This window comes from Marivivens sp. JLT3646 (assembly GCF_001908835.1).
In the GTDB taxonomy this organism is placed as follows: Bacteria; Pseudomonadota; Alphaproteobacteria; order Rhodobacterales; family Rhodobacteraceae; genus Marivivens; species Marivivens geojensis.
Genome location: NZ_CP018572.1, coordinates 1835402 through 1950744 on the forward strand (window position 1 = coordinate 1835402; position 115343 = coordinate 1950744).

Here is a 115343-nt window from a genome sequence, read left to right on the forward strand (position 1 = left end):
GACGGGTGTTCCCGTCGCAATGGTTGCGGCTGACCTCTCAGACCTTGCACAGGTTCAATCGATCGTGCCGCAGACAATCGCGCAATTTGGTCGGGTCGACATTTTGGTAAACGCGGCCGGCATGACAGATCGTGGGACGCTCGTTGATACGACGCCCGAGGTCTATGAAGCCCTGATGGCAACAAACGTCCGTGCGCCGTTCTTTTTGATGCAGGATGCCACGCGTGCGATGATCAAGGACGGCATCGACGGGCGGATCGTGAACATCGGCTCCGCCTCAGAGCGGACAGGTCAACCGTTTCTCTGCGCCTATTCCGCGACCAAGGCGGCGCTTGCAACGTTGACGCGAAACGCAGGCTTTGCCTTGATGCGCAACCGCATCAGGGTGAACCAATTGGATATCGGCTGGATGGCGTCGGACAACGAACGCGCCTTGCAGCTGGCCGAAAGCGGGGATCCCGATTGGGAAGCCAAGGCAGGTGCGAACCTTCCGTTGGGCCGTCTCCTCGATCCTGCGGAGGTCGCAAAGGCCGTTTTGTGGATGGTGTCGGACGACAGTGGAGTGCTGACAGGTTCGGTCATTCACTACGACCAATCAGTTTGGGGCGGCTATGACGGTCAGGCCCCTGCCCCCGCAGCCGCGCTCGAAATCTGAGTCACACACGATCAGCAGTCCGGTGAAACATCGGACTGCGCCGTCGCCCGCCATTCCCCTGCAAACGTGGTGACAAATGTCGGTACACTTTTCTTTGCACAGGCGGTTTAGCGCTATCAATTTCGCGAAACTGCGATACCGTCTTTCCTAGAGTGGAGGACACTATGCCGAAAAATCTTGATCGTAAGTTAGACGCCATTCGTTCGGGCAAATACAAGCCGAACGACTTTATCATTGCGGACGCCAAAGACGGCGACATGGCGTTTGGCTGCGCCACCCCCGGAAAAGGAGCTGATGGCCGCATGAAATCGCTGCGCGCCTATCGCGACGATATGGTCAAGGTCACGAAATCTGGTTTGGTCGACATCATGCTCATGTCCCTCTCTACCGCAGAGGTTATGCAGGCCGAGGGGCTGTTCCACAAATCCCACGTCACCCCTGCTGTGCGTATGAACGACACGACCGATATCTGGCACGTCCGTGGTGGGTGCTATCCGAAACACATGATGAAGAACTTCCGCTCTGCTCGTCTGGATCGGGTCAAAGCGGTCGCGCCCTTGGGTCTCTATTCTGTGACGTTCTATAATGACCTCGAACGGGATCATAAAACGCTCGAAGACTTCGCGAAGTTCCGTGATGAGGCCTCTGCCGAGGGTGTGGATTACTTCCTCGAGGTCTTTAACCCGCAAATTCCCGTTGAAACCAACGGCGACTTTGCGACCTACAACAATGACATGATCGTGCGCTGCCTTGCGGGCGTGTCGAGGCATGAACGCCCCGCCTTCCTCAAGGCCGCCTATAATGGTCCGGCCGCAACCGAAGAAATCGCAAACTACGATCCCGAAAACCTCATCTTTGGCATACTTGGCGGCGGCGCAGGAACCACGCGCGATTGCCTTGAACTGATCCGTCAGGCCGAAAAATACGGTGCGCGCGTGGCTCTGTTCGGGCGCAAGATCTACTACTCCGAGGACTCGGTTCTCATGGTCAAAGCGATGCGCCACGTGATCGAAGACGGCGTTACAAGCGAGGAAGCGGTTAAGGCCTATCACGGTGATCTACAGGCCAATGACATCACGCCGTTCAGATCGCTCGACGACGATCTGGTGATTTCGGAAAACATCCTCAAGCCCAACGTGTGACCCATGCGCAAGGGGTTTGTGACCGCAGGCACGTGGTGCGTTGATCGCAACATTACCGTCGATCAATGGCCCAAAGAGGACATGATCGCTGCCGTTCAAAAGGTCGAATTGGCGGGTGGCGGGTCTGGCTGCAACTTTGCCGTCGATATGCGCCGACTGGACCCTGATATGCCGGTCTGGACCCAAGGTCTGATTGGTGCGGGCGAGATGGGCGATTTCTTGATCGGGATCGCCGACGAATACGGCATTGATCGCAGCGGCCTTCACCGCACTGCTGACGCACAGACCCAAGTAACCGACGCCTATGTGTCGGCCCAAACGGGTCGTCGCACGCATATCCTGTTTTTCGGTGTGGCGGACCTGATGACGCCAGACCATTACGATTTTTGGACCTGTTCAGCGCGTGTTCTACACCTCGGGCTTCCAGGCATTCACAAACAGATGGACGCAGCGTGGGGCGACGATGCCAATGGTTGGGTCACGGTTCTGCGCAAGGCCAAGGCCGCAGGGCTAAAGACCAACTTTGAATTTGTTGTGGGACCTGAGGAGAAGATCAGAAAGGTCGGCCACCCTTGCCTGCCGCACCTCGATACCTTGGTGGTTAATGATTTCGAAATTGGCGCGCTGGCGGGCCGCAAAACTGTTGAGGACGGTGTGACAGATCGGGATCAAGTTTTTGCCGCAGCCAAAGAGGTCCTCGCCATGGGCGCGATGGAACTGGTCGCGGTTCATTTCACCCAAGGTGCCGTTCTGGTTACCCGTGACGGCACCGAAACCTTCCAACCCTCGGTTCGGATCGCAGATAAGGACCGCAAGGGCGCAAATGGGGCTGGCGATGCCTTTGCCGCAGGGTTCCAATACGGGCTTCACGAAGGATGGACAGGGCAAGACGCGCTCAAACTCGGTCACGCAGCTGCCGCCGCCTGCCTACGGTCGGTCGGCACGTACACGACCGTAGAGACAGCGGCGGACTGTTTGGCGTTGGCTCAAACGTGGGGTTGGCGAGAGTAGACCCTCAAATGAGGCCAGCCAGCCAGAGGTAAAGCGGCAGACCAACCGTGATATTGAACGGGAACGTCACGCCAAGCGATAGGGTCAGGTAGATCCCCGTCTCTGCCTTGGGCAGCGCGATTTTCATCGCCGCCGGCACGGCGATGTAAGAGGCCGACGCCGCGAGCACCATCAACAAAAACTGGCTGCCCGTTTGCAGACCGATCACTAAGCCTAGCCCCATGGCGAGGATCGCACCGATCAGCGGCATCATCATGCCAAAGGCAAAGAGGCCCGTGCTGAGGAGGTGACGGTTTGTGATGAGGCTCCGCCCCGCAGACAGACCCATATCCAGCAAAAACAGGCAGAGGATGCCGACAAACGGCGTCACAACGAAGGGCGCTATCATCTCCATCCCTTTGTCCTGCGTCAGTGCACCGATCAAGAAGGCGCCGCTCAGTAGAACGATGGAGCCATTGGCAAAGAGTTCGCGCATCGGGACGCTGGCCTCTTGGCCATCGCGACCAAACCGATTTGCAATCCAAAGCGCAGAGAGGATCGCGGGCACCTCCATCACAGCGGCAACAGCCACCATGTAGCCGTCAGCCACCAGTCCCGTCAGTTCAAGGAGACTAGACGCAGCGACAAAGGTCACAATGGAGATCGAGCCATAATGCCCCGCGACCGCCGCCGCGGTCGTCACATCCAGCCGCGTCATCGTGCGGAGCAGCATGTAGGCGAGGAACGGTAGAAGGAATGACAACAACAAACCCGCTGCCAGTGCGAGGAAAACCTCAAAACTTAGCCCTCCTTCGGCAAGGCTATGCCCCCCTTTGAACCCAATGGCGAGCAGCAGGTAGAGCGACATGAACTTTGCTGCGCCTTCGGGAATAGACAGGTCACTGCGCACAAAGGCCGCGATAAGGCCCAGCACAAAGAACAAAATCGTCGGCACCATAAGGTTTCCAACAAGGCTATCGAGCATCTGCATAATTTATCTCTCCAACAGGTTTGCGGCCTGTTGCCCGAAAACTACTGATAGCTTAAATACAAATTAACATTGTTATTCATAGTTTGAGGCTATGCATGCGCCCAACCTTACGGCAAATGGAATATATCGTCACCGTTCACCAGTTGGGCGGCTTTGGACTCGCTGCGGAAAAGCTGAACGTCAGCCAACCGAGCCTATCGACCCAGATCGCCGCCGTAGAGAGCGACCTCGGCGTTCGGCTCTTTGATCGGAGCCGTGCTGGAGTTGAGACGACTGCGCGCGGGCTGGATTTCGTGAAACGCGCCCAGCGTATCTTGGCCGAGGTCGAAGCACTGCGTGGCACCATGCTCTCCGACCTGCCATTTGGCGGTAGGCTGCGCCTAGGGGTCTTACCCTCTATCGGGCCGTATCTTTTGCCTCAAGCGATCACAGCCTTGCACGATGCAGAACCCGATCTGCGCGTTGTGGTACGTGAGGAAAACACCCTGCTGTTGGATGACGGCATCCGCAGTGGTCGGTTCGATGCAATTATCTCTACCCCCGAAGACCACCCTAACACCATGCAACACCCTTTGTTTGTGGAACCACTTTGGGTCGCAGTCGCGCAGGACCACCCACTTGCCCATCGATCGAGCGTGACAGCCGCCGACCTGACGGGGCAGCGGCTTCTGACGTTGGATACGGGGCACCGATTGTCGCGCATCGTTTACGGCATCGCTGGCGCGAGTGGAGCGATTGTGTCGGACGACTACGAAGGCACGAGCCTCGACTCCATCGTTTTGATGGCAGCGACGGGTGCTGGGATCGGCATCCTTCCCGACCTTTTCGCCCGTAGGCAAGGCATCCACCGCAGCGAAGTGCGGGTCATGCCGCTGGTCACGCCAGACTCCCACCGTACCATCAGCCTCTTGGTGCCGAGCGATCGGACCGAAAAATTTGCAGGCGCTTTGGCTCGCATTCTGCGCAGCGCGGCTAAGGCACTGGAATTGAACGTGATCGAATAGCCCATGTAGATATTCATTTTTGAAATTGGACCGATGGGAGATTTTCAAATAACGTGATTAGACTGGGCAGAATTAAGGTGTGGAAATGCTTTCACTCATTCTAACGGCTACACTTTTAGCGTTGCTTTTCGGCTGCGCATTCAGCGATTTAAACTCTGGCCGCATTCCAAATTTCCTAACGTTTTCAATTCTTATAGTCGCCATTCTTCGTGCGGTTTTATTCCCATCTTTTGGCGTAACCGTTATCCAAGCGCTCACTTCCGCAGGATTGGTGCTCGTCGTCGGCTATGCAGTATGGCGGTTTAGGCTCATCGGTGCGGGCGATATCAAAATGCTGACCGCCGTTTCGGCGTTGGCGAATTTAACGAAGCTGCCCATTTTCATTTTGCTTCTGGCCCTCATTGGCGGGGCGCAAGCAATCGTGTTTTCAATCTTAGAAAAGCGATACGGCATCGTCCTGACCAAAAATGACAAACGCGGCAAAGCAACAATGCCAGCGGGTATTTCCATCGCAATCGGCACGGTTATCTTCGTTTTATATGGTGTTGATTTTGCGTAGAAATATACCTTCGTATATATTCAGTTGAGCAAGGTGTATTTTTTACCCGTTTGGGTTTATGTAATAATATGATGTAAGTCTTATAAGTAAAAAACAAAACCAACAGGCAGTGGATGTGGATTTACAGGTGTTCGGACACAAGGTTAAATTTCTGACTATTGCACTCGTGCTCAGCGCCTGCACAGGGCGTGATGTTCCAGCGCCAAGTTGAGTATCTTTCCCCCACACCGCTCCCCGAAAATGTTCAAGCCGTCAGCCCAGCGTCGGCAGCCTCTGTTGGGCTCGCGAAATTCTCAGCAGGCGATTACGGGGCGAGTGTTATCTATCTACAGCAGGCCACGGCTGCGTCCCCCGACAATGCAGAGGTTTGGCTCGCTTTAGCAGCCGCAGCTGACCGTGCAGGCCGTTTTGATATTTCTCGTCCCGCCTACGAAAAGGTCCTCGGCCTCGTGGGGCCTGTTTTTGAATATCAAAACAACATCGGATTTTCCTACATCCTCCAAGGCCGCCACGCCGATGCGGAACGCGCTCTTAATGCAGCTCTCACGCTGAAGCCGAACGACGAAACCGCCCTGAATAATTTGGCCCTGTTGCAGAGGATCAAAGGATGATCGGGATGCGCAACGTACTTTCCTCGCTGCTTTTGACGCTGTCGTTGACAGCGGCCCTACCGACAAATGCCATCGCGGATCAAGGCACCGAAGCCGCTGCGCCGCATTCTGAACGCATCCAGCTTGTTGTTGGGAAATCTCGGTTTGTAGACCTCGAATTTGCAATCGGAACCGTCATCGTCGGTGATCCTGCGATTGCAGACATTGTCGTCGTAAATCCCAACCGTTTTTACCTATTGGGCAAGGCATCTGGCACGACCAACATTCAAATTCTGGATGACATCGGGCAAGTCGAACAAGTCCTCGATCTGGTTGTAGGCATCGACGCGGATGAGGTCGCGCGTGCAATCCGCAGTGCATTACCCGGATCCTCGGTTTCTGCGCATTCCATCAACGGACGCATTCGTCTGGGCGGTGAAGTCGCTGACGACGCTGCACGCAAACGGGCCGTCGATATCGCGTCGAGCTTTAGCGACCAGCCGATCATTGATACGATGGTGACGTCGAGCCCAAAGCAAGTATTCCTTCAGGTTCAAATCGTAGAGGCATCGCACTCTGTCGGACAGGAACTTGGCATGAACCTGACCTCGGTTAACCTATCGGTCGACGGAACACTTACAAGCGCGGGCAACACATCGAACAGTTTCTACTCGGCCACGACAACAATCGACGCCATGGTTCAGCAAGGCATTGCACGATATCTCGCGACACCGACGCTCACTGCATTGTCGGGTCAGACGGCGAGCTTTCTTGCAGGTGGTGAAATCCCCGTCCCCGTTTCAGTCAGCGACCCGGGACAGGTCGAATACAAAGAATTCGGTGTTCGCCTCAGCTTTACTCCCAATGTTCAGGAAAACGGTCTGATCAACCTAGTTCTGGAACCCGAGGTGAGCCAGATCGACACGAACAGTTCTTATGTTTCGAACGGGTTTTCTGTTCCCGGATTTTCGACCCGCCGTGCATCGACCACTGTGGAATTGCGCGACGGAGAAAGCTTTGTGATTGCAGGCCTCATGCAAACAACCGAAGTCCGTGGCACAACGGGTTTGCCGGCGTTTAGCGAACTCCCTGTTATCGGCGCCCTGTTCCGCGCATCGGAACTGTCGGACAAGAACACGGAACTGCTGATCATCGTGACACCCAGCATGACCCGCCCCGCACCGCGTGGCGCGAATATTGAGACTCCACTGGATAGCACACGCGCCAGCCGTGGGGCCGAGCTGTTCCTTGATGGCAACGTCGAACGCAACGCCTACGATCTGCGTGACCTCCTGACTGGCGAAGGTATATCTGGTCACTTCGGCCCTGTTCTCACGATCGGCGGCGAGGGAGCATTTGTAGCTCAATGACAAAGATTGCACTCATATCCGCAGCCCTTGCGATCCTAGGCAATGCCGCCTTTGCCGAAGACTGCCCTGCCGTTGATGGGTTCTATCCCGTCGCACTGGCCGCACCAGACGCGACGACGGCCTCAACAGAGATCGAGCTCTGCAAAGGAGACGTTGCAAAACTCGTCATCTCAGAGGGCATTGATACGCTCATCATCGGTGATCCGCAGGTTGTGGCAGCTAACCTTGGGTCTGATAGCCTTGTGTTTCTGACAGGTTTGAATTCGGGCGAAAGCGACGTCGTAGTGCTGTCGGACAATGGCGCTAAACTCGCGACAGTGAGCCTGAAGGTGATCGGCGCGACCTCGCGGGCACCTGCCCCCGTCCCGCCCCCTGTTGACGGGTCTGATCGTCAAATCGTGATCATGAAGGGCACCGACATGGGCCTTCTTGAATGCGCCTACGACTGCCTAAGAGACTAAGCACAGCGGTATAGACCGACTGGGAGGAACCAGACGTGACACGTATAATTATTGTGGTTCTCGCAATCCTATCGGGCGGTGCGACGTGGCTGTTTCTGTCACTCGGCACGGCCAGTGTCGAACAGTCTGCAACGGACGAAGCGCCCCAAGTCATCACTCGGGTGTTGGTTTATGCCCGTGACCTGCCCCGCGGCACACGTTTGACGAACGATGTCTATCGCTGGGAAGAACGTCAGCCGCAGAACATTCCAGCTGACGCGTTTAGCAGCGTCGAAACCGACCCCGCCATTCCCGCGTCAGTCCAGCGAATGCTCTTGCGAACCAACGTGCTGTCTGGAGACATTGTGCGCCCCACGCAGCTGGTCAGCGGCGTTGCTGGTTTCCTATCTCTTGCCCTTTCGCCGAACATGCGAGCAGTGGCCATTCGTGTGACCTCCGACAAAATTGCAGGCGGGTTTATCCTGCCTGAGGATCGGGTTGATGTGGTACATACAGTCGTGCGTGACATCGACGGTGACGGCGTATCGAACGGGGTTTCACAAACCATTCTGCGCAGCGTCCGCGTTCTCGCGATTGGTGAGACGCCCACCGATCAGACGGTGACCCGGACCGCAGAACAGCAAGACGCGCTATCGGGCCAAGCACCGAGCCGTGTTTTGTTGGGCGACACCGTGACCCTCGAAGTCAGCGAAGAACAGGCGCGCGTTTTGTTTTCCGCAGCGGCTAGCGGCACGTTGACACTCACCCTCCTCGCGCTCGAAGATCACGTCCTTGCGCAAGTCGGCGATATTTCCACTATCTCTGAGGTGATCAGCACGCCGACTGAAGCACCTGCCGCGCAGGTCCCCACACCGATCATTCAACAGGTGGTGACGCCGACTGCACAATCAGTTGACGCGCAGAATGTTGAAATGCCTCGCGTGACCATCATTTCTGGTGGGCAATCGATTACAATCGAAGTGCCAGCATCGGAAACTGGTGAATAAGGGAGCACGATAATGGCGAACACACATAACTATTCTTCGGTTTTTATCCCTCGCAGCACTGTCGCGTGCTTCTGCGTCTCCGAAGACTGTGCCAACTCCCTCACCCAAGTATCCTCAAGCCCGATTATGTCTCGTGCGCATGTTTCGGTCGCGATGGGGGGACTTGAAGCTGCTATCCTTGCCTTTCCAGTTGGGCGGACACCTGACGTCATCATCGTCGAACATGATGGCGATATTGAAGAACTCGAACAACTCGCTGAAGTCTGCGCGATCAGCACCAGTGTGATCGTAATCGGTTCAACGAATGACGTTGTGCTCTATCGTAAATTGTCAGCGCTCGGCGTGGCAGATTACCTTTTCAAACCGCTCGACGACGTCATCCTGATCGACACTCTCGCACGGGTTTTTGCATCGCGCCGTGTGGGCCGTGGTGGCACTGTCTGTTCGGTCTTTTCAGCTGGTGGCGGCACAGGGTCATCAACGATTGCACAGAACTTTGCCGTCGCCTTGGCCAAGTCGCCAGACGTAAAAATTTGCGTGATCGATCTCGATATGGCCATGGGCACAACGGCTCTGAATTTTGATCTAAAGCCGATGCGGGGCCTTCGTGAATTGCTGTTGTCCCAGAAGGATTTCAACATTGCCGACGTTGAGCAGACTGCGATTGACCGAAGGAATGGCGTGTCGATTTTGGCCTCAGTCCCAAGCTTGCAAGACTTCGCTCTGCCCGACCCTGAGCGTGTTGGGCACCTATTGGAGCTAGCGCGGACACTTTGGGATTACATTATCATTGACCTGCCCCCAGGTTGGTCCGAGCTACATGCCGATATGTTCGCAACGTCGGAAATGGCGCTTATCGTTGCTAAACCTAACCTCTCTTCGTTCCAAGCAGCGAGCGTCATGATGCGCATGAACGAAAGCCTGCGCAAAACGCTGACAAAGCCACAAATCGTCCTGAACCGATTACGACGCCGTGCGAAAACAGATCTAAAGTCCGATGACTTCCTGCGAATCTCAGGCGGGCTGCCTGTGCATGAGTTTAGCGAGAACGACGCGCTTTATGCAGATGCGACGGAACAAGGAAAAGTCGTAATGGAGCTCCCCAAAACGGGCGATTTGGAACAATCGTTTTCCGATCTCGTGGCACAGTTGACAGGCACACATTTCCAACAGACCGGAAAAAACGCGGCCAGAAGTCTAAAGCTATGGCGCAGAAAATAGGACGCCTCCGCAAATTCTGGGCAGATTGCAGCGGTGCAGCTGCTTTGGAATTCGCACTTGTAGCACCACCGCTGATTTTGATGGTGGTTGGCATGGTCGATATTGGCTGGCTTCAATTCCAAAAAACCATGCTGCAGCAGATCACCCGTGAAGGCGCGAGTGCTGCGATGGCTGGACTTGACCCTGAAACCGCCATGTCGTCCGTGATCGCCATTAAACGACTAAGCGGCACTCCGACGGTCAGCATGACCTGTCTAAACGATCTAGGCTCAGTTGTTGCGCCCTGCACGGCTTCAGGTGCGATCGATAAAAGCGTTGTGACGGTTAGCCTCTCCATCACAATGAACCACTCGCCGCTTATTGCTTATGCAGAAAACTTTGGGGTCGGCGGTGAGATTTCAGATAACCTCAAGGTTCAACTCAGATGATGTCGTGGCTTAGAAAATCAAAGTTTGCACGCTCTGAGGACGGCGCGACCGCCGTTGAGTTCGCGCTCGTCGCGCTGCCGTTGATCACACTCACATTCGGCATCGTGGAATTCGGACGGTTGATGCTCGCAAACCAAGAAGTCAGCTATGCAGCCGACTTGGCCTATCGTCATGTTATTCTCAAAGCAGCTGCTTTGGATGCGACCGAGATTTCGGACTTATCAGCGCAACTGCAATCAAATCTCACGGTGGCTGGCTCTGTGATAGTCACGACCGTAGATACGGGCACGACAATCAAGATCGATGCAGACTACGATTTTGAACTCTTGCTCCCGGTCTTAGATGTCTCCACCGTCAACCTGCACGAAACGCTCTACGCGACCGTCGCTTTGCCGACGCAGTGATCACTGCACAAGACGCGCACCACCCGGAACGACTGTTGTCGAAATGTAGGATGTTCCGAATTTTTCAATTGCACAGGCACCATCAATCGACACGAGACCATTCCCGTCGAGTTCGAGTGTATCAGTCGCAATCGCGAGGCATTTCGACTGTTCACCCGCAACTGAGTTTCCTGTCAAAGTGATCGTGCTCGCCCCCGCCATGTAGATGATACCCTCACCATAAACGTCCGCGGTCCCCTTCATATCGAGGTGGCTGGTTGGAGCCCCGATAATGAACCGACCATAGAGCGGGTTCGTCGGATCGGTGGGAGCACTGACAGGAACATCTGACGTCCCGAAGACAATAGTCCCGCTCAGTTCAACATCCGCATTTGGCTCGAGCAAGAACGTGACGCCCTCGTAGCCAATCGGCGACGTCGCCACGGTCATATTCACGTTGCCGTTAATTCGGTAGACGCCATACCCATTGGATTTGGGAAGCGCAGGCACAATGTAGAGCCCCGGCGCGAGCTGGATATCGCCGGTAATTCCCCCTTCGGGCAAGACACAGTAGGGAATGGTGTAGCCATCTTTGAGGATAGTCGTAGAAGGAGAAATTTCGCCGGATGACGGGCACTCTGGACGGTCCGCATATTCAGTCACATCTGGCACCCAACTGTTTTTCAGTGCCAAAATTTCGTCCGTATTTTGCTCCGCTTTGACCGACGTGCATTCCCCATATTCCGAAGCATTGGAGTCCAGCAAACACCCGTTCGTCACTTCAGCATGGCCCGTCAACGACGTGTTCTTGGCGTAGCCATAACACCCAGGAATATCCAAGGTGGAGCTGCCGCTGAGGTCAATGAGGGTGGTTGCATAGACACAGTTCGATAGTGTGTCACCCGGCATGGTCACGGCAATGGCCGAAGCCGAAATGTCGATCGTCGGGCTATCGATGAAATAGCGGCTGTAAAAACGATCAAGAGTTCGGGTGACGGTGACTTTGACACAATTCGGGTCAACGGTACTGCAGGCCGCAGGAATGTTAGTGCCAGTTAGCAAAATTCCGCTGCCCGCTAGTTCTCCAATCGTGGCACCAGAACTTACCCCAACATCGGCGATTGTGGAGTTTACGGCCGTAGCGGTACCGTACGCCCCAAGTGACACCGCCCCTGAAAAGGCCGTCACATCAGCAACGTGTTGCAGCTTGCTCTGCGCCATGCGCCAGCCTGTGACCTCTGTGCCCAATGCCACAAAACCGATCAACACAGGCGCCATCAAGGCCACATAGGTGGCCGTCGCGCCCTCTTCGTTCCTGAAGAAACGAACTATGTTAGAGTTTGATAGCATTGAGGAAGATCGGACCGAGGATAACAACAAACAGAACGGGTAAGAAAAACACAACGAGCGGGATCGTGAGTTTTGGCCCCAACGCCGCAGCTTTGCGTTCCACATTGGTCACGCGAATTTCGCGATTAGCATGCGAAATAGTCCGTAAGGACTGTGCAATTGACGAGCCCTGACGCTCGGCTTGGATCAGCGCGATGGTTGCGGATTTCACGCTCGGCAGATCAATCCGTTCAGAGAGGTTCGCATAGGCGCTTCGGCGATCAGGCAGGATCGACATCTCTGCGATTGTGATCGCCAACTCTGAGGCCAAAACGGGGGCGCTCAATGCGATTTCAGACGTCACGCGACGCAAAGCCGCCTCGACCGAGAGGCCACTCTCGACACAGATGATCATGAGATCGAGCACGTCCTGCCAGTAGCGCTGAACCTCGGTCCGCCGCTTTTCGATGAGGTTTTTCACGTACAGATCAGGCAGGAAGAACGCGAAAAGCGTGATACCGATGGTCATTCCCCACGCCATCAGCGGAGAGTTGATGTAAGTCCCAGCCGACGAGAAGAGAAAGTAAAATGTGGTCACTGACGCAATCGAGCCAACAACCTTGAACAAAAGATAATAGAGACGCGCATGTTTATTTCTTATCCCAGCCATCAGAAGACGTTTCGAAAACTTCTGATTGACGGGGTTAAGCGGGCGTAGTTTCTCGGCAAAACCTTCAAATAGGTTTGCGATCGACGCCTTAATCAAACTCAGGTCGGCGCCATCGCTCTTTTCACGGGACGCCGATTTGTCACCAGCGATCATCTCTGCACGTTGAGACAGCCGTGACGAGCTTTTCAGTTCGTTCAAGATAAGCACCATGATCGACGCGACCATGACGGCGACGAGGACTGGGAGGACCAATTGAAGTGTGGCAGGCGTGAGAAGGTTTTCCACGTTACACCTCGATATTGATCATTGCGGTCATCACGAAGACGCCAATCGCCATCCAGATCACACTGCTCAGGACGATAATGTTGCCCAACGGTGTCTCGATGAGCGGGGCAATCGTAGACGGTGCGAGAAGAATATTCATGCCACCAACAGCGGGCGGAATGATCCCAATAATCCAGGCAGAGGTCCGACCTTCAGAGCTCATCGCCCGAATTTTACCGTGCAGTAGTTCCCGATCACGAAGGATTTTTGCAAGGTTACCCAAACCTTCGGTCAAGTTACCACCCGTCCGTGCCTGCAGGGAGACAACGATAGCGAGGAAGTTGACCTCTTGGCTCGGGATGCGGTTCGCAAAACGGTGAACGGCCTCTTCCATCGACAGGCCAATACTCAAGTCGTTGAGAAGGCGTGCAAATTCACCCCGCAACGGGTCTTTGAGTTCAGATGCCGCGAGTTTGAGACAATCATTCAACGACAAACCCGACCGTAGACCGCGCACAACGATATCAAGCGCGTTTGGTAAGTCTCGGTGGATTTGTTTCATACGGCGGTTGGTTTGATAATTCAGGAACACCCGCGGAACGACCGAAATCATCAAGATGAACGTCAGGAACTGAACGATGATCCCGACCGAAAGAAACCCGATCAAGATTGAGGTGATCAGCGCAGTCACCCCCCACCGAATGTAGTGACTACGCAAGTCGCCCGAATGACCCGCAAACCGCAGCCGCATACGCAGGGTCAAACGCCCCTTTGCACGGCGCATGGCCTCAAGTTCACGGAGCGCTTGCTCTACCGACTGGACGTTTTGTTGAGAGACATCTTTGGAATGTTTGGACAATCCATGTAGCTGCGTGACCTCAAACAGGCGACGACGCCGACGGGCATCACGTTGCACCTTGCCATACAAAATGGCCCATAGGAGCAACCCGCTGGTCAGAGTTGCGAAGAGTGAGATTAGGACCGGCATGTCGATTAACTCGATTTGCTTTGGTCGGCTGCTACACTGTTTATATCAGCGAGCGCAGTCGCGAGGGCATCAGTTTCGTTGAAATAGCTGGCTCGGCTAGAGAACTTTGGCACACCGATACCAGTACCCGCGTGACGACCAATGATGCTTCCATTTTGATCTTCGCCGTCGATCTCGAACCGAAGTAGATCCTGAGTAACAATGGTGTCTTCTTCCATACCGACAACCTCGGTGATCGCAGAAATAACGCGACGACCATCGCGCAAACGCGCTGTCTGCACGACCACATCAATCGAGCCAGCAATCATTTCCCGAATATTTGCGGCAGGCAAGTTAAAGCCAGCGCCGACAACCATAGTTTCAATGCGGCGGAGTGCTTCGCGAGGAGAGTTTGCGTGCACGGTACCCATGGACCCATCGTGGCCCGTATTCATGGCCTGAAGCAAGTCAAACGCTTCACCGCCACGAACCTCGCCCACGACAATACGGTCAGGACGCATACGAAGACAGTTCTTTACCAAGTCCCGCATAACGATTTCACCCTCACCTTCAAGGTTGGCAGGGCGCGTCTCTAGCCGCACAACGTGCTGCTGTTGAAGCTGAAGTTCCGCCGCATCTTCGCATGTCACGATACGTTCGGAGTGTTCGATAAAGCCTGTAAGGCAGTTCAAAAGCGTCGTCTTACCAGAGCCCGTGCCGCCCGAAACGATAAGGTTGCAGCGAGATTTACTGATAATCCGAAGCAGTTCCGCGCCCGACGGCGTAATCGAATTGAATTTGACCAGATCGGCGAGCGTCAGCTTGTCTTTTTTGAACTTACGAATTGTTAGTACTGCGCCATCCAACGCTAAAGGCGGTGCAATGACGTTCACACGAGAACCATCCAGCAAACGCGCGTCACAAATAGGCGAACTCTCATCTACACGGCGGCCAACCATCGAAACAATGCGCTGGCAAACATTGAGGAGATGCTCGTTATCCTTAAATCGGATTTCGCTTCTGACCACCTTACCACCGACTTCGATGAAAACGTTCCGAGGGCCGTTCACCATGATGTCGGTAATATCATCGCGGGCCAGCAAAGGTTCTAACGGGCCAAACCCGACCACATCGTCGACAAGAGAGTCCACAATGCGATTAACCAACGCCCCAGGGACCGGCTCGCTTCGACGCGCCAGAATTTCCCGAGCAAGACGCGCAATCTCTTGGCGTGCCTGCTGGACGTCAATTTCCTGAAGGTGCTGTGCGTCTACAATCTCAATCAAAGAACGACGTAGTTCTTCTTTCAGCTCATAGAACAGATCATCCGACTTGTCAGTTTGATCGACTTTGGTCGCGCTACTGGAAACAACCTGAACATCGGGTGATTTTCGATTTTCCGTTTTACCAAATACCGCGCGACCAAAAGCCATTTTCGTAATCCTAAGCTCTAGCTTTGGGGTTTGGCCGTCAACTGCCAGAAGTAGGAATTACTGCGCAGGAGCTACAGCGGTAGCAATTGCGTTAAAGCTATCCTTAAGGTTGCCCCCAAGCGCCGTAAGAGCGGCAATAATGACAACTGCAATAAGACCAGCAATTAGGCCGTATTCAATTGCGGTTGCGCCGTCTTCGTCTTTCAAGAAGTCTTTGAAGTTTTGCATCTTCGATCTCTACATAATCTGTGGTCCAAAAATGGGCTTTTAAAACCACCAAAGCAATAGACCAGACCTGCAAAACACTGTCGCATTCGATGACCTGCACACAATAACGAATATATAGGTGTAAAATATGTTACAATAAATTTAATCAAAAGAATTAAATAAATATACTTTAGGATACAATCCTTCCGAACGAAAAACAACCATAAGGTATTCATCGAGCGAAAACTGACGACTCACAAATATCACCCTAAAGCTGAGTAATAGTCGCAAAACAGCGAGAAGATCGGAGGACGACGAACCTACTAAGACAGCTTTTCATAGTCTGCAGGACTGATGCGAACTTCACTTTTATGGCAATAAACTTAGCATCACAGCCATTTTCACAAAAATCACGGACACAAATCCCCCACCGACCCAATACGCCTCAAAGGCGAACAAAACAGATCAACACAAAACAACCTTTAAGGTAACAATTCAAAAACTTATCCAAATTCATCTAAAGCACGAAGTTGCACCAAGTCACCCAATTATTGAGAGATATTTTCCAATATTAATTATCGAATTTCACACCACCGAACATGCTATTTGGAATTTACCATTGCAATTATTCACGAAAATTTTACCCGATCTGCCGCTTAATTAACGATCTCGGATAAAATTATTTCGACCTTCTGATCAAATTTTTTAGAACTCTATTTTCGGGTCAGAGCCTAAAATTGAATGCTACCCAAACCATATTTCCATGTGCCCCTTCAATATGACCCGCATTGAGGCTGTGCCCTATGGCGAAGGTCAACGACGCACTGTCGATGGAGCTGAGCGCGCCCATGGTCCTTGCAACAAGCTCGGACGCTGCAATATCAAACGTGCCATCCAAGCCACCCAAGGCGTAAACGGTCTCGCTCGACAGTGCATCGGCAAGAGCATTTCCTGACAAGGAACCAGACACAGCCGCCACCTGCCCCGCGGACAGATTGATGCTCTGCCCTTCCGCGACAAGAACACTGGCCGTCCCAATCGGCAAAAGCGCCGCCCGCAGGTCTAGGAAACCATGCCCGAATTCGTCGTTATAAGCGTGTGATACGCCCGACCCGAAATCGATCGACCCGGTGAAATCCGTCATCCATGACGTTATCTGCAGAGGCCAAAAGGCGGTCGCGCAATTGGGAGGCCGAAAGGTCATGGAAGGCCTCAGCCAGTAGAGCCACAGCACCAGAGATTTGCGGCGTTGCGTAACTGGTGCCCGTGCCTGAGGTATAGCCGGTATCGGTGTAATCCGTCGCGATATAGATCGATCCATCCGCAGTCATACAAAACGCCGCGGTCTGCATACAGGCGGACGAGATACGCTCTACCGCGGTGATCCCGTATTCATCAAACGTTGCCGCACCATTCACGACGGTGATCCACGATCCTTCGAGGTCGGGATAGAGAAGCGGCAAAACCCCAACGTTATAGGCGTCCAGTTCGTCATGGTAGTTCGACAGAGCAAACACCACGACGCCGTTCTGCGCATAGTCGCGCATCGCATCAATGTATGAGGAGGCCCCGGAGTACTGACCAAAGTAATACTCGAAGGTCGATTGATTAAAATCACGGGACAATTGCCACGAATTATTCATCGCAATGGCACCAGCCGCATTGGCCTCAGTCACCATTATCGCACGCTCATCCCACGTCGAACCCGTCTGATAGTCCCACGTCCCGAGAAACAGATCGGCACCAGAGGCGACACCTTCGACAGCATCAATGCCGGTACCTCCTCTGCCAACAGCGATACTTGCCACCGCCGTGGTGATCATCGCGCGCATGCAAATTTGAAACGGAGGAGTGCGTCACTTTCACGCCGTCGAACGTTTCATGGCTCAAACGGACCGCATTATCCATGATGGCAATCGTCTGACCCGCCCCCGTAAGACCGACAGATCGTGCATAATCGACACGCGCGGCCTCAAGCGGACGGCCACCGCGCCAATTCAAGTTGTTCGTAAAATTCGAGGTGTTGCGGACAGCACGGACAGCGGCCATCGAGAACTCGGTCACGACCCCACGAACCCACCCAGTTCCGAGTTCGCCACCGGGCCCCCATGTCGATTTAGAATACTGCTCGCTCAGTGCAGAGCTAGAGCCACCGTAAGAATAGTCAGTTTCATCCTCACCACTGCCGCCACAACCGATAAGAGCGAAAAGCGAAAGTATGTAGGTCGTTCTGTAAATCGCAGAACAACGCATTGCATGAGCCTTTAAAAAGCACAGCAAGAGACCCGCCGCAGCAGGGAACCCAATAAATCAATACAAATGTAACAACTGCATCCGCCAAAATAAGCGGTAGCGATCCGTTGCAAAAATGAAAACGAGGTAAAAAATCACCACTTAAGGTTTAACAACTCATGAGATAAATCTCACACAAAATTAGATCGAGGGCTGAAATGTCAAAATTGACGCACCGTAATTAAGAGGTTTCCATGTCAACTAGCAGGTTGCCCCTTTCGAGGCGGCTCGTATCACGAATGAGAATTAGGGCCATGCCCGTTATTGCGCCGTCCAACCACCATCAACTGGGATCACCGCGCCTGTGACATTGTGCGCAATCGGGTTGCACAGCCAGAGGGCAAGAGCCCCGATTTCGGACGGGTCAGATGTCCGTCGGCTTGGTTGTTTTTCGGCGAGAAGTTCGGCAATGCCTTTCTCGCGGTCGCCATTATATTTGGCTGCCCGTTCGATGATCTGCGGTTCAATTATCGCCGTCTCGGTCCAACCAGGCCCGATACAGTTCACAGTGATGCCGCCATCACGTTTGGTCCCCGCGGCCGCGTATTCCAAAGCAGCGACCTTTGACATGCCCACCAATCCGAATTTCGACGCGCAATAAGGAACCTTGGCCACCGAGGCGACGGTGCCGTGGACGCTTGCGATGTTGATCACGCGACCATAGCCCTTCTCAGCCATTTTCGGCATAGCGAGGCGCATCGTGTGGAACGGACCAGAAAGGTTAATGCCGATGATCGCATCCCACGTATTGCTATCAATATCGGCGAGCATGGCGGTTTTCTGGATGCCCGCATTATTCACCAAAACATCGACTCCACCCCATTCATCGACTTCCGCCATCATTCGTTCAATGGCCTCAACGTCTCGCATGTCCGCCTCAAAGAACCGCGCTTCAGGTGCACCAGCGGCCAGCAATGTGTTCACTGCAGCTTGCGCTTGGGCGGCATCGGCAAGTCCGTGAACCGCAATGCGTGCCCCTGCACCTGCGAGTTCTTTTGCAATGGCCAAACCAATGCCTTGGACAGATCCTGTAACCAGAGCCGTTTTACCTGTCAGGAATGTCATGTCGTGGGTTCCTTTTTCATACGGTCTCTCAATTCAGTTTTAAGGACTTTACCATAGTTATTTTTGGGGAGTGCATCGATAAACCGATAGGCTTTGGGCCGTTTGAATCGAGCGATCCGGTCGAGGCAAAGCGCATCCAATTCAGCGGGCGAAACGTCACCGTCAGGCAGCGAGACGACGAACGCTATCACCTCTTCGCCCCATTCGGGATGTGGCGTGCCTATGACCGCAACCTCGTGAACATTCGGGTGGCTCAGTAGAACCTCTTCAACCTCGCGGGGGTAGATGTTCGAACCGCCAGAAATGATCATGTCCTTGGACCGGTCCTGCAAGGTGACATAGCCGTCGTCATCCATGCGCCCCATATCACCCGTCCAGAGCCACCCATTGCGGATCGCCTTTTGGGTCGCCTCAGGGTTCTGCCAATAGCCAGACATCACGGTCGCGCCTTTGACGACGATTTCGCCTATCTCACCTCGTGGCAACTCCACTCCATCCTGATCAACGATACGCACGCGAACCGCGCTCTGTGCGGTGCCGACAGAATTCAAACGTTCCCGCCAGCGTGGATGAGCGCGGTCGATCACGTCACCACGAGGTAAGGCGGTAATGCCCATAGGACATTCGCCTTGGCCGTAGATTTGGACAAAGCGCGCGCCCATCACCTCGGTCGCGTCCAATATGTCGGCCTCATACATCGGACCGCCAGCGTAAACGATGGTCCGAAGACCTTCGCCCGTTTCAGAACAGGCTTTCGCCTTGTCGACCAGCCGCCGCACCATCGTCGGCGCTGCGAACATGGAAATTGGGCCCATTCGTTTGCCCAGTGTCAGGATTTCCGCAGCATCAAAACCGCCACTTTCGGGAACCAGATGCCGCATACCGCGCATCACATGCATAAAGTTATAGAGCCCTGCACCATGCGACATCGGCGCGGCATAAAGGATCGCGTCCTCAGCGAAAACGTCATCCACGTCGGTGAAATAGGTAAAGGTCATCGCAGCAATGTTGCCGCAGGTGAGTGCCACGCCTTTGGGTTTTCCTGTGGTGCCTGAGGTGTAGAACAACCACAAAAGATCGCTCTCGTTTAGGCCAACTGGCGCAGGCATCGGATCGGCCTGTTTCATTTCCGCAAACGCGGCTCCGTTCACTGAAATAATCTCTCGACCATTCAGCAATTCCGACAGACCTTTCACCAGAGCGTCATCACTGAATACCAAATCAGCACCCGCATCATCGATGATCCAAGCCGCCTCTTTGGGATGCAGTTTAGCATTGATCGGCACCGCCGCCGCACCCGCGTACCAAATGCCATAGAGCACGTCGAGAAAATCGGGGCGGTTATACATGAACACCGCCACACGATGCCCTGCCCCAATGCCGCATGCCGTCAACGTAGCCCCAATCGACGCCGCTGCGCGGTCAAAGCCCGCATAAGTCGATAGGAGTGCTTCGCCAGAATAGAGTGCAGGACGATCAGGGGACCGCGTTGCCGTTCGTTTCAACCATTCAGCAGGGTTCATCGAACGGCCTCGAGGATTGAACAATAGTTCGCAACGCCCGAGCCGCCCATGTTGAACACACAGGCCAGCTCGGCACCGTCCAACTGAACGCCGCCCGCCTGCCCAGTGACCTGTTGCGCAGCAAGGACATGCATCGATACACCCGTTGCACCGACGGGATGCCCTTTGGCCTTTAGCCCACCAGATAGGTTGATCGGAAGACGGCCACCGCGCAGGGTCGCGCCCTCAGTCACGAGGCTGCCCCCTTTGCCTTTTTCGACAAGCCCCATCGCCTCGTAGATCATCAGCTCCGCGATAGTGAAGCAATCATGCACTTCAGCCAGATCGAGATCATCAACGGTAATCCCCGCCATTTCATATGCGGTTTCAAAGGCGCGACGCGCGGCGGTCAATTCGGTCATATCGCGCCGCGACATTGGCAGAAAATCGTTCATCTGCACGGCAGCCCGAAATCCCGCCACGTGGTTAAAGTCCGCCGTCATGTCGTCGGCCACCATCACCAGCGCCGCTGCGCCATCGCTGATGAGCGAACAATCGGTGAGCTTTAGCGGGGCCGCGATCATCGGGTTCTTGACACTGACCTCATTGCAGAAATCAAACGTCACTTCGCGCTGCAAATGGGCCAAAGGGTTATTCAGTGCGTTTTGATGGTTTTTCACCGCGATCCGTGCAAGCGTTTCAGACTGATCGCCAAAGGCATCATAATATCCCGTGGCGATACGGCCAAAGATTTGCGGGAAACTGACACCAGCTTCTTCAGCAGAATAGGATGCACCAGCGAGAGCCGCCGTCACGCCCTTAGTGTCGAGCTCGGTCATCTTTTCGACCCCGATCACCAACACACAGCGCGCGTCGCCAGCGCGGATCGCATTGCGCGCGGCATAGACAGCCGCAGATCCTGACGCGCAGGCGTTTTCCACACGGGTCGCCGGTTTAAAGCGCAAACCGTCATCTATCCCCAACACAAGCGAAGCGGCAAACGCGTCAGGCACCATGCCATTGTTAAAATGACCGAGCCATATAGCGTCGATATCGTTCGGCGAGAGACCTGCGTTTTTGATGGCCTCAGATGCCGCCTGCTCGATCAACGCCTCAAAGCTCATGTCACGATGCACACCAAATTTGGTGTGCCCCCAGCCAACTATTCTTGCGTCCACACTTGTCTCCATTCCCTTTCCATCGGAATACTCCAGCGGGTCGGGCAGCACGATCCGTGAAACTACGTAACGGGTGACAAGAGATGGACAGGTTTGCCGCACTAGCTTTTGAAAGCGCACCAGTCGGTTTGATCTACGCCGAGGATCGAGTGATCCAGCGTTGCAACGCCCGCTTTTGCGAAATGTTCGGGTTTGCAGCCTCCGAACTTCAGGGGCATTCCCTGTCAAAACTGTATCCCTCGTCAGAGGAATATCAGCGCATTGGCCAGATCGGCGCCGAAAAGATGCGCGGGCTGGGGCGTTATGCCGACGAACGCATCATGCGTCGCAAGGATGGCAGCCTGTTTTGGTGTCGTGTTCGGGGGCAGTCACTCGACCTTGACCAGCCCTTTGCGCAAACAGTGTGGAGCTTTGCCGACATTTCGGAAAATCGCCCTGTGACCGAACTAACGCTCCGCGAACGACAAGTGGCGCAGATGCTGGCCGAGGGACTGACGTCCAAGGAAATCGCGCGCCGTCTCGAGATCAGCCCCCGCACTGTCGAAGTTTACCGTGCCAAGCTCATGGACAAATTCGGTGCCCGCAATGGGTTGGAACTGGTTGCACATCTCGCGGGCATTCCGGTCGCCTAAACAGCCCCCATCGTGGGTTCGAAACGTGCATCGACCTTCCATCGGCGCGCGAAGGTGTCCTGTTCAGGATAGAAGCCGACGAATTGCCCTGCCAACCATGCCGCCCCGAGAGCGGTGGTTTCAAGGAGCTCGGGCCGATCGACGGGGGCACCGATGATGTCGGCGAGGAATTGCATCGTCCAGTCAGAGGCCGTCATCCCGCCATCGACCCGCAGGGTGGCCGTAGCCTCATCCGTGCTCCAATCCGCTTTCATCGCTTCCAAGAGGTCGCGCGTTTGGAACCCCACACTTTCAAGTGCCGCCTTGGATAGTTCCGCTGGACCGGAGTTGCGTGTCAGGCCAAAGATCGCGCCCCTGCAGTCGGGGTTCCAGTAGGGTGCACCCAGCCCTGTGAACGCGGGCACGAGGATGACATCTTGTCCAGCGTCCGCACTCTGGGCGAGGGATTGCGTTTCTGACGCGTTGTCGATGATCTGCAGACCATCCCTCAACCACTGCACCACCGCGCCCGCGATAAAAATCGATCCTTCGAGGGCATAGGTCGGCGTGCCGTTTAATTGATACGCAATCGTTGTGAGCAAGCGATTGTTCGACCGCACGGGCACGCCGCCTGTGTTCAACAGCGCAAAGCAGCCCGTGCTGAAAGCTTGAGAGCGAAAGAGAAAAAGCTGCCGACTTGGCGCCCCGATCGCATCCAAAAACAACACATCAGTGTTCAGGATGACAGGTGCTAGTCGAGCAGCTTTTATGATCTTCTACATCAACGTCTTTCGACGAGTGCAGCAGCGTCAGACGTTCGCAGCCAAATCGGCGCGAACGAGCCTAGCTTAGCCGAGCATCTGAGCCCGTTTACGAGCCAGTTTACGCTGACGGCTGATTGCTTCCTTCTGCTCGCGCGCTTTGCGGATGGAAGGTTTCTCGAAATACTCTTTCAGACGCATTTCGCGATAAACCCCTTCACGCTGGAGTTTTTTCTTCAACACACGCAACGCTTGCTCGACATTATTGTCGCGAACCGAAACTTCCATCTTTTTCCTGCTATGTTTGCAAAGAGAACTTTGTCGCAGCTTGCAGAGAGCGCGGAAGATTTCAAATGAAATCGACAGAATACCCCATCAGGATATGCTTTTGATGGGTTTAGTTGGTCATTTTTGCCTCACCCGGCGACCAAACGCAGCCAGATGACCCCTACACATCACACTTTCATTATATTATATGTGCTAAAAATTCATGAGGATGAACGATGAATCGCAGAGTTTTCCTAGGCGCCGCAGTCATTTCAGCCGCCGCAATCGGATTCGGGCTGTATCAACCTGAGGCTCACGCTGAGAATCTCACTCTAGAGGCACTAAGTGGTCAGGCGCTTTCGACATCAGAAGACACGTTGCTGGTCGATATACGGCGCCCCGACGAATGGAAGCAAACAGGTGTGATTGAGGGCGCTTTGCTCGTCACCTACACCGACCCGCAATCATTCCTTCAGGCCGTTCAACCACACCTTCGCGAAGGTCAAAAGCTGGCCCTCGTTTGCCGATCGGGCAATCGCACATCGCAAGCCACGCGCCAGATCGCCCAGTTGGTCAACGGCCCCGTGATCGATGTCCAAGGCGGCATGAACCGCATTCTGCGTGAAGGCTACACCCCAGTCGCCCCTACGCGCGAACGCGGCTGCGCATCGTGTTAGGCGAGACGTCACTCCGAAATCGAGAATTTGACACGCCGATTTAATATCGCACTATGAAGGTCTTGAAGTCAGCTTTCGCGACGTGACCACCTATGCCTGATGTTACCTCCAAACCTGTTCACCACGATATCATCGTTATCGGCGGTGGTGTCGTTGGAATGAGCATTGCCTTTCGCCTTGTCAAAGAAGGCAGAGAGGTCGCGCTCATCGAACCTAATGAATTGGGTATGGGGGCGTCCTACGGGAATGCTGGAACGATTGCAGATTATGCAACGATTCCGGTGGGTACGCCCAACGTTCTTCGCAATTTGCCCAGTCTTCTCTTTGACCGTAACAGTCCGCTGTCTTTGCCATACAGAACATTGCCAAGTCTGATGCCTTGGTTGCTGGAGTTCTTCTACCAAAGCCTTCCCAAGCAAGCGGAAAACAATGCCCAGAGGATCGGCGCGCTCCTGAAAAACGCGAGCGACATGTGGCGTGAGCTTAGCCTCGAACTTGGCGCATCACATCATTTGCATCGGCGAGGATGCTTATACCTCTATGAATCCAACAAGGCCTTTGCCGCCGCGAAATACGACGAAAGGCTACGGAGACAGAACGGCGTCGCGGTCGACGTCATAACCGCCGACGAGGTCTTGCGTCACGAACCCAATTTGCAGCCCTTTGAGGGTGGCGCTCATTTCTTTCCCGATGCAACGAGCATCGACAACCCCGGGGAAGTTATGAAGATTTTCGCGAGAAATTTGGTGGAACGGGGTATCACGATCCATCCAACGTCAGCGGTTTCGATCGATGACAGTGACGGCACACGGATAAACGTTCACTGCACAGATCGCGTTGTTCAGGCCAATAAGGTGATTGTGGCAGCGGGAGCGTTCTCGAAACCTTTGGCACGGTCAGCCGGAGAGACCGTGCGCCTTGATACCGAACGCGGTTATCATTTGGAGTTCGACATGGATACGCCGCCGGTGACGCGGCCAGTATGCTCTGCCAAACGCGGCCTTTACGCCTCGCCAATGGTCGGGCGATTGCGCATCGCGGGCACGGTCGAATTGGGCGGACTTTCTTTGCCGCAGTCCGAACACCGACTAAAAATGCTAGAGCGCGGGGCACGGGACATGTTTCCAGCCTTGGGGGAACCTAGTCGAACTTGGTTCGGGTTTCGCCCATCCATGCCCGATTCAGTCCCCGTGATCCGAGCCACAAAACACAACAAAAACGTCATCATGGCATTCGGACATGGCCACATCGGCGTCACTCTCGCACCCACAACCGCCGCAATCGTGAGCGACTTGGTAAAACTTGGTTAACCGTTGGTTCCGATTGCCACACTGCAACATTGCTGACGCAGCACACTCGTTGCAACACTATCTGCGTTGGGATTTGCCTTCCGAAATAACGTGACATCCGCCACGCTCTCCGGCATCCCGTGGCAAAAGAAAAATGTCTCTATCCGCTCGGCGCCATCTCTAATCACTGTCCAGCAATCGGATTTGTCATCGTCACCACATGAACAACTGCAGTTGTGGGATCGCTGCAAAGGTCTTCATTTCCTTCCGAGAAAACCCGTAGCTCTTGGCCATAGCTGCCAAAGTAAATGGGACAGTCATCACGAAATTCGCGCTGGATCGGCGTACCAGTTGCGAAGAGTGCGTTTTCGGCGGCGGCCATCCCATTCACAAACGAAACGCTCCCGCTCCTCACGCTACACCACATCGGATAGGTTTCATCGGTCGGTGGCAGGGCGATAACAGCGCCATCTGGGCTCTTGAAGGCCGTTGAGCCAAAGTCGGGGTCTTTATAGCTATGCCAGCCTGCATCCTCGAACCGATCTTGGGCAAACCAGGGGTCAGAGCCAAATCGAAGGCACAACTCGACGGCCTCAGCAAAGGAGCCAGCGGGGTTGGACTGGGCCGCATGAGCAGAAACCAGGGCCGCACCAGATACAATCAAAGCGAGGGTAAATTGTGTCATCTCATTCTCCTAAAAAAGGCTTGCAGAGACGCTCAGAACGCGTGAACAGCGTTAATCCTGCGTCCTAATTGTAAACCCACTGGAGCCCAGCCGCCACAACCTGAGAGGTATCAAAGGTAGGGATTACTTCTATTGACGCTTGGCATCTTGTCGCAGCCTGACGCTGGCGAAACTATTGACGGCGATTGGCGCCACCACGCCATCGCGCGGAACATACATTCCATCCGAACCCATTTGCCAAATAGCTGACCAGCCGAACCAGCCGCTCAGTCATCAACGCGACCTTGGCGGTGTTATAAAGCAGTGAATTGGTGGGAATGGAGCTATTGAATTTTAGAACGGTGTCGTTGCGACCATGCGGACTTCTATCTGTGAATCCGCGCCATAGCGGCCCCTAGCGTCTCTGCCGTTTGAGGACTTGCGAGTTTTCTAATGGCCTGTAGCGAAAGCGATTTCTGACCTACTGGCAGTTTCTTCTCTTCGACCACATAAAACGCCCACTGGGATACATCCCGCTGATCAGCGCCTTCATGCCACGCGAAAATATAAACATCCGCAAAGCGCAAACCACTTACGTTTTCGACATAGGTTTTACCGTCTGGGTAATGACCTTTTGCCGCCGATATATCGAAGCGAGGGCTCGATGTTGCAATACCCCACGATTGTTCCCGTGCTGACTGTTTAATCTCAACACGAAGCCCATCAGACCGTTCAACATCCCAGGCAGACCAATCCTTACCAGTATGCTCCCATCCATCGCCGAGGATTTCACAGACCATCGCCTCTACCCAGAGGCCGCGCAGATTATTTTGAATTTGAGGACGATCAAATAGACCGCGAATGCGCGCAAATATCTCTGAATTCATCACAAAAACCTACACTATAGTATCTTGTATCGCAAAATGGAGCAGAAGTCAGTCACCCTAGCTGACACTAATGTCCTTAGCACAACTCAATTAAAAATAATTGGTGAGTGACAGGTGATTTCGGAGTGATTGTGGCGGTGCGGTCAGACTAATTCGAACGCGCCTAGCTTTAACCAAGTCCTCAGACCGCACCCATTTGGTGCCAATCGCCAAGAGTAGCGATGCACAAAGTCTTAAAATTGCCACGGCTGTCGTGATTGCCGACTGAGCCAAAACCAGAGATTGCTGCTCATTTCGATTGCTACCCCCTCGGATTGCCCTAACTCGGACACAAAGAGGAAGTAGCAACTTGGAGTACAAACCGTGGGTGTAGTCATTATTATTGGTTCAGGACCTGGGGCACTTCAGTCAAGAGATTGGCGCCGCAGTTCATCCCAAACCCTCGTCGCTATAAATAATGCCTGGCGAGTACGCCCCGATTGGGACTATCTCATTCACCCCGAGGACTTCCCTATAAACCGACGTCCACGATTATTTAAAACAGATCAAAAAACGATCTGCGCAAATGATTATGTACCTCTACAAAACCAATTTGGTGGCTTTGTTTATGCAGGAGGCACTATGGCCTTCACTGCAGCTTACTGGGCGCTTGCCGCGCTCAAACCACGCGTCATAGCAATGATCGGTTGTGACATGGTTTATCCTCAAACTGGGCCAACTCATTTCTATGGCGAAGGAACGGCTGACCCACTGCGCGAAGACATCACGCTGCGATCACTTGAAGCAAAGTCAGCGCGACTTTTAGCACTCGCAGCTCAGTCGAACTGTGCCTTGGTAAACCTATCAGATTCTCCTACAAGCCGCCTGATTTATCCACGAGCAGTTCATACAAGCCTAAACTCTGTTCGACCTATCAGTTTTCAAAGCAGCCTTATTGAGCGTGCACTGCGCGCTGAAAAGCGCGCAAACTACATGGTGCCAAATGGACGATATTGGAAAGTCGCACATCAATTTGATCCCGAGGTTATAGACCAAATTGATCAACTGTGGCTGGATGTCGCTGTAAATATGACGATTAACAACGACCTTTCAGAAGCAATTTAAGAGAGCCGTTTTCGGACATTCACTGGATCAGGAAATCTGTCGAAATCAATCACGAAAGCGTACTATTTATCTCATCCCGCCCTATATGACTTGAGCTCTCTTCGTTGCGGGCTAAAAGCACTCTCTCGCTGCCAGTATGCGAACATCAAACACCCATATCAAACGGTTCACTGAATCGATGGGCCAGTGACACGGTTATCTCTTACCTCATAAAGGATTAGTAACCTGCTGAGAATCGCCCATCAGGGTGCTGTCAGACTAATTCGAACTCGTCTCCGTTTGCCACTTAACCAAGTCTTCAGATCGCACCAAGTTGGCGCCACTCGGCGAGAGCCGCGGCGCGTAAGGTCTTAAAGTTGCCTCGGCTGTAGTGGTGTCGTTCCTGATTAAAGTGATTGTGGACGGACGAGTGAATGGCGGCGAATTTCTGCAAACATCGCATTTGCCGAAACCTCAGCATGGCACGTTCGCGTCGTCGAAACGGAAGGTGAGAATTCTCAACGCGGTTGTTGAGCCACCTGCCCGTTTTCTGCTTCTCAGTATTTCCTAGGTCTCTCATAGCTGCGCCATAAGACCTCAGATTGTCGGTGACTATTGACTGCGGGCTTCCGTATCTACGCAGAGATTTCCTAAGAAATTTCAGTGCCGCCTTACGGTCTCGGCGCTTTGTGACATAGCTTTCAAGCACCTCACCTTCGTGATCAACGGCGCGCCACATGTAATGCCGGACGCCATTCACTTTCACGAAGACCTCGTCCAGGTGCCATTGCCAATTCGAGCTGGATTTCAATCTGTCCGCTCTTCGCTTTCTGATTTCTGCAGCAAACAGCGGACCAAATCTATTCCACCAATAACGGATCGTTTCATGGCTAACATCGATCCCCCGCTCATGCAGGAGATCCTCCACATTACGAAGAGACAGAGGGAACCGCACATAGAGCATGACCGCTAAGCGGATCACCTCTGGGCTCGTCTTGAAGTATCGAAATGGAGAGCGCTTGGTCATACCAAAACGCTAAACATGCTCCCTTCCCTGCTCAAGGCTGTTTAGTCTGACAGTGCCTTTAGCACTGCTGTTTCATAATTTGGGCCGCCGCCGCGTGAGAAAGACCAATTGTTACGGTAGCTGCCAATTCCTGCTCTTAGTCGATCAGGGTCATGTGCACCCAAGTAAGTTGCGAAAAATTCAATCGGATTTTCAATGTCTTTTTGGACCATATTTCCTGATCCATCGTAGCATTCGCGCAAAAAGTTAAAATCCTCATTATCAGCGTATTGGTTAACCAAAGATGGGGTTTCTACCACGCTCAATGCGTATTCCATCATTTCCTTGATGCTGCCGCCTTCATTCACCCGTAAAGTCCAATCGATCTCTGCGATCCGATCCCATTGGAACAAAAATGCATCTGAAAACATGGCGGCCCATGCGACATAGTCCGCGGCATAGCACCCACGTAAGCTATCAAATGCTGGGCTTCCGTCTGGGCGGATCGCGGCCATATATCGATGAAACGTCAAATAGGCTCGACGAATAAGCTCGGGCGATTGGGTCAAAATACCAACCCTCATCGTTACTTGAGCCGTAATTGCAGCAGCGTTCATGCATTCATTTGACATTGAGCCCCCACTTATCGGTCTACGACAAAACTCGGAACCAACTGGGTTCCTAATTTCATAAGGATGGATGTCGTCGACTCTTCGTCGTGCCCATTCTGCATAGGCCAGATCTTGCTCTGGCCCCCAGTCAAAACCTGCACGTAACACCTCTACGCCTGATGTTATTTGATTAATCATCAAGATATATGGAAAGTTCGTCGAAACGCCCTCGTTATCATACATTAGGTTGACTGGTGCATCGTTCCGTATCCACGTATCGACCATAGCCTGATAGTCACGAAGTGCCCACGCGCCCTGGGCGCCATCACTCAGGGCGGCCAAGGCTAAAGTGGTCAACCCATCCTGACATATGACCTGTGCATCACGGAGTGTTGTCTCCTTCCACGATCCCGTCCCGTCGAGATTTTTTGATGGGTTCGGCATCACGTGTCGGACGGTAGGGAGCCAAGACCTGCAAAAATCTACGTGTCTTGTGCGAACGGCTTCATGAAAAACACGGCCAAAACCCACGTTATATGAGTTAAATGCTGTTCGCGTCTCCTCTAAGTCGGGAAACACTGGTGCAACGTTGGTTAAGTCAAAGTCTGGCACCGTGATGTTATTGGACGAAGCATAAGCTTCGATTTCATCCAAACCGCTGTATCGACGCGGTAGATTAAGATCGAGATTAACCGAGAGATCGCAGTCGAGATTTCGAACTTCTGCTTCTCTAAATGTGACGTTGAGTGGAAGCACTCGCAAAGTCGAACACAGCATCTCATCGTCTAAATCTGATGGCTTAGTGGTCTGCGTGACGAGCCCAGCCAAAATTTCGCGAGGCGTATTAGCGTATTCACTAAAATCTAACACAAATTGGGCCAGATCATCGTTCAAAGTTCCTTCGAAAACGACGTTAGTCCGTTCAAAAAACTGCTCCAATGCATCGCGGGTTCGTCGTCCATACTGCCCATCGACGGGACCGGGTGCGTATCCGAGATCTTGAAGGGCGGCCTGCACGTCGCGAAGTTCAGTCGAATGTGATTGCGTCGCCATTATGCTGAATATCAGAGCATTAGCGATTTGACGTAAATTACGGCCCATCTCAGCATCTCATATAAATTGCATCGTGGTACAAACCTAACCTCTAAGAGACTTTGCGTGTCAAATTTAATTCGAGGAACGCACCTTCAGTTCTCACCAAGGTGCCATCGCCATTTCGGATTGGATTTTTATCGGTCCTGTCTTCGATACTTGAATTCAAACCCAAACAGCGGAACAAATCTGTTCTACGAATAACCGGTCAATTCATGGCTTACGTCGAACCCCCGCTGACGCAGGAGATTTTCCACATTGCGAAGAGATAGAGGAAACCGCACATAGAGCATAACCGCCAAGAGGATCACTTCTGGGATCGTTTTGAAGTACCGAAATGGAGAGCGTTTGGTCATACCAAAACGCTAAACACGCGCCCTACACACCTCAAGGCCGTCAAGTCTGACAGTGGCTGTCGTACTTTTGGGCCGTCAGACGCCCCCATCGTTTGGCGCAAAACTGGCCGAAGAAGACCGTTGCCAGCGCTTGAGATAGCCATAGCGATCATCATCCTCACGCAGGAGGAACCCCTCGGGCATGTAAGGATAGACTTCTTCGCCAGTGACCATGTCCCGGTCTTTTTCCCGCATCAACAAATGGTGGGGCATGAATTGGCCGGGGTGCTCAAGACCAGCTGCCCCCGTGATGTCACCAAGGGCCTTCATTGTGTTGCGATGGAAGTTAGCAACGCGGTCGGCTTTGTCAGGAACGACGAGCGCACGTTGACGCAGAGGGTCTTGTGTGGCGACACCTGTCGGACAGTGGTTCGTATGGCAGGCTTGTGCTTGAATGCAGCCGATCGAAAACATGAACCCGCGAGCCGAATTGCACCAGTCCGCACCCAGCGCGAGGGTGCGTGCAATATCGAACGACTGGATCAGCTTACCCGACGCACCAATGCGGATGCGATCTCGCAGCCCAACGCCCCTTAGGGTGTTGTGGGTAAAGGTCAGACCTTCGACGAGGGGCATCCCCATGTGGTTTGCGAATTCCAGAGGTGCCGCACCCGTGCCGCCTTCTTTGCCATCGACGACAATAAAATCTGGGGTGATCCCTGTTTCCAGCATCGCACGCACGATGCACATGAATTCGCGACGGTGACCGATACACAGCTTAAAGCCCACTGGTTTTCCGTTTGAGAGACCGCGCAACTGCTCAATGAACTCCATCATCTCAATAGGAGTCTGAAAAGCCGAATGCCCAGCTGGCGACATACAGTCCTGCCCCATCGGGATACCGCGCGCTTCGGCGATTTCTGGCGTGATCTTCGAGGCTGGCAGCATACCGCCCTGCCCTGGCTTTGCCCCTTGGCTCAGCTTAATTTCAACCATTTTGACCTGAGGGTCATTGGCAGTTTCAGCGAATTTCTCGGGGTCAAATTTACCATCAAGCGTCCGACACCCAAAGTAACCAGTGCCAACTTCAAAGATAAGGTCGCCACCGCCTTCGCGGTGATACCGGCTGATGCCACCTTCGCCTGTATCATGCGCAAAGCCACCTGCTTTGGCGCCTTTATTCAGGGCAAGGATGGCATTTGCCGACAACGCGCCAAAGCTCATCGCCGAAATATTGTAGATCGAAGCGCTATAAGGTTGACGGCAATCAGGGCCACCGATCAGCACTCGAAAATCAGAATTCGCGATTTTCTTAGGCTGAATGGAATGGGTCATCCATTGATAACCGCCATCATAAACACGTTTTTTGGTGCCGAAGGGACGCTTGTCCTCAACGTTCTTTGCACGTTGATAAACGATGGCCCGATCCTCCCGAGAAAACGGAACCTCGTCGTCATCTGACTCCAGAAGATACTGCCGAATTTCCGGTCGTATCATTTCAACGAAATAACGTATGTGGCCGAGAACTGGGTAGTTTCGCAGGACAGCATGTTTGGATTGCGTCAGGTCGCGGATCCCCACAAGAACCAACCCACCCGAAAAGGCCGCGAAGGCATAAGACCAAACACCAAAGCTTGGTATTGCGACAAAGAGAATGAAGGCGGCGATGATGGCCGCGAAGGTTGCATACCTTAACATTGCTAATCTCGGCCTCAGGCAGTTTCCTGCAGGAGCAGGCTATTCACCAATTCAACGACCCGCTCCTCATTGTTTGCTGCGCAAGTTAAGTCACTGTTTATTCGGTTATTTTCAAATCCAACTCGCGCCTTTGCACCCAAAGAGCGCGCCGCAACGAGACATTCTGTCTCTCTCTGCCCAAATGCACAGACGGCCCAATCCACGTCTTTAATCAACGTTGTTAAGGCTCCGCCCAGCACGTCTAGGGCTTTCGGGTTAGACACTTGCCCGGGAGTGTAGCGCCCCAACACAATCAAGGCCTGCAATTGGCCTGCTGGAACGATCCCGTCGTTCTGCATTGCGACAAGTCGATGGATATCGTCCAAGTCGTAGAGGATGTGTTGCACATCCATCTTTGTCTCGTGGCAGTCGTGATAAAAGGCCCTTTGCGCATCCGTCTCAGAATCTGCCATCATCTCACGCAGAGCAACCGAAACCGCCTTTGGCTGCACATCTTTGACAAGTTTACGTTGCTGGGCAGGACTATAGAGCCCGACAGCTTCTGTGGTGATCTGAGTATAAAAACCGGGCAGAGCGCGGTCTAATTCAGCCATCAGTTCGCGATAAAGACCAGCATCAAGGATGTGCTGCTGCGAGCGGTCGCGCACATGCACATGAACCCCATCGGCCCCTGCGGCGGCGCAATCGACAGTACATTGCACGATCTCGGGGATGGTCACGGGCACGCCTGAGTGGTCTTTTTTGGTCAGTCGCGCACCATTTGGAGCGACCATGATCTTTGGCAGAGAGGTCATGACTTAACCGCGACCTTGATTGCGCCCGATAGTTTTTCGACAAGTTCGTCGATCTGAGCGTCCTCGATTATGAAGGCTGGAGCTAACAACACGTGGTCCCCATTGATGCCATCGATCGTGCCGCCCATCGGATAACAAATCAAACCCGCTTCAAATGCCGCGGCTTTGATCTTTGCATGTATTTTTTTGGCTGGATCGAACGATGCCTTGGTTTCGCGGCTTGCTACTAGTTCCACACCGCGGAATAGACCACGCCCACGAATGTCGCCCACATGGGCATGTTGACCGAGGCTTTCCTCCAGCGCCGCTTGCAGTTTTGCACCTTGCATGCACACACGGGCCAGTAGGTCGTCTTCCTCGATTTCGCTGAGCACCGCGTTGGCCGCAGCCGCCGCCATAGCATGACCCATGTAGGTATGGCCGTGTTGGAAAAATCCTGATCCCGCAGAGATGGCATCATAAATACGACCTTGGACCAGCAGCGCGCCAATTGGCTGATAACCCGCACCAAGACCCTTTGCTATCGTGATCATATCGGGGGAAATTCCGTCCTCGAGGCAGGCGAACAGGTGACCTGTCCGCCCCATGCCGCACATCACTTCGTCGAGGATCAGCAAAATGCCATATTGGTCGCAAATCTCTCGGACACGTTTGAAATAGCCAGGCACGGCAGGCACGGCACCTGATGTTGCACCGACCACGGGTTCGGCAACAAAGGCCATCACGGTTTCGGCGCCAAGACGGTTGATTTCAGACTCAAGCTCATTGGCAACGCGCAGACCATAGGCCTCGACCGTCTCATCCTCGGCGCGGCAACGGTATTCATAGCAGGGCGCGATATGCGAGGTTTCGACCAGAAGCGGCGCAAACTGGGCTCGGCGCCACTCGTTTCCACCTGCGGCGAGTGCGCCTAGCGTATTGCCGTGATAGCTCTGACGACGCGCAATAATGCGGTGCCGCTGAGGTTGACCAATCTCCATGAAATACTGTCGCGCAAGTTTCAGCGCGGCCTCTACCGCTTCGGAACCACCCGAAACGAGATACACACGATCGATCCCCTCGGGCGCGGCAGCGACAAGTCGATCCGCAAGCTGTTCAGCTGGGTCCGAGGTGAAAAAGCCTGTATGAGCGAATGCCAACGTATCAAGCTGGCTATGCAGTGCGGCGCGAACACGTGCGTTCGAATGTCCGAGGCACGACACAGCCGCCCCACCCGACCCATCAAGATAGCGTTTGCCCGATGCATCGATGAGATAGCAGCCGTCTCCAGCAACGGCAGATGGCAAAGTGCCTTTGGTCGAGCGTCCAAAGATGTGGCTCATAGGGTCAGTTCCTTACGACGTAAACGGATTGCTTAGCGTGACGCACAACCCGTGCGGCATTCGGCCCAAGCAGATAGTCAGAGAGTTCGGGGCGGTGGGCTCCCATCACGATGGAATCTACAGACAAACGATCAGCCGCACGTAAGATCATGTCGTAGACAGAGCCGTGCACGACATGTGGGTGCAAATCGATGCCATCAGGAACCGATGTCTGAACCCACTCCTGCAGCTTTTGCCCAGCCACACGCAGCAGGTCTTTTTCATAACCATCACGAAAGAACCCCGAGATTTGAGAATAGCCAAATTCGGGAACCACGGTGAGCACATGAATCGTACCACCCTCATCCAGCAGACGTAGCGCCTCGGCTAGGGGGCGACTAGTCGCCTCCAGATTGTTCAAATCGACCGGAAGAAGGATCGTGTTAGCCATTGTAATTCCTCCTCAGAAGGCGGGCTTGGTCTGGCGGCGACGCTGGAGCATCACGACAACGCCCAACAATGCCAGAGCAGGGATCCAGAATAGCTGCTTGGGCAGACGGTCTGCGGGATGCAGGAGGCTGACCACTTCAACGCGCGGATCGGAGTAGAAATCGAACCCTTGCAGTTTCGTCTGGTAATCGGTGCCGAACATCGGTTCGTCCATGAACAGACGGGCGCCTTCGGGCAAAAGGAACAGACCCGCAGCATCCGCGCGACCCGTCTGCGGGTCGGCATCGGTCACGGTATGGACCAGCGTCAGAGTGGACGGGCTGCCATCGACAAAGGCGGGGCCAGCCACGACAAAGCGGATCGTGTCACCGACAGAGGCTTGGTCAAAGGCTTCGGCCAGACGGGTTGGTTCCAGTTCCTCGAAACGGGGCTGAATGCGGTCAAGCCAGAAGCCTGGAACGAACAGGGTAAAGGCCACCAGCAATAGCGCGGCACTTTCCCATTTGCGCGAAGCGGCAAGGAAATAGCCCTGCGTTGCGGCTGCGAACAGAAGCATCGCGATGGTGGCGACAACGAACACGAGCACCGCATGCAGGATGCCAGCCGTGGTCCCCAGATCGACGCCATAAAGGATCAGCGTCGGGTTGTAGATGAACAGGAACGGCAGGGCGACGGTGCGCATCGAATAGAAGAACGCGGTAAAGCCCGTCTTAATCGGATCGCCACCCGACACAGCTGCCGCGGCAAAGCTGGCAAGGCCCACAGGTGGCGTCACGTCGGCCATGATGCCGAAGTAGAACACGAACAGGTGGGCCGCGACCAAGGGCACGATCAGCCCTTCCTGTGCGCCCAGTTGCACGACCACGCCCGCCATCAGCGACGACACAACGATGTAGTTTGCGGTGGTCGGCAGGCCCATGCCAAGGATCAGCGAGAACAGACCCACCAGCAACAGCATGATGAAAAGATGCCCGCCGGATAGCAGCTCGACCAGACCGGCAAGCTCGGTGCCGATGGGGGTCTTGGTCACGGTGGCAACAATTATGCCCGCTGCCGCCGTTGCCACACCAATGCCGATCATGTTGCGTGCGCCAGTGATCATCCCGTCAATCAGGTCAGATCCGCCCGCACGGAAGGCGGCAGCAATGTCTTCGTTTCGGAACAGCGCCTTGAGCGGGCGTTGGGTGATGATGATCGCCAGCATCACCGCGACAGCATAGAACGCGGATTTCGCAGGGGACTGCATTTCCACCATCAGGAACCAGACTAGAACAAGGATCGGCAGCAGATAGTGCAGACCAGTCGGGAAGACTTCTTTCACCGTCGGCAGGTGGAATTTACCCGAGTTCGGATCGTCCAGCGCCAGATCGGGATGGCGGGCGGCGGTGCGCACCATCAGCACATAGGCCACGATGATCGCTGCCAGGATCACCCATTCGGAGATCATCGGCGCAGCGCCACGCAGCGCACCGATGGTCCAGACCAGCGCGGTAAAGGCGATGGCGGTCGCGACAAAGCCGATACCAATTTTCAGGAACATTTTGCCAAGATTCGCCGCCGGTCCAAGCGCGGGCATGTCGCGCTTTAGCGCTTCGAGGTGCACGATGTAGACCAGCGCGATGTAAGAGATCACCGCCGGAATAAAGGCGTGCTTGATGACCTCGACATAGGAGATGCCGACGAATTCAACCATCAGGAAGGCGGCCGCGCCCATCACAGGAGGCATGATCTGGCCGTTGACCGAAGAGGCCACCTCGACCGCGCCGGCCTTTTCAGAGCTGAACCCGACCTTTTTCATAAGCGGGATGGTAAAGGTGCCGGTGGTCACAACGTTCGCGATCGACGATCCGGAAATCAGGCCGGTCATGGCCGATCCGACCACCGCCGCTTTTGCAGGGCCGCCGCGGAGTGCGCCCAGTCCGGCAAAGGCAAGCTGGATGAAGTAGTTGCCCGCGCCAGCCTTGTCGAGGATTGCGCCGAACAGCACGAACAGGAACACAAAGGCGGTCGATACGCCTAGCGGAATACCGAAAACGCCACTGGTATCAAGCCATTGGGCGTTGATAATCGCGTTGAACGACAAGCCCGAGTGTTCGATGATATCGGGGATCAGCCAGCCTTGGCCCATGTAGGCATAGGCAAGGAACACCGCACCGACCACGGTCAGGGCCGGTCCCAGCGCGCGGCGGGATGCCTCGAGCAGCAAAAGGATGCCGACAGATCCAATCACGATCTGATTAGTGGTTGGCAGGCCCGAACGGGCGGTCATCGCTAGTTCGCGCGAAAACAGAAAAATGTAAAAGGCAGAGCCAGCGCCAAGGATCGCGAGCACCCAGTCGTGCAGCGGCACGCGGTCACGGGGCGACGATTTCAGAGCGGGATAGGCAAGGAAGGCGAGAAGCACCGCGAACCCCAAATGAACAGGACGGGTCTGCGAGGAGTTCAGCACAGGAAGCCACGCGCCAAACCACAATTGCGGCTGGGCGATCCACAGTTGGAACAGCGACCATAATAAAGCAACGGCCGAGATGAACAGAGCCACCTTGCGGTTCGCCGGGTTTCGTCCGCCAGTATCTGTGCTGGCCACCAAATCCTGAAGCTCATCATCGCTAAAGGTTCTTTTCTGTTTGGTTTCGTCCGTCATCGTCTTGCCCCCGCGGATAAATAAGGGCCGCCGCGATGAACGGCGGCCCTCGTTTGTGTGAGTGGTATTTTGTTATTATTCGATCAGGCCAGCTTCGCGGAAATAACGCTCTGCACCCGGATGCAGCGGTGCGGACAGACCGTCATTTGCCATCTGCTTCGGGTCGAGGTTTGCAAAGGCTGGGTGCAAGCCACGGAAACCGTCGATGTCTTCAAAGACAGCTTTGACCAGCTGGTAGACGGTCTCTTCCGATACAGCAGCCGAGGTTACGAGCGTCGCACCCACACCAAAGGTCGCGGTGTCGGCGTCATTGCCACGATACATGCCACCCGGAATGGTCGCGGTGCGGTAATAGGGGTTTGCTGCAACCAGACCGTCGATTGCTGCGCCAGTGACGTTCACCAGAACCGCGTCACAAGCGGTGGTGGCTTCCTGAATGGAGCCCGATGGGTGACCAACGGTGTAAACCATCGCATCGATGTTGTTATCGCACAGTGCCTGCGACTGTTCTGCAGCCTGCAGTTCGGACGCGAGTGCGAAGCTGTCCATGGTCCAGCCCATTGCGTTCATCACGACTTCCATCGTGTCGCGCTGACCCGAACCCGGGTTACCTACGTTGACGCGCTTGCCCTGAAGGTCTTCGAAGTTGGCGATGCCAGCGTCGGCACGCGCAACAACGGTGAAGGGCTCTGGGTGGATCGAAAAGACCGAACGCAGATCAGGATTCGGGCCTGCATCAGCCAGTGAGCCTTCGCCGTGGACGGCTTTGTACTGAACGTCGGACTGCGCGACGCCAAATTCAAGCTCGCCCGAACGCACTGCGTTGACGTTGTAGACGGAACCGCCAGTAGATTCCACAGCACAACGGATGCCGTGCTCGGAACGGGTCTTTGCCATCATACGGCAGATCGCGCCGCCGGTCGGGTAGTAAACGCCGGTCACACCGCCGGTGCCGATCGATACGAATTCTTCAGCCATCGAAGGTGCTGCGGCGACAGCCATTGCAGCTGCGAGTGCGAAACTAGTGATTTTCATAGATGTCTCCCTGTCATCTGGGCTACCCGTTATGAGCAGCCCTCAATCGATCGGTTGTATATTATTCAAAAAAAAATAATTCAAATGTATTATTTCTAGAATTGAAATTTTATGATACGACTTTACGAGCCGCCGAGAGCAAGGGCCTAATGTATGGAAAATAAAGAGCAAATCCGACGCAGCCTAATGGATGTAGTCGAAAAGGGCACGCCTACTTTGTCAGCCTTTGCGGCATGGCTTCTGGATCATCTAAACGATGTCGCCTTCCATTCGATTCGAGGTTTGGCAACGCTAGCGGAGGTTAATCCGAACACTGTCACGCGCCTTGCCCGTGAGTTGGGATTTGATGGTTACGATGCAATGCGTCAACGACTTCAGCAGTCATTACAAACCCCGACAGGAAGCTATGGCGACCGCGCCGCGGCACTGCGCAACAGGACGGGCTCCGACATCTGGCAGGAAACCTTGACCACAAGCTGGAGCAACGTTGAGACCCTTTTTACGCCAGAATCCCTTGGCGTGCTGGAGCGTTGCGTAGATCCGCTTCTTGGTGCGCGACGGGTCTATTCCTTAGGCGTGCGCAGCTGTTTTGGCGTAGCCCATTACTTTAGCTACGTCGGCGGTATGGTCTTTGACAATTTCGTTCAGGTTCCCAGCATGCCAGGTGCGCTTCTTGATCAAGTTTCAAACGCAAATGAACAGGATATCGTCGTCGCAATTACATACGAGCACTACTCTGCTGAAGTGATCCGCGCCTGTCAGGTCGCGCAAGAGGCTGGTGCGAGAGTGATCGCCCTGACAGACAGTTACCAGTCGCCCGTCGCAAAGGGCGCATGGGAAGTTCTGCGCCTACCTATGGCGGGCCCCCAACTGATGCCGTCCCTGAATACGGCTTTTGTCGCGGTTGAGATGTTGCTTTCAGCTATGACGGCCAAGACCCCACAGGCTGAAGACCGTGTTGCCGCATTTGAAACTCGGATCACCCGCCACGGCGGTTACGCACAATCCTAACGCTGCAGTTAGAGGAGCGGCGTATGAGGCTTTATAAATGCCTCGGCTGCAGTGGTGTCGTTCCTGATTGAAGTGATTGTGGATGGAAGAGTGAATGAAAGATGAGAATTCTCAATAACGATTGTTGAGCCACCTGCCCGTTTTCTGCTTCTCAGTATTTCCTAGGTCTCTCATAGCTGCGCCATAAGACCTTAGATTATCGGTGACTATTGCCTGAGGGCTTCCGTATCTACACAGAGATTTCCTGAGGAATTTCAGTGCCGCCTTACGGTCTCGGCGCTTAGTGACATAGCTATCAAGCATCTCACCTTCGTGATCGACAGCACGCCACATGTAGTGCCGCACGCCATTCACTTTCACGAAGACTTCGTCCAGGTGCCATTGCCAATTCGAGCTGGGTTTCAATCCGTCCGCTCTTCGCTTCCTAATTTCAGAAGCAAACAGCGGACCAAATCTGTTCCACCAATAACGGATCGTTTCATGGCTAACATCGATCCCCCGCTCGTGCAGGAGATCCTCCACATTACGAAGAGACAGAGGGAACCGCACATAGAGCATGACCGCTAAGCGGATCACCTCTGGGCTCGTCTTGAAGTACCGAAATGGAGAGCGCTTAGTCATACCAAAACGCTAACCACCTACACTACCCTGCTCAAGGACGTTTAGTCTGACACTGCCACAATGCCCTACAATGCCTCTTAAAAACTTGCCGCAGGTGCGCCGAAAACCGACACGTCAGGCGTAATGCCCAGACCCGCACCAGTTGGGCGTTTGATATATCCGCCCTCAATTTTGATGCCGTTTTCGGGGTCGTAGTTTCCTTCGATATAAGGCGCCGCAAGCCACGCGCCTTCGCACAAATCGGGACGCATGGTAGAGGCGATTTGCGTGCAGGCCGCAGCGATGATATCCCCACCCCAAGCGTCATCACAGGTATGTGGCAGGTTCCGCGCCTCGCAAATCTCGCGGAAGGTCCGCATATGCTGCAACCCGCCGATCCGTGTGATTTTCATCCCAAACCCATCAACCAAACCCGTTCCCACGGCAGAGATCACCGTGTTCAAATCGACGCTGTTTTCGTCCATGTAGATGCCATGAGACACCAGCGATCGAATAGTTCGAAGGTCTTCGATTGTGTTACACGGCTGCTCCATGATGAACGGAATGTCAGGACATTCACGGCTAACCCGAAGCGCGTCTCGTGTCTTCCAACCACGGTTCCCATCAACGGCGAGCCGCATCCCTGTGCCGCGGATGACCTCCCAAACTTTGCGAATGGTTTCGATGTCGATCTCGACGGGACGACCACCAACTTTGATCTGCAAACGAGGATAGCCTTCGGCCAATTTTTCAGCGGCAATGCGAGCAATGTCATCGGGCGCGCCCACACCGCTAGCATAGTAAGACGGCACATTATCGGTCACCGCCCCACCAAGGAGATCAGCCACCGAAACGCACAGCGATTTACCCAAGAGGTCATGCGCCGCGATATCAATCGCAGCTTTGGCGTAGTTATGACCGTTCAGCAAACTCGCCATTTTACGCTGCAACATTGCGGGCCAAATCTCTGCCCCGATCAGGTCAGGCGCCATCAGTGCGAGAGCCGCACGCGCACCCGCCGCGTGGGATTCCGCATAGGTCGGTCCGACAGGACAGGTTTCCCCCCATCCTTCCAATCCGTTGTCACCCACAATGCGGACAAGCGTTGTATCTAAAGACCAGACAGTTGCATTCGCCATTCGATAAGGGCCATTTTTGACCGGTAGCGCGTGGTGATAAATGTGGATTTCACGAATGCGCATGTCTGATCCTTTCAGGTTAAACGCCCACGTTGCATCATCGGCGTCCCCCCATAGGCGAGCCGGTAAACTCTTGTGAAATGTCCAGAGTTCTCAAACCCACAGGCCATCGCGACTTCGACGGCGGACATTTCAGTTTGGAGGAGAAGGTTCCGCGCCCATTCTAGCCGCACTTCTGCGTATACCGCCTGCGCTTGCACTTGTCGGAACCAGCGCCCTAACGAGATCACGCATGTAGACCAGACCAACAGGCTTGCCGTTCGCCATCACTCGGAAAATCTGATCTGCATCCCCACCAGAAAGCGCAATCACAGACTCCAGCGTATCTTCGGCATCGGCTTCACCAGAGATCGACTGCTGTGCGTCAGTTTTCAACGCCTTCATGATAGACCGAACGCGCAAAACGCGGGCGCGGTTGATATCCGAGATAAAGTCGACGATGTAAGGATCGTTTGGCCGCAACAGGATTTCTTGCGGTTCGCCTTGCTGCACAACACGGCCATCCTTGAGAATGACCAGATGGTCAGCAAGTTTGAGCGCTTCATCCAAATCATGGCTGATAAAGATGATCGTTTTATGCAGTTCGTCCTGAAGTTCCAACAACAAGTCCTGCATGTCTGTGCGGATCAGCGGATCGAGCGCGGAGAAGGCTTCGTCCATGAGCATAATCGGCGCATTCGACGTCAACGCACGGGCAATACCGACACGCTGCTGCATCCCGCCCGACAGCTGGTGAGGATACTGACCGCCCTGCCCACCAAGCCCAACACGATCAAGCCACTTGAGAGCATCTTTCTCGTAATTCGGCTTTTTCTCGCCACGCACAGATTGCGCAAGGCCAGTGTTTTCCAACACGGAACGATGCGGAAGAAGAGCAAAATGCTGAAACACCATCGACATTGTCAGTCGGCGCATTTCGCGCAGGCGTTCTTCGGAAAACTCCAGAACGTTCTCGCCGTCCACCCAGATTTCGCCCGCAGTCGGCTCGATCAAGCGGTTCACGTGGCGGATCAGCGTTGATTTACCAGAGCCCGAAAGCCCCATAATCACCGTGATCTTGCCCGCATGCATATCAACGTTGATATCGCTCAGCCCGAGAACGTGGCGATGTTTATCCATCAACTCTTTCTTGGATGCGCCATCATATACGCGTTTGAGAGCCTCTTGCGGGTTAGACCCAAAGATCTTGTACAGATTGCGGATCGAGATGCTTACTTGGTCAGTCATAATACGATCCTTAGTGACGCGGGACGCTGTTGGATGCGTTAACACGCGCGAGAGCTGCTTTGGTGACGCGGTCAAGGATCACAGCCAGCAAGACGATCCCGAGCCCAGCCACAAGCCCCACCCCGAGTTCAAGGTTACGGATGCCGCGTAGCACCAGCACACCAAGACCTGGCGCCGAAACGAGCGAAGCAATCACGACCATCGCAAGGCTCATCATGATTGTTTGGTTCACGCCAGCCATAATGTTTGGTAAGGCGAGTGGGATTTGCACGCTGTAGAGCTTTTGGCTCTTGGTCATGCCAAATGCGTCGGCGGCTTCGATCACCTCTTTGTTCACGAGCCTAATGCCAAGGTCGGTCAAACGGATCACAGGCACAATGGCGTAGAGGATGATCGCAATACCGTAGAGTTTTGGCTCCGTGACTGAGAACAAGAAGATCAGCGGGATAAGGTATACAAATGTCGGAAGGGTTTGGAGCATGTCCAATATTGGGATCATAATCCGCTGCATCCGATCGCTTCGTGACATCACGATCCCTATCGGAACGCCAAAGAGCACGCAAAGAGTGGCGCACACAAAGATGATCGACAACGTTTGCATCGCAAACGAGTAGTGGTCGATAAAGGACAGAAACAGAAGTGCAGAGGCCACAAACCCAACCAACTGAAGTGACTTGGATGCGACGTGCACGAGGAGCAGGATCAGAGGGATCATCAACCACCAAGGCGTCGCAGCAAAGAGCCACAGCGTCCCTTCCAAGATCCAGCTTAGGGGTTGGGTCAACGGATCGAGAACGATCTTGAGGCTGTCCTTGGCACCCAAAAAGGCGTCTTCAACAGCTTTGGTTAGATCACGTGTCCGAGCAAGCGAAGAGCAGGCTTCGTTCAGTTCATCCAGAGACGGAAACGGAACCGACATTGCCTTGTTTAGGAAGCCCTCGCTATCGGACCCTTTTGATCCGGCAAGGAGCTCGGCCATAGTCATTGGTCCGCTAGACTCTTTGACGCCGCACCAATCCCTTAGGCCAATGCTGTCAAAGATAAAATCATATGTCGCCATCAGACCGACCTCTTCATTTCGTCGTACCGTTCAAAAAATTGCCGAGGCGGATTCACACCCGCCTCGGCCAATTCATTACTTGAGGATCGCGCTCAGCTTTTCAGCGGCATCTTCGCTAACCCAGCTCATAACGTTGTCTTTGTTACCCATCAGGTAATAGACAGCAGCTTCTTCCGAAGACGCACCGTTATCTGCTTGCCATGCCAACAGCTGGCTCAGCTCGAGCGAGGTGAACGAGATTTTGCTGACGAGATCAAAGACCTCAGGGTTACGCTCTGCGAAGTCAGAGGTGACAACGGTCAGAACAGGCGCAGCTGGGTAAGACGATTTCGCTGGAGTTGCGCAATCGACGGTCTGGTTACATGCGTGGATTTCGGCGTCATATGGACCCATATCGACGGCAACCATTGGGTAACGACCCAGAACTGCGGTCGGGCCATACATGTAGCCAAAGAACGGCTCTTTGTTTTCATATGCCGATGCCATTGCAGCAGAAAGCGTTTCGCCCGAACCGTGGTTGAACACTTCCATGCCGTGACCTGCGAAATCGAACGCTTTCACAAGGTTGTCGTTGGCGATACGGCAGCCCCAGCCATCAGGACAGTTGTGGAAACGACCGCCAACCAGCTCTGGGTTCGCCAGAATGCCGTCGATCGTTGCCAATTCCGGATGCTCTGCAACCACGTAGTCCGGCACGAACCATGCTTCGGTACCACCGTCAGAGAACACATTGGCAGCGGTGATCGCTTTACCTGCTGCTTCAAGTTCGTTGTAGAGCGGCGCAGAGTTGACCCAGAGTTCAGGCACTACATCAGGCTCATTGTTTTCAGCAAGCGATGTCACAGCGGTGGTGGTCGCCGAAGGCACGAGGGTAACCTCGCAGCCGTAACCTTGAACCATCAGGAACTCGGTGATCTTGGTGATGATCGAGGCAGATGCCCAGTTCATCTCAGCGACCGAGACTTCACCGCAGTCGGCCATAGCAACGCTAGGTGCGGCAAACGCCCCAAATGCGCCAGCAAGCAGTAGTTTCTTCATGTTTACTCTCCCTGAGTAATTATGTTTGAGAGCAGAGCGGTTTGTTCCGCCTTTTTCTGCATTTCATTGGTTGCATTGCCACACGGCAAAGCGACGAAGACCATTCCTTTATTGCACTCATGAACAGGGCACAGTTCGTGCCAAACCCAAGTGCTCGGTCCATTCAATATTCGGGAAGAATACACTTCAATCAAACAAATACTTCTAAACTAAATTTCAAATATTCTGAAACTCAGGATTTTTCATTGCACGCAAAGACAAATCCATAAACCCCAAATTTAACAGGGCTTAAGGCGATACAATCGCTACGACTGATCGAAGATGGGTCTATGCGATAATAGCGGATATTTTATCGAGAATTGCGACATTCACATTGACACCCTCAACCTTGGCCAGCGCCCGTTTCGCACCCCTTCCATCCCCCGGAAGATGTGCGCCCTCCTGATCGTGAATTATGGAAACAAGACGTGTCAAACGATCTACAAAGTGACCGCCAGAGGTCGCCACCGGATCAATCGCGAGGAAAAACTGACCTGTTTTAGGCGGACCACCCGCAGTTCCAGAAAACGGTGAAGCATCCGCGCCCAAAGTTGCACCCGTCATAGCGGCGGCAAGGAGTTCGGTCATCAGCGCGACACCAACCCCCTTGTACCCACCCGAAGGCGACATAGAGCCCTTCAATCCGACGTTCGGGTCCGTTGTCGGGTTTCCCTCGGGATCGAGAGCCCAACCAACTGGGATTGGTCGTCCCTCTCGAGCACGTTTCATAACTTCGGATTTAGCGATCGTGCTTGCCGATTGATCAATAAGAATTAGCGGTTCACCATTTTCACCGGCCGCCGCAATTGAAAACGGGTTGGTACCGACGACAGGTTTCGCGCCACCCGAGGGGGCGATTGATGCGGGGGCATTTGTGAAACCGATCCCCAATAATCCCGCCTGCGCAAGACGATGGGTGTGATACCCTAAGACCCCGCAGTTGTAACTATTATCAATCGCAAGCGCGGCAATTCCCTGTGCTTTAGCAAGAGGAATAAGCTCTGCAAAACCAAGATCGATTGCAGCATGTGCAAAACCAGTGGCCGCATCGACTTTGACCACGCTGGGCCGAGGCCGCGTGACAATGGGAACGGCTTGCCCATCAACTTTACCGCATTGTACGTGTTCACAGTAAATCGGAATGTAGGCGAGCCCATGGCTCGAAACTCCGTCAGCCTCAGTTGCTGCGGTTGCAACCGCGAGCGGGCGTGCGTTTTTCTCTGAGGTGCCAGCGGCCACCAGCGCCCGCATGGCCAGATCTTCGATGGCCTCAAGCGACAAATTGCGGGTTTCGATCATAGGTGCCTCTCATTAATCATTATCAGATAGCCCTGCACCAGCGCCTTTGAGGCGGCTTTCATCGGTCGCAGGCGCATAGGTGCGTTTTGCAAGGGTTTCGAGTTCCGCCCAATCGGACGGGTTAGGTCTAGCGCGAGACGACGGACCCTCCGCACCCAAAACCGTATCCGTCAATCGGATCGACAGCGCGGATGCAATTTCTGGAAAATCGCCGGTAAGGGTCAGTGACTTCCCATCGGTCAAAGCGCGACACCCGTCACATTCCACTTCGACTGTTGCCCGCAGTGTCTGCGCGGCCATTGCCGCAAATGGCAACAAAAACAGAGGGTCAGAAATGTTCTGCAATTCAACCGCACCTTTACGCAGGTCAGCCGCGCGGTCTGACAGAGCTGCGCCACATGCCAAAGTGGACCCAGCCGCCGCCCCATTAGTGAAAACCGCAACGGCCTCGGCCACACCGTCTTGTCCTTGAGCGCACAACCAGCGTGTGGCCTTCCCCGCATCTTCGGCCAAGCCCCACTCGAACCCAGCCCCCCGAGCAGCCTTGCGGGCCATAGCCTCAACTTCATTTAGCGACATCGTCATGACGCTGCCTCGGGGTAAATCCAATGCTCGCAATTTTGCGCCGACAATTCTGCCGGATATGGCGCGCCAGCATACATGCAGACCCGCACCCATCGATCAGAGCGCGGATCAAAATGCGTCACCCCAAAGAACGACAGTTTTGCCCGCAACATATTGATCGGCAGAATATCGTGAGCGATCGTATTTGACCTAATCTCAGCATAGGGCGCGAAACGGGCCATTTGTGCGCGTCGGACTGTGTGGCGACAGTCTGGGTGACGTGTTAAGAAATCAGCCGTCGTCTCATCGCGTCCAAAGGCTTGGGCCTTGCGATAGGCATCAGCCGCATCACGTGCAGGCGCAAGTGGCTGCTCATATGCAGCGATAGGTTCTTCGAATCGATTACCCAGACGCGGCTCTAGCTTTTCCTCTGATACATACCACGCCATTGCCGTATGTTCGGGCGCGTTCCAATCCACGTCCAATGCCCAACCGAAACTTTGTTCGATCAGCGAAAGCAATTCTGACACTGGCATTGAGCCATCGACGATATTGGCCTGCGTATGACTATCGGCCATGCAGGTCCCCAAACCATCAACCAACTCGCCATATGGCTCGAGCATGAGAGACGCCAACCACTCTTGACCTTCCGATGTGAGATGGTTCTCAGCCCAGTTCCACAATGCATCCCAAGGACGTTCAGAATGAAAATCAAAACCTTTCAGACGTTGAAGCAGAGTTGCAATGTCCGCCCCTAATTCCGCTAGCTTTTCGATCTGAATTGGATGTTCAGAATACCACGCCTGAACCGATTTCTCTGCTCGCGCGACCAAATCATTAAAACAGGCGATTTCATCTGGTGATGCGCGCTCAACGCTGCGGACGCGAGCGATGGCTTCTTCACGCGCCATGATCCAATTGTTGAACAAGACAGGGTGATTGACGATGAACGGGGCCATTCCAAGCCCTGTCGAGTTCCCGATACCCAGGCGCGCAGCAATAACGCGATCAAGCTTGACCGCAGCCTCTCCGCCTTTTGAACGCGCCATATGTTCGATGAGGTCGCGCACGAACCAACGGATCAAATAAACCGTCAGCATCTCGGCCTGAAACGGAGCCTGCATTTCGGGGCGGTTGGCAATCACTTCGCGGTCAGCTGCACCGAGTTTTCCCGATCCGTAGACTGCAGTCGTGCGCATCAAATAACCAACCGCATCGAGTTGCGCAGGATCAGGCTGGTTGCCAGATGCGAGGGCTTCGACACAATGGTCCCAAAGTCGAACCGAGCGATTGGCGCGACTGACGGTCAGTTCGCTCTCGCTCACGCGACCCGCTTCTTGGAGCGGAATATTCTGCGACAGCCGTTCGATGTCCGCTACCGTTGGCACCCCATCGAACAAGGTAAAAGTCGCATCCCACGCCGTGGCGATAACACGGTCCGACCGAAGCTCTGGTGGCAAATCATGTGCAAAGGCCACTAATGAATATAACCGTTCAGGCCCCTTTGCAGTATACACCGCATGCCCAACACCATTCGCATCAATGTTGAAGGCGTGGGTGTGAAACGACCAACCCTCGCGAGCGATCCGACGCGTCAACTGACGCATAAAGCTCAGACGCGATTGATGCAGTGACCCCAGACGTTCTAGGGTCATCACGACGTCAGGCGAGCGACGCTCGATCATGACTGTGCACCCTGCGGAACAAAGTTCTTTTCAAAGAAACGATACCAATTGCCGCCCATAACGGCTTTGATTTCATCAGCATTCATTCCAACATCTCTGAGACCCTTTTCGAGGTTCCCAAAGTCGCGATTGTCTTTGAACCAATGCGGCATCGGCGGAAAACCAGCGTCTGACGCCGAGCCTTCACCATAGTCGATCCGTTTGGTCCAGCGCCCGACACGCATCCATTCGACAACACTATCAGGTTGGTTCTGACACAGGTCAGAGCCGATCCCGATATTTCCGATGCCGTATCGATCAGCGGTGCGCGCAATCATTCCGCAGAACTCCTCTAACGTACAATTAGACTTGTCCTTGAGATGGTGCGGATAGAGCGAAAATCCAATCATGCCGCCATTTTGCGTCACAGCGCGGATCACATTGTCCTTTTTATTTCGCAGAGCTGGGAACCAGTCATAAGGATTGGCGTGGGTGATCGCGATGGGGCGCTCTGAGATTTCAGTCGCCTCTATGGTCGAACGATCTCCAGAATGGCTCATGTCGACGACAAGCCCGACACGGTTCATTTCCTTAATCACCTGCCGACCCATCCGCGTGATCCCAGCATCTTCGGCCTCATAACATCCCGCCGCTAGAAGCGACTGGTTGTTATAGGACAACTGCATGAAGCGCGCCCCGAGTGTGTGAAGGATTTCGACCAAGCCAATATCGTCCTCCATCGAGGACGGGTTCTGAAACCCGAAAAACACGGCCGTTCGCCCCGTTTCACGCGCTCGATCGATATCGCTCGCCCATTGTCCCTTCATAATGAGATGGTCGTATTTCTCGAACCATCGGTTCCATTGTTCAAAGTTCAGAACCGTTTCACGGAAATTCTCATGGTACGCGATGGTGACATGAATCGCATCGACACAACCTTCTCGCAATTGCTCAAAGATTTCTTCGGACCAGTTGGCATATTGAAGGCAGTCGATACGCATCATACTGGGCCCGCGCTGATATAAGCTGTCTTTACTGTGGTGTAGAACTCGGCTGCTGCTTTGCCCTGCTCGCGCGAGCCATAAGAGCTATCCCCGCGACCACCAAATGGCACATGGTAGTCAGTTCCCGCGGTCGGCAAGTTGATCGTCACAACGCCTGTCCGTGCATTTCGGCGGAAGTGCGTTGCCCGCGCAAGGCTCTTGGTCACGATCCCAGAGGTCAGACCGAAATTGGTGTCATTCACGACCGACAGTGCCTCGTCGTAACTGGCGACTTTAATGACCGACGTGAGCGGCGCGAACATTTCTTCGCGGTTGATGCGGAAATCATTGAGAGTGTTGAGAAAAACACCAGGGGACATGTAGAAACCGTCGTGGGGCATCTCCAGACGCTCACCACCACAGCACAGTTCTGCCCCTTCGGACTTGCCCAAATCAACATAGGCCAAGTTCTCCGCCAACTGTTCCGCGCTCACGACAGGACCCATTTGCGTCCCCTCTTCGAGCGCATGTCCGACCTTCATCGCTTTGGTCCCTGCGACCAGCTTTTCAACGAAAGTGTCGTGGATAGCTTCATGCACGACCAAACGTGAGGACGCGGTGCATTTTTGCCCCGTGCCACCAAAAGCACCGCCCAAAGCCAATGTCACAGCGAGGTCAATATCAGCGTCATCCATGACAGCGAGCGCGTTCTTTGACCCCATCTCCATCTGAACCTTGGTGAGGTTTTGAATAGCTGCGATAGCAATCCTTTTACCCACAGGCACGGACCCAGTAAATGTAACTGCGTTGACCTTTGGGCTCTGAACGAGACGTTCACCAATCCCACTACCAGAGCCCATCACGAGACTAAAAAGCCCCTTGGGGATGTCTTGCCGCGCGATGATCTCGGTCAATGCATAGGCTGACGCGGGTGTGATGTTGGCCGGCTTCCAAACCACCGCATTGCCATAGCAGAGCGCTGGAGCAATTTTCCACGACGCCGTAGCGGTTGGGAAGTTCCAAGGGCTAATGACTGCGACCACACCAACTGGTTCGCGACGCACGTCCACTTCGATATTGGGGCGCACAGAGTCCGCGTTTTCCCCGATCTGACGCAAACACTCAGCGGCGTAGTAAGTAAAGAACTGCCCTGCCCGATAGACCTCGCCCTTACCTTCGGCGAGAGGCTTACCTTCCTCGCGGCTCAGAAGTGCGCCAAGTTCAGCCGAACGCGCCATCAGTTCGTTACCGATGTTCATCAAAACGGCCTGCTTGCGCTCCATGCCATAAGCGGCCCATTCGCGCTGCGCTTGTTGCGCCTGATCCAAAGTGGCCTCTAGCTGGTCACTGCTTGCCTGAGCAAAAACCCCGATAAGATCCGTCACATCCGAAGGGCTACGGTTTTCGATTTCGCTTTCACCAACCAGCCATTCGCCAGCGATCAGATTCTTGTGCAGCACGGTCTATCCCATTCTTTTCTGTCGTGTTTTACCAATGTGGACAATTCGCCCCATGTCAGTCAAACTCAAATCGTTGAAATAAATTTCAGGAATCGTGAAGTCATGAGCATCAAGATCGAAATGCTCCGTAGTTTTTGTGCGGTAGCACAGGCTGGAAATTTGTCGGACGCAGCCGATCAGCTCGGCCGAACACAATCGGCTGTCTCCATGACGCTAAAGCAACTCGAAGCGCACCTCGGAAATCCGTTGTTCGAAAGTGACCGAAAGAACCGTCTCACCCCACTCGGCGAACAGGTTTTGCGCCTTGGCCTAACCCAGATCAGCCAGTTCGATAACACGATCGCTGCAATCGAAAAATCAGCGCGGGCACCACAGGGCATCCTGCGCATTGCAGCGGTTCCGTCTGTCGCGATTTCAATTTTTCCTGAACTTGTTCGCACCCTATCCGAACGGCACCACTCTCTGAAAATCGAGCTACGCGATACCGATACCCAGCAGGTTCTAGAGGCACTTGGACAGAGCTGGGCAGACATCGGCATTGCCTCGGCTCAAAAATCACTCAATGGGATTAAGACATCGATCTTGTTCAGTGACCGCTACGGGCTGGTCATGTCCGAGAACCACCCGCTTACCCAGAAAACTGACCCAATTCAGATCGACAACGTTTTCTCGGCCCCGTTCTTGCGCAATGCCCTTTGCGATCAGATTGAAACACCTGAATTCGCGGAAAAACTAGGGACCGCAGACATAACTGTTCATAACACCCAGTCCCTTCTCGCGATGGTCCGGAAAGGAGATTGGGTAACGGTCCTGCCTCAACTCGTCACAGAGATTGCACCCGAAGGGCTCGTGTTCCGCCCTATCGCTAACCTTCCTGACATGCGGAAGGTCTATCTCTACGTGCGCGAGAAAAACGTCTCCTCGAATTTCGTCGAAGAAGCCGTAACGATTATGCGCAGTTCAACTCTGCAATTGTTCGAAGAGGCAAGCGAGGTCTTAACGTAACCTCACCGCGGTGCTTTCGAGCGCGTGACACAGGGCTGCTGCAAAGGTCCGCATACCCATAATCGTTACATGGGTATCGCTGCGACGGATGAGGTAGACGCTCATATGGTGAAGCCCCGTCCGAAGCGCGGTTCCGACCCCAAATCCATTTAAGTCAATATTGACCAGTTTTTCCAACAGACCCTCAAGAGGTTTGAACCCGTCGTTCGAATAGACATCAAACGCCACCCAGCCATCCGTCTGTTCCGTGACAGCGCAATCAGGCGCAGCCGCTTTCACAATGGCAGCAAAGTCCTCATGCGCGCGACCCTGTCCCTCAATGAACCACTGGTTCGGAGCCATCCAAAATGCGGAGACTTCTGGACCCGCCAGCCATTGCCCGACATCTGGCATAGACGTCCCAAGGATCGTCGGGGCACCCTGCCCCCGACCAAGGCTGAGCGACGCAAGAGCCAGTTCAGTGTTTTCGCGGATCACGAGGCCACCGATTTGAAACTCGTATGGGGCAACTGCGCCAAGCGCTGTGATAGCCATTAAATCAGTCACGGAGCCGCCCTCCCTCTGGGTCAACAAAATGCGGTGAAACGACCTCTACACGGACTTCACGCCCTTCTAGGGGGTTTGCCGCAATAACAACCTCGCCCATGCGGGCATCCCCCTCTTCGAGGAAACCAATCGCAATCGATGACCCAACATGCGGCGAATATGCAGCCGAGGTGATCCAACCTTGGTCGGTTGTCGTGTTGCGCGTTTCACCTTGAGTAAATAAATGCGACCCAGCCACGATGGCTTCGGATTTATCGATGGGACTGAACCCAACCAAACGTCGCTTGTCTTGCGCCAAGCCTTCGCGACGTGACATGACGGCGCCGATACTGTCCTTCTTTTCAGAGACCATCCGCCCAAGAGAGAGCATCTGCGCTGTCGTTTGGCCGTTCAATTCAGAACCAGCCGCATGACCTTTTTCAATCCGCATAACGCCGAGAGCTTCAGTCCCATAAGGCGTCGCACCAAGATCGGCACCGACCTGTGCCAATCGCTCCAGCAAGGCATTGCCATAGCGCGCCGGAACAGCGATTTCGTAAGCCAACTCGCCAGAAAAGGAGATACGGAATAGTCGGGCTCTGAGGCCACCGCAAACCGTCAACTCTGCGCAGGCCATAAAGGGGAAAACCTCATTCGAGAGATCAAACCCATCGACGACCCGCGACAACAACGTTCGTGAATTCGGCCCCGCGACAGCAATTTGCGCCCATGCATCCGTGGTGGAAATCAAGCTTACATTCAGCTCGGGCCACAGACACTGACGTGCGAATTCCATGTTCCGATAGACAATTGCAGCGTTGGCTGTGGTCGTCGTTACCACAAAGTGGTTCTCCGAAAGCCGCGCACACGTGCCGTCATCATAGGCGTGACCATCCTCGCGCAACATGACGCCATACCGCACGCGACCGACCGCAAGGGTGCCCATCATGTTGCAGTAGATCCGATTGAGGAACTCTGCTGCATCGGGTCCTTGAACGTCGATTTTGCCAAGTGTTGTGACGTCGCACAGTCCAACCCCACTACGAACCGCCAGGACTTCACGATCAACAGATTGCCGCCAATGGGTTTCGCCTGGCTGAACAAAATACTGAGCACGCAACCAAGCGCCCACTTCCACAAATGTCGCTCCTTGAGATGCGCTCCATTGATGCGTTGGCGTGTAGCGCGTTGGGCGGAAATGTTTGCCCGTATCGCCTCCACCCAGCACGGAAAGCGTGACCCCAGTATACGGAGGGCGAAAGATCGTCGTCCCCGTTTCAGGCAAGGACTTGCCTGTGAGTTCCGCCATGACGGCCAATGCCGAAATATTCGATGTCTTCCCTTGATCCGTTGCCATGCCAAGGGTGGTCCACCGCTTCAGATGCTCGACGGGTCGCATGTTCTCTTGATGCGCGAGAACGATGTCTTTGACGGTGACATCATTCTGGAAATCCACCCAAGCACGTCCTTTGCGCGAAACATGCCAAAACGCGGTTTGAGCAGCAGCTGTATCATCTGCATCAGGCAAATCGATGGGCTCGGCCGCAATGCCTAGGGCGGCGAGGCTCGAAACAGCCGCCTCCACCCCACTGCGGAGCGCCTTGACCGTCGTCCCTTGCCCAACTGCAGCACCCGCGACAATCATCCCGTTCGGTAGATCTTTGCCAGGAACAAAAGCAAGTAGGGCGTCATCCCAGACGGGCTTGGACCTGTGATGGGAACTCAGATGAACATTGGGGTTCCAACCACCAGATACGCCGAGAGCACCACAAGGCATCCAACGTGATTGACCGTTTTGGGTCACACGAACCGAGGTCAGCCCAAGCCTGCCCTTTGTGTCGTCGACAACGCCCGTGATCAGCTCATAGTCACCAAAGGTTGGAGCGTCGCTACGCGGGTCCACAACCGCTGAGACGGGCACGCCTTTGGCCAAAAGATCGGTCGCAGTCCTGTGTCCATCGTCATTGTTTGTAAAAATTATAACCGGATCGCTTGGATGGCGCGTTGGGGATGCTGCCCAACGATTGGCATAGGCCCGCATCGCACCAGCAAGCATAATCCCAGGGCGGTCATTATTCGGAAATGGGATATGTCGCTCTGTTGCGCCAGCAGCCAAGATTGATCGCTTTGCCGTAATACGCCAAAGGGTTTGTCGCACTGCACCATCGGCTGCGGACAGGTGATCAGACACCCGTTCGACAGCGCCGTAAATGCCGTGATCATAGGTCCCAAAGACCGTTGTGCGAGGCATGACCCGAACATTCTCAAGCCCAGCAAGCTCAGCCATCACCGCGGTCACCCACGATGTCGCAGGCATACCGTCGAGTTGATGAGTTTCAGCCAAAAGTCGTCCGCCAAACTGGAAATCCTCGTCTGCCAGAATGACTTTTACCCCGGCACGACCAGCACCAAGTGCAGCAGAAAGACCAGCAGCCCCACCACCAATCACCAATAGATCACAATGCAGGAAACCTTTGTCGTAAGCGTCAGGATCAGCCTCGCCAGACAACCGCCCAAGGCCAGCCGCATGACGGATCAACGGCTCATAGAGCTTTTCCCAGAACGCGCGCGGCCACATGAAGGTCTTATAGTAAAACCCCGACGCAAATAACGGCGACAGTAGGTCATTTACCGCCATGAAATCACGGTGCAATGGCCCCACATGGTTTTGACTGCGCGCCCTAAGACCGTCGAATAGTTCTGTCACAGTCGCACGCGTATTAGGTTCTTCGCGCGCGCCACCACGTAGCGTGACAAGCGCGTTTGGCTCTTCTGAACCTGCACTCAGAACACCCCGCGGACGATGGTATTTGAAACTACGCCCGACCAGTTGCACACCATTCGCAAGGAGCGCAGAGGCGAGCGTGTCCCCTTTGCGTCCCGAATACGTCTTTCCGTTAAAGGTAAAACGGAGCGCTGTCTCATGATCAATAACACCACCAGTTAGTCGGGTCATGCCAGCACCTCTGATTTAACGGCGCTTTCGCAGGCCAGTTCAGCGTTCAGGATTTCGTGCGTCAGAGTGTTACGTGTCACAATGAGCCAAGAGCGGTCCCCTTGTTCATGAAACCACAGTTCGCGGTGTACGCCGGCTGGGTTGTCGCGCAGATAGACATAGTCACAAAACGCGACCGCCGCATCTGGGGACGAGGCATCTGGGCGGTTCAACAGCGAAGCATCACCGAGGTAGGTAAACTCTTGCGCATCACGAAGACCGAGGAGCGGGTGAGGGATTAACATCTTAGCGCCTCAATGAAGGTTAGGTTGGGCGCCAACGCCCTTTTCATCAATCAGATAACCGCGCGCAAATCGATCTAGGCGATAGGCGGTTGCGGTCTCATGTGGGCGATCTGTCGCGAGAAGATGGGCAAAGGCAAACCCAGATGCAGGCGTTGCTTTAAAGCCGCCGTAGCACCAACCACCGTTGAAATAGAGCCCATCGACCGAGGTCCGATCAATGATCGGGGATCCGTCCATCGACATGTCCATGATCCCACCCCAGCTCCGCAACAGGCGCGCGCGTCCGATCATTGGCATCAGGGCCATCCCCCCTCAAGCACGTCTTCAACAACAGGTAGGTTTCCGCGCTGCGCATAGGAATTATACCCGTCGATATCACCCCCAAAGACCAAGCCACCTTTGTCTGATTGGCTCACGTAGAAATGACCCGCGCCAAAGGTAATGACACCGGGGATAACTGGCTTAAGCCCTTCTGAGACAAAAGCTTGCAGGACATGGCTCTCGACAGGGAGCCTCATGCCCGCCATCGACATCACCCGACTGGAGCTACCAGCAACCGCGACGCCGACTTTACCAGCCGCGATATAGCCACGCGATGTTTCGACACCGAGGACTTTACCCCCCTCAATTCGCATCCCAGTAACTTCACAGTTCTGTATGATATCAACGCCACGCATGTCCGCGCCGCGCGCATACCCCCATGCGACACCATCATGGCGCGCCGTGCCCGCACGCCTTTGGAATAGCCCACCTTTGATCGGAAAACGGGCATTGTCGTAGTTCAGGAATGGAACCATCTCGCGCAGCTCTTTGGGCGACAAAAGCTGCGCATCTGCGCCAGCAAACAACATGGCGTTCCCGCGCCGACGATACGCATCCCGCTGAGCATCAGTATGGATCAAATTGATGATCCCGCGTTGCGACACCATCGAGTTGAAATTCGTTTCTTGCTCTAAGTTCTCCCAAAGCTTCATGGAAAACTCATAAAAGGGCTCGTTACCCGGCAAGAGGTAGTTGGAGCGAATAATCGTGGTGTTCCGCCCGATATTCCCCGACCCAAGCCAACCCTTTTCTAGGACGGCGATCCGAGATTTCTGGAAGGTCTTCGCAAGGTAATAGGCTGTCGCGAGGCCATGCCCGCCGCCACCAACGATGACATAGTCATACCGAGGCTGAGGCTCTGGGTCCCTCCATAGAGGACGCCACCCTTTTTGGCCCAACAAGGCCTCTTTTATGACCCGAAAACCGGAATACCGCATCCGACGCTCCTTCGTGCTTCATCTCTTTCTAAGCAGCTGAAGGGAAAGTTCCTTTTATAAATTTGACATTTATTTACATAAATAGGACAAATCGCTCATGCCTATGAAACGGATCGCTTTTGTTTTGCTCGACGGATTTGCGCTGATGTCAACGGCATCGGCACTCGAACCTTTGCGAGCGGCCAACCAATTCTCGACCACACCGCTCTACGACATTTCCCTTCTTTCGCTGGCAGGTGACAGCGCCACATCGTCGCTTGGGTCACGGTTCTCAACCCAACCCTTCGACAGCGTAGACCCAAACTTTGATCTGGTTTTCATCGTTGCTGGCGGCGACCCGCGACATTTTCAAAACCAAACCCTGTTTTCATGGCTGCGGCGCCTCGATGCCTCTGGAGTTGCACTTGGCGGTATATCGGGCGGCTCCGTGGTGCTCGCGCGTGCAGGCCTCCTCAATCGGCATCGCTTCACTGTGCACTGGCATCACTACGATGATTTTGAGATCATTACAGGGCCGTGGTTGCTCGAACGGCGATTGTTCGTCATCGACCGCAACCGATACACTTGCGCTGGTGGCTCTGCCCCTCTCGATATGATGCACGCGATTATCGCAGGGGACCACGGAATTGCGTTTGCTCAGAAGATTTCCAACTGGTTTATTCAAACCGAAATCCGGAGTGCTGATGCCCCCCAAATTGCGACAATTCCAGCGCGATACGGCCAACTTCCGCAAACAGTTGAGGCCGCTATAGGCTATATGGAAACCCATATTGCGGACCCGTTGGACCAAGAACAATTGGCGCAGCTCGCGGGCTTGTCCGTGCGACACCTCCAACGTCTTTTCCACGAACATATTGGACGCAGCGTTATGGACGAATACCGCATGATCCGCCTCGAAACCGCTAAATATTTGCTCGCGTCGACGTTGCTTCCCATGAGCGAAATAACCGCAATGACTGGTTTCGCGAACCAAGGTCACTTATCGAACCGTTTCAAAATGGCCTTTGGCATGTCGCCATTGCAGTGGCGGAAACGAAACTCTGACCCTGTCTAGGCTCAGGACCCGCTATCCGCATTTGGGGATTAGATGCCCCCGAGACAGATGAGGCTGGCGGGAGAGCTGCCACTCAAGCGCTCAGTGATCTCATCGAAGGTCAGACCCTGACGTGTCTTATCAAAGATGTGGATCGATACAGTCGCATCGTAGGACAATGTTTCCTAGAAAATGGATTGGACATTGCTGCAGAGATGATACGATTGGGCGTGGCCTTTGAATATTGTCGCTATTCCGGAGGCTATTACGGCACCTGCTAGAAACCAAAGCAACTAGCTCATGCAGGTTCAAACAGCTTCACGAATTTATCAACTGTTTCGAATAGCCTTTGATCTCTCTGGATCATTTCTTTTAGATCAATGACAGCAGCCTGGTTACCTTCTTCCATTGCCAACTTCAAAGCGTCATTCAGACACTGTAGCTCGTCGATTTGAAAAGCTCTGGTCCGCTTTGCCCGCTCCAACATTTTGAGCTCTTCTTCCGAAACCGGACCATGTATTCTTGCCTCTCCAGTTCGCATGTTCAGGATGACATGATCCGGATGCGGCAGCACGGGAGGTAAATCCGTTAGTCCATGCTTTTTGCGCCGCTCAAGTTCCGCAGTTGCACCACGCTTGTAATCCAGAAGCGCCTCGAAATATTCGACGTGATCCTTTAGTTTTTTTGCCTCTGTGCTGAGCAAGATTTCGGCAAAAAGCTTTTGTGATCTCGGTTCACCTTTCATGGCTTTTAAACCAATAGAACGCATGACCGCAGCTGCAGTTGAGATCGTTAAGATCTTATCACCCTCTTTGATTGGCACGTCCCGATATGCTTCCTCGAATATGATGTCATAAAATGGCTCATCATATGCAGGGCGAGGTTTGTTCTTAACGCCCTTCGGACGCCCCTTCGGATTGCCCGATTTGCCCTTTTGGAATTTCCCTGATGCGGGTGGTTTCGCATAGCCCACGTCATAGTTTGCGGCAGTATGCTTGAGACGATTGCTCAATTGCTTTTTGGTGAGCTTAGTCATCTAAGCCCCCCTCAACACGAGACCAGCCACATAGGACCTGCTCTGCTTGTCGTTTTGTGGCAGCCTCCCAGCGCGCCAGGATTGTGTCGCAATAGAGAGGGTCCAACTCGACGAGATAGGCGCATCGCCCCGTTTGTTCAGCGGCCATAAGCGTGGAGCCGGAGCCCCCGAAGGGATCGAGAACAATCTCTCCCCTGCTCGATACATCAAGAATAGCGTCAGCGATCATCTCGACGGGCTTGACCGTTGGGTGCATCGCAAGCTCTTCACCACGCTGTGCGTGCAAAGAATTGATACCGCGGTATTCCCAAACATTGGTGCGGTAGCGACCGTGTTCTCCGAGCCCAAAGTTGTTTTGGTGACGAGCCGTCCCCGTCTTGAAGACAAAAACCAATTCATGACGTGATCGGTAGAAGCTGCCCATACCACCATTGTCCTTGACCCAGACAATGAGGTTCTTGAGCTCAGTATACGCCTCCTGCCCCGCCTCCAACATCTCAGCCATGTGCCGCCAATCCATGCAAACGTAATGGATCGATCCTTCGACACTGAAAGACACCATGTTGTTGAAGGCCGATTTCAGAAACTCGGTGAATTCCCTCACCGACATCTCACCGGATGCCATAACAAACTCGCGGTGTTTGATCTGACCAGAGTTTCCAACATGTCCATCAATCGGAACATTGTAAGGTGGATCTGTGAACACCATAGCTGCGCGTTCACCACCCATAAGCTTCTCGAAAGTCGCGTGTTCCAAGGCACTGCTACAGATGAGGCGATGCTTACCCAACTGCCATAAATCACCAAGGTTACACCTCCGAGGCGCTTTTTTCGGCAATTTATCAAGAGGGTTGTCCTTCTTGATTTCCGTGTTCTGATCTAGCAGCAAACTGTCGATCTCAGGCATCTCAAAGCCCGTGATCGTAACATCGAAGTCGAGATCGAACTCTAGGAGAGCTTCGAGTTCCTCGGCTAAGATCACTTCATCCCAGCCTGCATTTAAGGCCAATTTGTTGTCGGCCAAAACGTAGGCTCGTTTCTGTTCGGGCGTCATATGATCCAAACAGACACAAGGGACCCGCTCTATGCCAATACTCTTTGCAGCTTCGACCCGAGCGTGTCCCGCGAGGATATGATGTTCTGCATCGATCAGGACTGGGTTGGTAAAGCCGAAGGTCTCGATGCTATCGGCAACTTGGCGAATTTGCTTCTTCGAATGAGTACGTGCGTTCTTCGCCCAAGGTTTCAACCGGGAAACTGCAACGTACTCAATCTGCGAATTCGGTGTATCCATGCTAGACACTCCTTCAAGGAAGGTTGCGCAAAGTTTCTGGTCTCACGGCGCAGATTGCTGCGCCGTGAAGTGAAAATCAGCCTAGTCACGGGTCGGCTATCGAACTGCAAATGAGGGAACCTGCGCGACCAGGCATCCACAACAATTACAGATGTGGCGGATATCAGAGGCCCCTTAAGATGACCTCAAAAGCGATATCTCGACGTTCTTCTCGTTGTCCGTTCTGTCCTGAACCAGGGTGCAGTAACGGGTGGTCTGAACGCATTTTTAAGTTACGAGAATCAGCAGGATGTGGTCAAGCGTCTGAGGCACATCTCCACCTAATTTCGTGTAATAACACTAGATATTGTGTTTAAATTCTCATCTGGACTTCCTTGGCGGAACGAGCGTGAGTGTGTCGTGACGCGATTTAGGGAGCGACACAGGTATGCGATGGACGGACTTGGAAACGCTCGGGCGCGAGGGGCTGATTGCAGCCTGGGTGGAGGTGATTGGGACACCACCACCTAAGAAAATGAGCCAAGGATTTATGCGCAGCATCCTGGTCTATGATCTTCAGGCGCGGGAATTTGGGGATCTCAAGCCAGGCGCCTTGAAGCGGATCAAGAATGCAGGACGGGAGGGGGCCCGATCGACCAATCGCGATCGAGGAGCCCTTAAACCTGGCGGACGGCTGATCCGAGATTGGAATGGGGTCAGTCATATCGTTGAAGTCACGGAGGCAGGGTTTGTTTGGCAAGGTCAAACCCATCGCTCATTGTCTGCTATAGCACGCGCCATAACCGGTACCCGCTGGTCCGGCCCTCGGTTCTTCGGTCTCTAGATGAGTGAAGGTAAACCAAAGACCCGCTGCGCGATCTACACGCGCAAATCCTCCGAGGAAGGGCTCGAGCAGGAGTTCAACTCACTTGATGCTCAATACGATGCCTGCGCTTCTTACATCGCCTCTCAAAAGCACGAAGGATGGAAGCTCCTCAGTCAGCGGTATGATGATGGTGGTATCTCAGGAGGCACGATGGAGCGCCCTGGGTTACAGCGGCTCCTAAGTGACATTGATGCCGGTCTGATTGATATGGTCGTCATCTATAAGATCGACCGCCTGACACGCTCTCTCGCTGACTTCGCGCGCCTTGTAGAGCGCCTCGAACAGCGGGGCTGTTCGTTTGTCTCTGTAACACAGGCTTTCAATACGTCTACATCGATGGGCCGTTTGACCTTGAATGTACTGCTCTCTTTTGCACAATTCGAACGTGAGGTCACTGCAGAGCGCATTAGAGACAAGATCGCCGCCTCCAAGAAGAAGGGCCTCTGGATGGGTGGGCTTGCACCCTTGGGGTACGACCCTCATCCGGACAAATTGATCCGGAGCTTGGTCATCAATGAGGCTGAAGCCAAAGACGTCCGAACGCTCTTTGATCTCTACCTGACCCACGGCAACCTCAGGCTGGTAGAAGAGCAGGCCAAGCGTCAGGGAATACGATCAAAGCATAGGCAAAATAAGACGGGGCGGCAGACAGGAGGAGCGCCACTGTCTCGCGGACAGATCCACCACATGCTGACCAATCCGATCTACAAGGGAGACATCCGCCATAAAGATAAAACCTATCCAGGGGTGCTGTCAGACTAATTCGAACTCGTCTCCGTTTGTCGCTCAACCAAGTCTTCAGATCGCACCAAGTTGGCGCCACTCAGCGAGAGCCGCGGCGCGTAAGGTCTTAAAGTTGCCTCGGCTGTAGTGGTGTCGTTCCTGATTGAAGTGATTGTGGACGGAAGAGTGAACAGCGGCGAATTTCTGCAAACATCGCATTTGCCGAAACCTCAGCATGGCACGCTCTCGTCGTCGAAACGGAAGGTGAGAATTTTCAATGCGGTTGTTGAGCCACCTACCCGTTTTCTGCTTCTCAGCATTTCCTATGTCTCTCATAGCAGCGCCATAAGACCGTAGATTATCGGTGACTATTGCCTGCGGGCTTCCGTATCTACGCAGAGATTTCCTAAGAAATTTCAGTGCCGCCTTACGGTCTCGGCGCTTTGTGACATAGCTTTCCAGCACCTCACCTTCATGATCGACAGCACGCCACATGTAGTGCCGCACGCCATTCACTTTCACGAAGACCTCGTCCAGGTGCCATTGCCAATTCGAACTGGCTTTTAATCTGTCCGCTCTTCGCTTCCTGATTTCAGAAGCAAACAGCGGACCGAATTTATTCCACCAATAACGGATCGTTTCATGGCTAACATCGATCCCCCGCTCATGCAGGAGATCTTCCACATTACGAAGAGACAGAGGGAACCGCACATATAGCATGACCGCTAAGCGGATCACCTCTGGGCTCGTTTTGAAGTATCGAAATGGAGAGCGCTTGATCATCCCAAAACGCTAACCACGCTCCAGAACCACCTCAAGACCGTTTAGTCTGACAGTGCCGTCGACGATCTTGGGCACGTCGGTGCGCCCGCGCGCGCCGCCAAAGGCGGTGCCTTTCCATGTGCGGCCCGTGACCAGTTGGAAGGGGCGCGTGGCGATTTCGGCGCCGGCGGGGGCGACGCCGATGATGACGCTCTCGCCCCATCCCTTGTGCGATGCCTCGAGGGCGGTGCGCATGACGCCGACATTGCCGGTGGCATCGAACGTATAGTCGCCGCCGCCGGTCAGCTCGACCAGGTGGCCGAGCAGATCGCCCTTCACCTCATTCGGGTTGACGAAATCGGTCATGCCGAAGCGCTTGGCCATCTCGACCTTTTGCGGGTCGATATCGACGCCGACGATCTGGCTGGCCCCCGCCATGCGCAGGCCCTGGATGACGTTGAGGCCGATCCCGCCGAGACCGAAAACGATGGCGCGGCTGCCCATCTCGACCTTGGCGGTGTTGATGACCGCGCCGATGCCCGTCGTGACACCGCAGCCGATATAGCAGACCTTGTCGAACGGCGCATCCTTGCGGATCTTGGCCAGCGCGATCTCGGGCAGGACGGTGTGGTTCGAGAAGGTCGAGCAGCCCATGTAATGCAGGATCGGCGTGCCATCGAGCATGGAGAAGCGGCTGGTCCCGTCGGGCATAACGCCCTTACCCTGCGTCGCGCGGATCGACTGGCAAAGGTTCGTCTTGGGGTTCAGGCAATACTCGCACTCGTGGCATTCGGGCGTGTAGAGCGGGATCACGTGATCGCCCACTTCCAGCGAGGTGACACCCTCGCCCACCTCGACGACGACGCCCGCGCCCTCATGGCCGAGGATCGCAGGGAACGCGCCCTCGGGATCGGCGCCCGACAGGGTGAAGTCGTCGGTGTGGCACAGGCCCGTCGCCTTGATCTCGACCAGAACCTCGCCCGCCTTGGGGCCGCCCAGGTTCACTTCCATGATTTCCATGGGTTTTCCGGCCTCAACGGCTACGGCGGCGCATGTTCTCATTGCAGATGTCACTTGAATTTATGTATAGACATATAAGGCGTCACCACGTTGCAGAAAGCGTGACTGGCCCCGTCAAGCATTTGGCGTCATCTGGGATGAAAGGAAGAAATCATGCAGCTGCTGAAGGGCGTCGATCTGGTGGAGGTGCCGTGGAAGAACGGCGGCGGCATCACCCGCAATATCGCAGAAGGCAAGACGGCGCTTGGCCCGACATGGCGACTGAGCCGGGCTGATGTGGCCGGGGATGGGCCTTTCTCGAATTTCGCGGGGCTGCGGCGGGTCCTTACCGTTATCTCCGGCGCTGGCATGGACCTTTTGCACACGGATGGCACCTTGCGCGCCGATCCGCTAAAGCCGGTGGCGTTCGATGGGGGCCTGCCCGTCACGGCGCGCCTGCTGGACGGGCCGCTGACCGATCTGAACCTGATGTTCGACCCGGCCCATTGCGACGGCGCCGTGCGCCTGTTGCGCGGCGCGGCCGTGCAGGACGTGGACCCCCCGTCTGGCGGGCTCACGGCAATCCACGTCGTTCAGGGCCGCCCGCGGATCGCGGGCGACGCGCTGGCTGTCGCGGATACCGCGTTCTTGACCGGGCCTGCTGATTTGCAACTGGCCGAGAGCGACGCTCTGCTGGAGATATCCTTGCGGTATCTCGATCAGAGTGCTGCCATCACACTGTCCATTGCGGCCCGATAGCGCGCGACGATACCCTCGCGCGCGACATGCCTGCCGCCCTGAACCATGTGGCGCCCGGCGGACCAGACATCGGTCACGGCGGCGTCCGTCGCGGCAAAGACCAGACCATCGAGCAACTGGTGGCGCGGCAGCGCCATCAACGCGGTATCATGGCTGTCGATCGCAACCAGATCGGCCAGCTGGCCCACCGCGATCGTGCCCGCCTTGCGGCCCAGGGCCTGCGCCCCGCCGCGCGCCGCGCCGGTATAGAGCATGTGACCGACCGACCCTTCCTCGACGACCATGACATTGCGCGCCATGTCGCGCAGGCGCTGCGAATATTCCAGGGTGCGCAACTCCTCGGTCAGTGAGATCCGCACGTTGGAGTCCGACCCGATGCCGAAGGCCCCGTGCGCCTGCAGATAGGCGGGCCCGTTGAACGGGCCATCGCCCAGATTGGCCTCGGTGATCGGGCAGAGGCCCGCAACCGCGCCTGAATGGGCCATCGCCCGCGTTTCGGCATCGGTCATGTGGGTGGCGTGGATCAGGCACCATTCCGGCGTGACATCGGCATTCGCCAACAGCCAGTCCACAGGGCGCGCGCCCAACCACGCCTCGATATCGGTGACCTCCTTGGGCTGCTCGGCGATGTGGATATGGACGGGGCCGCCCTCATGCGCGGCCAGCGCGGCCGCCAGATCATCCGGCGAGGTGGCGCGCAGAGAATGGGGCGCGATGCCGACGCGGCAATCCTCGGGCAGATCTGCCACCGCTCGGCGCGCATGCGCGACCAGATCGCCGAAACGATCCACGCTGTTGCCGAATCGTGCCTGTCCCGGCTGCAACGGCGTCTGTCCCGCGCCGCCATAGGTATAAAGCACCGGCAGATGCGTCAGGCCGATGCCCGACACTTGCGCGGCGGCAGCGATACGCGCCGAAAGCTCTGCCAGATTGTCATAAGGCCCGCCGTCCGGCTGGTGGTGCAGGTAATGAAACTCGCCGACGCTGGCATATCCCGCCTCCTGCATTTCCAGGAAAACGAAGGCGGCAATCGCCTCGATATGCTCGGGCGTCAGATGCGCGGTAAAGCGGTACATCAGATCGCGCCATGTCCAGAAGCTGTCTTTGCCGGCTGCGCGATACTCGGTCATGCCCGCCATCGCGCGCTGAAAGCTGTGGCTGTGAAGGTTGGCAAGCGCGGGCAAAACTGTGTCGACGCGCAAATCATCAGGCCCGGCGCTGGCGCCTGCGGTCACCTCGGTGATCGTGCCGGCCTCCATGCTCAACCGGACATCGCTGGCCCATCCATCCGCCAAAAGCGCCTGTTTTGCGAAAATCATTTGACTGCCTTTCGAAAGCTTATGTATAGACATATACAGCGCCCAAAGCCGTTGGAAAAGCGAAACTTCAGCCATTTCGGACAGTTTATGACAGATAGCAGCACCCTTTACGTTGATTTAACAGCCGCGACCATGATTCCGGGGGACGAGGCTTATGGCCAGATCCAGGATGCGGCGATTGTCGTCGAGGACGCGCGAATCGCCTGGGTCGGGCCGCGCGGCGATCTGCCTTCCCAGTATGATAGCCTACGTGCGCACAGCCTGGGGGGGCGCCTTGTCACGCCGGGACTGATCGACTGCCATACCCATGTGGTGCATGGCGGCGACCGGGCGGGCGAGTTCGAGATGCGCCTCAACGGCGCCAGCTATGAGGAGGTCGCGCGCGCCGGCGGCGGCATCGTCTCGACCGTGACGGCCACCCGCGCGTCGGATGTGGACCGGATGGTGGCCGATGCCCTTCCCCGCGTCGATGCGCTGCTTTCCGAGGGCATCTGCACGCTGGAAATCAAGTCGGGCTACGGCCTCGACACCGAAACCGAGCTGCGGATACTGCGCGCCGCGCGCCGGATCGGGCACGAGCGCCCGGTACGGGTCTGCACCACGTTCCTCGGCGCGCATGCGGTGCCCGCCGAATATGACGGCCGCCCCGACGCCTATATCGACGAGGTCTGCATCCCCACCCTGCGCAAGGCGCACGGCGAAGGGCTGGTCGACGCGGTCGATGCGTTCTGCGAGGGCATCGCCTTTTCGCCCGAACAGGTCAACCGCGTCTTTGACGCGGCGCGCAAGTTGGGCCTGCCGGTCAAGATCCATGCCGAGCAGCTGTCGAACCTCGGCGGCGCGATCATGGCGGCAGGGCATGGCGCCATCTCTGCCGATCACATCGAATATCTGGACGAGGCGGGCGTCGCCGCGCTGGCCAAGTCCGGCACCGTTGCCGTGATCCTGCCCGGCGCCTTCTACACCATCCGCGAGACCCAGGCCCCGCCCATCGCCGCCCTGCGCAAGGCGGGCGTTCCCATGGCGCTGGCGACCGACAACAACCCCGGATCGTCGCCGCTGACCTCGCTGCTCTTGACCATGAACATGGCCTGCACGCTGTTCCGCATGACCCCCGAAGAGGCGCTGGCCGGCGCGACGCGCAACGCGGCTGCCGCGCTGGGGCTGGATGATTGCGGAACCATCGCCAAGGGCAAGCGTGCCGATCTGGCCGTCTGGGACGTCAAGACACCGGCCGAGCTGAGCTATCGCATCGGGTTCAACCCGCTTCATTCCCGCATTTTCGGAGGCATTTCGTGACCACGCTTACCCTGACGCCCGGCGCCGTGACGCTGGACCATCTGGCGCAGATCTATTGGAGCGAGGCCGCCGTGCGCCTCGATCCCGCGTGCCACCCGGATATCGAGCGCGCCCATGCGCGCATCGCCCGCGCCGTTGCCGGAACCGATGCCGTCTATGGCGTCAATACCGGCTTTGGCAAGCTGGCCTCGGTCAAGATCGCGTCCGAGGATACGGCCACGCTGCAGCGCAACCTGATCCTATCTCATTGCTGCGGCGTCGGCCCGGCCATCCCGCGCCGGATGGCGCGGCTGCTGATGGCGCTCAAGCTGCTCAGCCTCGGGCGCGGCGCGTCGGGTGTGCGGCTCGAGCTGACACATCTCATCGAAGCGATGCTGGACAAGGGCGTGACGCCCGTGATCCCGGCGCAGGGCTCGGTCGGGGCGTCGGGCGATCTGGCGCCGCTTGCGCATATGGCGGCCGTCATGATGGGTCATGGCGAGGCCGAATTCGGCGGCACGGTGATGGCGGGCGACAAGGCGTTGGAGACCGCGGGCCTCAGCCCGATCGAGCTGGGCCCCAAAGAGGGCCTCGCGCTGATCAACGGCACGCAATTCTCGACCGCCTTCGCACTGGCGGGCCTGTTCGGCGCATGGCGCGCGGCGCATTCCGCGCTGGTCACATCCGCGCTCTCGACGGACGCCATCATGGGCTCGACCGCACCCCTGCAGCCCGAGATCCACAGCCTGCGCGGCCATCGCGGCCAGATCGAGGCAGGCGAGGCGATGCGCGCGCTCTTGGACGGCTCCGAGATCCGTGAGAGCCACAGGGACGGCGACGCGCGCGTGCAGGATCCCTATTGCATCCGCTGTCAGCCGCAGGTGACGGGCGCCGCGATGGATGTGCTGCGCCAGGCCGCGCGAACGCTGGAAATCGAGGCGAATGCAGCAACGGACAATCCGCTTGTGCTGACCGATGCGGATCTGATCGTCTCAGGCGGTAACTTTCATGCCGAGCCGGTCGGCTTTGCCGCCGACATGATCGCGCTGGCCGTGGCCGAGATCGGCGCCATCGCCCAGCGCCGCGTCGCGCTGATTGTCGATCCGGTGCTCAGCCACGATTTGCCTGCCTTCCTGACGCCGCGTCCGGGGCTGAATTCGGGCTACATGATCGCCGAAGTCACAACCGCCGCATTGATGAGCGAGAACAAGCATCTGGCCAATCCTTGCGTTACCGACAGCACGCCGACATCCGCCAATCAGGAGGATCACGTGAGCATGGCCGCCCATGGCGCGCGGCGCCTGATGCCGATGCTGGACAACCTCACCCGCATCCTCGGGGTCGAACTTCTTTGCGCGGCGCAGGGCGTCGATTTCCGCGCACCATTGACCACCAGCGCCGCGCTGGCCCGCGTTGTCGTGCGTGTGCGGCAAGAGGTCGAGACGCTGGGCGATGACCGCTACATGGCCCCCGATCTGGAGCGCGCGGCGCATATGATCGCCACGGGCGCCATCATCGAGGCGGCAGGCACGCCGATGCCGGAGCTGGGCGCATGATCCCGGTCGAGGTCGCGCGCGGCGACAGCCCCGTGGTGCTGGGCCTTCCGCATACCGGCACCCATGTGCCGGACGCCATCATGGCGGATCTGAACGAGCGGGGCCGCGGCCTCGACGATACCGATTGGCATATCGAGCGGCTCTATGACGAGCTGCTGCCCGGCGCCACGACGGTGCGGGCGACCTTCCACCGCTATGTGATCGACGCCAATCGCGACCCGTCGGGCGCGTCGCTCTATCCCGGTCAGAACACGACCGGCCTCGTGCCGCTGACGGATTTTGACGGGCATGACATCTGGCACTGCGCGCCGGATGACGCCGAGATCGAGGAGCGCCGTAAGACCTTCCACGCCCCCTACCACGCGGCCCTCGCCGCCGAGATGGAACGGGTGAAGGCGATCCACGGCATCGCGATCCTCTATGACTGCCACTCGATCCGCTCGGAAATCCCGTTTCTTTTCGATGGCGTGCTGCCCGATTTCAACATCGGCACCAATATGGGCGCCACTTGCGATCCGGCGATCGAGGCCATTGTCCAGGACGTTTGCAATGCTGCCGAAGGGTATAGCAGCGTTCTCAACGGTCGTTTCAAGGGCGGCTGGACGACGCGTCACTATGGTAAACCCACGCACGGCATGCACGCCATCCAGATGGAACTGTCGCAAGCGACCTATCTGAGCGCCGAAAGTCCGCCCTGGACCTATGACAGCGCGAAGGCCGAGCGTCTGCGCCGCCCCCTAAAGGACATTCTGACCCAACTGGCCGATCCGGCCCTTATCGCAAAACTCACGCCCGGAGGCACCTCATGAGCAATCCCCGCAAGAATACCCGCGACATCTATCCCGCGACCGGCAGCGAGATCACAGCCAAGAGCTGGATGACCGAAGCGCCCATGCGGATGCTGATGAACAACCTGCATCCCGACGTGGCCGAGAACCCGCACGAGCTGGTCGTTTATGGCGGCATCGGGCGCGCCGCGCGCACGTGGGACGATTTCGACACCATCGTGGCCAGCCTCAAGGATCTCGAAGAGGATCAGACGCTGCTGGTGCAATCGGGCAAGCCCGTGGGCGTTTTTCAGACGCACAAGGACGCGCCCCGCGTGTTGATCGCCAACAGCAACCTCGTGCCACATTGGGCGACCTGGGACCATTTCAACGAGCTGGATAAGAAGGGTCTGGCGATGTACGGCCAGATGACCGCCGGATCGTGGATCTATATCGGCAGCCAAGGCATCGTTCAGGGCACTTACGAGACATTCGTCGAGGCGGGCCGCCAGCATTACAATGGCGATCTGACCGGCAAGTGGATCCTGACCGGCGGCCTCGGCGGCATGGGCGGCGCACAGCCATTGGCCGCCGTGATGGCCGGCGCCTGCTGCCTCGCGGTCGAGTGCAATCCCGACAGCATCGATTTCCGTCTGCGCACCCGCTATGTGGATGAGAAGGCCGAGACGCTGGACGAGGCGCTGGAAATGATCGAGCGCTGGACCAAGGCGGGCGAGGCGAAATCGGTTGCGCTGCTGGGCAATGCCGCCGATGTCTTTCCCGAGCTGGTCAAGCGCGGCGTGCATCCCGATATCGTCACCGACCAGACCAGCGCGCATGATCCGGTCAATGGCTACCTGCCGCAGGGCTGGACGATGGCCCAGTGGCGCGACAAGCGCGAGAGCGATCCCAAGGCCGTCGAGAAAGCCGCCCGCGCCAGCATGAAGGTGCATGTCGCCGCGATGGTCGATTTCTGGAACGCAGGTGTGCCGACGCTGGACTATGGCAACAACATCCGGCAGGTCGCGCTGGAGGAAGGTCTGGAGAATGCCTTTGCCTTCCCGGGATTCGTCCCCGCCTATATTCGCCCGCTTTTCTGCCGCGGTATCGGGCCGTTCCGCTGGGCGGCCCTCTCGGGCGATCCCGAGGACATCTACAAGACCGACGCCAAGGTGAAAGAGATCCTGTCCGAGGACACACACCTGCACAACTGGCTCGACATGGCGCGCGAGCGGATCAGCTTCCAAGGCTTGCCCGCACGCATCTGCTGGGTCGGCCTCGGCGTGCGTCACAAGCTGGGCCTCGCCTTCAACGAGATGGTCCGCAATGGCGAGTTGAAAGCGCCCATCGTGATCGGGCGTGACCACCTCGATTCAGGCTCGGTTGCCTCGCCCAACCGCGAGACGGAGGCTATGAAGGACGGCAGTGACGCCGTATCCGACTGGCCACTGCTCAATGCTCTGCTGAACACTGCGTCGGGCGCGACATGGGTGTCGCTGCATCACGGCGGCGGCGTGGGCATGGGCTTCAGCCAGCATTCCGGCATGGTCATCTGCTGTGATGGCTCGGAGGATGCCGACCGCCGCATCGCGCGTGTCCTCTGGAACGATCCGGCGACCGGCGTCATGCGCCATGCCGATGCGGGTTATGAGGAGGCGCTGGACTGCGCCCGCGAGCAGGGGCTGAACCTGCCCGGCATCCTCTGATGCGCTTTCGCCGCCGGTCCATAAAGGCCCGGCGGCGCCCCCACTACCAGCCGCCGAAACGCGGCCATTCCATCAGTGGTCCGCCATCCTTCGGGATGACGTGATACTCGCCATGCTGCGATGCCGTTGCGCAGGCATGGTTCGGCAAGATGCGCAGGCGCGTGCCGATGGGCAGGTCCGGCATGGCCGCGTCCGAGCTGGGGCGCGCGGCAATCGTTCCATGCTCCTGACTGGTCTGGGTGACGATCAGATCGGGGATCGGGCGCCCCGCCTCGTCACCGACCAGGCCATAGCCTTGATCCAACTCCTGCGCCGCCGTGCCACGATCGCGCGGCAGCGCCATCCAGCCCGCATCGACCATGATCGAGCCGCGCGCGGGTTGATGCCCGATCACCGTGGTCAGCACCGACAGCGCGATATCGTCCACCGCGCAGGCGCCGATGCCCGCCATCACCAGGTCAAAGAAAACGTAAACGCCCGCGCGAAGCTCGGTCACGCCGGTCAGATCCGTCGCGGCATGGGCCGTGGGGGTCGACCCTGCGCTGACCACCGGGCATGGCAGACCTGCGCCGCGCAGCGCCTCTGCCGCAGCCACCAATGCGGTGCGCTCGACCTCGGCGAACTTAGCCTGCGCGGCGCGGCCCACCGCGCCATAGCTCTGGCCCGCGTGACAGAGGACACCCGCCAATTCGGCGCCCCCATCCTGCAGGATGCGCCCGATCTCGATGATTTCCGGATCATCCGGCACCAACCCGCTGCGATGACCGTCGCTGTCGATCTCGATCAGCGCCGGAATGGCAATGCCCGCCCGCGCCGAGGCGTCTGCAACGGCCCGCGCCTGCGGAGCGGAGTCGACGAGGACCGTCAGGCGGCACCCGGCGCGGTGCAGATCCAGATCGCGGTCCAGCTTGTTCAAGGCGATACCGACACCATAGGTGATGTCGCGGATCCCGGCAGCGGCAAAGACCTCGGCCTCGGTCAGGGTCGAGACCATCGCAGGCCCGGTGCCGCCCGGCAGCATCCGGCGGGCCACCTCCACCGATTTGCCCGTCTTGAGGTGCGGGCGCAGCGGCACCCCGAGGCTGGCCGCATGGGCCGCGAGACGCTCGATGTTGCGCATCATCCTCGCCTCGTCGACGATCAGGCAGGGCGTCATCAGGGTGGCGAGTGATTGGGGGCTCATAGCGGGTCTTTCGATATCAAGGGGCGCGCTCAGTAACGCGTCGTCATGCGATGACCGGGGCGATAGGCCAGCTTGACGAAGGTGTTTGCACTGCCTTCGAACCATGTCGCCCGCTCGACCGTGAAGAGCGGATCGCCCGTCTGGCAGCCAAGATGTCCGGCCAGCGCGGCATCGGCCAGTGTCGCGGAGAAGCTGATCTCGGCGGTCGAGAAGGGGATTGTCGAGACCAGCCATTCATTCGGCCCGATCTGCGAGAAATCGGCGCCGCGCGCCTGCGGCAACGCCTCGAGGTTGATCCAGCGATCCTCGTGCTGGAACGGATCGCCATCGGCGTAATGCATGCAGACGAGGTGCAGCGCATCGGCCCCCTGCCCCAGCTGAAGCCGCGTGCGCAGCCAGTCGGGTGCGGTCTCGATCGTGCGCGAGGCAAGGCTATAGCGATATTCGGCGCCCTTGTCCTCGATCTCGCGGCGCACCAGCGGGATGTCGAAACGCGCCTGTCGGATCGGGCTTGCCCGCACACGCGTGCCTGCCTTGCGCCGCCGCTCGATCAGGCCGTCATCCGTCAGCTCGCGCATAGCGCGGTTCACGGTCGCGCGGGCGCAGCCATAGGTTTCCGCCAGCTCAATCTCGTTCGGAATAAGGCTGCCGGGTTGCCAATGACCGCTGGTGATCTTGGACAGGATGTCCGATTTCACATCCTTGTAAGTGGCATTCATCGGGCAAGCCTTCGCATAAGTTCGCGCTATTGCACTTATAGTCTATATCTTATCCCACACCAAGCCTGCGGCGCGACCTTGTAGATATTCTAAACGACGGCGCTGCAAGCCTGCGCTTGCCGGACTAGGCGACCTCTATCACCCTATATATAGTCTAGACATAAACGGAATCCCTTGGACAAGAAGCGGTTTAGATGCGGACTATCCTGTCGATCATTCTGAAAAGACTGCTGGTCGGATGCATGACGCTTTTCGTCGTGACGATCATCATCTTCGGCGCCATCGAAATGCTGCCCGGCGACATCGCGACCGAGGTTCTTGGCCAGGCCGCGACCGAAGAAAGCCTGAACGCCTTTCGCGAGAAATACGATCTGAACCGGTCCTTGCCCGCGCGCTACCTGTCATGGCTTGGCGGCGCCATCACGGGCGATTTCGGCATCAGCCTCGCCAATCAGCGCCCCATCTCCGAACTGATCGGCCAGCGCGCGGCCAACACGTTTTTCCTTGCAGGCTATGCCGCCGCGATCGCGGTTCCGATCGCCGTGGTGTCGGGCATGCTGGCCGCGCTCTATAACGGATCCGTCTTCGACCGGATGCTCAGCAGCTCGACTTTGGCCGCGATCTCGTTCCCCGAATTTTTCATCGCCTATATCCTGATCCTGATCTTTTCGGTCGCACTCGGCTGGTTTCCCAGCCTCGCCAATGTCGATCCCGGCACGGGCCTCGGTGAGCGGCTTTACCTGACGTTTCTGCCCGCGATGACGCTGACGTTGATCGTGCTGGCCTACATGATGCGCATGACACGGGCGGCGATTCTGAACCTTTTGGCGCTGCCTTATATCGAGATGGCGCATCTGAAGGGGATGAAGCGCTGGCGCGTGATCGCGGTTCATGCCCTGCCCAATGCGCTCGCGCCGATCATCAACGTGATCGCGCTGAACCTTGCCTATCTGATCGTCGGGGTGGTGCTGGTCGAGGTGGTCTTCGTCTATCCCGGCCTGGGTCAGATCCTGGTCGATGCGGTGTCGAACCGCGATGTGACCGTGGTGCAGGCCGCCTGCCTGATATTCGCGGCCACCTACATCCTTTTGAACCTCGCGGCGGATATCCTGTCGATCATCGCCAATCCCCGCCTTCTGCACCCGAGGTAGCGCCGTGAACGAAATACTATACACCTTACGCGGCGCGCCGGTTTCGGCCTGGAGCGGCATCGCGATCATCGGTCTCTACGCCATCCTGGCCATTGCCGCGCCGCTGCTGGCCCCCTATCCCGAGGCGGCCTCGGTGGGTGCGCAATATCAGCCCTGGGCCGCGCCACATTACCTTGGCACCGATGCGCTGGGGCGCGACGTGCTCTCGCGTCTGATCTACGGCGCGCGCAATACGGTTGGCATCGCGCTGGCCACGACGGCGCTGGCCTTCCTTCTGGGCGCGACCATGGGCCTTCTGGCCGCTACCCTCGGCGGATGGTTCGACGCGATCAGCGCGCGCGTGGTCGATGTGCTGATGGCGATCCCGGCGCTGATCTTCGCGCTGCTCATCCTGACCATCACCGGTACATCGGTCCTGGCCCTGATCTTCGTCATCGCCATCCTGGACAGCACCCGTGTCTACCGCCTGTCGCGCGCCGTCGCCCAAGGCATCCTGACAATGGATTATATCGAGGTGGCGCGGATGCGCGGCGAGGGCCTGTGGTGGCTGATCCGCAAGGAGGTGCTGCCCAATGCCGCAGCGCCCCTGATCGCGGAATTCGGCCTGCGCTTCTGCTTTGTCTTCCTCTTCATCTCGGCGCTGTCATTCCTCGGCCTCGGCATCCAGCCGCCCACCGCCGACTGGGGCGGCATGGTCCGCGAAAGCGCCAAGCTGATCGGCTTTGCCGATTTCTCGACCTGGCAGACCGCCACCTTCGGCCTTGCGCCGCTGCTGCCCGCCGGGGCCATCGCGCTGCTGACCATCGGCGTCAACCTGATCGTGGACTGGGTGCTGCACATGTCTTCGGGCCTCAAGGAGTAACGCATGAGCGATCTGCTGCTGGAGATGACCGATATCCGCATCGAGGGGCGCTCGGAACGGGCGTGGAAGCCCATCATCAAGGGTGTCGATCTGGCGCTGCGACGGGGCGAGATCCTGGGCATCATCGGCGAGAGCGGCGCGGGCAAATCCACGCTGGGCCTTGCCGCAATGGGCTATACCAAGGGCGGCTGCCGGATCAGCGGCGGCTCGATCACATTTGACGGGCAGGAACTTGTGGGAGCGCCACAAGGCACGCTGCGGAAGCTGCGCGGCAAACGCATCGCCTATGTCGCGCAATCCGCAGCCGCCGCCTTCAACCCGGCCTACAAGCTGATCGACCAGTATTCCGAAGGCCCGGTCAAGCACGGGGTCATGAGCCGCGCCGAGGCAGAGCGCGACGCGAAAGAGCTCTATCGCAAGATCCGTCTGCCGGACCCGGACCAGATCGGCTTTCGTTATCCGCACCAGGTATCGGGCGGGCAGCTGCAACGCGCGATGACGGCGATGGCGATGTCCTGCCGGCCCGATCTGATCGTCTTCGACGAGCCGACGACGGCGCTGGACGTGACCACCCAGATCGAGGTGCTGGCCGCGATCCGCGACATCGTGCGCGAATACAACACCGCCGCGATCTACATCACGCATGACCTGGCGGTCGTCGCGCAGATGGCCGACCGGATCAAGGTGCTCTTGCGGGGCGAGGAGGTCGAGGATGCGCCCGCGCGCGACATGCTGGCCAATCCGCAAGAGGAATACACCAAATCCCTCTGGGCGGTCCGCGATTTCCGCCGCGATCCGATGCCTCCGCAGGAAGCGGGTATCGCGCCGCTGCTGGAGATCGGGCAGGTCACGGCGGGCTATGGCGCCGTCACGGTGCTGAAGGATATCGACCTGACGATCACGCGCGGCTCGACCGTTGCGATCGTCGGCGAAAGCGGATCGGGCAAATCCACCCTCGCGCGGGTCGTCATGGGCCTTTTGCCGCCGTGGCAGGGCGCGATCAAATTCGACGGCACGCCCCTGCCCGCTTCCAGCAAGAACCGCACGCCCGACCTGCAGCGTCATGTGCAGATGATCCACCAGATGGCCGATACCGCGCTGAACCCCAAGCAGCGGATCCGCGAGGTGATCGGCCGACCGCTGGAATTCTTCCTCGGACTCAAGGGCGCCGCCAAAGAGGCGCGCATCCGCGAGCTTCTGACCATGATCGAGCTGGACCCGGACGAATTCATCGACCGCCTTCCATCCGAGTTGTCCGGGGGGCAGAAACAGCGCGTCTGCATCGCCCGCGCTCTGGCGGCCGAGCCGGAATTCATCATCTGCGACGAGGTGACATCGGCCCTTGATCAGCTGGTGGCCGAGGGCATCCTGCGCCTGCTGGACCGGCTGCAGCGCGAGATGAACCTGACCTACATGTTCATCACGCATGATCTGGCGACGGTGCGCTCCATCGCGGATAATGTCGTGGTGATGCAAAACGGCGTCATTGTCGAGCAGGGCACGAAGGACGAGATCTTCACGCCGCCACACGCCGCCTATACCGAGCTGCTTTTGTCATCGGTGCCTGAAATGGATCCCGATTGGCTGACCCAACTGCTGGCCGCGCGCGGCGCAAGCGGGCAAGGGCAGCCATGATGGGCCTTGCATTCGGCACCGTCTCGTCCGCGCTCAATCTTGATGCTCCGGGCAAGCGTGCGGGACAATTCGGCCTGACGCATTCGGGCAACCGACATGCCTTTTCCACCATCCGCGCGCCGCTTGGCGTCATACGTGGTGGGGATGGCCCCACGGCCCTGATCTGCGGCGGCAACCACGGCGACGAATACGAGGGGCAGATCATCGCACGCCGCCTCTACGAGCGGCTCGAGCCGGGTGATCTGGCGGGGCGCCTCATCCTGGCGCCTGCGCTCAACATGCCCGCAATCGAGGCAGTCAGCCGCACCTCGCCGCTGGACGGCGGCAACCTGAACCGCTCCTTTCCCGGCGAGGCGCATGCCGGCCCCACGCGCGAGATTGCCGGGTTTGTCGCGACCCAGCTCATGACTGTGGCCGATCTCGCCATCGACCTGCATTCAGGCGGGACCGGCACCGCCTATCTGGACGCCGCCTATCTTTGCCTTTCGGGCGACGCGGCGCGCGATGCGCAAACCCGCGCCATGGCGACGGCGATGGGTCTGCCCTTCGCGATGGTCGTGCCGCCGGGCGATACGCCCGGAGATTTCGACGGTGCCGCGCATGCGGCGGGCTGCGCCATGCTGTCCTGCGAGCTGGGCGGTGAGGGCAAGGTGTCACGGCGCGCGCTAGAGGCAGGCTGGCAGGGCGTCTTGCGCGTGCTGGTTGACGCGGGCATCCTGCACGAGGCGGCAGCGACGCGTCTGGGGGCGGGACCCGCGCCGCAGACGCGGTTTCTGGATCTCGGCGCCGCTTCGGCGGCTGTTACATCGGATCACCACGCGCTTGCCGAGCCGCTGGTTGCGTTGGGCGAGGCGGTCAGCGCTGGTCAGCCTATCGCCCGCCTACGCGATCTGCATCGTCTGGACGTTTCGGCCATTGACCTGACCGCGCCCGTCGCAGGCATTGTCGCCATTCAGCGTGCGGGCGCGATTGTCGCGCCCGGCGATCATCTTTGCGTTATCTGCCCGGAACTCTCCGGCACGGCACTGGATGCTCTGCTGGAGCAGACCGCGCGCGGCGCGCCCTAGATATCCAGCACTACGGCCCCCTTGGGGCGGGCGCAGCAGATCAGCACCTCGCCCGGCGCGGGCGGGTTCAGCGGATCCTCGAAATATTCGACCTCGCCCGACACAAGCGCGCATTTGCACGAGTTGCAGATCCCGGCGCGACAGCTGAATTCAGGATTGAGGCCGGCATTCTCGGCAAGCTCCAGCAAGGAGGCCGCCCTGCCATCCCATGCCGCTGCCTTGCCGGATTTACGGAACGTCACATCACCCACGGCCGCAACGGGCGCAGCCTTTGGGGCCAGCTCGACCGCGGTTTCGTCGCTGGCCCAGGCATCGGGATTGGTCAGGAAGGTCAGAGACCGGACGGAGGCCGCCGCCTTCGACGCGGCCTGCGACGGCTTATTGGGAGGCGCGGCACTTGTCTGGTCCAGAGACATGGCCTTGCCAAAGAACTCATAGGCAATCCGGTCCTTTGGCAGGCCCAGCTCTTGCAACAGCTGATACATCGCCGCCATGAACGGAGCGGGGCCACACATATAGGCCTCGTAGTCGCCGATGGGGACGTGATCTTGCAGAAACGCCTTGTCGATCATGCCCTCGGCGTGGTTGCGCGCGGCGCTGCGGTCCTCTTCCGTGGGCGTGCGATAAACAAAGAGGGTGCGGATATTGCCACCTGCAAGCGCCTCGACCTCATCGCGCAGCGCGTGGACCGCGCCATTCTCGCAGGCGTGGATGAAATAGACGTCCCGCCCGCTGCCCTTGAGGCTGTGCAGCATCGACACCAAAGGCGTCAGCCCGACACCGCCCGACAGCAGCAGGACGGGGCGGCGGCTGTCCTCGTCCAGAACGAAACTGCCGCGCGGGGCTGCGATCTCGATCTCGTCGGCGATGTCGATCCGGTCATGAAGCCAGCACGATCCGACCCCGTCGGGCGCGCCATTCTGTCCTGCCTCACGCTTGACCGTGATGCGGTGATGACCCGTCTCCGATACGGCATTCGACACTGAATAGGTCTTGAGCACCGGCGCGCCCTCACCCGGCATTTTCAGCGTCAGATACTGTCCCGGTTTGACCGGCCAGAGGGCCTTTCCATCCACCGGCACCAGATGAAAAGACGTGATGATATCGCTCTCGCGCCGCTTGTCCGCGACGCGAAAGGTTCGGAAGCCGCCCGCCATCTTACTGGCTCATCTTGGCGTCGACCATCGCCTCTTCGGCGATCATCGCTTCCAGTTGCCGCCGGAATCGCAGCTGGCCCGCGTCGATATGCAGGTCGATATGCGGTGACGTTTTTTCGGTCATGCCGATCTGCACCTCGTTCAGGACGGCGCGATCCTCTTCGAAGGCACCGCGCACGTCCTCGCTCATCATTTTCGACAGCTCTTCGTCGTCAGGACGGATATTGCGCAGCTGGAACCAGTAATAGCGCGTCTCGGTCTCGGTGGTCGGCGTCATGAAGTTGTAGCTGTCCATCACAAACGTCTTCTCGTGCAGGGTGCCATCGACGCCGCCGGTTCCGGCGGGGGTGAACACGGCGCGGATCAGCGCGTGGCTGGGATAGCGCACTTCGTAATGCTGCAGACGGTCGCAATTGCCCTCGAACTCGACAACCTTCTTGTAGAAGGGCGCGGGCTCGTGATCCATCATCCAGCGGTGGACGATGACGCCCGTGTCGGTCTTGGTCACGCGCAGCGGCGTGTCCTTGGTCGCCGCGGCCGCAAAGGAAGACTCGTGGACCCAGGCCACATGCGTCGGATCGAGCAGGTTGTCGCACATCAGCAGGTAATTGCAATTCAGCTCCATCGCCGCGCCGCGATTGATGCCCCATTCGGGGTTGTCGAAATTCGGGATGTCGATGATGTCCTCGGGGTCCGCGATCGCCGCATTGCCCATCCAGATCCAGACCAGCCCGTATTTCTCATGCACCGGATAGGGCCGCACCTTGGCGGCCGAGGGGATACGCCCGCCGCCCGGCGCCCAGACGCACTGCCCCGCGCAATCGAAGGTCAGACCGTGGTAGCCGCATTCGACATTGTCGTCCTTGATCCGGCCCTTGCTGAGCGGCAGCTTGCGATGCGGGCAGGCATCCTCCATCGCAATGACTTCGCCCTCGCTGTTGCGGAACATGCAGATCTTCTCGCCGAGCACCTTGACCTGCTGCAACTCGTCCTTGATCTCGTCGCTCCATGCGGCGACATACCATGCGTTCTTCAAAAACATGCCGGGACTCCTGACTGGGTTGAGTGTGGCTGGATCTTTTCGATCTATATTGAAGACACGCCGGAATTAAATGCCGTTCTGCAGGATGATTGTTTAGTTTTCCTGAGACCCAGGAGATCGGGGCATGCTTTGGTCCGAGCGCGCCTCGGACAGTATCCAGTTCAGGAACCTGCGCGAGACATCGTTCTCCAGCAGCATTGGCGACCAGCAGATGTGATAGGGTTCGGGCATGGGAATGGACTGCTCGGACAAGCGCACCAGCCGTCCCAGTTTCAGATCCATCGAGGCGAAGGAATGCTGTGCCAGCGCCACGCCCTGTCCGCTTGCGACCGCCTCCAGCGCCGAGCCGGAAAGCGAATGGATCGAGACGGGTTTCTGTTTGGGGCGCGGCTGATCCTGCGCGGCGAGCCAGTCGCCGAGGCGAGGCACGCTCGCATAGCCTGGCCCCCAGTCGATATCGACCCAAGGCAGCGATGCCAGTGCCCGGGGATCTGATGCCTCGGGGTGGCGTGCCAGAAACTCCGGCGCGCAGACCGGAAAGCAAACGTCATGAAACAATGCGCGCCGGTGCGGATGCACCTCGGACGCTGCACCATAGGTAAGGCGGAACATGTGGTTCAGAAACTGCGGCTCCGGCTCCACATAGGTCGCCTCAAGTCGAAAGGAGGCCGAGCCGTGCGCTGCCTCGAAGCGGTGAAGGCGCGGATTCAGCCATTTCAGCAGCAACGTCGGTAGCCCCGAGATACTCACGTCCCGGTCGGCCATCCGCTCTGCCAACAGCCCCTGCGCCTGCTGGAGCTTGGCGAAACCCGCGGATAGCAAGTCATGATATGATCGCGCCGCAGGCGCCAGCGATGCGCGCCGGCCGTCCTTCATGATCAAAGGGATCTTGAGCTGTGTCTCGAGGATCTTGATCTGCTGGCTGATCGCGCCGGGCGTCACGCCCAGTTCCTTGGCCGCCGCCGTGACAGAACCGAGCCGCCCGAAGCTTTCGAAGGCCTGAAGCGCACGGAGAGGAGGAAGAGTGGATTGCATAGCCTGCCTATAACATGCGGTCGCACCAGATACACTTAGAAAGCCTAAAGAGTGTCTGCGCAATTCTCATTTGTCAGAAGATCAGCGGTAGACCTATTCTAATAACAATAGACATAATAACACGCAAACGGCCGCCCACTCAACGGGTGTTCAATCATCTGGCGATGATCGGTGTCGGCCCATAACAGGGATATCTTTCAATGACGATTTCAATGAACCGACGCAGTCTCCTGATCGGTGCGGGCGCCATGGGCGGGGCCGCCGTTCTGGGCCTCTCGGGCCAGCCTCTGCGCGCGGCGACGCCGCAGCCGGGCGGAACTCTCCGCCTCGGGATCGGCAGTTTCGACTCGGGCGAGACGCTGGATCCGCAGGTGAACGAGACCAAGTTCATGCAGAACCTGCAATGGCAGATCCGTAACAACCTGATCGAGATCGGGGCGGGCGGCGTTCTGGTGCCCGAGCTTGCCACCAGCTGGGAATCCAATGACGATCTGACCGTTTGGGTGTTCAAGCTTCGCCAGGGGGTCGAATTCCACAACGGCAAGACGATGGATGCCGATGACGTGGTCTTTTCGATCAACCTGCATCGCGGACCGGACACGATCAGCCAGACCAAGAGCCTTGTCGCCGTGATCAAGGACGTTCAGGCCACTGCCCCCGACGAGGTGACGATCACCCTGAACGAGCCGAACGCAGGCTTCCCCCCTGTCATGGCGCTGACCACGATGGTCATCGTGCCCAAGGATGACATGAATTTCGATGCCGGGATCGGCACCGGCGGCTATATCCTCGAAACCTACGAGCCGGGCATCAAATCCATCGTCCGCAAGAATCCCAACTACTGGAAATCCGATCGCGCCCATTTCGACGAAATCGAGATGCTGGCGATCCGAGACGTCAATGCGCGCACCACCGCGCTGCAGACGGGACAAATCGACGTGATGAACTCGGTCGATCCGACAACGGCCAATCTGATGGCCGTCATGCCAGGCGTCGATCTGGTCCAGACGCAGGGCAAGGTGCATTACTGCTTCAGCATGATGACCACCGATCCGCTGTTCCAGGACGTGCGCGTGCGCAAGGCGATGAAACTGGCGATCGACCGTCAGGACATGGTCGACAAGATTCTCAATGGCTATGGCTCGATCGCCAATGACCAGCCGATTTCCAACGCCTATCGCTATCACAACCCCGATCTGCCCCAGCACAGCTATGACCCCGAGCAGGCCAAATCGCTGCTGAAGGAAGCGGGCGCCGAGGGTCTGACGACGACGCTGCACGCCTCGAACACGCCCTTTACCGGCGCTGTGGAGGCCGCGCAGCTCTTTGCAGAGCATGCCGCGCAGGCAGGCGTCACCATCAATGTCGCGCGCGAGCCCGAGGATGGCTACTGGTCGAACATCTGGGGCAAGAAGCCGTTCTTCGCCTCGCGCTGGTCCGGCCGTGCCAACGAGGATCTGATGCTGAGCCTTGCCTACTCCAAGGAGGCGTTGGGCGGCTACAACGCGACCAACTGGGACAACGAGGCATTCAACACCGCACTCATCGCCGCCCGTTCGGAAAAGGACGACGCCAAGCGCCGCGAGCTCTATAACGAATGCCAGCGCATCCTGTCGGATGAGGGCGGGCTGATCGCACCGGTCTGGGCCGACTTCCTCGATGCCAAGGCATCCAAGGTGGGCACGCCCGAAGAGATCTCGGGCGACTGGGACCTTGACGGCAACCGCTGCGGCGAACGCTGGTGGTTCAACGCCTGATCGGGCAGAATTGCAATATGGCGGGCCGCCCGGAACGGCGGCCCGTTGTCACATCCGATCCCGAGGTCGACACATCCCATGGACACCCCCGCCGCAACCGACAGCCTCACCGCCGCCTTGGAAGAATTGCGCCATCGGTTCGGCGAGCGCCTGCTGACCTCGGACGCCGCACGCGAGCACCACGGGAGTGGCGAGTCGCATCTTCCGCCCCAATGGCCTGACGCCGTGATCATGGCGACATCCACCGAAGATATCGCGGACGTCCTGCGCGCCGCTCATACGCACGGCGTGCCGGTCATTCCCTTCGGCGCCGGATCGTCGCTCGAGGGACAGATCCATGCACCGCGCGGCGGCATCAGCATTGACATGTCCGGCATGGACCAAATCATCGCGGTCAATCCCGAGGATATGGATTGCCGCGTCGCCTGCGGCGTCACCCGGCAGGCGCTGAACGAGCATCTGCGCGACACCGGACTCTTCTTTCCCGTCGATCTGGGCGCGCATGCAACCCTTGGCGGCATGGCGGCAACGCGCGCCTCGGGCACGACGACCGTGCGCTACGGCTCGATGCGGGATCTGGTGCTGGGGCTGACCGTGGTCATGCCGGACGGGCAGATCATCAAGACCGGCGGTCGGGCGCGCAAATCCTCGGCCGGTTATGATCTCACGCGGCTTATGGTCGGCTGCGAAGGCACGCTCGGCATCATCACCGAGCTGACCTTGCGGCTTTTCGGCATCCCCGAGGCGGCGCAAAGCGCGATGTGCAGTTTCGCCACCATCGAGGAGGCGACCGAGACGGTGGTCGCGGCCCTGCAATGCGGCCTTTGCCTGAACCGGATCGAGCTGGCCGATGCCGTCCAGATGCGCGCGATAAACGCCTACTCGGGCACCGATCTGCCCGACCATCCGACACTCTGGATCGAGCTGACCGGATCCGAGGCGGCCGTCACGCATGATATGGGCGTCCTGCGCGATCTGGCCGAGGGCGCGCTGCGTTTCGATGGTGCCGATACGGCGGAGGCTGCATCAAAGCTGTGGCGCATCCGGCACGACGCGCTTTATGCCGCGCGCGCGCTGAGGCCCGGCATCAAGGGGATTTCCACCGATGTCTGCGTGCCCGTCTCGCAACTGCCCGCCTGCATCAGCGGCATCATGGATGTGATCGCCACCACCTCCATCATCGCGCCGCTGGTCGGGCATGTCGGGGATGGCAACTTCCATCTGGTGCTGCTCTATGATCCGGCCGATGCGGATGAGGTCCGCGAGGCGCGGCATATCAACAGCAGCCTGATTGCGATGGCCCTCGCCATGGGCGGCACCTGCACGGGCGAGCATGGGGTCGGATTGGGCAAGAAGGCTTACCTCGACGCCGAACACGGCCCCGCGCTGGACGTGATGCGCCGGATCAAGCGCGCGCTGGATCCGGGCGGCATCATGAACCCCGGCAAGATTTTCGATCTTTGACGCCAAGGACAGCAGCCATGACACACACCCTCCCCGACGATCTGATCCGCAAGGATGTGCGCGATCTGCCCGACTATAACGCTGGTCTCGCGCTGGACCGGTTTCGCGATGCCTATGGCATCGATTGCGTGGCCAAGCTGGACAGCAACGAGAGCCCTCTCGGGCCCTCTCCGCGCGCGATCGAGGTCATGCGGGAGGCGGCCAGGGGCGTGGCCCGCTATCCCGATGCCGCCAATACCGCCCTGCGCGCCGCCATCGCGCGCAGCACGGGGGCCGAGGCCGATCGGATCATCGTCGGCAACGGCTCGGAGGATCTGATCGGTGCGCTGTTCCGCGCCATCATCCGCGCGGGTGATCATGTCGTCACGATCTGCCCCAGTTTCGGCCTGCATGAATTCGGCGCGCTCACCTTCGGCGCGCGGGTGACCAAGCTGCCCTTCGAGCCGGGGTGGTCCTTTCCGGTCGAGGCGATGAAAGCCGAGCTGCGCAGCGCGCCGCGCGTGCTGATCTTCTCGTCGCCCAGCAATCCCGCAGGCCCCGCGATCCGCGAAGAGGAATTCCGCGCCATCGTGGAGGCCGCAGACCCCGCAACGCTGATCTGTTTCGACGAGGCCTATGTCGAATTAATCGACCCGCAGCACCGCTTTGACGCGCTCGGCATTCTGGCCGCATCGGGCAAGCCGCATATCGTGCTGCGCACCTTCTCCAAGGCCTTTGGCCTTGCCGGCGCGCGGGCCGGCTATGGCATCGCTAGCGCGCCCGCGATGATCCGGGCGTTGATGAAGACGCGCAATCCCTTCGGCGTCAACGCGATGGCCGCCGCGGGCGCCATCGAGGCGCTTGCCGATACGGCCCATCTGGACCGCGTAGTAAAGGATGCCGCGACCGAGCGCACACGAGTTGCCGCCGCCCTTGCCGCAAAGGGCTATGCCTGCGCGCCCAGCCAGACGAATTTCGTCTTTTTCGACACGGGCCAGCCCGCGAATGACTTTGCCGAGGGCCTGCGCCGCGCGGGCATCCTGATCAAGGCCTGGCAGGAGGCGCCGTTTCAGACATGGGCGCGCGTCACCATGGGCACGGCGGCCGAGAATGATGCGTTTCTGGCGGCCGTTCCGCAGATCAGCGAGAGGGTGGCCTGACCGCCTCGCCGCCGTCCTGCGTAGTGTGGCGCACCTATAGGCCGGTACTGCAGCGAAATCCCGTGCTCCTCGGCGCCCCGCTTCATCGCTTTTGAGCGGAACTCCTTGGCATTGTCGACGTGAATGGTCTCCGGCAATCCTCTCTTCGGCTTACCTCGTGGTCCGGCTGAAGCGCGACTGGGCGGCCGCGACGGTCTCGATCGTATCGGCGGCCTGCTGGCCCAAGGCTCCGGCAACGTCATGTGTCAGCAGATTTGTCAGGATGCTGAGTGCCCCCTTGGAGCGGAAGACGAGGCCGGTGTTGGTCGTCGCCGACAGGACGTGCTGGCTGTATTTCAAGGCCCAATGGCAGGATTCATCACAGATCACGATCATGTCGATCCCGGCCTCAACTGACAGCCCGGCGAGGGTCTCTGCCTGTACACTGTAGGGGTAAGTATCAACGATCACCAGTGTTTTTTTCTCCGCCGGATCGGTGAAGAGCGCACCGTAGGCTTCGTCCTGCCCGTCGAGATAGGATACTCTCGGTCGCACGTTTTCGAGCATCGCCGCAAAGCCGATGGCGATGTGCCGGATGATCTGGAAGCTGGTCATATAGACCGCCTCGGAGGCGGCCAAAAGTTCGACGCACTGATGCCAGTTCGGATCGTTGCGCAACCCGTGCACTTGCTCAATGGCGGCGATCTCAAGCCGCAAGTTCTGGCTGGCCCATTCCTCCAACCGGCCGGACTGACCGTAGCGTTCGAGGCGCTGACCAAGGCTGCCCTCCTCCGACAGGGCAGTCAGGAATATTCGGCTTTGCTCGAACGACTTGGCTTCGGAAAAATCTCGGAAGCCGATCTTGCGGACAAATCGGCTGACCGTCATCGCGCTGACGCCGACCTTGGCGGCAAGAGAGGCATTGGTTTCGACCATCAGACCTTCGGGGTTGGTTTTCAGATAGTTCGCCAGCGACCGCTCTGCCTTCGAGAGGCTGGGCAAATGCTCCTGAATTCGTTGCGTTAGTGAGGCGCTCATCCGATTATCTTACTGCGTTGCTGATCTTCGGAGTTCCCGGTGGCCAAGGCCGTCCGAACCGTGACCCGCCGCAAACGCCTGTGCAATAACGGGGTATGTTATGTCTAACCATGTTATTCTTGTAACTAGAACTCTATGGCGTTACAAGCATAACCACAGGTTCTGGGGAGGAGCGGCGATCTATGGCAAGTACACACATGACTCGCTCGGGAAAACCTAGGGCTCGCGCACTGGGCTTGAACTTTGAGGGAAAACCAGGTCCACGCAACAACATCACGGATGTTGACGGTGTATCGGTTGGGTATTCCACGATCGTCGAGGGTGATGGCGCGCTGCGGATTGGTCATGGTCCCGTTCGAACCGGAGTAACTGCGATTCTACCGAGACGCCCCGAAAACCTTTCTATCCCGGTTTTCGCCGGCTACCACAATTTCAACGGCAATGGTGAAATGTCTGGCGCGCACTACCTCGACGAAGTCGGCCAATTGACCTTTCCAATCACCATTACCAACACCCATTCCTGCGGCGTCACCCGCGACGCCACGCTGAAATGGGCGAGCCGTGCGCATCCGGGCTCTCTGACTGACGCCTTTGGTTTGCCCGTTTCAGCGGAAACCTATGACGGGTTTCTCAATGACATCAACGGGTTTCATGTCACCGAAGATCATGTGTTCGAAGCCATCGAAACGGCTTCTTCCGGGGCTATCGAAGAAGGCAGCGTCGGCGGTGGGACGGGCATGAAGTGTTTTGGGTTCAAGGCTGGGTCCGGGAGCGCCTCGCGGGTGGTCCGCTATGGCGACGAAAGCCACATGGTTGGTGTTTTCGTCCAGGCGAATTTCGGCACGCGCGAGCATCTGACTATCTGCGGCATCAACATCGGTGCCGGGCTGACGGAACCCGCGATCGTGACGCACACACCGCCGACAGATCTGAGTTCGATCATCGTGGTGATTGCCACTGACGCGCCGCTGATGCCGCATCAGCTGAAACGCCTGTCGCGTCGCGCGACCTTGGGGATGGGGCGGCTTGGTACAATCGGAAACCACTCTTCAGGCGATCTTTTTCTCGCCTTCTCCACCGCAAACGAAGCAGCACTGGCGGCGAAGGAAGCCAGCGCGCAACGTGCGGCATTCATCCCGGACCCGCATCTCGACCAGCTTTTCGAAGCGGTGGTTCAAGGGGTTGAAGAGGCGATCATAAACAGCATGGTGGCCGCTGAAACAATGGTCGGACGCGACGGTAACACCGTCCCCGCCATCCCGCATAACGTCCTGCGGCAATTGGCCGATACCGCCGAACCGGCTCGGGCAGAGGAGTGATTTCGAGGGGAAGGCAGAGAAGATCGAGATGAGCGCCGAAGCTGTTGCTCCAACCCCGGTCGTGTACGGCTTGCAAAAGCGTTTCGGACAGCTCGAGGTTTTGAAGGGCATCTCGCTGACCGTCCGCGAAGGCGAGATCTGCGCAAAACGGACATCACACATGTTGTGCAACTGTCTCCAGGATTCCCCTGAACTGCGAGTCCTCTTCCCGCAAAGCCGACCAGAGTAGAATGATGCCGGCCGTTGCATTGGGCGTCGAAACAGGAATTGTCACCAATGGTTTCCCGTCATAGCTGACATTGCCTGGTGGGCGCGAGTAGCTGATGCCGACGCCGCTTCCATGCGCGGCCAGGGAGCGCATCATCTCCAAAGACGCCGCCCGATGGGCTACCTGGGGCAACAAGCGAAGCTCATCGAACAGGTTTCGCAAATACCCTTCCGACAAGTCTTCGCTGAAGAGGATAATCGGATGATCGACCAACTGTCCTAGATCGACAGAGCGTTGTTTCGCCAAGGGGTGATCGCACGAGAGAAATGCGACCGGGGCAACCTCTCGCAGTTTCTTGCGCCTAAATCTCCCTTCAAATCCGATGTCATAGGTTATCGCCACGTCCACGCGCCCCTCAGCGACATCGGATGCAAGGCCGGAAAAACGTCCCTCAAGGCATTGGAAGGTGATTGCAGGGAAGCGTGATTTCAGCTTTTCCATCACTGGCGCAAGATACCAAGGCGCGATGTCCTCGAAACAGCCCAACACAAAGGGGCGCGTTGTGTCGCGCCCCAACTCGATATCGCTCGCCATGCCAAGAAGCGCATGCGCTTTTTCCACGAACCGGTGCCCGAACGGCGTCACCATGATGCCGGCACCTTTGCGCCGGTCGAAGATCTTTCGTCCGATCCGTTCTTCCACGCGGGTAATCGCAACCGATAATGAGGGTTGCGAGACATGCAAACGGGCAGCTGCGTCGGTCAGGCTGCATGTTTCGGCAACCGTCACGATGTATTCGTACTGGCGTAGGGTAATGTATAGCATGAACCTATATATACTATGACTAGACATTATTGGGAATTAATTATGAGGGGATTTATATTACACTGAGACAGAGGAGAAACGCGATGCACCCACTCTTGACCCAAGACGACATTGACACTTTTCAGCGCGATGGAGTCGTCCTGATCAAAGGGCTTTTCAAGGACCATGTTGAGAAAATCCGCAAAGGAATCGAGCGCAACATGGCAGAGCCAGGCCCCTATGCTGCCGAAAATCTCAAGGAGGGCGAAGGTGGACGCTTTTTTGACGATTACTGCAACTGGACCCGTATCCCCGAGTTCGAAGATGCCATTCGCAATTCGCCAGCAGCCGAGGTGGCGGCGGATCTGATGCAGTCAAATAAGGTGCAGGTGTTTCACGATCATGTGCTGGTGAAAGAGCCTGGAACATCAAAACCGACGCCATGGCATCAGGACGGCCCCTATTACTTCGTTGGCGGAAAGCAGAATGTCAGCTTCTGGTCGCCGATGGATGTGGTTAAAGGGGCAAGCCTTCGGTGCGTTGCCGGCAGCCACGCCTGGGAAAAACCCGTTCTACCGACCCGTTGGCTCGCCGAAACCAACTTCTATCCCGACGAGGACACCTATATGCCGGTACCCGATCCGGATGCCGAGGGCATGGATGTCAGGGAATGGGAGATGGAGCCCGGTGACGCCGTCGCTTTCAACTACGACACCCTGCATGGTGCGCGCGGAAATACGACAGATGCGCGCCGCCGCGCGTTCTCATTGAGACTGGTTGGTGATGACGCCCGCTTTGTGGAGCGTCCCGGCCCGACCTCGCCTCCCTTTCCTGGCCACAACATGCAACCCGGACAAATGTTGAGAGAGGACTGGTTCCCGATCATCTATCAACGCTGATCTGCGGGAACGCAGAGGATCATTCGACAACTACTGTTCGCGGCCTCCTGATGGCATCAGGAGACCGCGAAAGTTCCACAACAACCGCGAAGTACAGAATAGCGGTCACTGGTGCCACTGCGGTGAGTTCTCGCTATGTCCCGGTGTCGCGTTGCCCTTAAATCGGCTCTGCCTCAATCTGTGTGGTGGAACGGTAGCATTCTCGCCCGCAACAATTCTGGACCGGCTCGGCCGTACATGGCGCGTTTGAGGGTCTTCAGGCGATTGATCTGACCTTCTGCTTGGCCGTTGCTCCAGGGCATCTCGATGGCGTTTTTGACGGCTTCGTAGTCCCGGTTCACTGTGCGGGCAAAGCGCACGATGGGCGCCAGGTCGGTTTCGATCGCGTCGTCGATCCATGCAGGGAGCGGGTCTGCCACGCGGCCGCGCAGGATACCATTGAACCGCATGGCGAGGCTGCGCATCGATACGAAGGCGGGAGAGCGGGTCTTGAGCGCATCGACTTTACGCGCCTGATCCGAGGTGAGCTTGCCGCGCGGTTTGATGCACAGCGCGGCCGCGATGACCGGGGAGATCGCGTGCCCCGTTTCCGGGTCCCGAACCGGCTCCAGGATCTTGTGTTCTACCTTGGGATCGCTCGCTTGCTGTTCGGCTCTGCGCCAACCCGCCAGCAGCCGCTGCAAATGCGACTGGCTCCCCTCGTAACCACGCTCTTGGATCAGACTGAAAAGGGCGCTGCCAGTTCGAATGCCCTCCTTCCAGCTTTGGCTCAGGAACTCTTCAAAATACCATGGCGAACTCGGCTTCAAAGCGGCCCGCCTGCGGTCCGGTGGTGTTTCGAACTGCAGCCATTTCGCGATGCTGCGACGCGGAAACCCTGTTCGCCGCCCGATCTCGCTGCAGGAAAGTCCCTGATTTCGGAGCGCATGGATGGTGGTGAAAATCTCTTCCCGGGACGTCCTGTGCGCAAGGCGGGACTTCAGAAGGCTTCCGGCTGCGGTGATGTTGTCGGCGTCGGACAGCAGCGCCCTGCCGGTGGCACGGCCGTGAAGGTTCATCTGTTCCTCAATGGCCTGCCGCAGGTTTTGCACGATATGGAACCGGTCGGCGACCTGCTTTGCCTGCGGTGCCCCTTGCCGGGCAGCCTTGGCGTAGAGACCGCACCGATCTCTGCTGATCACTTCCACCTCGGGGTGTCGCTTTAGCCAGTTGGTGCAGGTGACGACATCTCGATCCTCGAGGATGTCGATGACCACGCGACGCTCCAGATCCACGATGATCGTGCCGTAGGTTTGCGATTTCCGCCAGCTCCAATCGTCGATCCCGATGATTGTCGGCGCCTCGGTGGTGCCTTGAGCACACCTTTTCAGCTGCCTGAGCACCGTGTCATCGCTGACCCCAAGGCCCAAACGATGCAACAACCGCTCCGCAGGCCGTCCGCCTGTCGCATGCCCAAGATGGCCGACAATCTCCCCTACACGCGAAGTACGACGTGCAAATGGACGCGCAATCGAGCTGATCTGGTCCGAGAAAGTCCGGCGCGGGCAAGCAGGCGCCAAACATCGCCAACGGCAAACTGCGAGATCAACCGTTACCGCGTCTCCATGCGCGGGATAATCCTGCAGCCACCGACGCCGCCAGCCATGACGTCGGCGTGAATGCAATCCACAGTCTGGGCAAATGCCGTTGGGTGCCAAGACGCCAGATACAATCCACCCGCCGGATTCACTTCGTTCAACGCTTTGAACTGCAACATCGCTGCCCGGCGACCAGTGCTTCTTCGAACTCACAACTATCCCTCCTGAATTTTCCAGTTTCAGGATAGTTGCGCCACACAAAGTGAGGCAGAGCCTTTAAATATGAGACTTGACCCTGAATCGGACAACTCAAAATGCTGCATTGCAGCTATGCGTGCGCAGTATGCCTTTTTTTGCTTGGCCCTAAGCTTTTAAAATCCGAGCACCCCGCGTCATAAGATTGTGATACCATCCTGCCGAGTGGCTGTTGCTACTTCGCTTCGCCGCCTCCAGCTCTGGGGAGGGTGCTGTCGTAGGCAGCGAAGCAAAAATAAAGTTGTACCAAAAAGTCAAAAAATCTCTCGATCAATATCACTTTAAGATTGCCAGAATCGAATTCAATTTTAGTGTCAGCACGGCATGACAAGTATAACTTCGTCTTCAGAGATGTGGCAGGCTGTGCAGTACCGAGTGGTGCAGGACTTAACCAATGATAGCAATCATGCGTTTGAAGACTTTCGAACGGCGCAGCGCTGGGTGGGTGAGTATCCTTCAAAAGACTTCAAAGAAGTCTGTGCATTGGCAGGGATCGAACCTGATTTCTTACACCCTAAGCTGGTCAAAATGGGGCGAGCAACCGAAGCCAAGCACATGAGTAAAGCCAGAAAGCGCGCTATTGCAGCCGAATAGATAACAAGTGCTCTCAGCTCTGGACTCTTAAGATCGCTTTGATACCTTCTGATTTGTGTTCGATCCCACCCTTCCGAACACAAACAGCCACTCTCTCCCAGAATTGCTTCTATGCGTGGCGGCATCCCCATCGCGTCAGTGAACCCGCCACGCATAACACTTCTTAACTCGCCATAGGCAGAGACGCACAACACGGTTTTAGTTGAAAATGGCTAAACATATTTTCCTCATCGCAAGCTTGCTGAGTATCGTTTCGCCTTCTTCAGGCATTGCAGAGACCCCAAGTTTTTCCGCTGAGGTTAAGCGCATCACGGACGGCGATACATTTCGGGCGCACGATCTCGTGCCCGCTATCCGCATTTGGGGATTAGATGCCCCCGAAACAGATGAGGCTGGTGGGAGTGCTGCCACTCAAGCGCTCAGTGATCTCATCGAAGGTCAGATCCTGACGTGTCTTATCAAAGATGTGGATCGATACAGTCGCATCGTAGGACAATGTTTCCTAGAAAATGGATTGGACATTGCTGCAGAGATGATAAGATTGGGCGTGGCCTTTGAATATTGTCGCTATTCCGGAGGCTATTACGGCACCTGCTAGAATCCAAAGCAACTAGCTCTGTCAGGTTCAAACATCTTCACGGTTTTATCGAGTATTTCGAAGACCTTTTGCTCTCGCCTGATCCTGTCTTTCAGGTCATCCACAGCTGCCTGATTACCTTCTGCCATTGCCAATTTCATCGCGTCGTTCAGAAACTTTAGCTCGTCGATTTGTTCAGCTCTAATCAGCTTCGATCGCTTAAATATTTTGAGCTCTTCTTCCGAAACCGGACCATAAACTCTTGCCTCCCCAGTTCGCATGTTCAGGATAACATCATCCGGATGCGGCAGCACGGGAGGTAAATCCGTTAGGCCATGCTTTTCGCGCCGCTCAAGTTCCGCAGTTGCATCACGCTTGTAATCCAGAAGCGTCTCGAAATAATCGACGTGATCCTTTAGTTTTTTTGCCTCTGTACTGAGCAAGATTTCAGCAAAAAGCTTTTGTGATCTCGGTTCACCCTTCATGGCTTTTAAACCAATCGAACGCATGACCGCAGCTGCAGTTGAGATCGTTAAGATCTTATCACCCTCTTTGATTGGCACATCCCGATATGCTTCCTCGAAGATGATGTCATAAAATGGCTCATCATATGCAGGGCGAGGTTTGTTCTTAACGCCCTTCGGACGCCCCTTCGGATTGCCCGATTTGCCCTTTTGGAATTTCCCTGATGCGGGTGGTTTCGCATAGCCCACGTCATAGTTTGCGGCAGTATGCTTGAGACGATTGCTCAATTGCTTTTTGGTAAGCTTAGTCATCTAAGCCCCCTCAACACGAGACCAGCCACATAGGACCTGCTCTGCTTGTCGTTTTGTGGCAGCCTCCCAGCGCGCCAGGATTGTGTCGCAATAGAGGGGATCCAACTCGACGAGATAGGCGCATCGCCCCGTTTGTTCAGCGGCCATAAGCGTGGAGCCGGAGCCCCCGAAGGGATCGAGAACAATCTCTCCCCTGCTCGAAACATCCAGAATAGCGTCAGCGATCATCTCGACGGGCTTGACCGTTGGGTGCATCGCAAGCTCTTCACCACGCTGTGCGTGCAAAGAATTGATACCGCGGTATTCCCAAACATTGGTGCGGTAGCGGCCGTGTTCTCCGAGCCCAAAGTTGTTTTGGTGACGAGCCGTCCCTGTCTTGAAGGCAAAAATCAATTCATGACGTGATCGGTAGAAGCTGCCCATACCACCATTGTCCTTGACCCAGACTATGAGGTTCTTGAGCTCAGTATAAGCCTCCTGCCCCGCCTCCAACATCTCAGCCATGTGCCGCCAATCCATGCAGACGTAATGGATCGATCCTTCGACACTGAAAGACACCATGTTGTTGAAGGCCGATTTTAGAAACTCAGTGAATTCCCTCACCGACATCTCACCGGATGCCATAACAAACTCGCGGTGTTTGATCTGACCGGAGTTTCCAACATGTCCATCAATCGGAACATTGTAAGGTGGATCTGTGAACACCATAGCTGCGCGTTCACCACCCATAAGCTTCTCGAAAGTCGCGTGTTCCAACGCACTGCCACAGATGAGGCGATGCTTACCCAACTGCCATAAATCACCAAGGTTACACCTCCGAGGCGCTTTTTTGGGCAATTTATCGAGAGGATTGTCCTTAGTGATTTCCGTGTTCTGATCTAGCAGCAAACTGTCGATCTCAGGCATCTCAAAGCCCGTGATCGTAACATCGAAGTCGAGATCGAACTCTAGGAGAGCTTCGAGTTCCTCGGCTAAGATCACTTCATCCCAGCCTGCATTTAAGGCCAATTTGTTGTCGGCCAGAACGTAGGCTCGTTTCTGTTCGGGCGTCATATGATCCAAACAGACACAAGGGACCCGCTTTATGCCAATACTCTTTGCAGCTTCGACCCGAGCGTGTCCCGCGAGGATATGATGTTCTGCATCGATCAGAACTGGGTTGGTAAAGCCAAAGGTCTCGATGCTATCGGCAACTTGGCGGATTTGCTTCTTCGAGTGAGTACGTGCGTTCTTCTCCCAAGGTTTCAACTGGGAAACTGCAACGTACTCAATCTGCGAATTCGGTGTATCCATGCTAGACACTCCTTCAAGGAAGGTTGCGCAAAGTTTCTGGTCTCACGGCGCAGATTGCTGCGCCGTGAAGTGAAAATCAGCCTAGTCACGGGTCGGCTATCGAACTGCAAAAGAGGGAACCTGCGCGACCAGGCATCCACAACAATTACAGATGTGGAGGATATCAGAGGCCCCTTAAGATGACCTCAAAAGCGATATCTCGACGTTCTTCTCGTTGTCCGTTCTGTCCTGAACCAGGGTGCAGTAACGGGTGGTCTGAACGCATTTTCAAGTTACGAGAATCAGCAGGATGTGGTCAAGCGTCTGAGGCACATCTCCACCTAATTTCGTGTAATAACACTAGATATTGTGTTTAAATTCTCATCTGGACTTCCTTAGCGGAACGAGCGTGAGTGTGTCGTGACGCGATTTAGGGAGCGACACAGGTATGCGATGGACGGACGTGGAAACGCTCGGGCGCGAGGGGCTGATTGAAGTATGGGTGGAGGTGATTGGAACACCACCACCTAAGAAGATGAGCCAAGGATTTATGCGCAGCATCCTGGCCTATGATCTTCAGGCGCGGGAATATGGGGATCTCAAGCCAGGCGCCCTGAAGCGGATCAAGAATGCAGGACACGACGGACATCGATCGACCAATCGCGAACGAGGAGCCCTAAAGCCTGGCGGGCGGCTGATCCGAGATTGGAATGGAGTTAGCCATATCGTCGAAGTCACGGAGGCAGGGTTTGTTTGGCAAGGTCAAACCCACCGCTCATTGTCTGCCATAGCACGCGCCATAACCGGTACCCGCTGGTCTGGCCCTCGGTTCTTCGGTCTCTAGATGAGTGAGGGCAAACCAAAGACCCGCTGCGCGATCTACACGCGCAAATCCTCCGAGGCGGGGCTCGAGCAAGAGTTCAACTCACTTGATGCTCAATACGATGCCTGCGCCTCTTACATCGCGTCTCAAAAGCACGAAGGATGGAAACTCCTCAGCCAGCGATATGATGATGGTGGTATCTCAGGAGGCACGATGGAGCGCCCCGGATTACAGCGGCTCCTGAGTGACATTGATGCCGGTCTGATTGATATGGTCGTCATCTATAAGATCGACCGCCTGACACGCTCTCTCGCTGACTTCGCGCGCCTTGTAGAGCGCCTAGAGCAACGGGGGTGCTCGTTTGTCTCCGTAACACAGGCTTTCAATACGTCTACATCGATGGGTCGGTTGACCTTGAATGTACTGCTCTCCTTTGCACAATTCGAACGTGAGGTCACTGCAGAGCGCATTAGAGACAAGATCACCGCTTCCAAGAAGAAGGGCCTCTGGATGGGTGGGCTTGCACCCTTGGGGTACGACCCTCACCCAGACAAATTGATCCGGAGCTTGGTCATCAATGAGGTTGAAGCCAAAGACGTCCGAACGCTCTTTGATCTCTACCTGACCCACGGCAACCTCAGGCTGGTAGAAGAGCAGGCCAAGCGTCAGGGAATACGATCAAAGCAGAGGCAAGATACGAAGGGGCGGCATACAGGAGGAGCGCCACTGTCTCGCGGACAGATCCACCACATGCTGACCAATCCGATCTACAAGGGAGACATCCGACATACAGACAAAACATACCCAGGCCAGCATGAGGCCATCGTCTCGGCTCAGCTTTGGGAAAAGGTCCAAAACAAACTGCAAGAGGTCAGTGCAAAGGCACGGGGACGAGGAACACACCTGAATGCCTCTACGTTCCCCACGCATGGTATCCTGAAGGGCAAGCTCTTCGACGAGACCGGAGATCGGCTCACACCCAGCCACACGAAGAGCAAAGGGAAATACCACCGGTACTACGTCTCAAACCGGCTCATCTCCGGGGGTAAAGATCCATCGGCTTGGCGTATCCCTGCAGACCAACTCGAGCAGTGCGTTACATCAGCAATCGCAAACCAAATTGCCTCAACTGCAAACAACTTCACCCTCATTAAAAATCCAAATTCAGATGAGATCGAGAAGATAAAAGTCGCCTCGGAACACATTGTAAATAAATTAAATAATCGAAAAGATGATCTCATAACAAAGCTCGTAGAGAGAGCTACATTCAGCAAAGGCAAGCTTGATTTAGAACTCTCCGCGCATCACCTCAGCGCGGCCCTGAACATAGAAAAAAATCGGCTCTCGACACATCTGACCAGCTACACTGTTCCACTTACCCTTCGCAAACGAGGGGTCGAAGCAAAACTCATCGCGGGGGAACTTCAATCCAAGCCTGACCAAACTTTGTTGTCGGCTTTATCAAGAGCGGAAGGATGGATTGAGCAACTTAAGATGGGAACCATGATTGCAGAAATTGCGGCGGCCCAAAGCTGCAACGAAAGCTACATCCGTAAGCGTATCCAGCTCGCGTTTCTGTCGCCTGATCTTAAACTCGCAATCCTACAAGGACGTCAGCCAGTTGATCTGACGCTCGAAAAGCTGACCAGCACGACCATTCCTCGCTGCTGGTTGGAACAACGGAAACGCTACAAGCTCGACGCTCCCTGATATTCCCTGTTTTACCTGTTTAAATCCCTGTTATTAAAACCAAATTACCCTGATATTGAAATTTAAGTTCCCTGATAATTTGATAACAGGGAAATCGCATAAATTTTCAATGAATCTAAAGCGTTACAGGCATAAAAAGGCGCCGAAAGTTTCGTATTCTGGCCAAAAACAGACAAATTCCCTGTTAATTCCCTGTAAATACCAGAAACCGCACCGTGCTCTTTGCCCAACAGAGACTTCTGCGGAAGAACAGGCATATTGGCGGACTAAGGGCGTCTCTCAACAGAAATGCCCAAAATAACCCACGGAAAAACCGCAAGAATACAGCGCAAAACCGCCAGAGATTGGAATTTAGGGGGTGGGTGGCGGAAGCGGTGGGATTCGAACCCACGGTACGGTTCCCCGCACGCTAGTTTTCAAGACTAGAGCCTTAAACCACTCGGCCACACTTCCTGCGCCTGCCGTGACTAACGGCATGCTTTTGATTCTGGAAGCTAAAAACCAATGTTCGGAAAACCGCCGACCTATGGTGCTGAAGGCTTTAAAACGTGGTGGCGCAACGCTATGGTGTTCGCGACGAGAGCAGAACGCACTGAAACAAGTGCAGCGGCATATCCGCATAATGATAGGGGCAACATAATGTCGGGCAAAATTTCGTGGGTTGTGGCAGGCCTTCTTGCAACGACCGTTCTGGCAGGCTGTGACGGCAACGGCCAATTCCAATTCCCACAGTTGGGCGGCGCGGCCTCGACCGAGCAAGCAAGCCCAAGCGTGCAATTGGTTGAGCGCGACGTTGAAGCCCCCGAAGTGTTCCAAGTCACCGATAACGGTCTATGGGACGGGCGCCCGTCTTTGGGCGGTGTTTGGGTAGCGCATCCTGATGTGGTTGACCCAGAGCGGGTGATTATCCGCAACACGGAAAACGGCAAGTTCGTGATTGGCGCCCTGTTCCGACGCGAGCGCGAACAACCTGGCCCTGCGTTGCAAGTGTCCTCCGATACGGCTGCGGCATTGGGTATGCTGGCTGGTGCGCCTGCATCGCTGCAAGTGACAGCGCTTCGTCGCGAAGAAGCACCGGTTGAGGCCCCTGCTCCGATTTCGAACTTCGATGAAACTGCGATTGCAGGCGAAGAGGTCCAGACCACGTCACTGGACCCGATTGCGAATGCTGAGGCTGCTATTTCTGCGGCAGAAGCCGAACAAGTGGCGACAGCCGCTCCGGCGCCGCAAGCAGCGGTCGCGACGTCGGCCCTGACGAAACCCTATATTCAGATCGGTATCTTCTCGATCCAATCGAACGCAGACCGCACGGCTGAAATTTTGAATGGAAATGGCATCACCACGACCATCCTCGCCCAAGAAAGCCAAGGACGCCCCTTCTGGCGGGTCGTTGTTGGCCCCGCGCAGAGCTCGGCTGAACGGTCTGACCTTCTTTTGCGCGTGAAAGGCCTCGGATACTCTGACGCCTACGCTGTGACCAATTAAACGAAACGGATTGCTTTGAGATGATCATCCGCCTTTTGACAGCATGCCTTCTGGCCCTGACCGCAACGTTTGCCGCTGCGCAATCGTTCGAAACCAATGCCCGCGCCGCCTATGTCTATGACATGACGACAGGCACGGTCCTGTTGGAGAAGAATGCGGATACGCCATTGCCTCCGGCGTCGATGTCGAAACTGATGACGCTCTACCTCGCGTTTGAGGCCATCTCGGACGGACGGCTGTCGCCCGACGACGAACTGCTCGTGTCTGAACACGCGATGAGCTACCAAGGGTCGTCGATGTTTCTGCGCAGCGGCGAACGTGTCCGCGTCGAAGATCTGATCCGCGGCGTGATTATCCTGTCGGGCAACGACGCAAGCGCGGTTCTGGCGGAGAACCTGTCGCCCGATGGCACCGAGGCTGGCTTTGCCCGCATGATGACTTCGCGCGCCCAAGATTTGGGAATGATGCATTCCACCTTCGCCAACTCAAACGGCTGGCCTGATCCGAACCAGCGTATGTCAGTGCGAGACCTCGGCATACTCGCTCAACATCTGATCACCGATTTCCCGACCTACTACCCGATTTTCGCAGAGGAAGAGTTTCTCTTTGACGGTCGCGTTCCGTCAAACAGTCAGAACCGCAACCCGATCCTTGGCCTCGGCCTTGGCGCAGATGGCATGAAAACAGGCCACACCCAAGAAGCAGGCTATGGCCTTGTCGGCTCTGCCAAACAAGGTGACCGTCGCGTTGTCTTTGTGGTCACAGGGCTCGACAGTGCAGCCGCGCGTGCCGAAGAGGGGCAGCGCATCCTGAACTGGTCCTTTCGACAATTTGCCCAGAAAAATGTGATCGAAACAGGCACCCGCGTCGCGGAAGCCAGCGTATGGATGGGTCAAGCACCGACCGTAGGACTGACCGTTGCCGAAGACGTGTCGATGCTCGTGCCGATCCTGAGCGGCGATAGCATTGACGGTGAGGTTGTTTTCAACGCTCCTATTGAGGCTCCTATTGCCGCTGGCCAAACCTTGGGCGAACTGATCATTCGCTTTGATGATCTTCCAGAGCGTCGCATCCCGCTGGTCGCTGAAGCTGACGTTCCAGTCGGTGGATTTGCGATCCGTATGCGGACCGCCGTGATGGTTCTGTTGGACAAAGTCATGAGCAATGCCGATATGGCTACGACAGACGACAATGCCTGAGGCGACAATGACCCGCGGACAACTCATTACCTTTGAAGGGATCGACGGGTCCGGAAAATCGACACAGGCTAAGATGCTGGTCGAACGCTTGCGTGCAAAGGGCCACGATGTGATCCACACGCGTGAACCCGGCGGCAGCGTCGGCGCCGAAGAAATCCGTCAGCTTATCCTGACAGGCGACACCGACCGCTGGTCACCTGAAACGGAAATCTTGCTGTTCACTGCGGCCCGTCGGGATCATTTGGAAAAGACAATCCGCCCCGCACTTGAGGCTGGACAGATTGTCGTCTGCGACCGCTTCGCGGATAGCACCCGTATTTATCAGGGCGCGACACGTGGTGATCTACGGACGAAGGTCGATCAGTTGCACGATTTGATGATCGGTCAAGAGCCCGACTTGACCTTTATCATCGATATGGACCCCGCAATTGCATTGGCGCGCGGGTTGGCCCGCCCCGATGCAGAGGCCCGTTTTGAAGATTTCGGCCTCTCGTTCCAAGAAACCGTTCGTCACGGATTCCTTTCGATTGCACGTGCACACTCTGACCGCTGTGTCGTGGTCGAAGGCAATCGAACAGCAGATGAAGTCGCCGCAGAAATCCTCGCAATTTTTGAGGATCGCGCATGAGCGATGACCTCCCCGAACCAGATCGGATCGAGGGTGCACCCCACCCGCGCGAAACCGAAACCCTGTTCGGTCAAGAGCAAGCAGAAGCCGCATTCCTAGAGGCCTATAATTCTGGTCGCCTCCATTCAGGGTGGCTGATCACAGGACCCAAAGGCATAGGCAAAGCCACCCTCGCCTACAAAATCGCCGCGTTTTTGCTGACAGAACAACCCGCTGACGGAGGCCTCTTTGGTGACGCGCCCCCTGCCCCGACATCGCTGTCGATCAGTGCCGATCATCCTGACATGGCGCTGATCCGTGCGGGCAGCCATCCGCGGCTTTCGATCGTGCGGCGTCCTGTGGATGAAAAGACAGGCAAGCTGCGCACCGAAATCACCGCTGACCCCGTGCGGGATCTGAAAAAATTCTTTCACATGTCCGCTGCTGACGGTGGTCGCCGCGTGGTGATCGTGGACGTGGCAGACGAGATGAACGTCACGGCCGCAAACTCGATCCTCAAAGAACTCGAAGAGCCGCCAGCTCGCACCACGCTTCTGCTGCTTGCCCACCAACCTTCGCGCCTTTTGCCAACGATCAGATCGCGCTGCCGCGAACTGCGGTGCAAGCCCTTGTCCCCTGCCGATGTGGCGCACGCCTTGGCTCAGGCCGATGTGCACGTGGACGAGACAGAAGCGCTCGCCACGTTGTCGGGTGGGTCCGTTGGCGAAGCGATCCGTTTGATGAACCACGATGGGCTGAAGATGTATCATGATCTGGTGCATATGTTCGACAAATTGCCCAACGTGGATCGCACGGCCGCATTGAAACTCGCAGAAAGCTGCGCTGGTAAAGGGGCCGAAGCGCGGTTCCCGATGGCGCTCGACCTGATCGATCTGTTCCTTGCCCGTGCGGCGCGAACAGGCCTCGTAGGTGAACCCAGCACCCAAGGTGCGATGGGCGAAGCACGCCTCTTAGCACGGATCGCGCCGAATGACTTTGCTGCGCGTCGATGGGCAGAACTACAGCAGGAACTGTCGCTCAAGGTGCGCCGTGGTCGGGCGGTGAACCTTGACCCTGCCGCGCTCATCCTTGATATGGTTTTCAGGATCGAAGAAACGGCCCGCTCCGTGGCCGCAGACTGAGGCAGATATGTCCCCCAAAGCCCAAATCGTTGATAGCCACTGCCACCTCGACTTCCCCGATTTCGACGAGGAACGCGACGACGTGATTGCCCGTGCGATTGAGGCAGGCGTGACGCGCATGGTGACGATCTGCACCAAACTGCACAACGAACTCAAGGTCCGAGCCATTGCTGAGGCCCACCCTGAGGTCTTTTACGCGGTAGGTATTCACCCGATGAGCGTTGAGGCACAGCCCCTCGTCACGATCGATCAATTGGTGGCCTATGCTGCGCACCCAAAGATGGTCGGTATTGGCGAAACGGGGCTGGACTACCATTACACGCCTGACAGCGCAGAACTGCAAAAGCGATCCCTGCGTATCCATATCGATGCCGCCCGCGAAACAGGTTTGCCGCTGATCATCCACGCCCGCAACGCAGACGACGATATGGCGCAAATCCTCCGCGAAGGCATGGACAACGGCGCCTACACGTGTGTCATGCATTGCTTTAGCTCTGGCCCCGAGTTGGCTCGCGCTGCACTGGATATGGGGTTCTATCTCTCGATGTCTGGCATCGCGACATTCCCCAAATCCCAAGAGGTTCGGGACATTTTTGGATCCGCCCCCCTCGACCGAATTTTGGTGGAAACGGACAGCCCTTACCTTGCTCCAAAACCGTTCCGCGGCAAACGCAATGAACCAGGTTACACGGTCCACACGGCGCAAGTCGGCGCGGACGTGTTTGGCGTTTCGTATGAGGATTTCGCAAAGGCAACGACCGCCAACTTTGATCGCCTGTTTACAAAGGCGAAACTCTGATGGCTCGGCTTGAAATTACAATTCTCGGCTGTGGATCGTCGGGCGGTGTGCCGCGCATTGGCGGCATCTGGGGCGATTGTGACCCAACCAATCCCAAGAACCGCCGCCGTCGCTGTTCGATCATTGTCACGCGTTGGGATGGCGACAAAGCGACCCGCGTGCTGATCGACACTGGTCCCGATATGAAAGATCAGCTCGTCGATGCGGGTGTCGGAGAGTTGGATGGCGTGGTCTTTACCCATGCGCACGCCGACCACATGCATGGCCTCGATGATGTACGCCAGATCGTTTTCAACACGGGCAAACGATTGCAGGTCTGGGCTGATGGGGACACATCCGAAAGCCTTCTATCGCGCTTTGGCTACGCCTTTGTACAGCCCAAAGGATCGCCCTACCCGCCGATCTGTGAGTTGAATATGATCGAAGGTCCTGTGACCGTTTCAGGCGCGGGCGGTGATGTTACCCTGACCCCATTTAAGGTAAACCACGGCTCTATCGACGCCTTAGGGTTTCGGATCAATGGCGTCGCCTATCTGCCCGACGTGGCCTACCTCTATGACGAGGCTTGGGAGCATCTGAACGACCTAGACTGCTGGATCGTCGACGCCCTGCGCCGCACGCCTCACCCAACCCATTCGCATCTGGAACAAACGCTCCAGTGGATCGAACGGGTCGCGCCCAAGCAGGCTGTGTTGACAAACATGCATGTCGACCTTGATTACGAAACGGTTGCGGCTGAAACGCCAGACCATATCATGCCCGCTTACGACGGCATGACATTGTCGTTCGACATCTAACTTTTCCGTTTCGGAAGGCTCCCTCATGTCTGCTTTGATACAGGTGGTTTTACCTGTCTTTATCGTCATTGCCTTTGGCTATGTCGCCGCTTGGCGCGGTTGGCTCAAAGCCGAAGCCGTGGACGCGCTCATGACATTTGCCCAAGGGTTCGCGATCCCCATGCTGTTGTTCAGGTCGATGATGAATCTCGACCTTGCAGGATCGTTTGATGCCGCGCTCTGGGCGTCATTCTATGTGGGCGCGCTGACGGGCTTTGGCGTCGGTATCCTCGGTGCACGATTCATTTTCCGCCGCACATGGGAAGAAGCCATCGCAATTGGTTTCGTCGGACTCTTTTCGAACTCGCTGCTCCTTGGCCTTCCGATCACAGAACGTGCTTATGGGGTCGACGCGCTCTCGGCCAACTTTGCGATTATCGCGATCCACTCTCCGTTCTGCTACGCCGTCGGTATTACCGCGATGGAGATCGTAAAGAACCGTGGCGGATCTATTGCGCAGCTCCCCGCAAAGGTGCTCCGCGCGATGTTCCGCAACATGCTGATCATCGGGATCATTTGCGGTGTGATCGTGAACTTGTCTGGCTTCACGTTCCCGTCTGCCCTGACCGAAGCAATCGACCTTATGGTTCGCGCGGCGCTTCCGACTGCACTGTTTGGTTTGGGCGGGATCCTGTTCCGCTATCGTCCAGACGGCGACCTCCCCACCGTAGGCTTTATCGTCACTGTGTCGCTGATCGTACACCCGCTCGTCGTTTGGGGCATGGGCAAGATGTTGGGCCTCCCGCTGTCATCATTCCGCTCCGCGGTCGTGACCTCGGCCATGGCACCGGGGGTGAACGCCTTTCTCTTTGCCAATATGTATGGCCAAGCACGGCGGGTGGCTGCATCGGCGGTTCTAATGGGAACGGCTGTGTCGATAGTGACTGCCTCGTTCTGGCTAGTCCTTCTCCCATAAAAAAGGGCGGCCAAGGGGCCGCCCTTTTCAATTCAAATCCACAAAACCTTAGCCCGGTGACATGCCGCGCAGGCGTTCGGACCGACGACGCAGCAGTTCAAGCGTGGTCAGCAGCATGATCGACAGCACCACAAGGATTGTTGCAACAGCGAGGATCGTCGGGCTGATCTGCTCGCGCAGGCCGATGAACATCTGCCACGGCAGCGTCTTTTGCTGAGCCGAACCCACGAAGAGCACAACCACAACTTCGTCGAAGGATGTGATGAAGGCGAACAATGCACCCGAAATCACACCGGGCAGGATGAGCGGCATCTGAACACGGAAGAACGTGGTCACTGGGTTCGCACCCATCATCGCAGAGGCGCGGGTCAGCGAGCGGTCAAAGCCTACAAGCGTCGCGGTCACTGTGATGATAACGAACGGGATACCCAATGCAGCGTGAGCGAGGATAACGCCTGCCCGTGTGCCTGTCAGTGTGAACGGCAAGTAGACTTTGCCGTAGAACGGAACAGGGATGTAGGGGTTCGAGTAGAAGAAATACATGCCCGTCGCCGAGATGATCAACGGAACGATCATTGGCGAAATCATCACCGCCATAATCGCCCGACGACCGGGAACGTGGCTCTGCGACAGACCGATAGCCGCCAGTGTGCCCAGACTTACGGACACGAGGGTCGCAATCGGTGCGATCTGCAGCGAGTTCTTCAGTGCCAACTGCCAGTCGGAGTTGCTGAAGAAGTCGTTGTAGTGCTTCAACGAATATCCAGCCGGATCAAGACGCAGCATTTCAGGCGTGAACGTAAAGAAGTCCTGCGCGTTGAATGACAGCGGGATGATCACAAGAATCGGTGCGATCAGGAAGAAAAAGATCAGTCCACAGATCGTCCGGTAGCTGTAGTGCCACACCCGTTGAGCGGTGCTTGCATATGCGGGAAGTGCCATTGTGATCAGCCTCCGAGTTTCACGTTATCAATGCCAACAATACGGTCGTAGAGCCAGTAGAGCGCAAGCACGAGGATGAGCAGGATAGAGCCAAGAGCCGCTGCCAGACCCCAGTTCAAAGAGCTGGAGATATGATATGCGATCCGGTTCGAGATGAAGACACCTTTGGTGCCGCCAACCAGCTCGGGGGTGATGTAGTAGCCGATGGACAGGATGAACACGAGGATCGAACCAGCGCCAATACCCGGAACCGAGTTCGGGAAGTAGACGCGCCAGAAGGCAGTCCAGTCATTCGCACCCATCGATTTCGCAGCGCGAACGTAAGACGGGCTGATCGTTTTCATCACCGAATAGAGCGGCAGGATCATGAACGGCAGCAGGATGTGGGTCATCGCAATGATAGTGCCTGTTGCGTTGTTGATCAGCTCAAGTCGGTTGTCGTCAGCGATGACATGCAGCCAAACGAGGATGTCGTTGATCACACCTTGGTTCTGCAGAAGAACCTTCCATGCCGAGGTCCGCACCAAAAGCGAGGTCCAGAATGGCAGAAGAACAAGGATCATCAGAACGTTCGCGCTCCGCAGTGGCAGGTTTGCAAGCAGGAATGCAATCGGGTAGCCGAGCAAGATGCACGAGCCCGTGATGACGATCGACAGAATGATCGTGCGGACGAACAGCGTGATGTAGATACGCTCGTCTTCAGGGCGCTGCGTTACGCCTTCGCCAGACAGCTGCATATCGACAGAGTTCAAGAAGTAGCCGCTGGTGTAGTCGCCGCCATAGGTTTTGATCGTCGCCCAAACCGCAGGATCCGCCCAGCCGTCATTTGCGTCGATGAACTGCTCACGAAGGGACACAGGCTCCCAGCCAGATACATCAACCGACGGAATAGACGCAACCGAAGCTCCGGCCATCAAGTCATTGTAAAGACCTGTATAAACGAAATCAGCAGGGTCTTCTTCGGACGGAACATCGTTGTTCAGATCGACAACAATTTTGGACCACGCGTCATAAGCGTCAGCCGTCTGCGGAAGTGCCGCGCGTACAGCATCATCCGCCATCCATGCAGCCCATTGCGCAGGATCAGCAAATGCAGCGTCGGCCGCAGTGAATTGTTCAGTGTAGGATTCCGTTTCAAACTTACCAACCTTGCGGCCTGTCGAACGGAACAGAGACGAGATACCAGTCAGTTCATAGTTCAGGCGCGAACCTAGACGAGTGTGACTCTTGTATTCTTCGGCAATCGCAAAGTCGGTGTAGAACGCGGCGAAAACCTCTTCGCCCGGCGTTTCGCCCGAAGTTGCATCCCAGTCGTCAAGTGCAACGATCGTGCGCGGGATTGTATCCGGCACAATATCGTTCTCAACAGACCGCAGAAGCATGTCAAAGATGGGAGCAATGAAGCTCAACAGAATAAAGAGAAGTAGCGGTGCAATCAGCATCAACGCTCGCACTTTTTGGCGGCGGAGTGCTCTGTGCAAACTTTTTTTGAGGCTTTGGCCGTCAGCTGTCGTCAGCTTACCGGCGTCGGTGGTCGCGTCAGTCATAAAATGGTCCCGTCCCGAGTGGCCACGGCCCTCGATTGGGGCCGCGGCAATTTTTTGTCTGGCCCTGACAGCAGGGCCAAACTAGGTCCGATTACTGGGCGAGCCAGGCTTGGAACTTAGCGTCCAGATCGTCGCGGTAGTCAGCCCAGAAGTCGTACTGGGTGACGAAGACGTTCTTGGAGTTGTTCGGATCGGTCGGCATGTGCGGAGCCATAGGAATACCCAGCTCTGCGTGGTTACCCACGAGCGGAGCGGACGATGCACGAGCCGGACCGTAGGAGATGTATGCAGCCTGATCAGCCAGACGCTGGGTGTCGGTTGCGTAGGATACGAAGTCCAGAACGCGTGCCAGGCGATCTTCCGGCAGACCAGCTGGGATTACCCAACCGTCGAAGTCGAGCATCTGAGCGTCCCAGAGCATGCCGATCGGCTGGCCCTGTTCTGCGATCGCAGAGAACAGACGACCGTTGTAGGTCGAACCCATTACGATTTCGCCGTCAGCGAGGAGCTGCGGAGTTTCAGCAGCAGCCGACCACCAGATTACGTCGTTTTTGATGGTGTCGAGTTTTGCGAACGCTTGATCCTGACCTTCCGGAGTTGCGAGAACGTCATAGATGTCGTCTTTTGCAACGCCGTCACAGAGCAGAGCCCATTCCATGTTTGCCAGCGGGCGCTTGTTCAGTGCGCGCTTGCCCGGGTAGGTTTCGGTGTCGAAGATCGCACAGATCGAGTCTGGTGCGTTGTCGCCAACCATGTCTGCGCGGTAGCCAACAGTGGTCGAGAACACGATCTGCGGGATGAAGCAGTCGGAAATGATCGAGTCGCCGAAGTCGTCAGACGCGGTGGAGCCGTCGTTGCCAGCAGCGAGCATCGCGTCGTGGTCGATTTCCATCGCCAGACCTTCGTCACAAAGACGGATAGCGTCAGCAGCTTCTACGTCAACGAGGTCCCAAGTGATGTTGCCCGACTCGTTCATCGCGCGGAGTTTCGCAACGGCTTCTGCCGAGGACTCATCCCAAACGATGTTTACGCCAGCGTTCGCAGCCATGTAGGGCTCCGAGTAAGCTTTGGTTTGCGATGCTTGGTAAGCGCCGCCCCAGCTAACAAGGGTCATATCCGAAGCCATGTGTGCGTCTGCGAATGCAGCGCCAGCAGCAAGGGTAAGAGCCGAAGTAGCAAGAAGTGTTTTAGTAAGTTTCATACTATTCTCCCGTGGTTTCCCGGTGATTTGATTTTGCAGGGGCCCGCCCGGGTGGGGCCTCCCGCATTCATTAATCACGAACTCAAGCGTCGAGTGCGTGACAATCTTCTGGCAACCAGCCGATGTCGATCATCGTGCCGGGCTGCAAACGTACCTGATCAGGTGCGTTACGTGTTTTGATAACGAAATCATCATGACCAGCCACGCGCAAGCGTGTGCGGAAAATGTCGCCCATGTAGATGAACTCCAGAACCTCAGCTTTGAGGGTGTGAGCATCTGGTGACAGACGGTCCTTGTTGATTTCGACACGCTCTGGGCGGATCGACACCTTAGTGCGGTCGCCAACATTCTTAACGTTCACTGGCTTTGCGTCGATCAAATCGCCGCCGTCCAGCTGGACGAGGCACTTGCCGTTACCGATTTCCTTAACGACGCCAGTGAGCGTGTTATTTTCACCGATGAACTGCGCAACAAAGCTGTTCTGCGGCGATTCATAGAGTTGATCTGGCGGAGCAAGCTGCTGAATACGGCCATCGTCAAACACAGCAACGCGATCAGACATGGTCAGTGCTTCGGTTTGGTCATGGGTCACGTAAACGGTCGTAATCCCCAGTTCGTGCGCGAGGCGCGTGATTTCGAACTGCATGTGTTCGCGAAGCTGTTTGTCCAACGCACCCAGTGGTTCGTCCATGAGAACGAGTTCAGGCTGGAACACGAGCGCACGTGCAAGTGCGATACGCTGCTGCTGACCACCAGAAAGCTGTGCAGGACGGCGGCCACCAAAACGGCCCATCTGCACCATATCAAGCGCGCGCTGCACTTTCTCTTCACGTTCGGATTTGCCGATTTTGCGAACCTCAAGCGGGAAGGCGAGGTTTTCAGCAACCGTCATGTGGGGGAAGAGCGCGTAGTTCTGGAACACCATCCCAATGCCGCGTTTGTGCGGAGGGATATTGTTGATCGATACGCCGCCGATACGGATGTCACCGTGCGTTGCGGTTTCAAACCCTGCCAACATCATAAGACACGTGGTCTTACCAGACCCTGACGGTCCAAGCATGGTAAGGAACTCGCCTTTCGGCATGCTCAGGTTGAGATCTTTAACGACGAGTGTCTCGCCATCATAACTTTTCTGCACGCGTTCGAATTCTACGAACGCGCTGTCCGTTGCGCTTGAAGCCAAAACGGCACTCCCTGATATCTACAGCGGTTTGCCCGCCCGTTTGTAAGGAGAACTATTCCCGTCCACTTTCGATATTGCAACCAGTTAGGTTGTTTTTACCCATCACATTCGTAAATTCCCGACAAATGACTTTAGTTTGCGCAAACATCAGTCAAATGGACTTCGGTTTCATGGCCCTTCAGGAAAAATCCGTTCTAGCTTGCCTAACGTCAAGCGACTGTCCTTCATAGATGCGACAATGCCATGTCGCTAATAGATTCTGGAAGGTCGCGGAACTTCGCTACTGGTCGCGCAGTTTGTCCGTAGCCCGTTTCGGCTCCGAGTCGACCTATTTCTGGGAACAAACGAAGCACCTCAAACACCGACTCACGCTCAAGCGCGGTTAAACCCCAAGGTCCGGGATAGAAGCTCTCCGACGCAATCCCGTTTCCATAAATGATCTGATGTTTCTCGAACATGAGGTGCACGTAGGTCACCTTTTTCACACCTTGAGCCACGCGAACCTTTCCGCCCTTGAGCCGAGCGAGGTGCTTTGCCCGCACAAGTGTATCGGTACCACCGCGTTCATCGATCTTCGTGAAGACCCCATGTTGGGGCGACACAAGAAGGCCGCGATCGCCTCCCAAAATCGACGCATCGAGGCGGATGGGCCTCAAATCTGGTGCAGCGTCGAGTTCAGCACATGACAAATGCCGCGACCCACACCACACTATCGGCTGCGGGCCGTTGTCTCGGGTCACGACGATATCACCAACGCGGAGGTTCTCGACAGGCACTTCGCCTTTCGGCGTCAGGATCATTGTGCCTGCAGTGAAACATGGGATGCCGATCTTGAACAGCTCAGGTCCAGTGTCGACAAGCGACGGCGCGACACCCCACAGGATCAATTGCTCCCCGTTTGGGAACATCAGCTTTGCATTACCCGATCCATCGTCGATGACAGTTACATCAACCGTTCGGATCGGGTCGCCGTTGGCGTTCGTTAAATTGCTGACATCGAGCTGGTCGTTGGTGAAGCCGTCCAGATCGCTATCACCTAAATCGAAGCCCCCGATGTAGTCCAAACCCGATGAAAGAACATAAACATCGTTGCCAGCCCCGCCGACCATGACGTCATTTCCATCACCACCGTCGAGGATATCATCACCATCATCGCCTTGCAGCCAGTCATCGCCGACCTCGCCATAAAGCGTATCATTCCCGCCTTCGCCATAAACAGTGTCGTTTCCGGTCCCACCATAAAACGTGTCGCCGTCCAAGCCGAGCCATGCCGTATCATTGCCCGCACCACCGTAAACGGTATCCGCGCCGCCCAGCTGGCTACCGCTGACATCGTCAATAACGTCGTTGCCATCGCCACCATAAACGAGGTCATTCCCTGCCCCGTAATAAATGGTGTCGTCGCCCGACCCACCGTCGACAGTATCATTGCCGCCCTGCGAAATAATACTGTCATTGCCGATCCCACCATACAGCGTGTCGCCATAGGTATCGGACCCAACCATTGTGTTAAACTGCGATGACTCGTAGTTTTGACTAACAAGCGTGCTGTAGCTGACACCGTCGGTGTTGGAGGCAGAGACCAGTTCATAGGTCACACCTGGGGTCATTTGCTTGTCAGCAAGAGTGCCGACCCAAACGCCCGCGACCTCTACCGTGTAAAGCCGAACTTCGGAGCCGTCCGGCGCTCGAAATACATAGACGTCTTCTAGATAAGCCCTGCCACTAGCAACAACATTCCCCGACGGATCACGGAGAGTGAGTGTCTGCTTGTAGCTGTCATCACCGATTTCGTCGTTGTTGCGGTCACCACTAAAAAACGAATCCGTGGCTTCGAGCAGCAGCACCAAGTCGGCGTCGTCGATAGAGAAGTTGTAACCATCGGTCGAGGCAGACCAGTTCGGGTCCAATTGAATGGTTGATCCAACAGTAGAGATGCTGCCCGTAAATCCAAACAGATCCGAGGTACCAAACCCTACTTTGGTGTAAATCGCCATTGGTTACTCCGTACAAACGCTGAACGGAGTAACGGCAAAAAACGCACCCGTTTAAGGGGCGTTTCGTAATGTAATCAACAATCTCAGGAGAGTAGTTGGTGCGGTCGAGAAGACTCGAACTTCCACGGGAGTTACCCCACAGCGACCTCAACGCTGCGCGTCTACCAATTCCGCCACGACCGCACTGTCTAGGCTTGGTGCGGGGTCTCTAGACCAACCACGCACCCACCTCAAGAGCAAAAATGAAGAAATCATGTCAGTCGTGCAAACAACTGTCGTGACAATAGGATACGACCGACCAAAAATGCCCCTCCAGCGCCAATTACAACCCAACCAATTTCGCGCGCATCGTTGAAAAATAAGCGGTTCACGATGCGTCCGGGCAAGAAATTGAACAAAGCTGCAACAAGGACACCGTTCCAATAAAGACTTTGAAAAGTTTTGCGGTGGGCGCGAATATTTCCCCCATAAATGTAACGCATCCCCACCCAGATTGACCAAATCGCGAGACACGACAGAATGTGAATCGGGCTGAAGGGGCCAATGACGGCGTAAGCTCGGATCCCAAAGGACGACAATGCCGTGCAGAGCATCGCAATCACCCAGATGTACCCGATCCATTTGTGCAACGCGTCCCGCCGATCACGATAGATCGCAACAGGTCCGAGGACGAGCGCGAGAGTGGCGGCGATGGCGTGGATCTGAATAGTCGGTGAGGCTGCGAGGAATGGGGCGAACGACATTGGCTTCTCCTTTGGGTATGAGTTGTTTAGGTTGAAACCGAACCACCCCAGCCGCTCAACGCGGGATACGTGAAAAGGCGTGAGACGACCGTGACCACACAGCCATCGCATTCTGCGCTTCGTGAACTGCGACGCCATTTCAGCCAACCCGTTACTGGGGCTGTGATTGTGGGGGTGGCTGTGGTCCTTACCGTGGTGGCCCCTTTCGGGTCGGGAGAGACGATGCGGGCACTGCCGCGCCTCGGCTATTGGCTGGTGATGATCGCCCTGACCTACGCCGGCGGTTATGGTGTCAGTGCATACTGCCGCGCCGCATTGCCAAATCGCTTTTCCCTGCCCCTCCACTCTCTCGTCACGGCGATAGCCAATGGCCTAACGATTATGGTGATCGTTCTTGCTGTGAACTGGGCGCTTATCGATTTTGTGCCGTCAGGTCAGGACACCTATACCCTGCCCTTGTCTGTTTTTGTCATCGGCGCGGTCGTCACGCTGATCCTACAGCTCGTCGCCAAGCCATCGACAGCGCCCGTTGAATCCCCCAGCATCCCCCCGATCCTCTCACGTCTACCGATGGAAAAGCGTGGCGCATTGGTGGCGATTTCAGTCGAAGATCATTATGTCCGTATCCGAACCGATAAGGGCGAAGAGATGATTCTGATGCGATTGGCAGATGCGATCAAAGAGGTGGGCCAAACCGCCGGCCTTCAGGTGCATCGATCCCATTGGGTTGCCGCTGCCGCAGTGACATCCACCAAACGCACGGGCGACCGCGCGATCCTGACGATGTCACATGGCACGGATATTCCCGTCAGCCGCACCTATATCCCCGCAATTAAGGAGGCAGGGCTTTTGCCCGCATGAACCATGGTAGAATGGATCACCTCAACTGGATTGACCGACTATAACGAAGCCGTTGCCTTTATGGAGGCACGCGCCGAAGCCATTCACGCGGGCGAGGCCGAAGAAGCAATTTGGCTGGTCGAACATCCTCCGCTGTACACGGCAGGCACCTCTGCAAAACCTGCGGACCTGCTCGAAGCTGATCGGTTTCCTGTCTACGAGAGCAAACGCGGTGGTCAATATACCTACCACGGTCCGGGTCAGCGCGTCGCCTACGTCATGCTGAATGTGGGCGAGCGGGGACGCGATGTTCGGTGTTTCGTCCGCGATATGGAGCAATGGATCATCGCAGCCCTCGCAGAATTCAACGTGCATGGCGAAATTCGCGATGGTCGCGTCGGTGTTTGGGTCCCGCGCCCTGATAAGCCCCTTTTGCCGGATGGATCTGTGCGCGAAGATAAAATCGCGGCCCTTGGTATTCGACTAAAGAAATGGGTGAGCTTTCACGGCCTGTCGATCAACGTCGAGCCCGACCTTAGCCATTTTGGCGGAATCGTGCCCTGCGGGATCACGCAACACGGGGTCACATCGCTCGTTGATCTAGGGCTTCCCGTCACCATGGAAGATGTCGACGTTGCTTTGATGTCGACGTTTGATCGCGTGGTGACGCCCCGCTGCGCGGGTTAACGGCAGCGATCCAGCGCCTCGCGGATTTCCGAATAGAGCCGTTTGCGTTCGCTGACGGTAAGAAACGCGCCTATCTCAACCTCGCGATCGGATTGACCTTTCATGGTCAGATACTCCGGCACAGGGCCACCTGTCGCGTGGCGGGTCAAACGCACCCAATAGGGATTCGCTTCCCAATTCTGGGTCGGCTTGCGCGGATTGTGACGGGTGAGCGTGAGGTGATCATTCCAGATCAACAGCTCTTCCAATATCTCGCCATCCCGATAACTACGCTGGAGCGCGGCCCACATCGCCCAAGTGACGAGCAAGATAAACGGCAGCAACCCCCACAGAACCGCAGTCCCAATCACTGCCAAAAGCGGCAGCGATAGCAACGCCACTGTCCCCCCGACAAACCAGACGAACCCCGCTTTGGGTAGACTTCGATAAGGCCAGAGGTGCAATTCAGCCAAGGGCGCGTCGTCCACTGGCAGGGGGTCAATCCATTCGTAGGGCATGTGAGTTTTGCAGCTGTTTCTGCGTGTAACTATAGGCTGACAGAAACATGGGTAAAGGGGACGCCCTGTCGCGGTCCCACAAATGAAAACCCCGGCGCTAAGGCCGGGGTTTTGCGTATCTTAGTGGGCGTGCTGTTTGTCCCAGTCTTCCTGCTTCGGCAGCTGCTCAAAGGTGTGCTCCGGCGGCGGCGATGGCAGGGTCCATTCCAGCGTGTCGGCGAATTCGCCCCACGGGTTCGGACGGGTCTCACGACGACCTGCAAGCAGGGTGTACGCAAGAACAACAATGAAGAAACAGAACGATGCGAAGGCGATGAAAGCACCGATCGACGATACGTAGTTCCACTGAGCGAACGCTTCTGGGTACTCGATGTAACGACGCGGCATACCCTGACGGCCCAAGAAGTGCTGCGGGAAGAAGGTCAGGTTTGCACCGATGAACATCATCCAGAAGTGAAGCTTTGCAGCCCATTCCGGTGCAGCGCGGCCCGAGAATTTCGGCAGGTAGAAGTAGATACCTGCGAAGATCGCGAACACAGCACCCAGCGACATCACGTAGTGGAAGTGAGCAACCACGTAGTAAGTGTCGTGGTAAGCGCGGTCGACAGCTGCCTGCGACAGAACGATACCGGTCACGCCGCCAACGGTGAAGAGGAACAAGAAGCCGAACGCCCAAAGCATCGGCGATTTGAACTCTACCGAACCGCCCCACATAGTCGCGATCCACGAGAAGATCTTAACACCAGTCGGAACAGCGATAACCATCGTTGCGAGCATGAAGTAGGACTGCTGGCTCAGCGACATACCAACGGTGTACATGTGGTGTGCCCAAACAACGAAGCCCAGAACACCGATTGCAACCATTGCGTAGACCATCGGGAGGTAGCCGAAGATCGGCTTTTTCGAGAAGGTCGAGATGATGTGGCTGATGATACCAAAGCCCGGGATGATGATGATGTACACTTCCGGGTGGCCGAAGAACCACAGGATGTGCTGATACAGGATCGGGTCACCACCGCCAGCAGGCTGGAAGAACGAGGTACCAAAGTTACGGTCCATCAGGAGCATGGTGATTGCGCCAGCCAGAACAGGCAGCGACAAAAGGATCAGCCACGCGGTCACGAAGACCGACCATGCGAACAGCGGCACTTTGTGCAGGGTCATACCTGGCGCGCGCATGTTGAGGAACGTCGTGATGATGTTAATCGCACCAAGGATCGACGATGCACCAGAGACGTGAACCGCGAAAATCGCGAGGTCCATGGAGTAGCCGCCTTCGGAAGTCGACAGCGGCGGGTAGAGAACCCAGCCAACACCCGAACCGAGCTGACCGTTGCCACCCGGCGACAGCATGGACGCAACGCCCAGCGCAACACCAGCAACATACATCCAGAACGACAGGTTGTTCATACGTGGGAACGACATGTCCGGAGCGCCGATTTGCAGCGGCATCAGGTAGTTGCCGAAGCCACCGAATAGAGCGGGGATAACCACGAAGAACATCATCAGAACACCGTG

General features: G+C 56.5%; 110 protein-coding genes, 2 tRNA genes and 4 pseudogenes (2 of these 116 running past the window's edge). 49 read left to right on the forward strand and 67 right to left on the reverse strand.

Annotated elements, in window-relative coordinates:
- The 3 genes from BSK21_RS09150 to BSK21_RS09160 all read left to right on the forward strand — a co-directional run.
- Positions 1-655 carry the 3' portion of an SDR family oxidoreductase gene (locus BSK21_RS09150; RefSeq protein ID WP_067546414.1) on the forward strand. It extends 161 nt beyond the left edge of the window, so 655 of the gene's 816 nt are visible here — the last part of the coding sequence; its start codon lies off the left edge, out of view; its stop codon occupies positions 653-655.
- Between the two features lie 164 nt (positions 656-819).
- On the forward strand, positions 820-1797 hold the full coding sequence (locus BSK21_RS09155) for a hypothetical protein (RefSeq protein ID WP_067546416.1): 978 nt from the start codon (positions 820-822) through the stop codon (positions 1795-1797).
- A gap of 3 nt (positions 1798-1800) precedes the next feature.
- On the forward strand, positions 1801-2808 hold the full coding sequence (locus BSK21_RS09160) for a carbohydrate kinase family protein (protein ID WP_067546419.1): 1008 nt from the start codon (positions 1801-1803) through the stop codon (positions 2806-2808).
- Between the two features lie 4 nt (positions 2809-2812).
- On the opposite strand, the gene BSK21_RS09165 is transcribed toward BSK21_RS09160, so the two are convergent.
- Positions 2813-3781, reverse strand: coding sequence for a sodium-dependent bicarbonate transport family permease (locus BSK21_RS09165; RefSeq protein ID WP_156529509.1), 969 nt, complete (start codon positions 3779-3781; stop codon positions 2813-2815).
- A 113-nt stretch (positions 3782-3894) separates the two neighbouring features.
- On the opposite strand from BSK21_RS09165, the gene BSK21_RS09170 reads away from it, so the two are divergent.
- The 9 genes from BSK21_RS09170 (at position 3895) to BSK21_RS09210 (ending at position 10801) form a co-directional block, all read left to right on the forward strand.
- Complete coding sequence (locus BSK21_RS09170; RefSeq protein WP_232230425.1) at positions 3895-4782, forward strand: hydrogen peroxide-inducible genes activator; 888 nt, start codon at positions 3895-3897, stop codon at positions 4780-4782.
- 85 nt (positions 4783-4867) lie between these two features.
- Positions 4868-5341, forward strand: a complete 474-nt coding sequence (locus BSK21_RS09175; RefSeq protein WP_067546428.1) for a prepilin peptidase — start codon at positions 4868-4870, stop codon at positions 5339-5341.
- A 191-nt stretch (positions 5342-5532) separates the two neighbouring features.
- Positions 5533-5952: a tetratricopeptide repeat protein gene (locus BSK21_RS09180; RefSeq protein ID WP_067546431.1), complete on the forward strand. Its 420-nt coding sequence runs from the start codon at positions 5533-5535 to the stop codon at positions 5950-5952.
- A 5-nt stretch (positions 5953-5957) separates the two neighbouring features.
- A complete protein-coding gene (locus tag BSK21_RS09185; protein WP_197498073.1) occupies positions 5958-7301 on the forward strand; it encodes a type II and III secretion system protein family protein in 1344 nt (447 codons plus the stop codon).
- Positions 7298-7762 (forward strand): pilus assembly protein N-terminal domain-containing protein, encoded by a 465-nt coding sequence (locus BSK21_RS09190; RefSeq protein ID WP_067546437.1) that lies wholly within the window; start codon positions 7298-7300, stop codon positions 7760-7762. Before BSK21_RS09185 ends, BSK21_RS09190 begins: the two co-directional genes overlap by 4 nt.
- A 35-nt stretch (positions 7763-7797) precedes the next feature.
- Positions 7798-8748 (forward strand): Flp pilus assembly protein CpaB, encoded by a 951-nt coding sequence (gene cpaB, locus BSK21_RS09195; protein WP_067546441.1) that lies wholly within the window; start codon positions 7798-7800, stop codon positions 8746-8748.
- 12 nt (positions 8749-8760) lie between these two features.
- Positions 8761-9969 (forward strand): AAA family ATPase, encoded by a 1209-nt coding sequence (locus BSK21_RS09200; RefSeq protein ID WP_067546444.1) that lies wholly within the window; start codon positions 8761-8763, stop codon positions 9967-9969.
- Positions 9954-10397, forward strand: coding sequence for a TadE/TadG family type IV pilus assembly protein (locus tag BSK21_RS09205; RefSeq protein WP_067546447.1), 444 nt, complete (start codon positions 9954-9956; stop codon positions 10395-10397). The genes BSK21_RS09200 and BSK21_RS09205 overlap by 16 nt, the downstream gene beginning before the upstream one ends.
- Positions 10394-10801 carry a TadE/TadG family type IV pilus assembly protein gene (locus BSK21_RS09210; RefSeq protein ID WP_067546450.1) on the forward strand — a complete coding sequence of 136 codons (408 nt, stop codon included), beginning with the start codon at positions 10394-10396 and terminating at the stop codon, positions 10799-10801. The genes BSK21_RS09205 and BSK21_RS09210 overlap by 4 nt, the downstream gene beginning before the upstream one ends.
- Here BSK21_RS09210 and BSK21_RS09215 read toward each other — a convergent pair whose 3' ends face one another.
- From BSK21_RS09215 to BSK21_RS09265, 11 genes are all read right to left on the reverse strand, one after another.
- Complete coding sequence (locus tag BSK21_RS09215; protein ID WP_067546453.1) at positions 10802-12058, reverse strand: pilus assembly protein TadG-related protein; 1257 nt, start codon at positions 12056-12058, stop codon at positions 10802-10804.
- 55 nt (positions 12059-12113) lie between these two features.
- Positions 12114-13064, reverse strand: a complete 951-nt coding sequence (locus BSK21_RS09220; RefSeq protein WP_067546456.1) for a type II secretion system F family protein — start codon at positions 13062-13064, stop codon at positions 12114-12116.
- Position 13065: 1 nt separating this feature from the next.
- A complete protein-coding gene (locus BSK21_RS09225; RefSeq protein ID WP_067546459.1) occupies positions 13066-14031 on the reverse strand; it encodes a type II secretion system F family protein in 966 nt (321 codons plus the stop codon).
- A 5-nt stretch (positions 14032-14036) separates the two neighbouring features.
- Complete coding sequence (locus BSK21_RS09230; protein WP_067546462.1) at positions 14037-15443, reverse strand: CpaF family protein; 1407 nt, start codon at positions 15441-15443, stop codon at positions 14037-14039.
- Positions 15444-15500: 57 nt separating this feature from the next.
- Positions 15501-15671 (reverse strand): Flp family type IVb pilin, encoded by a 171-nt coding sequence (locus tag BSK21_RS09235; RefSeq protein ID WP_074039005.1) that lies wholly within the window; start codon positions 15669-15671, stop codon positions 15501-15503.
- Between the two features lie 703 nt (positions 15672-16374).
- Positions 16375-16794 carry a hypothetical protein gene (locus tag BSK21_RS09240; RefSeq protein WP_067546465.1) on the reverse strand — a complete coding sequence of 140 codons (420 nt, stop codon included), beginning with the start codon at positions 16792-16794 and terminating at the stop codon, positions 16375-16377.
- Complete coding sequence (locus tag BSK21_RS09245) at positions 16739-17482, reverse strand: S8 family serine peptidase (protein WP_067546468.1); 744 nt, start codon at positions 17480-17482, stop codon at positions 16739-16741. The genes BSK21_RS09240 and BSK21_RS09245 overlap by 56 nt, the downstream gene beginning before the upstream one ends.
- Complete coding sequence (locus tag BSK21_RS09250) at positions 17418-17903, reverse strand: hypothetical protein (RefSeq protein ID WP_074039006.1); 486 nt, start codon at positions 17901-17903, stop codon at positions 17418-17420. The genes BSK21_RS09245 and BSK21_RS09250 overlap by 65 nt, the downstream gene beginning before the upstream one ends.
- Positions 17904-18203: 300 nt before the next feature.
- Complete coding sequence (locus BSK21_RS09255; RefSeq protein WP_067546471.1) at positions 18204-19007, reverse strand: 3-hydroxybutyrate dehydrogenase; 804 nt, start codon at positions 19005-19007, stop codon at positions 18204-18206.
- Complete coding sequence (locus tag BSK21_RS09260) at positions 19004-20530, reverse strand: AMP-binding protein (protein WP_067546474.1); 1527 nt, start codon at positions 20528-20530, stop codon at positions 19004-19006. The genes BSK21_RS09255 and BSK21_RS09260 overlap by 4 nt, the downstream gene beginning before the upstream one ends.
- Positions 20527-21687 carry an acetyl-CoA acetyltransferase gene (locus tag BSK21_RS09265; RefSeq protein WP_231924688.1) on the reverse strand — a complete coding sequence of 387 codons (1161 nt, stop codon included), beginning with the start codon at positions 21685-21687 and terminating at the stop codon, positions 20527-20529. Before BSK21_RS09265 ends, BSK21_RS09260 begins: the two co-directional genes overlap by 4 nt.
- A gap of 83 nt (positions 21688-21770) precedes the next feature.
- Between BSK21_RS09265 and BSK21_RS09270 the strand changes: the two genes are divergently transcribed.
- Positions 21771-22319: a LuxR C-terminal-related transcriptional regulator gene (locus tag BSK21_RS09270; protein WP_067546480.1), complete on the forward strand. Its 549-nt coding sequence runs from the start codon at positions 21771-21773 to the stop codon at positions 22317-22319.
- On the opposite strand, the pseudogene BSK21_RS09275 reads toward BSK21_RS09270, so the two are convergent.
- Both BSK21_RS09275 and rpsU read right to left on the reverse strand, forming a co-directional pair.
- Positions 22316-22957: pseudogene (locus tag BSK21_RS09275) on the reverse strand (FGGY family carbohydrate kinase); the annotation flags it as partial. The gene BSK21_RS09270 and the pseudogene BSK21_RS09275 overlap by 4 nt on opposite strands.
- A 189-nt stretch (positions 22958-23146) precedes the next feature.
- The gene (rpsU, locus tag BSK21_RS09280; RefSeq protein WP_067546482.1) at positions 23147-23347 is read right to left on the reverse strand and encodes a 30S ribosomal protein S21; all 201 of its coding nucleotides are present in this window, start codon (positions 23345-23347) and stop codon (positions 23147-23149) included.
- Between the two features lie 215 nt (positions 23348-23562).
- On the opposite strand from rpsU, the gene BSK21_RS09285 reads away from it, so the two are divergent.
- Positions 23563-24003, forward strand: coding sequence for a rhodanese-like domain-containing protein (locus BSK21_RS09285; RefSeq protein WP_067546485.1), 441 nt, complete (start codon positions 23563-23565; stop codon positions 24001-24003).
- 92 nt (positions 24004-24095) lie between these two features.
- The gene (locus BSK21_RS09290) at positions 24096-25313 is read left to right on the forward strand and encodes an FAD-binding oxidoreductase (RefSeq protein WP_067546488.1); all 1218 of its coding nucleotides are present in this window, start codon (positions 24096-24098) and stop codon (positions 25311-25313) included.
- Between the two features lie 163 nt (positions 25314-25476).
- Here the strand turns inward: BSK21_RS09290 and BSK21_RS09295 are convergent, their stop codons facing one another.
- Positions 25477-25977: a hypothetical protein gene (locus BSK21_RS09295; RefSeq protein ID WP_067546491.1), complete on the reverse strand. Its 501-nt coding sequence runs from the start codon at positions 25975-25977 to the stop codon at positions 25477-25479.
- Between the two features lie 365 nt (positions 25978-26342).
- Entirely contained in the window at positions 26343-26843 is a 501-nt protein-coding gene (locus BSK21_RS09300) for a hypothetical protein (RefSeq protein ID WP_074039007.1), read from the reverse strand.
- Between the two features lie 363 nt (positions 26844-27206).
- Between BSK21_RS09300 and BSK21_RS09305 the strand changes: the two genes are divergently transcribed.
- The gene (locus BSK21_RS09305) at positions 27207-27947 is read left to right on the forward strand and encodes a hypothetical protein (protein ID WP_067546497.1); all 741 of its coding nucleotides are present in this window, start codon (positions 27207-27209) and stop codon (positions 27945-27947) included.
- Positions 27948-28245: 298 nt separating this feature from the next.
- Here BSK21_RS09305 and BSK21_RS09310 read toward each other — a convergent pair whose 3' ends face one another.
- The 9 genes from BSK21_RS09310 to BSK21_RS09350 all read right to left on the reverse strand — a co-directional run bounded on the left by BSK21_RS09310 (position 28246) and on the right by BSK21_RS09350 (position 38892).
- On the reverse strand, positions 28246-28953 hold the full coding sequence (locus tag BSK21_RS09310) for an IS6 family transposase (protein ID WP_074039008.1): 708 nt from the start codon (positions 28951-28953) through the stop codon (positions 28246-28248).
- A gap of 41 nt (positions 28954-28994) precedes the next feature.
- The gene (locus BSK21_RS09315) at positions 28995-30596 is read right to left on the reverse strand and encodes a peptidoglycan-binding protein (RefSeq protein ID WP_198039369.1); all 1602 of its coding nucleotides are present in this window, start codon (positions 30594-30596) and stop codon (positions 28995-28997) included.
- 233 nt (positions 30597-30829) lie between these two features.
- Positions 30830-30991, reverse strand: a complete 162-nt coding sequence (locus BSK21_RS15910; RefSeq protein ID WP_067548430.1) for an IS6 family transposase — start codon at positions 30989-30991, stop codon at positions 30830-30832.
- Between the two features lie 75 nt (positions 30992-31066).
- A complete protein-coding gene (locus BSK21_RS09325) occupies positions 31067-32668 on the reverse strand; it encodes an FMN-binding glutamate synthase family protein (protein ID WP_067548433.1) in 1602 nt (533 codons plus the stop codon).
- A gap of 14 nt (positions 32669-32682) precedes the next feature.
- On the reverse strand, positions 32683-33462 hold the full coding sequence (locus BSK21_RS09330; RefSeq protein WP_067548436.1) for a 3-keto-5-aminohexanoate cleavage protein: 780 nt from the start codon (positions 33460-33462) through the stop codon (positions 32683-32685).
- Positions 33459-34784 carry an aspartate aminotransferase family protein gene (locus BSK21_RS09335; RefSeq protein WP_067548439.1) on the reverse strand — a complete coding sequence of 442 codons (1326 nt, stop codon included), beginning with the start codon at positions 34782-34784 and terminating at the stop codon, positions 33459-33461. The genes BSK21_RS09330 and BSK21_RS09335 overlap by 4 nt, the downstream gene beginning before the upstream one ends.
- Positions 34785-34788: 4 nt before the next feature.
- Positions 34789-35214 (reverse strand): universal stress protein, encoded by a 426-nt coding sequence (locus tag BSK21_RS09340; RefSeq protein ID WP_067548442.1) that lies wholly within the window; start codon positions 35212-35214, stop codon positions 34789-34791.
- 12 nt (positions 35215-35226) lie between these two features.
- Positions 35227-37857: a TRAP transporter permease gene (locus tag BSK21_RS09345; RefSeq protein ID WP_067548444.1), complete on the reverse strand. Its 2631-nt coding sequence runs from the start codon at positions 37855-37857 to the stop codon at positions 35227-35229.
- A gap of 75 nt (positions 37858-37932) precedes the next feature.
- Positions 37933-38892: a TAXI family TRAP transporter solute-binding subunit gene (locus BSK21_RS09350; RefSeq protein ID WP_067548447.1), complete on the reverse strand. Its 960-nt coding sequence runs from the start codon at positions 38890-38892 to the stop codon at positions 37933-37935.
- 153 nt (positions 38893-39045) lie between these two features.
- Between BSK21_RS09350 and BSK21_RS09355 the strand changes: the two genes are divergently transcribed.
- Positions 39046-39903 (forward strand): MurR/RpiR family transcriptional regulator, encoded by an 858-nt coding sequence (locus BSK21_RS09355; protein WP_067548450.1) that lies wholly within the window; start codon positions 39046-39048, stop codon positions 39901-39903.
- 9 nt (positions 39904-39912) lie between these two features.
- Here the strand turns inward: BSK21_RS09355 and BSK21_RS09360 are convergent.
- From BSK21_RS09360 to BSK21_RS09410, 11 genes and pseudogenes are all read right to left on the reverse strand, one after another.
- Positions 39913-40524 (reverse strand): annotated as a pseudogene (locus BSK21_RS09360) (IS6 family transposase); the annotation flags it as partial.
- Between the two features lie 77 nt (positions 40525-40601).
- Entirely contained in the window at positions 40602-41705 is a 1104-nt protein-coding gene (locus BSK21_RS09365) for a mandelate racemase/muconate lactonizing enzyme family protein (protein WP_067548455.1), read from the reverse strand.
- 11 nt (positions 41706-41716) lie between these two features.
- Complete coding sequence (locus BSK21_RS16170) at positions 41717-41932, reverse strand: helix-turn-helix domain-containing protein (RefSeq protein WP_082959395.1); 216 nt, start codon at positions 41930-41932, stop codon at positions 41717-41719.
- The gene (locus BSK21_RS09375; RefSeq protein ID WP_067548459.1) at positions 41835-42929 is read right to left on the reverse strand and encodes an ATP-binding cassette domain-containing protein; all 1095 of its coding nucleotides are present in this window, start codon (positions 42927-42929) and stop codon (positions 41835-41837) included. Before BSK21_RS09375 ends, BSK21_RS16170 begins: the two co-directional genes overlap by 98 nt.
- 10 nt (positions 42930-42939) lie before the next feature.
- Positions 42940-43989, reverse strand: a complete 1050-nt coding sequence (locus BSK21_RS09380; RefSeq protein ID WP_067548462.1) for a proline/glycine betaine ABC transporter permease — start codon at positions 43987-43989, stop codon at positions 42940-42942.
- Positions 43990-44064: 75 nt separating this feature from the next.
- Complete coding sequence (locus BSK21_RS09385; RefSeq protein WP_067548465.1) at positions 44065-45027, reverse strand: ABC transporter substrate-binding protein; 963 nt, start codon at positions 45025-45027, stop codon at positions 44065-44067.
- 327 nt (positions 45028-45354) lie between these two features.
- Positions 45355-46365 carry an Ldh family oxidoreductase gene (locus BSK21_RS09390; RefSeq protein WP_067548468.1) on the reverse strand — a complete coding sequence of 337 codons (1011 nt, stop codon included), beginning with the start codon at positions 46363-46365 and terminating at the stop codon, positions 45355-45357.
- 12 nt (positions 46366-46377) lie between these two features.
- Positions 46378-46950 carry a DUF3726 domain-containing protein gene (locus BSK21_RS09395; RefSeq protein WP_067548471.1) on the reverse strand — a complete coding sequence of 191 codons (573 nt, stop codon included), beginning with the start codon at positions 46948-46950 and terminating at the stop codon, positions 46378-46380.
- Positions 46947-48614 carry a hypothetical protein gene (locus BSK21_RS09400; protein ID WP_067548474.1) on the reverse strand — a complete coding sequence of 556 codons (1668 nt, stop codon included), beginning with the start codon at positions 48612-48614 and terminating at the stop codon, positions 46947-46949. Before BSK21_RS09400 ends, BSK21_RS09395 begins: the two co-directional genes overlap by 4 nt.
- Positions 48611-49594, reverse strand: coding sequence for a membrane dipeptidase (locus BSK21_RS09405; RefSeq protein ID WP_067548477.1), 984 nt, complete (start codon positions 49592-49594; stop codon positions 48611-48613). The genes BSK21_RS09400 and BSK21_RS09405 overlap by 4 nt, the downstream gene beginning before the upstream one ends.
- Positions 49594-51036: an aldehyde dehydrogenase family protein gene (locus BSK21_RS09410; RefSeq protein WP_067548480.1), complete on the reverse strand. Its 1443-nt coding sequence runs from the start codon at positions 51034-51036 to the stop codon at positions 49594-49596. Before BSK21_RS09410 ends, BSK21_RS09405 begins: the two co-directional genes overlap by 1 nt.
- Before the next feature lie 102 nt (positions 51037-51138).
- Between BSK21_RS09410 and BSK21_RS09415 the strand changes: the two genes are divergently transcribed.
- Entirely contained in the window at positions 51139-52041 is a 903-nt protein-coding gene (locus BSK21_RS09415) for a LysR family transcriptional regulator (RefSeq protein ID WP_067548483.1), read from the forward strand.
- On the opposite strand, the gene BSK21_RS09420 is transcribed toward BSK21_RS09415, so the two are convergent.
- From BSK21_RS09420 to BSK21_RS09435, 4 genes and pseudogenes are all read right to left on the reverse strand, one after another.
- On the reverse strand, positions 52033-52587 hold the full coding sequence (locus BSK21_RS09420; RefSeq protein WP_067548486.1) for a sarcosine oxidase subunit gamma: 555 nt from the start codon (positions 52585-52587) through the stop codon (positions 52033-52035). The two genes, BSK21_RS09415 and BSK21_RS09420, sit on opposite strands and share 9 nt — an antisense overlap.
- Positions 52580-55522, reverse strand: a complete 2943-nt coding sequence (locus BSK21_RS09425; RefSeq protein ID WP_067548488.1) for a sarcosine oxidase subunit alpha family protein — start codon at positions 55520-55522, stop codon at positions 52580-52582. The genes BSK21_RS09420 and BSK21_RS09425 overlap by 8 nt, the downstream gene beginning before the upstream one ends.
- The gene (locus tag BSK21_RS09430) at positions 55519-55806 is read right to left on the reverse strand and encodes a sarcosine oxidase subunit delta (protein WP_067548491.1); all 288 of its coding nucleotides are present in this window, start codon (positions 55804-55806) and stop codon (positions 55519-55521) included. Before BSK21_RS09430 ends, BSK21_RS09425 begins: the two co-directional genes overlap by 4 nt.
- Positions 55807-55815: 9 nt before the next feature.
- A pseudogene (locus BSK21_RS09435) lies at positions 55816-57065 on the reverse strand (sarcosine oxidase subunit beta family protein).
- A 103-nt stretch (positions 57066-57168) separates the two neighbouring features.
- On the opposite strand from BSK21_RS09435, the gene BSK21_RS09440 reads away from it, so the two are divergent.
- Both BSK21_RS09440 and BSK21_RS16265 read left to right on the forward strand, forming a co-directional pair.
- A complete protein-coding gene (locus BSK21_RS09440; protein ID WP_067548497.1) occupies positions 57169-58119 on the forward strand; it encodes a GlxA family transcriptional regulator in 951 nt (316 codons plus the stop codon).
- A gap of 20 nt (positions 58120-58139) precedes the next feature.
- Complete coding sequence (locus BSK21_RS16265) at positions 58140-58379, forward strand: thermonuclease family protein (protein ID WP_367639686.1); 240 nt, start codon at positions 58140-58142, stop codon at positions 58377-58379.
- A 17-nt stretch (positions 58380-58396) separates the two neighbouring features.
- On the opposite strand, the gene BSK21_RS09450 is transcribed toward BSK21_RS16265, so the two are convergent.
- Both BSK21_RS09450 and BSK21_RS09455 read right to left on the reverse strand, forming a co-directional pair.
- Complete coding sequence (locus tag BSK21_RS09450) at positions 58397-59134, reverse strand: DUF5681 domain-containing protein (RefSeq protein WP_074039010.1); 738 nt, start codon at positions 59132-59134, stop codon at positions 58397-58399.
- Positions 59127-60428, reverse strand: a complete 1302-nt coding sequence (locus BSK21_RS09455; protein ID WP_074039011.1) for a DNA methyltransferase — start codon at positions 60426-60428, stop codon at positions 59127-59129. The genes BSK21_RS09450 and BSK21_RS09455 overlap by 8 nt, the downstream gene beginning before the upstream one ends.
- 427 nt (positions 60429-60855) lie before the next feature.
- Between BSK21_RS09455 and BSK21_RS09460 the strand changes: the two genes are divergently transcribed.
- Together BSK21_RS09460 and BSK21_RS09465 are read left to right on the forward strand one after the other, a co-directional pair.
- Positions 60856-61251 carry a DUF2924 domain-containing protein gene (locus BSK21_RS09460; RefSeq protein WP_067548304.1) on the forward strand — a complete coding sequence of 132 codons (396 nt, stop codon included), beginning with the start codon at positions 60856-60858 and terminating at the stop codon, positions 61249-61251.
- On the forward strand, positions 61252-62055 hold the full coding sequence (locus BSK21_RS09465; protein ID WP_082959390.1) for a recombinase family protein: 804 nt from the start codon (positions 61252-61254) through the stop codon (positions 62053-62055).
- 36 nt (positions 62056-62091) lie between these two features.
- Here the strand turns inward: BSK21_RS09465 and BSK21_RS09470 are convergent, their stop codons facing one another.
- Together BSK21_RS09470 and BSK21_RS09475 are read right to left on the reverse strand one after the other, a co-directional pair.
- Positions 62092-62799 (reverse strand): IS6 family transposase, encoded by a 708-nt coding sequence (locus BSK21_RS09470; RefSeq protein WP_067548307.1) that lies wholly within the window; start codon positions 62797-62799, stop codon positions 62092-62094.
- A 57-nt stretch (positions 62800-62856) separates the two neighbouring features.
- Positions 62857-63840, reverse strand: a pseudogene (locus BSK21_RS09475) (alcohol dehydrogenase catalytic domain-containing protein); the annotation flags it as partial.
- 111 nt (positions 63841-63951) lie between these two features.
- On the opposite strand from BSK21_RS09475, the gene BSK21_RS09480 reads away from it, so the two are divergent.
- Entirely contained in the window at positions 63952-64536 is a 585-nt protein-coding gene (locus BSK21_RS09480) for a HutD family protein (RefSeq protein ID WP_067548310.1), read from the forward strand.
- On the opposite strand, the gene BSK21_RS09485 is transcribed toward BSK21_RS09480, so the two are convergent.
- Positions 64497-65855 (reverse strand): formimidoylglutamate deiminase, encoded by a 1359-nt coding sequence (locus BSK21_RS09485; RefSeq protein ID WP_082959392.1) that lies wholly within the window; start codon positions 65853-65855, stop codon positions 64497-64499. The two genes, BSK21_RS09480 and BSK21_RS09485, sit on opposite strands and share 40 nt — an antisense overlap.
- A gap of 87 nt (positions 65856-65942) precedes the next feature.
- On the opposite strand from BSK21_RS09485, the gene hutI reads away from it, so the two are divergent.
- Genes hutI through hutU form a run of 4 tightly spaced genes read left to right on the forward strand, consistent with a single transcriptional unit; the run spans position 65943 to position 71162 of the window.
- Positions 65943-67154, forward strand: a complete 1212-nt coding sequence (gene hutI / locus BSK21_RS09490; RefSeq protein WP_067548313.1) for an imidazolonepropionase — start codon at positions 65943-65945, stop codon at positions 67152-67154.
- The gene (gene hutH / locus BSK21_RS09495; RefSeq protein ID WP_067548316.1) at positions 67151-68689 is read left to right on the forward strand and encodes a histidine ammonia-lyase; all 1539 of its coding nucleotides are present in this window, start codon (positions 67151-67153) and stop codon (positions 68687-68689) included. The genes hutI and hutH overlap by 4 nt, the downstream gene beginning before the upstream one ends.
- The gene (gene hutG, locus BSK21_RS09500; protein ID WP_067548319.1) at positions 68686-69498 is read left to right on the forward strand and encodes an N-formylglutamate deformylase; all 813 of its coding nucleotides are present in this window, start codon (positions 68686-68688) and stop codon (positions 69496-69498) included. Before hutH ends, hutG begins: the two co-directional genes overlap by 4 nt.
- Entirely contained in the window at positions 69495-71162 is a 1668-nt protein-coding gene (hutU, locus tag BSK21_RS09505) for a urocanate hydratase (RefSeq protein ID WP_067548322.1), read from the forward strand. The genes hutG and hutU overlap by 4 nt, the downstream gene beginning before the upstream one ends.
- A 43-nt stretch (positions 71163-71205) precedes the next feature.
- On the opposite strand, the gene BSK21_RS09510 is transcribed toward hutU, so the two are convergent.
- Entirely contained in the window at positions 71206-72345 is a 1140-nt protein-coding gene (locus BSK21_RS09510) for an alanine racemase (protein WP_067548325.1), read from the reverse strand.
- 29 nt (positions 72346-72374) lie between these two features.
- Complete coding sequence (locus BSK21_RS09515) at positions 72375-73064, reverse strand: UTRA domain-containing protein (RefSeq protein ID WP_067548328.1); 690 nt, start codon at positions 73062-73064, stop codon at positions 72375-72377.
- 194 nt (positions 73065-73258) lie between these two features.
- On the opposite strand from BSK21_RS09515, the gene BSK21_RS09520 reads away from it, so the two are divergent.
- Genes BSK21_RS09520 through BSK21_RS09535 form a run of 4 tightly spaced genes read left to right on the forward strand, consistent with a single transcriptional unit; the run spans position 73259 to position 77779 of the window.
- On the forward strand, positions 73259-74215 hold the full coding sequence (locus BSK21_RS09520; protein WP_067548331.1) for an ABC transporter permease: 957 nt from the start codon (positions 73259-73261) through the stop codon (positions 74213-74215).
- 4 nt (positions 74216-74219) lie between these two features.
- Complete coding sequence (locus BSK21_RS09525; protein WP_156529542.1) at positions 74220-75077, forward strand: ABC transporter permease; 858 nt, start codon at positions 74220-74222, stop codon at positions 75075-75077.
- Between the two features lie 3 nt (positions 75078-75080).
- Positions 75081-76712 carry an ABC transporter ATP-binding protein gene (locus BSK21_RS09530; protein WP_067548334.1) on the forward strand — a complete coding sequence of 544 codons (1632 nt, stop codon included), beginning with the start codon at positions 75081-75083 and terminating at the stop codon, positions 76710-76712.
- Positions 76709-77779, forward strand: a complete 1071-nt coding sequence (locus tag BSK21_RS09535; protein ID WP_067548336.1) for a succinylglutamate desuccinylase/aspartoacylase family protein — start codon at positions 76709-76711, stop codon at positions 77777-77779. The genes BSK21_RS09530 and BSK21_RS09535 overlap by 4 nt, the downstream gene beginning before the upstream one ends.
- Here BSK21_RS09535 and BSK21_RS09540 read toward each other — a convergent pair.
- The 3 genes from BSK21_RS09540 to BSK21_RS09550 form a co-directional block, all read right to left on the reverse strand.
- Complete coding sequence (locus BSK21_RS09540) at positions 77776-78936, reverse strand: 2Fe-2S iron-sulfur cluster-binding protein (protein WP_067548339.1); 1161 nt, start codon at positions 78934-78936, stop codon at positions 77776-77778. The genes BSK21_RS09535 and BSK21_RS09540 overlap by 4 nt on opposite strands.
- 1 nt (position 78937) lies before the next feature.
- Entirely contained in the window at positions 78938-79978 is a 1041-nt protein-coding gene (locus BSK21_RS09545) for an aromatic ring-hydroxylating dioxygenase subunit alpha (protein ID WP_067548342.1), read from the reverse strand.
- Between the two features lie 93 nt (positions 79979-80071).
- Positions 80072-81013, reverse strand: a complete 942-nt coding sequence (locus BSK21_RS09550; RefSeq protein ID WP_067548345.1) for a LysR substrate-binding domain-containing protein — start codon at positions 81011-81013, stop codon at positions 80072-80074.
- Between the two features lie 200 nt (positions 81014-81213).
- On the opposite strand from BSK21_RS09550, the gene BSK21_RS09555 reads away from it, so the two are divergent.
- From BSK21_RS09555 to BSK21_RS09565, 3 genes are all read left to right on the forward strand, one after another.
- On the forward strand, positions 81214-82770 hold the full coding sequence (locus tag BSK21_RS09555) for an ABC transporter substrate-binding protein (RefSeq protein WP_067548348.1): 1557 nt from the start codon (positions 81214-81216) through the stop codon (positions 82768-82770).
- Positions 82771-82848: 78 nt separating this feature from the next.
- Positions 82849-84234, forward strand: a complete 1386-nt coding sequence (locus BSK21_RS09560) for an FAD-binding oxidoreductase (protein WP_074039012.1) — start codon at positions 82849-82851, stop codon at positions 84232-84234.
- A 17-nt stretch (positions 84235-84251) separates the two neighbouring features.
- Entirely contained in the window at positions 84252-85373 is a 1122-nt protein-coding gene (locus BSK21_RS09565; RefSeq protein WP_067548359.1) for an aminotransferase class I/II-fold pyridoxal phosphate-dependent enzyme, read from the forward strand.
- A gap of 150 nt (positions 85374-85523) precedes the next feature.
- Here the strand turns inward: BSK21_RS09565 and BSK21_RS09575 are convergent, their stop codons facing one another.
- Positions 85524-86390, reverse strand: a complete 867-nt coding sequence (locus BSK21_RS09575; protein WP_074039014.1) for a MurR/RpiR family transcriptional regulator — start codon at positions 86388-86390, stop codon at positions 85524-85526.
- A 182-nt stretch (positions 86391-86572) separates the two neighbouring features.
- Here BSK21_RS09575 and BSK21_RS09580 point away from each other — a divergent pair, with 182 nt between their 5' ends.
- Positions 86573-87709, forward strand: a complete 1137-nt coding sequence (locus tag BSK21_RS09580; RefSeq protein ID WP_067548365.1) for a P1 family peptidase — start codon at positions 86573-86575, stop codon at positions 87707-87709.
- Positions 87710-87863: 154 nt separating this feature from the next.
- On the opposite strand, the gene BSK21_RS09585 is transcribed toward BSK21_RS09580, so the two are convergent.
- Positions 87864-88742: a LysR family transcriptional regulator gene (locus BSK21_RS09585; RefSeq protein ID WP_067548368.1), complete on the reverse strand. Its 879-nt coding sequence runs from the start codon at positions 88740-88742 to the stop codon at positions 87864-87866.
- Positions 88743-88825: 83 nt separating this feature from the next.
- On the opposite strand from BSK21_RS09585, the gene BSK21_RS09590 reads away from it, so the two are divergent.
- Positions 88826-89620, forward strand: a complete 795-nt coding sequence (locus BSK21_RS09590; protein WP_067548371.1) for a phytanoyl-CoA dioxygenase family protein — start codon at positions 88826-88828, stop codon at positions 89618-89620.
- Between the two features lie 173 nt (positions 89621-89793).
- Here BSK21_RS09590 and BSK21_RS09595 read toward each other — a convergent pair whose 3' ends face one another.
- Positions 89794-91284 (reverse strand): ISL3 family transposase, encoded by a 1491-nt coding sequence (locus tag BSK21_RS09595; protein ID WP_231924760.1) that lies wholly within the window; start codon positions 91282-91284, stop codon positions 89794-89796.
- Positions 91212-91376, reverse strand: coding sequence for a hypothetical protein (locus BSK21_RS16175; RefSeq protein WP_008335458.1), 165 nt, complete (start codon positions 91374-91376; stop codon positions 91212-91214). Before BSK21_RS16175 ends, BSK21_RS09595 begins: the two co-directional genes overlap by 73 nt.
- 400 nt (positions 91377-91776) lie before the next feature.
- Between BSK21_RS16175 and BSK21_RS09600 the strand changes: the two genes are divergently transcribed.
- Both BSK21_RS09600 and BSK21_RS09605 read left to right on the forward strand, forming a co-directional pair.
- Positions 91777-92046 carry a hypothetical protein gene (locus tag BSK21_RS09600; protein ID WP_156529543.1) on the forward strand — a complete coding sequence of 90 codons (270 nt, stop codon included), beginning with the start codon at positions 91777-91779 and terminating at the stop codon, positions 92044-92046.
- Between the two features lie 208 nt (positions 92047-92254).
- The gene (locus tag BSK21_RS09605) at positions 92255-92644 is read left to right on the forward strand and encodes a thermonuclease family protein (RefSeq protein WP_067548377.1); all 390 of its coding nucleotides are present in this window, start codon (positions 92255-92257) and stop codon (positions 92642-92644) included.
- Here BSK21_RS09605 and BSK21_RS09610 read toward each other — a convergent pair.
- Positions 92641-93399, reverse strand: a complete 759-nt coding sequence (locus BSK21_RS09610) for a DUF5681 domain-containing protein (protein WP_074039015.1) — start codon at positions 93397-93399, stop codon at positions 92641-92643. The two genes, BSK21_RS09605 and BSK21_RS09610, sit on opposite strands and share 4 nt — an antisense overlap.
- Positions 93400-94692: a DNA methyltransferase gene (locus tag BSK21_RS09615; protein WP_074039016.1), complete on the reverse strand. Its 1293-nt coding sequence runs from the start codon at positions 94690-94692 to the stop codon at positions 93400-93402. It abuts the gene before it with no gap.
- Positions 94693-95134: 442 nt separating this feature from the next.
- On the opposite strand from BSK21_RS09615, the gene BSK21_RS09620 reads away from it, so the two are divergent.
- Both BSK21_RS09620 and BSK21_RS09625 read left to right on the forward strand, forming a co-directional pair.
- Positions 95135-95515: a DUF2924 domain-containing protein gene (locus tag BSK21_RS09620; RefSeq protein ID WP_232230426.1), complete on the forward strand. Its 381-nt coding sequence runs from the start codon at positions 95135-95137 to the stop codon at positions 95513-95515.
- Complete coding sequence (locus BSK21_RS09625) at positions 95516-97204, forward strand: recombinase family protein (protein ID WP_067550937.1); 1689 nt, start codon at positions 95516-95518, stop codon at positions 97202-97204.
- 62 nt (positions 97205-97266) lie between these two features.
- On the opposite strand, the gene BSK21_RS16040 is transcribed toward BSK21_RS09625, so the two are convergent.
- Both BSK21_RS16040 and BSK21_RS09630 read right to left on the reverse strand, forming a co-directional pair.
- The gene (locus BSK21_RS16040; protein ID WP_198039370.1) at positions 97267-97461 is read right to left on the reverse strand and encodes a hypothetical protein; all 195 of its coding nucleotides are present in this window, start codon (positions 97459-97461) and stop codon (positions 97267-97269) included.
- Positions 97462-97567: 106 nt separating this feature from the next.
- A tRNA-Ser gene (locus tag BSK21_RS09630) sits at positions 97568-97657 on the reverse strand.
- Between the two features lie 186 nt (positions 97658-97843).
- Between BSK21_RS09630 and BSK21_RS09635 the strand changes: the two genes are divergently transcribed.
- From BSK21_RS09635 to BSK21_RS09665, 7 genes are read left to right on the forward strand one after another with little or no spacing between them, the layout of a single operon-like run.
- Positions 97844-98689 (forward strand): SPOR domain-containing protein, encoded by an 846-nt coding sequence (locus BSK21_RS09635; RefSeq protein WP_067551620.1) that lies wholly within the window; start codon positions 97844-97846, stop codon positions 98687-98689.
- A gap of 20 nt (positions 98690-98709) precedes the next feature.
- Positions 98710-99888, forward strand: a complete 1179-nt coding sequence (locus tag BSK21_RS09640) for a D-alanyl-D-alanine carboxypeptidase family protein (RefSeq protein WP_067550939.1) — start codon at positions 98710-98712, stop codon at positions 99886-99888.
- A 7-nt stretch (positions 99889-99895) separates the two neighbouring features.
- Complete coding sequence (gene tmk / locus BSK21_RS09645) at positions 99896-100516, forward strand: dTMP kinase (protein WP_067551623.1); 621 nt, start codon at positions 99896-99898, stop codon at positions 100514-100516.
- A complete protein-coding gene (locus BSK21_RS09650) occupies positions 100513-101637 on the forward strand; it encodes a DNA polymerase III subunit delta' (RefSeq protein ID WP_067550941.1) in 1125 nt (374 codons plus the stop codon). The genes tmk and BSK21_RS09650 overlap by 4 nt, the downstream gene beginning before the upstream one ends.
- Positions 101638-101644: 7 nt before the next feature.
- Positions 101645-102436: a TatD family hydrolase gene (locus BSK21_RS09655; protein WP_067550944.1), complete on the forward strand. Its 792-nt coding sequence runs from the start codon at positions 101645-101647 to the stop codon at positions 102434-102436.
- Positions 102436-103233, forward strand: a complete 798-nt coding sequence (locus BSK21_RS09660) for an MBL fold metallo-hydrolase (RefSeq protein WP_067550947.1) — start codon at positions 102436-102438, stop codon at positions 103231-103233. Before BSK21_RS09655 ends, BSK21_RS09660 begins: the two co-directional genes overlap by 1 nt.
- A gap of 25 nt (positions 103234-103258) precedes the next feature.
- Complete coding sequence (locus BSK21_RS09665) at positions 103259-104188, forward strand: AEC family transporter (protein WP_067550950.1); 930 nt, start codon at positions 103259-103261, stop codon at positions 104186-104188.
- A gap of 48 nt (positions 104189-104236) precedes the next feature.
- Here the strand turns inward: BSK21_RS09665 and BSK21_RS09670 are convergent, their stop codons facing one another.
- From BSK21_RS09670 to BSK21_RS09700, 7 genes are all read right to left on the reverse strand, one after another.
- A complete protein-coding gene (locus BSK21_RS09670) occupies positions 104237-105130 on the reverse strand; it encodes an ABC transporter permease (protein ID WP_067550953.1) in 894 nt (297 codons plus the stop codon).
- A gap of 5 nt (positions 105131-105135) precedes the next feature.
- Positions 105136-106677: an ABC transporter permease gene (locus tag BSK21_RS09675; RefSeq protein WP_067550956.1), complete on the reverse strand. Its 1542-nt coding sequence runs from the start codon at positions 106675-106677 to the stop codon at positions 105136-105138.
- A 91-nt stretch (positions 106678-106768) separates the two neighbouring features.
- Positions 106769-107878 carry an extracellular solute-binding protein gene (locus tag BSK21_RS09680; protein WP_067550959.1) on the reverse strand — a complete coding sequence of 370 codons (1110 nt, stop codon included), beginning with the start codon at positions 107876-107878 and terminating at the stop codon, positions 106769-106771.
- Between the two features lie 82 nt (positions 107879-107960).
- A complete protein-coding gene (locus BSK21_RS09685; protein ID WP_067550962.1) occupies positions 107961-109061 on the reverse strand; it encodes an ABC transporter ATP-binding protein in 1101 nt (366 codons plus the stop codon).
- Positions 109062-109285: 224 nt separating this feature from the next.
- Positions 109286-111058: a Hint domain-containing protein gene (locus BSK21_RS09690; RefSeq protein ID WP_067550966.1), complete on the reverse strand. Its 1773-nt coding sequence runs from the start codon at positions 111056-111058 to the stop codon at positions 109286-109288.
- Between the two features lie 96 nt (positions 111059-111154).
- Positions 111155-111241 (reverse strand) — tRNA-Leu (locus BSK21_RS09695).
- A 68-nt stretch (positions 111242-111309) separates the two neighbouring features.
- Positions 111310-111801 (reverse strand): DUF2306 domain-containing protein, encoded by a 492-nt coding sequence (locus BSK21_RS09700; RefSeq protein WP_067550969.1) that lies wholly within the window; start codon positions 111799-111801, stop codon positions 111310-111312.
- A gap of 90 nt (positions 111802-111891) precedes the next feature.
- Here BSK21_RS09700 and BSK21_RS09705 point away from each other — a divergent pair, with 90 nt between their 5' ends.
- Complete coding sequence (locus tag BSK21_RS09705; protein ID WP_067550972.1) at positions 111892-112662, forward strand: LytTR family DNA-binding domain-containing protein; 771 nt, start codon at positions 111892-111894, stop codon at positions 112660-112662.
- Positions 112663-112665: 3 nt separating this feature from the next.
- A complete protein-coding gene (gene lipB / locus BSK21_RS09710) occupies positions 112666-113328 on the forward strand; it encodes a lipoyl(octanoyl) transferase LipB (RefSeq protein WP_067550975.1) in 663 nt (220 codons plus the stop codon).
- Here lipB and BSK21_RS09715 read toward each other — a convergent pair.
- Together BSK21_RS09715 and ctaD are read right to left on the reverse strand one after the other, a co-directional pair.
- Positions 113325-113825, reverse strand: a complete 501-nt coding sequence (locus tag BSK21_RS09715) for a DUF2244 domain-containing protein (RefSeq protein WP_067550978.1) — start codon at positions 113823-113825, stop codon at positions 113325-113327. The genes lipB and BSK21_RS09715 overlap by 4 nt on opposite strands.
- A gap of 120 nt (positions 113826-113945) precedes the next feature.
- Positions 113946-115343: the 3' portion of a cytochrome c oxidase subunit I gene (gene ctaD, locus BSK21_RS09720; protein WP_067550981.1), read on the reverse strand. It continues 276 nt past the right edge of the window; only the last 1398 of its 1674 coding nucleotides appear in the window; its start codon lies off the right edge, out of view; its stop codon occupies positions 113946-113948.

Excerpts from the sequence above, each read along its gene's own strand:
- BSK21_RS09175 (WP_067546428.1), top strand. The coding sequence starts at position 4,868 with ATGCTTTCACTCATTCTAACGGCTACACTTTTAGCGTTGCTTTTCGGC.
- BSK21_RS09610 (WP_074039015.1), bottom strand. The coding sequence starts at position 93,399 with ATGACTAAGCTTACCAAAAAGCAATTGAGCAATCGTCTCAAGCATACT.
- BSK21_RS09430 (WP_067548491.1), bottom strand. The coding sequence starts at position 55,806 with ATGTTAATCCCTCACCCGCTCCTCGGTCTTCGTGATGCGCAAGAGTTT.
- BSK21_RS09270 (WP_067546480.1), top strand. The coding sequence starts at position 21,771 with ATGGACAGGTTTGCCGCACTAGCTTTTGAAAGCGCACCAGTCGGTTTG.
- BSK21_RS09200 (WP_067546444.1), top strand. The coding sequence starts at position 8,761 with ATGGCGAACACACATAACTATTCTTCGGTTTTTATCCCTCGCAGCACT.
- lipB (WP_067550975.1), top strand. The coding sequence starts at position 112,666 with ATGGTAGAATGGATCACCTCAACTGGATTGACCGACTATAACGAAGCC.
- BSK21_RS09225 (WP_067546459.1), bottom strand. The coding sequence starts at position 14,031 with ATGCCGGTCCTAATCTCACTCTTCGCAACTCTGACCAGCGGGTTGCTC.
- BSK21_RS09660 (WP_067550947.1), top strand. The coding sequence starts at position 102,436 with ATGGCTCGGCTTGAAATTACAATTCTCGGCTGTGGATCGTCGGGCGGT.
- BSK21_RS09380 (WP_067548462.1), bottom strand. The coding sequence starts at position 43,989 with ATGGCGACATATGATTTTATCTTTGACAGCATTGGCCTAAGGGATTGG.
- BSK21_RS09160 (WP_067546419.1), top strand. The coding sequence starts at position 1,801 with ATGCGCAAGGGGTTTGTGACCGCAGGCACGTGGTGCGTTGATCGCAAC.
- BSK21_RS09190 (WP_067546437.1), top strand. The coding sequence starts at position 7,298 with ATGACAAAGATTGCACTCATATCCGCAGCCCTTGCGATCCTAGGCAAT.
- BSK21_RS09255 (WP_067546471.1), bottom strand. The coding sequence starts at position 19,007 with ATGACATTCCTGACAGGTAAAACGGCTCTGGTTACAGGATCTGTCCAA.
- hutU (WP_067548322.1), top strand. The coding sequence starts at position 69,495 with ATGAGCAATCCCCGCAAGAATACCCGCGACATCTATCCCGCGACCGGC.
- BSK21_RS09625 (WP_067550937.1), top strand. The coding sequence starts at position 95,516 with ATGAGTGAGGGCAAACCAAAGACCCGCTGCGCGATCTACACGCGCAAA.
- BSK21_RS09340 (WP_067548442.1), bottom strand. The coding sequence starts at position 35,214 with ATGGCTAACACGATCCTTCTTCCGGTCGATTTGAACAATCTGGAGGCG.
- hutG (WP_067548319.1), top strand. The coding sequence starts at position 68,686 with ATGATCCCGGTCGAGGTCGCGCGCGGCGACAGCCCCGTGGTGCTGGGC.
- BSK21_RS09365 (WP_067548455.1), bottom strand. The coding sequence starts at position 41,705 with ATGCGCATTCGTGAAATCCACATTTATCACCACGCGCTACCGGTCAAA.
- BSK21_RS09715 (WP_067550978.1), bottom strand. The coding sequence starts at position 113,825 with ATGCCCTACGAATGGATTGACCCCCTGCCAGTGGACGACGCGCCCTTG.
- BSK21_RS09425 (WP_067548488.1), bottom strand. The coding sequence starts at position 55,522 with ATGACCCGACTAACTGGTGGTGTTATTGATCATGAGACAGCGCTCCGT.
- BSK21_RS09615 (WP_074039016.1), bottom strand. The coding sequence starts at position 94,692 with ATGGATACACCGAATTCGCAGATTGAGTACGTTGCAGTTTCCCAGTTG.
- BSK21_RS09700 (WP_067550969.1), bottom strand. The coding sequence starts at position 111,801 with ATGTCGTTCGCCCCATTCCTCGCAGCCTCACCGACTATTCAGATCCAC.
- BSK21_RS09585 (WP_067548368.1), bottom strand. The coding sequence starts at position 88,742 with ATGCTATACATTACCCTACGCCAGTACGAATACATCGTGACGGTTGCC.
- BSK21_RS09450 (WP_074039010.1), bottom strand. The coding sequence starts at position 59,134 with ATGACTAAGCTCACCAAAAAGCAATTGAGCAATCGTCTCAAGCATACT.
- BSK21_RS09210 (WP_067546450.1), top strand. The coding sequence starts at position 10,394 with ATGATGTCGTGGCTTAGAAAATCAAAGTTTGCACGCTCTGAGGACGGC.
- BSK21_RS09390 (WP_067548468.1), bottom strand. The coding sequence starts at position 46,365 with ATGATCGAAACCCGCAATTTGTCGCTTGAGGCCATCGAAGATCTGGCC.
- BSK21_RS16040 (WP_198039370.1), bottom strand. The coding sequence starts at position 97,461 with ATGCCTGTTCTTCCGCAGAAGTCTCTGTTGGGCAAAGAGCACGGTGCG.
- BSK21_RS09655 (WP_067550944.1), top strand. The coding sequence starts at position 101,645 with ATGTCCCCCAAAGCCCAAATCGTTGATAGCCACTGCCACCTCGACTTC.
- BSK21_RS09310 (WP_074039008.1), bottom strand. The coding sequence starts at position 28,953 with ATGACCAAGCGCTCTCCATTTCGATACTTCAAGACGAGCCCAGAGGTG.
- BSK21_RS09565 (WP_067548359.1), top strand. The coding sequence starts at position 84,252 with ATGACACACACCCTCCCCGACGATCTGATCCGCAAGGATGTGCGCGAT.
- rpsU (WP_067546482.1), bottom strand. The coding sequence starts at position 23,347 with ATGGAAGTTTCGGTTCGCGACAATAATGTCGAGCAAGCGTTGCGTGTG.
- BSK21_RS09530 (WP_067548334.1), top strand. The coding sequence starts at position 75,081 with ATGAGCGATCTGCTGCTGGAGATGACCGATATCCGCATCGAGGGGCGC.
- BSK21_RS09260 (WP_067546474.1), bottom strand. The coding sequence starts at position 20,530 with ATGAACCCTGCTGAATGGTTGAAACGAACGGCAACGCGGTCCCCTGAT.
- BSK21_RS09180 (WP_067546431.1), top strand. The coding sequence starts at position 5,533 with ATGTTCCAGCGCCAAGTTGAGTATCTTTCCCCCACACCGCTCCCCGAA.
- BSK21_RS09395 (WP_067548471.1), bottom strand. The coding sequence starts at position 46,950 with ATGACGATGTCGCTAAATGAAGTTGAGGCTATGGCCCGCAAGGCTGCT.
- BSK21_RS09400 (WP_067548474.1), bottom strand. The coding sequence starts at position 48,614 with ATGATCGAGCGTCGCTCGCCTGACGTCGTGATGACCCTAGAACGTCTG.
- BSK21_RS09170 (WP_232230425.1), top strand. The coding sequence starts at position 3,895 with ATGGAATATATCGTCACCGTTCACCAGTTGGGCGGCTTTGGACTCGCT.
- BSK21_RS09240 (WP_067546465.1), bottom strand. The coding sequence starts at position 16,794 with ATGACGGATTTCACCGGGTCGATCGATTTCGGGTCGGGCGTATCACAC.
- BSK21_RS09635 (WP_067551620.1), top strand. The coding sequence starts at position 97,844 with ATGTCGGGCAAAATTTCGTGGGTTGTGGCAGGCCTTCTTGCAACGACC.
- BSK21_RS09535 (WP_067548336.1), top strand. The coding sequence starts at position 76,709 with ATGATGGGCCTTGCATTCGGCACCGTCTCGTCCGCGCTCAATCTTGAT.
- BSK21_RS09205 (WP_067546447.1), top strand. The coding sequence starts at position 9,954 with ATGGCGCAGAAAATAGGACGCCTCCGCAAATTCTGGGCAGATTGCAGC.
- BSK21_RS09680 (WP_067550959.1), bottom strand. The coding sequence starts at position 107,878 with ATGAAACTTACTAAAACACTTCTTGCTACTTCGGCTCTTACCCTTGCT.
- BSK21_RS09335 (WP_067548439.1), bottom strand. The coding sequence starts at position 34,784 with ATGAGCCACATCTTTGGACGCTCGACCAAAGGCACTTTGCCATCTGCC.
- BSK21_RS09460 (WP_067548304.1), top strand. The coding sequence starts at position 60,856 with ATGCGATGGACGGACTTGGAAACGCTCGGGCGCGAGGGGCTGATTGCA.
- BSK21_RS09580 (WP_067548365.1), top strand. The coding sequence starts at position 86,573 with ATGGCAAGTACACACATGACTCGCTCGGGAAAACCTAGGGCTCGCGCA.
- BSK21_RS09415 (WP_067548483.1), top strand. The coding sequence starts at position 51,139 with ATGAGCATCAAGATCGAAATGCTCCGTAGTTTTTGTGCGGTAGCACAG.
- BSK21_RS09510 (WP_067548325.1), bottom strand. The coding sequence starts at position 72,345 with ATGAGCCCCCAATCACTCGCCACCCTGATGACGCCCTGCCTGATCGTC.
- BSK21_RS09285 (WP_067546485.1), top strand. The coding sequence starts at position 23,563 with ATGAATCGCAGAGTTTTCCTAGGCGCCGCAGTCATTTCAGCCGCCGCA.
- BSK21_RS16175 (WP_008335458.1), bottom strand. The coding sequence starts at position 91,376 with ATGTTGCAGTTCAAAGCGTTGAACGAAGTGAATCCGGCGGGTGGATTG.
- BSK21_RS09155 (WP_067546416.1), top strand. The coding sequence starts at position 820 with ATGCCGAAAAATCTTGATCGTAAGTTAGACGCCATTCGTTCGGGCAAA.
- BSK21_RS09385 (WP_067548465.1), bottom strand. The coding sequence starts at position 45,027 with ATGAAGAAACTACTGCTTGCTGGCGCATTTGGGGCGTTTGCCGCACCT.
- BSK21_RS09295 (WP_067546491.1), bottom strand. The coding sequence starts at position 25,977 with ATGACACAATTTACCCTCGCTTTGATTGTATCTGGTGCGGCCCTGGTT.
- BSK21_RS09600 (WP_156529543.1), top strand. The coding sequence starts at position 91,777 with ATGACAAGTATAACTTCGTCTTCAGAGATGTGGCAGGCTGTGCAGTAC.
- BSK21_RS09230 (WP_067546462.1), bottom strand. The coding sequence starts at position 15,443 with ATGGCTTTTGGTCGCGCGGTATTTGGTAAAACGGAAAATCGAAAATCA.
- BSK21_RS09215 (WP_067546453.1), bottom strand. The coding sequence starts at position 12,058 with ATGGCGCCTGTGTTGATCGGTTTTGTGGCATTGGGCACAGAGGTCACA.
- BSK21_RS09185 (WP_197498073.1), top strand. The coding sequence starts at position 5,958 with ATGCGCAACGTACTTTCCTCGCTGCTTTTGACGCTGTCGTTGACAGCG.
- BSK21_RS09355 (WP_067548450.1), top strand. The coding sequence starts at position 39,046 with ATGGAAAATAAAGAGCAAATCCGACGCAGCCTAATGGATGTAGTCGAA.
- BSK21_RS09455 (WP_074039011.1), bottom strand. The coding sequence starts at position 60,428 with ATGGATACACCGAATTCGCAGATTGAGTACGTTGCAGTTTCCCGGTTG.
- BSK21_RS09555 (WP_067548348.1), top strand. The coding sequence starts at position 81,214 with ATGACGATTTCAATGAACCGACGCAGTCTCCTGATCGGTGCGGGCGCC.
- BSK21_RS09640 (WP_067550939.1), top strand. The coding sequence starts at position 98,710 with ATGATCATCCGCCTTTTGACAGCATGCCTTCTGGCCCTGACCGCAACG.
- BSK21_RS09325 (WP_067548433.1), bottom strand. The coding sequence starts at position 32,668 with ATGTTAAGGTATGCAACCTTCGCGGCCATCATCGCCGCCTTCATTCTC.
- BSK21_RS09245 (WP_067546468.1), bottom strand. The coding sequence starts at position 17,482 with ATGCGCGCGATGATCACCACGGCGGTGGCAAGTATCGCTGTTGGCAGA.
- BSK21_RS09605 (WP_067548377.1), top strand. The coding sequence starts at position 92,255 with ATGGCTAAACATATTTTCCTCATCGCAAGCTTGCTGAGTATCGTTTCG.
- BSK21_RS09670 (WP_067550953.1), bottom strand. The coding sequence starts at position 105,130 with ATGGCACTTCCCGCATATGCAAGCACCGCTCAACGGGTGTGGCACTAC.
- BSK21_RS09545 (WP_067548342.1), bottom strand. The coding sequence starts at position 79,978 with ATGTTTTTGAAGAACGCATGGTATGTCGCCGCATGGAGCGACGAGATC.
- BSK21_RS09575 (WP_074039014.1), bottom strand. The coding sequence starts at position 86,390 with ATGAGCGCCTCACTAACGCAACGAATTCAGGAGCATTTGCCCAGCCTC.
- BSK21_RS09690 (WP_067550966.1), bottom strand. The coding sequence starts at position 111,058 with ATGGCGATTTACACCAAAGTAGGGTTTGGTACCTCGGATCTGTTTGGA.
- BSK21_RS09330 (WP_067548436.1), bottom strand. The coding sequence starts at position 33,462 with ATGACCTCTCTGCCAAAGATCATGGTCGCTCCAAATGGTGCGCGACTG.
- BSK21_RS15910 (WP_067548430.1), bottom strand. The coding sequence starts at position 30,991 with ATGACCAAACGCTCTCCATTTCGGTACTTCAAAACGATCCCAGAAGTG.
- BSK21_RS09515 (WP_067548328.1), bottom strand. The coding sequence starts at position 73,064 with ATGAATGCCACTTACAAGGATGTGAAATCGGACATCCTGTCCAAGATC.
- BSK21_RS09350 (WP_067548447.1), bottom strand. The coding sequence starts at position 38,892 with ATGAAAATCACTAGTTTCGCACTCGCAGCTGCAATGGCTGTCGCCGCA.
- BSK21_RS09300 (WP_074039007.1), bottom strand. The coding sequence starts at position 26,843 with ATGAATTCAGAGATATTTGCGCGCATTCGCGGTCTATTTGATCGTCCT.
- BSK21_RS09520 (WP_067548331.1), top strand. The coding sequence starts at position 73,259 with ATGCGGACTATCCTGTCGATCATTCTGAAAAGACTGCTGGTCGGATGC.
- BSK21_RS09665 (WP_067550950.1), top strand. The coding sequence starts at position 103,259 with ATGTCTGCTTTGATACAGGTGGTTTTACCTGTCTTTATCGTCATTGCC.
- tmk (WP_067551623.1), top strand. The coding sequence starts at position 99,896 with ATGACCCGCGGACAACTCATTACCTTTGAAGGGATCGACGGGTCCGGA.
- BSK21_RS09485 (WP_082959392.1), bottom strand. The coding sequence starts at position 65,855 with ATGATTTTCGCAAAACAGGCGCTTTTGGCGGATGGATGGGCCAGCGAT.
- BSK21_RS09675 (WP_067550956.1), bottom strand. The coding sequence starts at position 106,677 with ATGACTGACGCGACCACCGACGCCGGTAAGCTGACGACAGCTGACGGC.
- BSK21_RS09290 (WP_067546488.1), top strand. The coding sequence starts at position 24,096 with ATGCCTGATGTTACCTCCAAACCTGTTCACCACGATATCATCGTTATC.
- BSK21_RS09375 (WP_067548459.1), bottom strand. The coding sequence starts at position 42,929 with ATGACTGACCAAGTAAGCATCTCGATCCGCAATCTGTACAAGATCTTT.
- BSK21_RS09590 (WP_067548371.1), top strand. The coding sequence starts at position 88,826 with ATGCACCCACTCTTGACCCAAGACGACATTGACACTTTTCAGCGCGAT.
- BSK21_RS09650 (WP_067550941.1), top strand. The coding sequence starts at position 100,513 with ATGAGCGATGACCTCCCCGAACCAGATCGGATCGAGGGTGCACCCCAC.
- BSK21_RS09250 (WP_074039006.1), bottom strand. The coding sequence starts at position 17,903 with ATGCGTTGTTCTGCGATTTACAGAACGACCTACATACTTTCGCTTTTC.
- BSK21_RS09440 (WP_067548497.1), top strand. The coding sequence starts at position 57,169 with ATGAAACGGATCGCTTTTGTTTTGCTCGACGGATTTGCGCTGATGTCA.
- BSK21_RS09405 (WP_067548477.1), bottom strand. The coding sequence starts at position 49,594 with ATGCGTATCGACTGCCTTCAATATGCCAACTGGTCCGAAGAAATCTTT.
- BSK21_RS09540 (WP_067548339.1), bottom strand. The coding sequence starts at position 78,936 with ATGGCGGGCGGCTTCCGAACCTTTCGCGTCGCGGACAAGCGGCGCGAG.
- BSK21_RS09315 (WP_198039369.1), bottom strand. The coding sequence starts at position 30,596 with ATGGCGACGCAATCACATTCGACTGAACTTCGCGACGTGCAGGCCGCC.
- BSK21_RS09480 (WP_067548310.1), top strand. The coding sequence starts at position 63,952 with ATGCAGCTGCTGAAGGGCGTCGATCTGGTGGAGGTGCCGTGGAAGAAC.
- BSK21_RS09560 (WP_074039012.1), top strand. The coding sequence starts at position 82,849 with ATGGACACCCCCGCCGCAACCGACAGCCTCACCGCCGCCTTGGAAGAA.
- BSK21_RS09465 (WP_082959390.1), top strand. The coding sequence starts at position 61,252 with ATGAGTGAAGGTAAACCAAAGACCCGCTGCGCGATCTACACGCGCAAA.
- BSK21_RS09550 (WP_067548345.1), bottom strand. The coding sequence starts at position 81,013 with ATGCAATCCACTCTTCCTCCTCTCCGTGCGCTTCAGGCCTTCGAAAGC.
- BSK21_RS09470 (WP_067548307.1), bottom strand. The coding sequence starts at position 62,799 with ATGATCAAGCGCTCTCCATTTCGATACTTCAAAACGAGCCCAGAGGTG.
- BSK21_RS09345 (WP_067548444.1), bottom strand. The coding sequence starts at position 37,857 with ATGACGGACGAAACCAAACAGAAAAGAACCTTTAGCGATGATGAGCTT.
- hutI (WP_067548313.1), top strand. The coding sequence starts at position 65,943 with ATGACAGATAGCAGCACCCTTTACGTTGATTTAACAGCCGCGACCATG.
- BSK21_RS09235 (WP_074039005.1), bottom strand. The coding sequence starts at position 15,671 with ATGCAAAACTTCAAAGACTTCTTGAAAGACGAAGACGGCGCAACCGCA.